The sequence below is a fragment of the Mixta intestinalis genome, from assembly GCF_009914055.1.
In the GTDB taxonomy this organism is placed as follows: domain Bacteria; phylum Pseudomonadota; class Gammaproteobacteria; order Enterobacterales; family Enterobacteriaceae; genus Mixta; species Mixta intestinalis.
In genome coordinates this window covers 4,417,519-4,532,861 of the sequence record NZ_CP028271.1, presented here as the reverse complement: position 1 = coordinate 4,532,861, position 115,343 = coordinate 4,417,519, and the positions used below count along the sequence as shown (strand labels likewise).

Sequence of the window (115,343 nt, the reverse complement as noted above, 5' to 3'; positions counted from 1 at the left end):
ACAGGCATGCGATAGCGACGGCGCCTCCGCCACCACGCCAAAAGCGCGGCTCAGCAGCGCCACGGCGGCAAGAATGGCGACGTTTTCGCCATACTGTCGGTGAATGGTGGGACGACCGCGGCGCAGCAGGGCGTTATCCATACAGGGAATATCATCAAGCATCAGCGAGGCGGCATGCACCATCTCCACCGCACAGGCGAGATCGATCAGGCCAGGCTGATCGGCACGGCAGCCGAGATCGCGCGCCGCCAGCACCAGCAGCAGCGGACGCACACGCTTGCCCGCCGCCAGCGTACCTTCACGCATCGCGCTATAAACCCGATCCTGCTGTTCACCGGTTGGCAATAGCTGATCCAGGCGAATTTGCAGCGCCTCGCGCAGCGTTCGCAGCTCATCTTCATGGTTGACGCCCCGATCGGCGTTGGCATTGATCATTACTGCCCCTGGTTCCTGGTCGTGGCTGTAGATACAGAAGATGCGGTAGCGCATGATGACGGCGATGGGAAAGCCGCAATGACTGTATTACGTTGATACCAAGGCAGAACTTTTGCTGAATGAACAATGGGTTGTCCGCGCCGGTTTCTGCCTTGTTATATTTGCAAAGCGTAGCGCAATATCCAGAAATTTCCTTTTATGCAGCGGTGTCGTCACAATTATTTACATGTAATTAACAACACTTACTGCACCAGCTGATGCAGCAGCAACATTACCTGCTGCACCTCCGCAGGCGTCAGCGCGCCATCTTTAGCAAAACGCACCCTTCCTGTGGGATCGAGCACCACCACGGCGGAACCGCCCGCCGACAGCTGCCAGGCGTTTCTGGCAGCTCCGCGTTCATCAATCACAAAGCGGGCTGCAGGGCTTTGCCGCTTGCTCTCTTGCAGGCTGCGACGTACAAACAGTGCGCTGCCGGGAATAGCGTCATCGGTATTAACGATGGTAATCAGGTGTAATTTATCGGTGGGGAAAGCGGCCTGGTGAATGGCATCGATAAGCGGCGCGTTCAGTGATTTCGCCGACAGGCGGCCCGCCATATGCAGCACGACGCCAGGCGTTCCGCTGAGCCGCGCGCTGTTCCAGCTCTGCCACGCTGGTTCTCCCTGTTGCAACAGCAGTTCGCCGCGATCCGCGATACCAACCGGCGCTACGCGCTGCCCGACAACAAAATTATGGCCTGAGGCCAGCAAGGGCAGCCCGCCCAGCATTAGCAGCAGCGCCGTACGCAGCGTCATTGTTCTCTCCATCGTCAGGAAGCCGCAGGCTGTCGCAGCGCGAGCCGCCTGTTACACAGTGAGATTCAGTATAAGCCGTTGCGTCAGCTTTGCTTTTCAGGAGAACAACGAGGCCGCGCAAAGCGGCCTGTTGTGAGGGATGGAGGGGAATAAATTAACGCTTGCCTGCCGGACGCTGGAACGCGGTGGCTTCGCGCCGCTGCGTTTTCAGCTCATCCAGCTTACCCGGTAAGGTTTTTTTTAACGCAAAGGTAGGACAGACCTCGACACAGGCTGGCCCGGCCTCGCGGGTAGCGCAGAGATCGCATTTAATAATGGAAAAGCCCTGCGTCTCCGGCGGCGACTCAATGGTTATCACGCCGAACGGACAGGCTACCATGCAGCTGAGACAGCCGATACAGCGCGAGGAGTCCGCCTCGACGGCGCGCTTGCCGCGCGTTAACGCGGCAGTCGGACAGGCGGAAACGCAGGGCGCGTTATCGCACTGGTGGCACATTACCGGAACGCTAACCTCGCTGAGCTTGTTAACCACCAGCCTTGGGTAGAAGTTAGCGTGATCCAGCGTTGCCTGCGATGAATGCGCCAGCGAGCAGGCGATTTCGCAGGTACGACAGCCGATGCACATATTGGCGTCGGCGAGGATAAATTCATTCATAGCGCCTCCGCCCGCGCTTTATTCACTTGCCCGCGCGGTGTTGCAAACTGGGTCAGCATATCGCGTGCCGCCTGACGTCCGGCAGCCATCGCCGTGACCACCAGATCGGCACCGTGTACCGCATCCCCACCGGCAAAGACTTTGTCATGACTGGTTTGCGTTTCCAGACGTCCGCTGCCACCGGTTTTGATTAAACCCCAGTCGTCGAAATCGACCCCGTAACCGCTCAGCCAAGGCATCGGGTGTGGCTGGAAGCCAAAGGCCATGATCAGCACATCGGCGGCCAGTTCAAACTCAGAGCCGACAATTGGCTGCGGACGTCGCCGTCCATCTTTGCCCGGTTCGCCAAGACGGGTACGGATCAGCCCGATGCCGCTGACTTCGCCCGCTTTGTTCAGGGCGATATACTGCGGCTGGACGTTAAACAGGAATTCGACGCCCTCTTCACGCGCGTTGGTCACCTCTTTTTTCGAGCCAGGCATGCTCGCTTCATCGCGACGATAGGCGCAGGTAACGTTAGCCGCTTCGCGACGAATCGCGGTACGCACGCAGTCCATCGCGGTATCGCCGCCGCCCAGTACCACCACCTGTTTGCCTTTTACATCAATCCACGGATATTCCGCCACATCCTCCAGCCCCATCACGCGGCGGGTGCTGGCAATCAGGAACGGCAGCGCCTGCGTCGCGCCCGGCGCGGTTTCATGCTCCAGACCCGCCTTCATCAGGCTGTAGGTGCCGACGCCGAGGAATACCGCATCGTATTCGTTAATCAGCTCGCTGAACGACTTATCTTTGCCAATTTCGCAGTTCAGGTGGAAGTTAATGCCCATATGGTTGAAGACTTCGCGACGCTGGCTCATCAGCTGTTTGTCCAGCTTAAACGGCGGGATGCCAAAGGTGAGCAGACCCCCGATTTCCGGATGGCGATCGAACACGTCAACCTTCACGCCCGCACGCGCCAGGATATCGGCGCAGCCCAGTCCGGCAGGCCCGGCACCGATCACCGCTACCCGTTCAGGACGTGGTTCAACCGGGCCAACTTCAGGACGCCAGCCCATCTGGAAAGCGGTATCGGTGATGTAGCGTTCCAGATTGCCGATGGTGACCGAACCGCTGCGATCTTTCAGCGTACAGTTCCCTTCACATAGACGATCCTGCGGACAGACTCGACCACAGATTTCCGGCAGCGTACTGGTTTGATGGCACAGTTCCGCCGCCTCGATAATTTTGCCCTCTTCTACCAGCTCGATAAAATCGGGGATGGCGTTATGCAGCGGGCAGCGCCAGTTACACCAGGCTTTGCTGGCGCAATAGAGGCAGCGCGAACTTTCCATATGCGCCTGCTGCTCGTCCAGCCCCTGATAGATTTCGTCAAAGTTGGTTTTACGCTGTTCCGCTGGCAGCTTAATAGCGCCTTTGCGTGTCGGTTTGTCCAGCAGACGCGCGCTGCGCTGGCCGCTGACGTTAACGCTGTAGTTGCCGGTGGCGGTCGCCTCCTGACGTTCCCGACGCAGTGAGAGAAGCGTTTCCTCATCCATCAGGCGCAGCGCCTGGGTAGGACAGTTCACCACGCAGGCATTCTCTCCTGATGGATGATGCTCACAGAGATCGCATTTCTGTGCCAGCAAGGTGCCGCTGTCGGAGACCGGCACCATATCGATCGCGCCGAACGGACAGGCAACGACACAGTTTTTGCAGCCAATACAGAGGTTTTGTTCAAGACGGACCTGGTTATCGGCAAAGCTCAGTGCCGCAACGGGGCAGCTGGCAACGCAGGGAGCATCGTTACAATGGCGACAGGTGGTGGCAATGCTCTCACTACCGCGGAATATGACTCGAATGCGTGGAATAAATTCGCTGTGGCTGGCAGGCCAGCTATCGTCGTTATGCGCTACGGCGCAGGCCACTTCACATGCGTGGCAACCAATGCATTCCCGCATATCGGCTACAATAAAATTATTCATTTAGCTTCCTTTATATCTTCACGTCATTGCGAACAGCGATCAAAAAAGCTATCGCTGAAAGAAGTTTGTTCTGGTTATCTTGTCTCTCACCGCTATTAATGCAGCAAACATACACATTTTTCATAATTGCGAAGTGAGGATGCTAATTTGTGAGGAATTTCAAATTTCCCGCTAACAATGTTCCTTCAGCCCGCCTTTTTCTTCTCATCCCATTTTCTCACTTTGATAAAAGTGCGTCATAGTGAAAATCATTTTTCTGCTTTATTTTTCACCGTATTTCTGCATTTTAACCACGCTTTTTGTCGTTCCTCACACTCTATTTGATCAATATGGTGTTTTTTATTTCCTGGCATAACGCTTGCTTGGAGAAACCTATTTCGTGTGAGCCACTCCGAACTCCATTTCTAGGGAGAGCAAGTCAATGGGAACCACCATAGTAGGCAGTGAAGTGCCGCGCAGCGACGGCATGGCGAAGGTTAAAGGTCTGGCGATTTATGGCGATGATCTGAAGCTGAAAAATATGCTATACGGCGTTTGCCGTTATTCAGATATTGCCGCTGGATACATAAAAGATATCGATCTTTCCGAAGCCGAAAAAGTACCCGGTGTCGTGCGTATCGCTACCTGGAAAGATATTCCTGGCGAGAAACAGATCGGCGTTGTTATGCCCGATTATCCACCGATTATCGATCGTGAAATTGCCTTTACCGGTGACGTTATCGCCGTTGTCGCGGCAGAAACCTATGAGGCAGCCTGTATTGCCGCAGAGAAAATAAAGGTCACCTACGAACCCTGTAAGCCGATTACATCTCCGGCAGAAGCGCTCCGTCCCGGCGCTCGTCTTATTCATAAAGACAGAAAAGATAATATTATCGTCCACCATCACACAATAAAAGGTGATGTCGACGCCGGATTCGCCAACTGTACACATATTTTTGAACGCGAGTATGAAGTAGGTTTCCAGGAGCACGGTTATATCGAGCCGGAATCCATTACCACCTGCTACGACGCTAACGAACAGATTATGACTGTTTATGGTTCTATCCAGAACGCGCACCGTGTACGTGGTTTCGTTGCGCGCTATCTTGGCCTGCCGCAGTCAAAAGTTAACGTCAAACGCTCGATTCTCGGCGGCTCTTTTGGCGGTAAAGATGACATCATCGACCACCTCTCCTGCCGTGCAGCGCTGATGACCTGGCTGACCTCACGTCCGGTGAAAATCACCTATAACCGCGAACAGTCGATGCGCGAAAGCTACAAGCGCCACCCTTACACCATGAAGTACAAGATCGGTCTGGACGACGATGCCCGCATCCAGGCGATCAAAATTGATATCCTGGCCGACGGCGGCAGCTATGCCGGACAGACTGCGTTTGTGACCTGGCGTAGTTCGGTGCAGGCAGCTGGCCCGTACAATATCCCTAACGTGCGCATCGACGTTACCGGTGTGTACACTAACAACAACTACACCTCCGCCTATCGCGGCTTCGGCGCACCGCAGGTTATTTTCGCCAACGAAGGCCTGATGGATGAAGTAGCCGAAGCGCTGGGCCTTTCACCTGTTGAGCTACGCGTACGCAATATCCTGCGCCAGAACGATATCAGCATCGCCGGTCAGCCGATGACCGACCATACCGTCTCCGCCGAAGAGGTGATGTTTAAAGCGATCGGCAAGGCGGAATTTATTGCCAAACGTGAACACTACGCGAAATTAAACGCCGCTGGCGGCCCGGTGAAACACGGTATCGGCTTCGCCATCAGCCACCGTGGTTGCTCGCTGGGTGCTGAAGGCCTCGACGCCTCCTCCGCGCTGATTCAGATCAACGCCGATGGCAGCGTAAATATTTCTACCTCCGTATCTGAGAATGGTCAGGGCCTGCAAACCACCATGTCGCTTATCGCCGCCGAGGCGTTTGGCATCGGTCTGGATCAGGTCAGCTTCACGGAACCGGCCACCGCGATGATCGCCGATGGCGGTTCTACCGTCGCCTCGCGTGGTACGCTGATGGGCGGCCAGGCGATTCTGAGCGCGGCTAACGTGCTGAAAAAACGCATCACCGACGCCCTGACCGAACAGCTGGATATCAAAGATCCGGAAGAGTTGATTTGGGAAAACGGCAAAGTCTTTAACCGCCGTCACCCCTATAACCGTATCACCTTCGAGCAGGCGGTCACCATTACCAAAGCCACCGGCGCTAACCTCTCCGCCTACGGCTGGCACGTTGCCCCCGATATTCACTGGGACGAAGAAAAAGGCACCGGTAACCCCTATTTCACCTGGGTGTATGGCTGTCAGATCGCCGATATCTCCGTCGATACCCGTACCGGTAAAATTCAGGTGAACCACGTCACGGCGGTACATGACGTTGGTAAGGTGATTAACAAAGTTGGTTTCGAAGGCCAGGTCTGCGGCGGCGTTGCGCAGGGTATGATCGGCTACGGCATGCTGGAAGAGTTCAATATCGAACAGGGCGAAGTGAAATCCGAGAACTTCGATACCTATCTGATGCCGACCATTAAAGATATGCCGTCGCTCGATATCGTGGCGGTAGAAAATCACGATAAAGCCGGGCCGTTCGGTGCGAAAGTGCTGGGTGAGCCGGTGCTGGAGCTGGGCGCGGCGGCACTGAACAACGCCCTCAGCTTCGCTATTGGCCGCCGTAACTACGCCATCCCGATGACGCTGGAACAGGTGAAACTGGGCTACGCGCTGAAAAAACCGGAACGCCAGAGTGAAGCCATGCTGGAATCCGGCGAGAAAAAACAGGTGCTGCGCCTGAATACGCTTCAGGTTCAACGCGCCACCTCGCTGAATGAAGCGCTCGCTATGCTGGCAGACGGCACCGCACGTCCTATTGCTGGCGGTACGGATGTGCTGGTACAGGCCCGTCTGGCAAGCGCCCCGCTGCCGCTGGTCGATATTTCCAGCGTGCCGGAACTGAAAGTGATTGAGATGACTCAGGAAGGCGGCTTGCGCATCGGCGCTGGCGTCTGCTTCAGCGACCTGACGGCGCAAAGCACGGTTCAGGAAATGTATCCGCTGCTGGTCACCGCCTGTAATACCATCGGCTCTTTGCAGCTGCGTAACCGCGCCACCATCGGCGGTAACATCGTAAACGCCGCGCCCTGCGCCGACTCGGTGCCGCCGCTGGTGATCTACGACGCCGAGGTGGAAATTCAGCATCACAACCGCGCCCAGCCAGCGTATGCCGCTGAGCAAATTCATCACCGGCGGCTACCGCACGGCGCTGAATCCGGGCGATCTACTGACTGCGGTTATTCTGCCGCCGCCTTACCGCAACAGCCGTCTGCAACAGCGCTACCTGCAACTGGGACGACGCAACGCGCTGAACATCACCCGTCAGAGCATTACCGGTCAGTTCGTGCTGGATGAAGCTGGCTCGCTGATCTACTGCCGTCTGGTGGATGGTGCGCTGTTCAGCAAGCCGCAGCGTCTGATGCCGCTGGAAAACGCGCTGATTGGACGTCGTCTGGATGAGGCGATGATTAAAGAAGCTGAGGATATCCTCAAACAAATGCTGGATGAGGCAATCGGCAAACGCTGGTCCGCGGCTTACAAAGTCCCGGTAGGCGTAGAAATGCTTTCGCAGATGTTGCAGGAAGCGCTGGCCGAAAACCACTAACGGGAGACCCATAATGAATCGTATTGAACTAAAAGTGAATGGCATCCGTGTTCAGCGTGAAGTGGCGGATAATCTCCGCCTTATCGACCTGCTGCGTGAAGATCTTGAACTGACCGGCACCAAAGAAGGGTGTTCCGTGGGTGAATGCGGTGCCTGTACCATCATTATGAACGGCAAAGCAGTCTGCTCCTGTCTGCTGCTGGCCGCACAGTGCGACGGTGCGGAAATCGTCACGGTGGAAGCGCTACAGCACGATAAGGTCGGACAGAAACTGCAAAATGCCTTTGTACGTCACGGCGGCGTACAGTGCGGCTTCTGTACTCCCGGCGTGTTGATGAGCGCCAAGGCGCTGCTGGATCACCATCCGCAGCCCAACGACGATCAGATCAAGGAAGCGCTGGAAGGTAACCTGTGCCGCTGCACCGGCTATATTCCGATTATCAAGTCTATTAAAGCGGTGCTGGAAAACGCCTGATAAAACGGACGCAGGAGGATGTTATGAAGCAGTGTTTGATGTTGGCGGCGGGGCTTTCTTCACGCATGGGTCAATGGAAAATGCTGCTTCCCTGGGGCGAGGGTACGGTGCTGGATAGCGCGCTGCGCAATGCCCTGGGCTTCTGCGATCGGGTCATCCTGGTTACGGGCCATCGCGGTGAAGAGCTTCATCAGCGCTACGCCGACGATACCCGTATTCTGTTGTGTCATAACGCCAGTTATACCCGCGGTATGTTCTCCTCGGTGCGCTGTGGCGCAGCCGAACTGATGCCCGGCCCTTTCTTTATGGTACCGGGCGATATGCCGCTGATCCCCACGCCGGTCTATGCCGAACTCTGGCAACAGCGCAGCGACGACTGCTGTCTGGTGCCGGAATATGAAGGCGGATTTGGTCATCCGGTTCTGCTGCCTGCCGCTATGCGTGACGCTGTTCTGGCGGCCTCCGATGACGATAATCTCAAGCAGCTGATCCAGGCTAAAGGGCGACGCCCGATAGCGGTGCCGACCGCATCGATCCACTGGGATCTCGATACCCCGGCACAGTATCAGGCGCTTTCCTTACAGCTTAACGCTAGCCCAGACCATACTTCTTGATTTTGCGATAGAGCGTCGCCACGCCGATCCCCAGTTCATCAGCAATCTGCTTCTTATTACGGGTGCGCATCAGCGCCTCTTCAATCAACGTTTTCTCCACCGTCCTGAGATTAGCCACGTTATCTGAATCGTTGCTCGCCAGCGCCGTCGGCTCCGCCGCTGCGGTACAAGTGGTCACAGGCGCGTTTGTCACCTCACGCGGCTGCCAGATCGAATGGTATACCGGCGGCAGTAATGAGCTGTCGATGACCGCGCCATCAGGCACCACGTTGATCAGGTATTCTACCAGGTTGCTCAATTCACGTACGTTACCCGGCCAGCGCCAGGCGGAGAGCAGTCGCAGCACTTCAGAACTGATGCTGGAAGGCTGATGGCCGATACGTTGCGCATGGCTAATCAAAAAGTGGTTCAGCAACAGTTCGACATCGCCTTCACGCTCGCGCAGCGGCGGTAAGAACAGCGGAATAACGTTGAGGCGATAGTAAAGGTCTTCACGGAACTCGCCACGTTCGACTTTTTCCTGGAGGTTTTGATGCGTCGCAGAAACGATACGAATATCTACCGGAATCGCCTGGCTGGCCCCAATCGGCATTACTTCGCGGCTCTCCAGCGCACGCAGTAAACGCGCCTGTAACGCCAGCGGCATATCGCCGATTTCATCAAGGAACAGCGTGCCGCTGTTCGCCAGTTGAATCAGCCCTTTTTTACCGCCCGGTGCCGCGCCGGTAAAAGCGCCTTTGGCATAGCCAAACAGCTCGCTCTCCAGCAGATTCTCCGGGATAGCCGCACAGTTGATCGCCACAAAGGGTTTGTCGTGACGTTTGCTCAGGCGATGGATAGCGCGTGCAACCACCTCTTTACCGGTGCCGCTTTCACCAAGAATCATGACGCTGGAGGGGCTGGAAGCGATACGTCCGATTAACGATTTCAGCTTGCGCATCGCCGTGGATTCGCCCAGCAGATCTTTAATTATCGGCAGATTATCATAAGGCAGCGCCGCATTTGCGGGCTGATGATGACAGGTAGAAAGCAGCAGCATAGATTCATTACCGCGATCGTACCAGCGTCCGCGTAACTGCCAGCATGTTTCATCCAGACAGAATGTAAATAGCTGCTCGTCATTCTCTGTGGAGCAAGGAGTAATTAACGCTGAAGCAAGCGACATTTCACCGTTTAAATTAAGCTGTGACCGTGCGCTGGCATTGATAAAAGTAATATTGAGATGTTCGTCAAATATAATAACGCCCTGATTAATATTATTTGCCAGAAAGAGTAAGAAAGGATCACGTTGGTTATCTTTACGTTGAAAACTTAATATATTAGCAACCAGTAACGTAGAGATGTGACGAATATATTCAATAAATACGCTGGTATGTTCACGCAAATGTTGTAACTGCTCGCTGGTGACCGCTACCAGGCTGATCACACCAAGACAGTACTGCTGGTGAATAATCGGCACGCCGACAAAACCCCGCTCCTGACAGCTTTCCCGCTGGGTACAGGCCAGGCAGAGCGTATTCTTGCGCGAATCAAACACCACGACTTCCCGTTGTTTTTCAAGCACCTCTTCCAGTAGCAACGTGTTGCTCTTCGGCACCTCGCCCAGCTGTTTGCCGTAAATGCCGGTTCCGGCGATGCGGCGAAACTGGTTATCAACGACCTCAACTTCCAGGTGCAGCACGTTCGACAGCAGGCTGACAAAATGCTGAACAGTTTTCTGGATAAGCATTAACGTGGAGACAGAACTGTAAGCAGGAGGTAAAGCGGTTAACCGACCGGAATATTCCATTTTCTCTCTCATTTTGATAACAGCGCTATTTTTTCTCATTTTGAACCCTCCTTGTTTTCACACAGGGAGTGGGTTCCCTATCTGATAAGTGAGATTACTCTGCTACGGCAATAAAAAAATATGACAGGGGCCACATAATTCAGCCTGATAGCAAGACTGGCACAAAACTTGTTTATTCCTGAACAGCACGCTCTTCCATTCACGGAAAAAGCGCATTCCGTCAGCCGGATTCCACTGTTAGTGTTCGAAAGGGACATGAATAATGAACGAAATAAACCATCTGCTTGATATCATCCGTAATAAGAAATCTGCCCTACATCAAAAAGACTTTTTACTGACCTGGGAACAGAGCCGTGACGAGCTGGAACAGGTACTTTATCTGGCCGAAGCGCTGAAACAGATGCGCGCTGGTAATATTGATACGCGCGTATTCAACAACGGTTTAGGCATTTCTCTGTTCCGCGATAACTCTACGCGTACCCGCTTCTCTTATGCTTCAGCGCTGGACCTGCTGGGCCTGACCCAACAGGACCTGGATGAAGGCAAATCACAAATCGCTCACGGTGAAACCGTACGTGAAACCGCCAACATGATCTCCTTCTGTGCCGAAGCGATCGGTATCCGCGACGATATGTATCTCGGCGCGGGCAACGCCTATATGCGTGAAGTCGGTGAAGCGCTGGACGAAGGCTATAAAGAAGGCGTGCTGCCGCAGCGTCCGGCTATCGTTAACCTGCAATGTGATATCGACCACCCGACTCAGGCAATGGCCGACCTGGCCTGGCTGAAAGAACATTTCGGCTCGCTGGAAAACCTGAAAGGCAAAAAAATCGCCATGACCTGGGCCTATTCACCCAGCTACGGTAAACCGCTTTCTGTACCGCAGGGCATCATCGGTCTGATGACCCGCTTCGGTATGGATGTCACCCTTGCTCATCCGGAAGGCTACAACCTGCTGCCGGAAGTGCTGGACGTGGCGAAAAACAACGCATCAGCCTCCGGCGGCTCTTTCCGTCAGGTTGCTTCAATGGAAGAAGCGTTCCAGGGCGCGGATATCGTTTATCCGAAATCCTGGGCACCGTGGCAGATCATGCAACAGCGTACCGAACTGCTGCGCCAGAACGATCACGCCGGTCTGAAATCTCTGGAACAGACCTGCCTGGCAGAAAACGCCCGTCACAAAAACTGGCACTGCACCGAAGAGATGATGGCCCGCACCAAAAACGGCAGCGCGCTTTACATGCACTGCCTGCCTGCGGATATCACCGGCGTCTCCTGCCAGCACGGTGAAGTCGAAGCCAGCGTCTTCGAACGCTATCGCATCCCTACCTACAAAGAAGCGAGCTGGAAACCCTGGATTATCGCCGCAATGATTCTGGCGCGTAAATTCGAAAATCCGGCAGAGATCCTGGCAGGACGCGTTAAAGCTGCTGTTCCGCGCATCTACAAATAATCTGACGCGCCGCCGCAGCCCGCCGGGCGGCTCGTACCCGGCGCGGCTGCCATCGTTCCTGTCATAAGGAGATATGTATGTCTCAGTTTGAACTCAGTATGCAGATTGCGGATAACGCCAATCTGCATCCGCAGCGCGATGCGGTGTTTAACACCGATGCGGCCCGTCAGGCGCGTCGTTTCCATCGCACGCTTGCTGGCTATCAGCCGACGCCGATGTATGCGCTGGATGATTTTGCCCGCCTGCTTGGTATTCACAAGGTGCTGGTGAAAGATGAGTCTCAGCGCTTTGAACTCAACGCGTTCAAGATGCTCGGCGGTACTTGGGCGATGGCACAGCTGCTGTGCAAAATCTGGAAAATGGATATCAACACCTTTTCCTTCGACGATTTCCGCAAGCAGAACCGTGAACAGCTGACTTTTGCTACCACCACCGATGGCAACCACGGTCGTGGCGTTGCCTGGGCGGCGAAGGCGCTGGGCCAGAAAGCAGTGATTTATATGCCGAAAGGTTCCGCTGCCGCGCGCGTGAAGCACATCACCGATCTCGGCGCTGAATGTATCGTCACTGAAATGAACTATGACGACACCGTGCGCCTGACCCTACAGCATGCCCAGCAGAATGGCTGGCATATGGTGCAGGACACCGCCTGGGAAGGTTACGAAGAAGTCCCGACCTGGATTATGCACGGTTACTCCACGCTGGCTGACGAAGCTGCCGAACAGATTGCAGAGATGGGCTGCGGCGCGCCGACGCACGTCTTCTTACAGGCTGGCGTAGGCGCGATGGCGGGCGGCGTGCTCGGCTATCTGGTGGATCGCTACGGTCCGGGCGCTCTGCACGCCATCGTCGTGGAACCCGATCGCGCTGACTGCATGTACCGTTCCGGCGTGAAAGGCAGCCTGGTCAACGTCGGCGGTGAAATGAACACCATTATGGCCGGTCTGGCCTGCGGCGAACCTAACCCGCTGGGCTGGCCGCTGCTGCGCGACAACGTGAACCAGTTTATCTCCTGCGAAGATCGCGTGGCCGCGCTGGGTATGCGCGTGCTGGGCAACCCTGCCGGTAACGACGCACGCATTATTTCCGGTGAATCCGGTGCCGTCGGCATGGGCGTACTGGCAGCAATACTTCATCACCCTCAGCGTCAGGCGCTGATGGACAAACTCAAGCTCACGCCGCAGTCACGCGTGTTGATCATCAGTACCGAAGGCGATACCGATCCGCAGCACTATCGTGAAGTGGTATGGGAAGGCAAAGACGGAATTTCACATTAATTAACGAGGAAAACACCATGGCTAAAACGATTCCCTACAGCGAAATTTTGAAACAGGCCCAGCGTTATCAGCCCGAAATGGTCCGTTTCCTGCGCGATATGATCGCTATCCCCAGCGAAAGCTGCGACGAAAAACGCGTGATTCACCGCATCAAAGAAGAAATGGAAAAAGTGGGTTTTGATAAGGTGGAGATCGACCCGATGGGCAACGTGCTGGGCTACGTTGGCCACGGCCCGCGCCTGCTGGCAATGGACGCCCATATCGATACCGTTGGCGTCGGCAACATGAACAACTGGAAATTCGATCCCTACAAAGGGATGGAAGATGATGAAGTGATCGGCGGACGCGGCGCGTCTGACCAGGAAGGCGGCATGGCCTCAATGGTTTACGCCGGTAAGATCATCAAAGATCTTGGCCTGGAAGATGAATATACGTTGCTGGTTACCGGTACCGTACAGGAAGAAGACTGCGACGGCCTCTGCTGGCAGTACATCATCGAACAGTCCAACATTCGCCCGGAATTTGTGGTCAGTACCGAACCGACCGATTGCCGTATCTATCGTGGCCATCGCGGACGTATGGAAATTCGCGTGGAAGTTGAAGGGGTGAGCTGCCACGGCTCTGCACCAGAACGCGGCGACAACGCTATCTTCAAAATGGCTCCGATCCTGACTGAACTGCAAGACCTGGCGGGCCACCTGGGCGACGATCCGTTCCTCGGCAAAGGTACGCTGACCGTTTCTGAAATCTTCTTTACCTCTCCCAGCCGCTGCGCCGTTGCTGACAGCTGCGCGGTCTCTATCGACCGCCGTCTGACCTGGGGCGAAACCTGGGAAGGCGCACTGGAAGAGATCCGTGCGCTGCCGGCAGTGAAAGCCGCCAAAGCGAAAGTTTCTCTGTATCAATACGATCGTCCGTCATGGACCGGCCTGACCTATCCGACCGAGTGCTACTTCCCGACCTGGAAAGTAGAAGAAGATCACTTCACGGTGAGATCGCTTAGCGCCGCTTATCAGGGCCTGTTCAATAAAGATCCGGTAGTCGACAAATGGACCTTCTCTACCAACGGGGTTTCCATCATGGGACGCCACGGTATTCCGGTTGTCGGTTTCGGCCCGGGTAAAGAACCTGAAGCGCACGCGCCGAATGAAAAAACCTGGAAATCTCACCTGGTCACCTGCGCCGCCATGTATGCCGCCATTCCTCTGGCCTGGCTGCAACAGACACAGAAATAAGTTGTGATAAAGGGGCACCGCCCGGTGCCCCAGGAGTAAGCCTATGTCTACGCTGATTAAAGGCGGCACGCTGGTAGATGAGGTGCGGGAATATCGTTGCGATCTGCTGATAGAGCGGGAGAAAATTGTCAGGATCGAGGCCGATATTTCCCCCTCCGTCGCCAGTCAGGTGATCGATGCCACCAATCTGTTGGTGATGCCCGGCGGCATTGACGTCCACACCCACTTTAATATCAATGTCGGTATTGCCAAAAGCTGCGACGATTTTTATACCGGAACGCGCGCCGCGGCCTGTGGCGGCACCACCACTATTGTCGACCATATGGGTTTCGGGCCGGAAGGCTGTAACCTGCATCATCAGCTGGAACAATATCATCATGACGCACGCGGACAGGCGGTAATCGATTACAGCTTCCACGGTGTGGTTCAGCATGTGGATGAGGCGATACTCGATGAACTGGCCTCGATGGTGCACGATGAAGGTATCAGCAGCTTTAAATTTTATCTTACCTACAAATACCATCTTAACGACGGCGATACGCTGCGCCTGCTGAAACGCCTGAAAGAAGTCGGCGCGCTGGCGACGGTGCATCCCGAAAATGACGCGGTCATTGCGGATAACCGCAGCCGTTTTATCCGCGAAGGCAAAGGCGCACCTATCTGGCACGCACTCAGCCGCCCGGCGGAATGCGAAGCCGAAGCCATTGCGCGCAGTATTAACCTCGCCTGGCTGGCGGGCGACGCGCCGCTCTATATCGTTCATCTCTCCAACGGTCTGGGTATGGATTACATCAAACTGGCGAAAGAGCGTCGTCAGTCAGTATGGATGGAAACCTGCCCGCAGTATCTGCTGTTGGATATTAATCACTATCACCGTCCCGACGGGCTGAAGTTTGTGCTTAGCCCGCCGCTGCGTCCGCACAGCGATCTCGATCGCCTGTGGACCGGCATCAGCGACGGCAGCATTGATACGGTTGCAACCGATCACTGCACCTTCCGCTATGCGTTACGTCAGGAGATGGCCGCCAACGATTTTACCCGTTGTCCAAACGGCCTGCCGGGCGTGGAGAACCGGATGGCGCTGCTGTTCTCTGAGGGCGTGATGAAGGGGCGCATCAGCCCTTCCCGCTTTGTGGCGCTCACCAGCGCTAACCCGGCGCGGCTGTTCGGCATGTGGCCGCAAAAAGGGAGCTTAATTCCCGGCAGCGACGCCGATCTGGTGCTGTTCGATCCACAGTGCAACAAAACCATCCACCATGCCGATCTGCATGACAATGGGGATTATTCGCCCTGGGAAGATTTCGACTGCCAGGGCTGGCCGGTGATGACTATCTCAAGAGGCGAGATCGTCTGGCGTGACGGGCAATTCTGCGGCAAAGCCGGTCACGGACGCTTTCTGCGCCGTAAACCCTTTATTCAAGGTAATCAGGGAGTCAGTAAATGAGCAAAAGAATCGTTCTGGCACTGGGCGGCAACGCGCTGGGCAAAGGACTGGAAAAACAGATGCAGGCGGTGCGCGCTACCGCTCAGGCGATTGCCGATCTGATCGAAGCGGGACATGAACTGGTTATTACGCACGGCAACGGGCCGCAGGTGGGGATGATCCACCAGGCGTTTGAAGCCGCCGCGCACAGCTCCGAGCAATATTCCGTGCTGCCGATGTCGGTCTGCGTGGCGTTGAGCCAGGGCTACATTGGCTATGATTTACAGAACGTACTGCGCGAAACGCTACTGAAGCGCGGCATCAAGAAAAATGTGGTATCGCTGATTACCCAGGTGCGCGTTGATGAGAACGATCACGCCTTCAAAATGCCCGATAAGCCGATCGGTTCTTTCTTAAGCGAAGAGGTCGCACGTAAGCTGATCCAGCAAAACATCGCGGTCAAAGAGGATTCAGGACGCGGCTGGCGTCGTGTGATCGCATCGCCGGAACCGAAAGAAATTATTGAAATCGATGCGGTGAAATCGCTGCTCGATGCCGGACAGGTACCGGTAACGGTCGGCGGCGGCGGTATTCCGGTGGTTGCCGAGGGTAATCATCTGAAAGGCGTCAGCGCGGTGATCGATAAAGATCGCGCCAGTGCGGTGCTGGCCCGCGATATCGATGCCGATATGCTGGTGATCCTGACGGCGGTGGAAAAAGTGGCGGTCAACTTCAATACGCCGCAGCAGAAATGGCTGGATCGTATGACGCCGGAAGAAGCCCGCCACTATATTGCTGAAGGGCAATTCGCGCCGGGCTCCATGCTACCGAAAGTGGAAGCGGCGTTGGCCTTTGCCGAATCCCGCCCCGGCAGGAAGGCGCTGATTACCCTACTGGAACGCGCCGGCGACGGCATTAATGGACGCACCGGCACGATTATCGGCTAGCGTTTTATCAGGCGAGGCTCCGAATTGCCGGGGTCTCGCTGTCACGATTAATAACGATATTTTGCGGTGCCGTTTCGCCGGTCCGCGCCAGCATAATCAGCTCACCAATAATACTTACCGCAATTTCCGTCGGGGTTTCCGCCCCAATCTTCAGCCCCAGCGGGGAATGCAGCCGGGCAACCTGCTCTTCATTCAGCCCATGTTCCTGACGCAGCCAGTGACGCAGATGATGCGCCTTGCGCTTGCTCGCCAACAGACCCAGATAGCGCAGCGGCAGATTAATCGTCTGGCTGAGCGCTTCGCGATCTTCATGGTTGGTGGCGATAACCACATAGCTGTGCTTATCCAGGCCAAGCTGCGGCACAATTGCCTCATAGTTCTCGCCCTGCACGCGGCGACAGACGGCGGGCAGTTCAGGGTGCTCCAGATTAGCAGGCCAGGTATCCGCCACCGTGACGACGAAATCGAGCGCTACCGCCATCTTAGCCACTTCCCGGTTAACGTGTCCGCCACCCAGCAGAAACAGCGCCGGACGCCGGGGCCAGACCGCAATATGCACGGTGACCGCACCGCCGCAGTCCGAGCCCACCGCATTCTCGCCCTGGCGCGCCAGCCTGGCCTCAAACAGCCGGGAAGTGCCCTGTTCGATAGCTTCATGGGCCGCATCAATCGCCAGCCTTTCCACCATACCTCCGCCAATCGTTCCTTCGATTTCTCCCTGTTCGGTAACCACCATCGCCGCGCTGTGACGCGGTGCTGAACCCCGACTATCGATAATTTGCAGCAGTGCAAAAGCAATATTTTGCGCTTCGAGACGTGCGAGCGTAGTGAATAAAGACATAATGCGTTCCCCTTAATGTGGAATTCCTGCCTTTTTACAAGCAACTCTTATGCCGTTTCGTTATTGCCTCGCTCACGGGTCTCTCAACGTAAATATTTTCTCATTTTTTTCATTTTGATAATCGGTGAATCACCCTGACACGCTATTCGCGCGCCGCTTCGCTCGGGATGCGAAACAGATCACCTTTCACGCGCTAAAGTCGCCGCGTTACGGGGAGTGGCCTGGAAGTTGCTTTATCTCCGCTGCGGTTTTTCCGACAGCGGCTGAGATGACGGTTAAACCCCCCTACCATGATAATAATTTCAGCAAGGAGCAATGTATGTCTGACATCATGCGTCCCGTCCCCTTTCGTGAGCTTTTAACGCGCATCTGCGCCGAGTATGAGGAAGATCGGGCCATTTTCGGTATCCCGGAAAGCGAGTTCTATGTCCGTCATCCTGAACGGCAAATTACCCTGTTCGGTGAAACCTGTGATACTGCGCTGGGTCCAGCCGCAGGGCCACATACCCAACTGGCTCCCAATATTATCGTCGCCTGGCTAACCGGCGGCAGCTTTATCGAACTGAAAACCGTACAGATCCTCGACCGGCTGGAGCTGGAAAAACCCTGTATCGACGCCAGCGATGAGGCCTTCAATACCGAATGGTCAACGGAGCTGACGCTGGATAAAGCCTGGGATGAATATCTGAAAGCGTGGATGGCGCTCTGGCTGCTGGAGGCAATTCTTTCGCCGCGTGACGGTTCGCAGGGCCGCTCGTTCATTTTCAATATGAGCGTGGGCTATGACCTGAAAGGCATTACCCAGCCGCCGATGCAGAAATTTATCGACGAAACTATCGACGCCGGTAAAACCGAGAAATTCAACCGCTATCGCGATGAGCTGGCGCAGTTTATCCGTCAGGGTGACTGGCAGCTGTTGAAAAAAGCAGACAGCGCGCTGCTGGAAGCGTTACCGGGTAAAATTTCTCCGAAGATGGTGCGCAGCGTGACGCTCTCCACCATGCACGGCTGCCCGCCGAATGAGATCGAGTCGATCTGTCAGTACATGCTGACGGAAAAAAATCTGCATACCTATGTGAAACTCAATCCGACGCTGCTGGGCTTTGAGAAAGCGCGTGAGATCCTTGATAACAACGGCTTTGATTATATATCGCTGGATGAAGCCTCTTTCGATCACGATCTGAAACTGGATCAGGCGCTGGCGATGCTGGAACGTCTGATCGCGCTGGGAGCGGAAAGAGAACTTTCCTTCGGCGTTAAGCTGACCAATACTCTCGGCACCCGCAACCATAAACATCGTCTGCCTGGCGAAGAGATGTATATGTCCGGGCGCGCCCTGTTTCCGCTCTCCATTAACGTGGCGGCACTGCTATCACGTCATTTCAACGGTCACCTGCCGATCTCCTATTCCGGCGGTGCCAGCCAGTTTAATATTGCCGATATCTTCGCCACCGGCATCCAGCCCATCACCATGGCGACCGACCTGCTGAAACCGGGCGGCTACCTGCGTCTTGCCGAATGCGCACGCATTCTTGACGGCTGCACCGACTGGGAATGGCGGCGGAAAACCATCGACGTCAGCAAACTTAACGCGCTGGCCGACCATGCGCTGAAAGCAGAATGGGCCCAGAAAGCCTGGAAAGGAAAAGAAGAAATTGATGCGGGTGGCCCTCTGCCGCTGACCGACTGCTACGTTGCGCCCTGCGTAACCGCCTGCGCCATCAAACAGGATATTCCTGAATACCTGCGTTTGGCAGGCGAAGGCCGCTACGCCGACGCGCTGGCGCTGATTTATCAGCGTAACGCTCTGCCTTCTATCACCGGTCATATCTGCGACCATCAGTGCCAGTACAACTGTACGCGTATGGATTACGAGAACGCGCTGAATATCCGCAAAATGAAAGAGATAGTGCGTGAGAAAGGCTGGGAAAGCTATCGCAAACGCTGGCATAAGCCTGCCGGTTCCGGCGATCGCCATCCGGTTGCGGTTATTGGTGCAGGCCCTGCCGGTCTGGCTGCTGGTTACTTCCTGGCGCGTGCCGGTCATCGCGTAACGCTGTTTGAACGTGCGCCGAACGCGGGCGGCGTGGTGAGCAATATTATTCCTCGCTTCCGTATCCCGGCGGAGCTGGTGCAGCAGGATATCGATTTTATTGCCGATCACGGGGTGAAATTCGTTTATGACTGCCCAACCAACCTCACCGTTGATGCACTGAAACGTCAGGGTTTCCATTACGTTTGCATCGGTATCGGCGCAGGTAAAACCAACACGCTGCGGCTGGCGGGGGAAAACCCGAACGTGCTGCGCTCGTTTGATTTCCTCGACACCTACAACCAGGGCAAAACAACCCTGCGCGGCGAAATCGCCGTAGTGGGCGCGGGTAATACCGCGATGGACTGCGCGCGCGCCGCATTGCGTATCGATGGCGTAACGGGCGTAACCATTGTTTATCGCCGTGAACGCGCCGATATGCCTGCCTGGCCGGAAGAAATTTCTGCGGCGGAAGCGGAAGGCGTACGCTTTATGACGCTGGCGAACCCGGAACGCTTTGAAGCTAACGGCGACATGCTGATCAGAGTGATGAAAGCCGGTGAGCCTGGTGCAGACGGACGTCGTCGTCCGGTTGAAACAGATGAAACCCGCACGGTGCATTTTGATGCAGTAATTACCGCGACCGGCGAACAGCCTGACGGCGATAAACTGCGTGCGATGGGCGTGCCCGTCGGTCAGGACGGCTGGCCGGTAGTCGATCCGCACACGCTGGAAACCCCGCTGGAGAATGTTTTCCTGATCGGTGACGTGCAGAGCGGCCCCTCCTCTATCGTGGCGGCTATCGGCGGCGCGCGTAAAGCTACCGACGCTATCCTTGCCAGAGAGAATATCGCCAGCGGCGAAACGCCTGCCTATTATCTCAATACCCATCCGCTGGATGTCTATGCACGGAAAGGCACCATCGCCGTGCGGCAGATTACCAGCGAAGCGGCGGATGCCTTCGCTCGTCAGGAAGCGGAACGCTGCCTCTCCTGTAACTACGTGTGCAGCAAATGCGTTGACGTTTGCCCTAACCGCGCCAACGTGGCGATTGCCGTACCGGGCTACCGTAGTCGCCATCAGATTCTGCACCTTGATGCGCTGTGTAACGAATGCGGCAACTGCGCCCAGTTCTGTCCGTGGCAGGGTAAACCCTACAAAGACAAGATCACCGTTTTCAGCCTGCCGCAGGATTTTGAAAACAGCACCAACCCCGGCTTCTTACTCGACAAAAATCAGGTTCATATCCGTCATCAGGGCAAGGTCTGGCATCTGCAACTGGATAAACAGCAACAGATTGTCGATCTGCCTGAGTCGCTGAGCGATATGGCCACCATCATTAACTACACTCGCCGCCAGCATGGTTATCTGCTGGGCGCCGTGGAGGAATAGCCATGCTGATACTGCAAGACTGTACCCTGGTCGAACTTTACCCTTCTCGCGTTGAGCGGGGCGTGGATATCGTGATTGACGGCGATAAAATCATCGCCGTTGGTCAGAGCCTGTCGGGTGAGTATCCAGGTGCGCAGATTAAGCCGATGAACGGTAAGCTGGTGATGCCGGGCCTGGTCTGCTCGCATAATCACTTTTACTCCGGGCTGTCACGCGGGGTGATGGCACCGATTCCGCCCTGCCCCGATTTTATCTCCACCCTGAAAAACCTCTGGTGGCGTCTCGATCGGGCGCTGGATGAAGAGTCGCTTTATTACAGCGGCGTGATCTGCGCGCTGGAAGCGATCAAAGGCGGCTGTACATCGGTTATCGATCACCACGCGTCACCCGCCTTTATTGCCGGTTCGCTGGCGGTGCTGCGTCAGGCCTTCCTCGATACCGGCCTGCGCGGTATGACCTGCTTCGAAACCACCGATCGCAACGGCGGCCTTGAAGAGCTGAAGGCCGGGGTGCAGGAAAATATCGCTTTTGCCCGCCTGATCGATAAAGAGAAACAGAGTAACCCGCAAAGTTATCTGGTTGAGGCGCATATCGGCGCGCACGCGCCGTTCACCGTCTCCGATGCCGGACTGGAGCTGCTGCGTGACGCCATTAAGGAAACCGGACGCGGCCTGCATATCCACGTGGCGGAAGATCGCTACGATGTGGCGCACAGCCATGATAAATACAGCCTTGATCCGGTGCTGCGGCTGGAGAAATTTGGCCTGCTGAACGAAAAAACGTTGATCGCTCATGGCCTGTGGCTCAGCGAACAGGAAGTAGAGTGCCTCAACAGCCACAACGCTTTCCTGGTGCATAATGCCCGCTCGAACATGAACAACCATGTCGGCTATAACCCGCATCTGCCGAAAGTGAAGTGGGCAGCGCTGGGCACCGACGGCATCGGTTCCGATATGTTTGAGGAGCTGAAGTTCGCCTGGTTTAAACACCGTGACGCCGGCGGCCCGCTCGGCACCGATCGTTTCCTGCAAATGCTGAATAACGGTAACGAACTGCTGACGCGCAATTTCGGTCAGTCCTTCGGACGGCTGGCACCCGGCTATACCGCCGATATTACGGTGCTGGATTACGCTGAACCGACGCCGCTTTGCGCTGACAACCTTGCCGGTCACATGGCCTTCGGCATGAGCAGCGCGGTGGTGGATACGGTGATTGTCGCCGGGCGTCGGGTCTATGAAGACCGCGCTTTCGCGCAGCCGATCGCACCGCTGTATGACAAGGCGCGTGTCGCCGCGAAGAAAATGTGGCAGCGCATGGCCGCAATCTAAGCCACCTATTTTACTCATCCCCAACGAGACCAATACCAGAGGCAACTCTGGTATTTTTTTGCCCGTTATTCCCCGATTCACCCCGTGATTCCCGGTTTGAGCCGCTTTCTCTCAAAGTGAGAAATTGCCGCTTTGCTGATAAGTGCTGAAATGTGCGTCATCTCTACCCTTCATACCTTTCCTTTTCCCTCTGTCGAATAACCCGTGACCCGTCTCACAGATATGTTGCTGCGCCAGCGATTTCCTACGCGCCTGGCACGGCTTACGCATAAAGAGACCGCGCCACAGGCGCTTTATGCTGATGAAGATAATCAGCCTCAGGGAGGCTTACGCCTTCGAATCGTAGCTCCATGAGGAACGTTGGGAGCCGTAAAGGAGAGATCGCCCCATGAAAGAATCTGCTGTTAACCCTTCACAACCGTTAACCCCGCCTGCGCCAGTTGATGAGGTCCTGCCCATCCCGCAGATGTTCATTTATGGCCTGCAACATGTGCTGGTAATGTATGCGGGTGCTGTCGCCGTACCGCTGGTGGTCGGTTCTGCGGTTGGTCTGCCCGCAGAGCAGATTATCCTGCTGATCAGTACCGATCTGTTTATCTGTGGTTTCTCTACTATCGCTCAGTCACTGGGCATTGGACGTTGGATCGGCTGCCGCCTGCCGCTGATTCAGGGCTGTACCTTCGCCGCGCTGGTGCCGATGGTGCTGATTGGTAAGGAGTACGGTCTCGGCGGAATATCGGGCGCGGTCATTGTCGCCGGGATATTCACCCTGATCTGTGCGCCGTGGATCAGCCGCCTGGTGCGCTTCTTTCCCAAGGTGGTGATGGGATCGATCGTCACGCTTATCGGTCTTTCCATTATGCCGGTTGCCGGTGGCTGGATTGGTGGCGGTAACAGCGAACTGAGCGATTTCGGCAACCTGCTCTCGCTGCTGCTGGCGGCGGTCACGCTGTTTATCATCCTTAATATCTATACCTTCGCTTCCGGCCTGATTAAGAATACGGCGGTTCTGCTCGGTTTGATTGCCGGTTCGCTGATCTGGAGCTTCTTCCGCCCGCTCGATTTCCAGTTAGTACATGCTACGCCCTGGTTTAATCTGCCGCAGCCGATGCGCTTCGCCACGCCGGAGTTCCATCTGCTGCCGGTGGCGCTGCTCTCGATGGTGATGGTGGTGGTAATGGTAGAAACCATGTCCTCGATGATGGCGACCGGGGATATCGCGGGGAAAAAAGTCGATCCGACCATGCTGCGCAACGGGCTGAACGCCTGCGGCCTGGCAACAACTATTTGCGGTTTGTTCAATCTCTTCCCCTACGCCGCCTTTGCACAGAACGTTGGCCTGATCGGTATGACCGGCGTGCGCAGCCGCTTTGTGGTGGCAGTATCCGGCATCATCCTGATTCTGATGGGGCTGTTCAGTAAGATGGCCGCGCTGGTGGTGGTGATCCCTAAACCTATCCTTGGCGGCGCAGGCATAGTAATGTTTGGTATGGTGGCGGTTTCCGGCATCCGTACGCTGGGTCACGTTAACTATCGTAACAATAACAACAGCATGGTGGTCGCGCTGACGCTCGGTCTGGGCCTGATGCCGGTACTGGTGCCGGGGCTGTTCGCTCAGTTTCCGCCGATGATGCAGCTCTTTTTACACAGCGGCATTACCATTGGTACAGTGATTGCGATCCTGGCCAACCTGACGCTGAACGGTGCAAAAAGCGTGAAGCCCGCCTGTAATACCTGTGAGCAACCCGGGCCCGATCCGCTGCCGTCAAATACCGCAGCCCGCGAAGTGGCGGTAAGAACGGTGCGTATGTGGCTGCTGCTACGTAAAGTACAGAAACAGCAGGTACAGGAGGAGTAACCGCATGCATCCCCGACTGTTGCGTTGGCTCTGTCGCCTGTTAACGCCGATTGCCATGCTGCTGGTTTTTGCCACGCTTTCAGAAGCAATTCGGCTGGGTATCGAAAGCCGCTTTCAATACCTGTTGCTGTTTATGTAAGCAAGACACCGACCGATGCCGTGCAGCGGGATAGCTGTCGCATCGGCCGTTTAACCAGAGTACCTGACACGTTTTCATCACGTCAGGGGGAGTGAAAATAATGAAAAAAGTAATGACCGTCTGTCCCTATTGCGCCTCTGGCTGCAAGCTGAGGCTGCTGGTTGAAGATAACCGCGTTGTCGGCGCGGAACCCGCAGCAGGAAAAAATAATCAGGGAACGCTTTGCCTGAAAGGCTATTACGGCTGGGACTTTTTGAACGATACCCAGCTGCTGACCCCGCGCCTGACCACGCCGATGATTCGTCGCCAGCGCGACGGCCAACTGGAGCCGGTAAGCTGGGAGCATGCGCTGGATTACGTGGCGCAGCGCCTCAGCGCCATCAAGAAAAAGTATGGCCCCGACGCCATTATGACCACCGGCTCCTCGCGCGGCACGGGCAACGAAACCAACTATGTGATGCAAAAATTCGCCCGCGCGGTGCTGGGAACGAATAACGTCGATTGTTGCGCACGCGTTTGACACGGCCCTTCGGTTGCAGGTCTGCACCAGTCGGTCGGCAATGGCGCGATGAGTAACTCCATCGTAGAGATGGAAGAAACAGATTTACTGTTTATTTTTGGCTACAACCCGGCGGATTCGCATCCGATTGTCGCTAACCGGGTACTGAGGGCGAAACAGAAAGGCGCTAAGATTATCGTCTGCGATCCACGGCGTATTGAAACCGCACGCGTGGCCGATTTACACATTCAGCTGAAGAACGGCTCGAATATCGCGCTGCTTAACGCCATCGGTCACGTCATCATTGAGGAGAAACTGCATAACACCAGTTTCATCAATTCACGTACCGAAGGTTTTGAAGAGTACCGTAAAATCGTCGCGAACTATACGCCGGAGTCGGTCAGCGAGATTACCGGAGTAAGCGCCGCAGAGATCCGTCGTGCCGCTCGCATGTACGCCAGCGCGCGTACCGCGACTATCCTTTGGGGCATGGGCGTAACGCAGTTCTATCAGGGCGTGGAGACGGTGCGTTCTCTCACCAGCCTGGCGTTGTTGACCGGTCACCTGGGCAAATACGCCACCGGCGTTAACCCGGTACGTGGACAAAACAACGTACAGGGTGCCTGCGATATGGGAGCGTTGCCGGATACCTTCCCCGGTTATCAAACGGTGACCGATGCGAAGCACCGGAAAAAATTCGCCAAAGCGTGGGGTGTGCCTTCGCTGCCGGAGAAACCGGGCTATCGCATCAGCGAGCTGCCTCATCGCGTAGAACATGGCGAAGTACGGGCGGCCTGGATTATGGGTGAAGATCCCTTACAGACCGACGCAGAGCTCTCTGCGGTGCGTCAGGCATTTGCCGATATGGAGCTGGTGATTGTTCAGGACATCTTTATGACCAAAACCGCCGCGGCAGCAGATGTCATTCTGCCCTCCACCTCATGGGGGGAACATGAAGGCGTTTATACCGCAGCGGACCGCGGCTTCCAGCGTTTCTTTAAAGCGGTAGAACCGAAGTGGGATCTGAAGACCGACTGGCAAATTATCGGTGAAGTGGCGACCCGCATGGGTTATCCGATGCACTACGAGAACACCCAGCAGATCTGGGATGAGCTGCGCGGCCTCTGCCCCACTTTTAAAGGTGCAACCTACGAGAAGATGGGCGAGCTGGGCTATGTGCAGTGGCCATGCCGTGACGAATCGCCGGAGGATACCGGCACGCAGTGGCTGTACGGCGAGAAGTTCGACCGTCCGAACGGGCTGGGGGCGTTCTTTACCTGTGACTGGCAGCCGCCGCAGGATAGCCTCAGCGAGGAGTATCCGCTGGTGCTCTCAACGGTACGCGAGGTAGGCCACTACAGCTGTCGCTCAATGACCGGCAACTGTAGCGCGCTGTCCACGCTGGCCGATGAGCCAGGCTACGTGCAGATCAACAGTAAGGATGCGGAACAGCTCGGTATCGTCAACCACCAGCTGGTATGGATCAGTTCCCGTGCAGGTAAAGTTATCGCACGTGCGCTGGTCAACGATCGTCCGAACAAGGGCGCGATCTATATGACCTATCAGTGGTGGATCGGTGCCTGTAATGAGCTGGTCAGCGAAAACCTTAGCCCGATCACGCGTACGCCGGAGTACAAGTACTGTGCGGTGCGTCTTGAACCGATAGCGGACCAGGCGGCGGCGGAACGTTACGTAGCGGAGGAATACCACAAGCTGAAAGCGCACCTGCGTGACAGCGCGCTGGTAGAGAGCGTTAAGTAGTAAAACCACCCTTGCCCGTCGCGACGACGCCTCCGTTGCGGCGGGCAAGGTGCTGTCGAATGCCTGTCGCGGCAGCGTTCACCTCACCCGCCCCGTTTTATCGACGGCGGTTTTTTGTTGCTGCCTCTGTTTATCTGAAGCGTTCCCTGTTCAGCCGTGTATTACGCCAAAGCGAATGCCATATTTGCGCACTTTGTACTGCAACGTGGTGCGTGAAATATTCAGGCTGCGTGCGGCGGCGGCGATATTGCCCTGATAGCTGTCCAGCGCAGCCTCAATCAGGCTTTTTTCATACTGCGCCACGCGCGCTTCCAGCGAGCCCTTCGCCTCATACATCGCGGCGGCAGGCGGGCGGTTTGTTTCAGGCTCCTCGTTATTCAGATCGAACCCGCTGTCCTCTTCAAAGACAATGGTTTTCAGCGGGCCATCCTCTTCCTGCATCACCATGCTGCGCACGATAGCGTTTTCCAGCATACGAACGTTGCCGGGCCAGGGATGGTTGACCAGCGCCAGCCGGGCCTTTTCGCTCAGGCCATAAATCTCCTGCGGCACATCGTTGCGGTATTTATCGATAAAATAGTTTGCCAGCAGCGGAATATCTTCCGGGCGTTTGCTGAGCGGCGGCAGGGTCAGCATTCCCACGCTCAGACGATAGAAAAGATCGGCGCGCAGCCGCCCTTTCTGGATAAGTTCGAGCGGCGCTTCGTTCATGGCGGCAACGATACGCACATCCGAGCTCTGCTGATGCTGGCCGCCCAGTTTCCAGAAGGTTTTCTCCTGCAGGAAACGTAGCAGCTTGCTCTGCATCTCCATCGGCATGGCATTCAGCTCATCGAGAAACAGCGTGCCGCCGTTTGCCAGTTCCAGATAGCCCTGGCTGTTCTCCGCGCCGGTAAAGGCCCCACGCACGCTGCCGAACAGCGTACTTTCAATCAGCGTCGGCGGCAGCGCGCCGCAGTTCAGGGCGATAAACGGCTTGTCGGCGCGCGGGCTGTACTGATGAATCAGGCGTGAAAACAGCTCCTTACCGGTGCCGGTTTCGCCAACGATGGTGACCGGAATAGCACTGGCCGCCATGCGTTTACCCTTTTCGATGTTGCTGAGCATCTCCGGGTTTTCGGTGACGATAGCGTGATGCTTCTCATGACGATCGGCATACAGCAGGCTGTTCAGCTCCACCACCTGCTGCTGTAAACGCCGCACGCCGGACATATCCCTGCCGATTTCGATAACGCCCACCATTTCGCCCTGGCTGTTATAGAGCGGTGCCGTCGAGTGCTGATAATCAACTGCCTGACCGCGCGCGTTGTAATAGATTTGGTAGTGGCCGATAAACTCCTCGCCGTTTTTCAGCGAAGAGAGCATGGTGCTCTGCGATTCCTTCATCGTCGGATAAACATCGAGCAGATGTTTTCCCATCGCCCGCTCAATGGTGTAGCCATCGAGATCGGCGCTCTCCTGGTTGTAATAAACGTATTCGCCGCGTTCATTAATGACCGCCAGCGGCTGATGAATCAGATCAAAAAAGCGGGAAAACATCTTCAGCGCAGCGGCCAGTTCCCGGTTAGTGGATGCCATAGGAATCATCCTGCGTCTTATCTGTTGAGACGCCATTATATCGGTGACGAATTTTCGTCACTATGATGAATAGCAAACTAAGTGACAAAATTTATCGCGGCCTGAAATATATAAACTATTGATTTTTATGGATAAAAAAAACTGGTACGGTTGTTGCCATAGAGAGAGGGAAAACTTTTATATGTAGACAATAAATAGATTGCAGAGGGTGTTATGTCCGATACTACTGTTCAAAACTATAACCAGTTGCGTCAACAGACTTTCGAAAAAGATCGTCGTTTCCAACAGCGCGATGGCCATCTCTTGTTTGAAGGCGTCGATCTGGATGAACTGGCTCGCCGTTACCCAACACCATTCTATGTTTTCTCTGAACCAGAAATCGTTCGCAACATCAAAGAAATCCAGCAGGCCTTTGCCGCACACAAAAATACCAAAACCTTTTTCGCATCTAAAACCTGTTCCGTCATGGGCGTGTTGCAGGCGATTCGTGATGCCGGTATCTGCGCCGAAGCTAACTCCCAGTACGAAGTGCGTAAATGCCTGGAGATCGGCTTCCGTGGCGATCAGATCGTTTTCAACGGCGTGGTAAAAAAACCGGCCGATCTGGAATACGCTATCGCTAACGATCTTTATCTGATCAACGTAGACAGCCTGTACGAACTGGATCATATCGATCGCATCTCCCGCAAGTTGAAAAAAACCGCCAACGTCTGCGTACGCGTTGAACCGAACGTGCCTTCCGCAACCCATGCGGAACTGGTAACCGCGTTCCACGCGAAATCTGGTCTGGATCTGGAGCAGGCGGAAGAAACCTGCCGTCGCATTCTGGAAATGCCTTACGTTCATCTGCGCGGCCTGCATATGCACGTTGGCGATCAGGTGCCGGAATCAGAACCTTTCGCTAAAGCCACCAAAGTACTGGTAGACGAATCCCGTCGCCTGGAAGAAGTGCTGGGCATCAAGTTCGATCTGATCAACGTCGGCGGCGGTATTCCGGTTCCTTACAAATATGATGAAGAAAACGGTAATCCGCTGGAAGACAATATGTATGCCGGTATCACCGCGCAGGACTTCGCTGACGCGGTGATTTCTGAAGTACATAAATGGCGTACCGATATCGAAATCTGCATCGAACCGGGCCGTAAAGTTACCGGTTCTGCTGCCGTGCTGCTGACCGAAGTCTCCTGTGAAAAACGCAAAACCAACTACGACCTGGACGGTAACGTCGAGTGCCACGTTGAATGGAAATTTGTTGACGCAGGCTACAGCGTGCTCTCTGACAGTCAGCACTTCGACTGGTTCTTCTATGTTTACAACGCTTCCCGCATCACCGAAGCGCACGACGACTGGATCAAACTGGCCGGCCCGCTGTGCGACGGCGGCGACTATTTCCACGTTGGCGTGAAAGGCGAAGAGTTCCTGATGCCGAAAACCACTCAGGTTGGCGATATCGTCGCCTTCCTTGACGCCGGTGCCTACACCATCGAAAGCCAGACCGTTTATAACAACCGCCCGCGTACCGCGGTGGTAATGATTGATAAAGACGGCAAAGACCGCCTCATTCGTCGCGAAGATACCTATCAGGACATGGTCGGTTACGACATCTATTAAGTATCCGTTTCTGAGGCCTTAACCGGTGTGGCGCAGCACTGCGCTGCCCGGTTTTTCAGGCCGTTTAAGATGGGCAGCGATGCCCCGACATAGTTAACAGGAGATAGCCATGAGTAGTAATAATTCTGGCTTACTGGGCATTAAAGACATTGTATTTATGAATGTCATTGCCATTCTGAGTTTGCGGCAAATTCCGAACGTCGCGCCCTATGGCGCATCCGCAATGCTGCTGTGGATCATTGCGGCCTTCTGCCTGTTTTTCCCTTTGGCGATGGTCTGCGGTGAGCTTTCTACCGGCTGGCCCAAAGATGGCGGTATTTTTGTCTGGATCAAAGAGGCGTTCGGCAAACGTATCGCCTGGATTGTCGTCGTCTGTTTCCTTTTTTCCTGCGTGCTGTTCTTCCCGCTGATGCTGCAATTCGGTTTTACCGCCATTGGCTATATGTTTGGCGGCGGCCTGGCGGAAAACAAAGCCTTTATCGGTATCGGCTCTGCGGTGATTTTCTGGCTGCTGACGCTGATGAATATCCGCGGTATGGAATGGACCAAAATCATCAACAGCGTCAGCGCCTGGTGCGGCGTGTTTATTCCTTCCGCCATTTTGATTCTGCTGGCGATCGTATGGCTGGTTACCGGTCATAAAATGCAGACCGACTACAGCACCGTGCATAACTGGATCCCCGATCTTAGCCACTGGGATACCATCGTTTTCCTTTCCAGCATGATGTTTGCCTTTGCCGGTCTGGAAGTGGCGCCGATGATTGCCGGACGTACGCGCAATCCGCAGCGTGACTTCCCGCGCGCGATGGCGGTTTCCGCTGCCGTCATCGTGGGTATCTATATGATTGGTACCTGGGCGCTGAACACGCTGCTGCCCGCTGGCGAAACCGACATAGTTGCCGGGGTGATGCAGGCGATGCAGGCTGCCGCTGCAACGCTGCATATGCCGTGGCTGATTCCGGTCATGGCGATCTGTATGTTCTTCGGCGCGCTGGGCCAGATTAACTCCTGGCTGGTTGGCCCGATCTATATGCTACAGGAAGCGTCCCGCGAAGATAATTTGCTGGGCGAACGCATCAGCCGTCTGCATCCCACCTGGAAAACGCCCGCCTTTGCGCTGACGGTGCAGGCGATTATCGTTACCGTGCTCTGCTTCTCGACCTTTATCTCTCCAAGCGTAGCCGCCGCCTACTGGATGCTGACCGCGCTGACGACCGTTACCTACTTTATCCCTTATCTGGTGATGTTCCCGGCCTTCTGGCGTCTGCGTAAAACGCAGCCGGATACGCCAAGAAGCTTCAAAATTCCCGGCACCATTCTGCCTGCCGTGCTGCCAGCCCTGGGCTTTTTATCCATCGCCTTCGCCGTTGCGCTGCTGTTCATTCCGCCTTCTCAGATCGATATGGGTGGCTACTTCCAGTACGCCGGAAAAATCGTCGGCGGTGCGCTGCTGGCCGTTATCGTAGCCGAATGGATCTATCACCGGGCGCAAAAACGCAATGCCCGCCTGGGCGTCGTGGGAGGAAAATAAGATGTACATGCCAGTTCTGGAAATTAACTTACGCAAACTGGAAGAGAACGCGCGCATCGAGAAGGCGCTGCTGGCAAGCAGCGGCATCGAGGTGATGGCGGTGAATAAAGTTTTTGACGGCTGCGTTGAAACCGCACAGGCGGTTTTCAACGGCGGCATTCAGGTAATAGCGGAATCACGCACCTATAACCTGAAAAAGATTCGTCATATCGGCTGCACCACCTGCCTGCTGCGTAGCCCGTGCCTGAGCGAAATCGAAGACGTGGTTCGCTACGCGGATATCAGCCTGAACAGCGATGCTACCGTGCTGCGCGCCCTGTCACAGGAAGCGCAGAAACAGGGCAAAACGCATCAGGTCTTGCTGATGGTCGATATGGGCGATCTGCGCGAGGGTATCTGGTTTAGCGACTACGCGACTATTCTCGATACCATCAAGCTGATTGCATCGCTGCCCGGCCTCGATCTGTATGGTCTTGGCACCAACTTTAACTGCTACGGCACCGTGCTGCCGACGGTGAAAAACGGCGACGATTTCCTGGCGCTGGCCGCGCGGCTGGAGGCAGACAGCGGTATTGCGATACGTCGTCTCTCCGCCGGTAACTGCACCAGCTATCATCTGCTGGATAAGGGTATCTGGCCGCAGGGACTGAACCATCTGCGTATCGGCGGGCTGCACGAGTTCGGCATCGAGTACGTGGAGATGAAATATCTGGATGAGTTCCATCATTCACAGAAACCGGTCGATAAAGCCTGCTCCGATATGTACATCCTGGAAGCAGAAATTATCGAGCTGAACAGCAAACCAACGGTACCGGTCGGCGAACTGGGGGTGGATGCGTTCCTGCAAAGCAAAACCTTTGTTGATAACGGCGTACGCAAGCGTGCACTGCTGGCCTTCGGGCGTCAGGATGTGCCTTCCGATAACTGCGTCCCCTGCGATGACACCATCCAGATTCTGGGACAGACCAGCGATCACACGCTGGTCGATATCGAAGATTGTCAGCAGCCGCTGAAAGTAGGTGACAAGGTGCGTTTTGAGCTTGACTATACCGGCCTGCTGATGGCCTGTCAGACCAAAGGCATCGCGATGCGGTTTACACGTTAAGTCTATCGCCGCGAGGGGCCGCTTCGCGGCGATAATATTACCTGAAGGGACCTTCTTATGAGTACCCTACTGGCTCCGCCGGAGCAAACCGGCGGTCTGCAACGTAACCTGAAAAAACGCCATCTGCTGATGATGTCGCTGGGCGGGACTATCGGCACCGGTTTGTTTATCGGCATTGCCGAGCCGCTGTATCGCGTCGGCCCGGTCGGTACGCTCTTCGCCTACCTGTTCGCCGGATCTATTATGCTGGCAACCATGATGTGCCTGGGCGAACTCTCCTGTGCCTTCCCCCATTCGGGATCGTTTCAACACTATGCGCTGAAGCTACTGCCGCATCCGCTCTGGAGCTACACCATTGGCTGGCTTTACTGGCTGAGCTGGGTATTTTCGCTGGCGGCCGATCTGACCGCCGCCGGATTTATCGCCCATCAGGCTTTTCCCTTCCTTCCCGTTCATATTCTGTCGCTGATTGTTCTCGCCACGCTTACCCTGATTAATCTCACCTCGGCCAGAAGTTTTGGCGAATGCGAATACTGGCTGTCGGCGATTAAGGTGTTCGCCATCGTGCTGTTTATCGGCGCTGGCGGCATGATGATTTACTCACTGATGCAGCATACCGGCTGGCAGCCGACGCTAAGCGGCGATACCGCCTGGCTTCCGGCAGACCGCTGGCAAATCCTGATCTGCATGACGATTGTGATTTATTCTTTTCAGGGCGTAGAGCTGGTGGGAAACGCCGCAGGCGAGACCGCCTCGCCGCAAACGATTTTACCCAAGGTGATCCTGGGCATCGGCCTGCGGATTATTCTGTTCTATGGCCTGGCGATCGGCGTGCTGGCATTGGTTTACCCTTTACATCAGGCTCCCAATGGGGAAAGCCCTTTCGTCTGGGTCTTTTCCCACGTTGGCCTGCCGGGTGCCGACGTACTGATGACGCTGGTGATTTTCTCTGCCGCAGTTTCGGCGGCCAATTCTGCCATTTACGCCAGCTCGCGTCTGCTGTGGTCGATGGCGGGCGACCGCTTCGCCCCGGCGTCGTTTAATAAAGTCGGCAGAAATGGTGTTCCGGTACGTGCCATTTTGATAACGGCTGCGCTGGCGCTGGTTTCGATGCTCTCCCGCTATATTCCTGCACAGCGGTTTTATCTCTATTTAATCTCCAGTACCGGCCAGGTCGGTTGCCTGGCCTGGATTACCATCGGCTGGTGCCAGTATCGTTTTCGCCAGGCGGTTAATCGCGGCCAGTATCCACGCAGCCTGTTGCGCTACACATCACCGCTGTTTCCCTGGACGGCATGGCTGGTTATTATCGCCAATACCGCCATCGTTATCGGCACCTGGTTCAGCGAAAGCGGCGAGCTGATGCTGCTGATCGAAATTTCGCTGATGCTGTTAATTATTGCCTCATGGTTTGTCTTTCGTCCGGACCTGAAAAGCGAGGCATAACGCTATCCCAACTCCAGCCGCGCTTTTAGCTCACTGACCAGCGCGGCATCATCCAGTTCAGCGCTAATCTCATGACGAATGGCGTAGTTAAACGCCTCGTCATGTCGGCAGGCCCGGTTATAGCTATGCGATAGCCAGTTCCAGCTGCCAAGAACGAGGTAACGCCCATCGATCATTAACACTTTTTCATGGGTGCCCTCCGGCAGGCGGATAACGTTCTCTTTGCCCAGCTTTTCGCTATATTCCGCCACTAACGATTCGTCATTGTCTCCGGTGCGTTCGAAGCGTTGATGGTGATAGCCATAATAAACTTTCACCCTGACCCCGCGCTGCTGCGTTGCCACCAGCTGCGCCAGTTCAGGGCGCTGGTATTCATTGCCGCTACGCCTGATCCAGGGCGTAATAATAATCAGCTCTTTTTCACTTTGTGCCGCCAGCGCACTAAAGGCAGCGATATGCTCGCAGTCGCGATAATAGCGCTGTAAACGTGGCGTCTGGCTCAGGCTGGCAAACTGCGGATGCTGGCTGCCCTGCTCAAGGAAGAAATCAGCCGCCACGCTATCAGCAAGCGTTCGCAGAAATCCGCCTTCCTGCCGCAGTCGGTGGTAGTTACCCACCACGATAAACTGCTGTTTAGCACGTGAAACCACCACGTTGAGCATATTCGGCACCTCGTTTTGAAAGCTTGCGCTATCGCGAGGATGAAAAATAACCGGACTGTAAATGATGACCTCGAAGCCCACGCCCTGGAACTGATGTACGGTGCCGATACAGTTTTTCTGCTGATGATGCATCCGCTCGCCCAGCCGTTGAATCAACAGCGCTCTTTGATTAGCGTAAGGCGTAACGATGCCAATATCCGCGCTCAGGTTGTAACCCGCCGCTTCCAGCTTATTCAGCAGCTGTTCAATCGCCTCGATCTCATCAAGGTTAGTATTAACCACATCGCCTTTTCGCCCCTCCACGCTGTAGAACATCAGATGATGACCGCCCGATTTTTCAAAGGCGCGGGCAATACGCTCATCGGGTGCCGCCGTTTCTACCGTAACGCCGCGATAACCGGCCAGGCGGATAAACAGATCGGCAATCGGCTTCTGACAGCGCCGATGCTCATCCAGAATAATGCCGCTGCCGATCTCATCCGGCCTGCCCGTCAGCGTACCGGCAGCACGATGCCAGCCGGTAACGGTGGCAGGAGAAACACGCTCATACAGCGCGTTATCATCAGCAAAGTAACGTTCATGTAGCCTTGTCTGCATATTTTCTGAAAGGTTACGAATGGGTTCGATCTGTAAGGGATCGCCGACGATCATCGCTTTTTCACTGCGGCTTAACAGGGGGACCAGCGATTCAACCGAGATCATGCCCGCTTCATCACACAGCGCCAGATGCCAGGGCTTATGGCCCTTAAGCTCCTTCAGCTTACGGTAGCCCGCCATCTTCCATGCGGAAACCAGCGTCGTTGCCATTACCGGATAGACCAGAGACAGCGCACGGTAGAACTCATCCAGCTTCTCCAGCCAGGAATAGTAACCTGCACTGCGGCGCCCGCCCACCAGCGCCTGCCAGTGGGTGACGACCTCTTCCAGCTCGGTTTTCCGCTTCAGCTGTTCCTGCCACAGATAGCCGATGGCGGCCTCAAACATGTCACGATGCTGGCTAATAAAACGCTTGCGCAAGATGTCGCACCAGCTGCCCTCAGGATAACGCTGCTGATAGCTGGCTACCGTGCGTTGCGCATGGATAATTTTATGCGACAGCGCCTGTAGCGCTGTCGCATCCCTGACAAACTCCAGCAGATGCCCTTCTTCCTTCGGATCGGTTTCAGGCTGCATAAGTAACTTCAGCAGTTGAAGATTATCGGTCTGCCGGGAAAGCGCTTCCCCCGCATCCGCCAGCGCGGCAAGCTGAGCGTGGGTAAGCCGATCGAGATGGAAATAGTGGAAATCTTCCGGCACGGCGGCCTGCATCAGCTGTAAACGATCCCGGTATTTTTCTTCAAACATGCGCACCAGATAGCGCCTGATGCCGCTACGCGGATAATCACGGTAGTGTAGTTCAAGTGCCGGACGCAAAGAGGAGTCCAGCCAGCGAAAAATCTGCTCCAGATTATGCGGCTGCGGCCAGGTTGCCTGTAGTGTCTGGCAGATTTTTTCCGCCTCCTGACGCTGCGCTTTTTCCAGATGGATGGCCTGCAAACGTTTCTGTAGCTGGCTGGCAAGCGCATTAATATCACCCGCGCTGCCGGGGGAAATCGCAATATTCTGTCGCTGTACCGCCGAGGCTAACGCGGCAAGTTTATCGGCGAAACGGCGGGGAAGTTCTTCAACGCTGTCGGTATTCAGCTCACAATCAATAACGCTCTGTTGGGCCTCGGCCTTATTTTCCTTGTATGCCTGATAGCAGCTGTCCAGCGCATTACGATGCAGCTGTAACGCCGTCAGGTAGCGCTGCTGCGCCTCTTCATCATAAATTTCCTGCCGCCAGCGGCTGATAAGCCGTTCCAGCCGCCCGAATTCATTCTGCACCTGTTCCTTAGCGCCGCCCTGAAACCAGAGCCAGTCCAGATTTTGCGTAAGCGGATCGTTGCGCAGATCGTCAATAATGTTTTCAACCGCTTTTATCGCGGTGGAGGTCACCAGCATGCCGAGGTTTTCATCTTGCCCCGCGGCGATAGCGAGCGCACGTGCAACCAGCCGCTGAGCAATCAACGACTTGAACAGCGTGGTTTTGCCCGTGCCGGGCGCACCCTGTACCGCAATCAGACGCTCATCCTGATTAATTGCCTGGATTGCTGCCATCTGCCCATGCCCAAGCGGATAGTGCGTTTCAAACAGCCCAGCGGTAACGATTTCACCCTGTTCCGAAAGGGTATTTTCATCATGCACCTGGGTGAGGTATTGCTCCAGCAGAGGAAACTGCTCTTCGGCATGCTCGCATAGCCAGGCGTAATCTTCCTCATCACGCTTTAGCTGGTAATCTTCATTATGCAAAGGCGCAATCAGGGCATCAAAGGCGTTTTCCAGCCGTTGATATCTGCCGCCCGGCTGTTGGCGAATCCACGCCTGTAGCCCGGCAAACGCCTGTAAAAAGGTGTCATATTTTTGCCCCGTCAGCGCGCTAATGATACTCATCACATGGCGGTTTTCGCCCAGCTCGGCCAGCTGAATACCGAACATTTCACGAAATGCGTACGGCAGCGCACTAATCTGCTGACCATCTTTCACCGGCAACAGCAGAGATGGATTGTTCTGCATAAAGAACGATTTTGGCAGCGGAAAAGAGAACAGAGGCAGAAATTTCACATTATCTTTGCCACGCTCGTGTTCGACGCAACGCAGCAGTGGAAACAGCAGGTTAACCGGAGCTATCTGCGATATTTTTCCTTTATTGTCATATTTTACGAACTGTTTGCGCCAGTGTTGATAAACCTGCGGCGGAATGGTGAGCTGTACGCCGTTTGACGTCTCCTGACAGTTTCCCGCATTCAGTACCAGCTGATGATCTTCATGTATCTCGCTGGCTGATATTTTGCTTTTTTCTGCGCCGCTACATTTCAGATAATCTTGCCATGCCGTAAGGATCTTCTTCGAAGCGTTTTTCATTATTCAGGGTATACCTTATCAGTCCAGAGGATGGCGAAACCGTTGCAAAAACAATAATGACGTATACATTCATTAACTTTCTGTACCGTATTGATGCTCATCCTTTTAATTTATCTTCTATGGAGCAATCCTTTAAAAATAAGGTAATAGTCGTGCTCTTTTCCACTTTTCTTTATTAAAGTTAATTCAAGTAGAAATTAAATATTCATCACAACGACAGCTATTGATAAATTTTTCAGTCCATGAGGAATTCAAAGAAAATGGAAAAGAGGTGAGAGATGTTACTGATTAAAGAAAGTAAAAAAGGGCTAAATAGCCCTTTCTCTTTTACAGTTTTTACAGACTGGCGGATATATCGTTAAGCGTGGTTACATGCCTGTAGCGGGCGGGGTTGGCATGTTCAGCTGCTAATGACGCAAAATGCGCGCTGCCGCAGCTGATTTTGGCGGCTTCTTCCGCTCTTAACCCAAAGTGCGTGCTCTTGGTTTCCGCGACGAAATAAAGCTGCTCTTCATTACCCTTCTCGATAACCAGCGCCCAGTCAGGATTATAGCTGCCGAGAGGCGTAGGGATTTTAAACCAGCCGGGGAGTTTAACATAGACTTTAACCTCCTCCTGCCGATCCAGCGCTTTTGCAAACTGCTCTTCTACCTCTGAATCCTTCGGCACATACTCATAAAGCGATTTTGCCGACGTTTCAATAATATTACGCGCGTAGCCGGTAAGCTCCTTGTCGGTAAATAAACTGCACGCCCAGGCTTCCCCTTGCAGCGGGTAATAGCGAATGCCCTCCACGATAGCCAGCCGCTTACAGTAATTAATTCGTCCTATCGTTTCGCTGATAAACTGCTGTGGATTTTTCACAAAATCAGCCAGGCGACCGCTATTTTTCAGGATAATGCTCAGGCTACGCCGCGTTAATCCGGTCTTCTCCTGCAACACGCCCAGAATATCGGGCAGCGGCTGCGCGGTGACCTCAATGACCGCATTGCTGGTGCCGTTAGCCTGGGCAACCACATCCAGTCCCGCCTGGTTTTGTGTCAGGTGCGCTTTGCTGAAGCCGATCATCGCTTTGGCCATCGGTGGCATATCCGCCAGTGATGACGTACAGGCCGCAATCAGCTTATTTTCATCAAACGCCAGGCGGTAGCGCGTTTTCTGGCAAATACGCTGCCACAGCGCCGCAAATTCCGGGCTGTCGATCACCGCTTTACGGTATTTGATCGAAACGCGCTCGTCGGCGTTATGGATAGTTAAGCGGCCCGCCAGTTTATGCAGTATGCCTTCAACCTGAGCCTGTAGATGTGCGTACCGTTCGGTTAATCGCAACGTTCCTTCACGCAGCGCGTTCTTTAAGGAGGCGGTAATATGGCCCGATTTATCCAGATAGCCCTGCGCCAGCAGGTCATGCCATATTTCCTGCGAAGCGGTAATGCCGGCGGCCCCGAATGAAACCTCGTCAGCGATCAACAGATGGGCAAACGTCTCTTTTTCAACCACGCCAAAACGAATGCCCGTTTCGTCCTCGATCTCAGTCTGTAAGCGTTCGGCGTAGGCCTGGTAACTCTCACCGGCAATCACCGTCAGAACGTTAATATTGTCATCGCGGACGCGCTCGCCCTGCTGGTTAACGCATAAACGCAGGCCGCGCCCTAATGTCTGACGACGCTCCCGCTCGCTGCCCATTTCACGCAGGCTACAAATCTGGAATACGTTGGGATTATCCCACCCCTCTTTTAACGCGGAATGGGAAAAAATAAACCTTACCGGACTGGAGAAGCTCAACAGCTTTTCCTTGTTCTTCATGATGAGGTTATAACCGCGCTCGGCGTTTTCACGCCCGGCATTATTGTTTTCGCTGGTTTCCGCCCACACGCCCTTTTTATCGACGGAGAAGTAGCCGTCGTGAACATCCTGAACCTGCTGTGGATGAGAAGAAACCAGCGCCTGGTAAGCCGGGCTTTTTATCGCCTTCAGATATTCCTCTTCGAAAATACGCGCATACTCGCCCGGCACGCGCGTACCACTCTCGCCCGGCTGACGATAGAGATCGACTTTATCAATAAAGAACAGCGTCAGAACCTTAATTTGCTGACCGCTAAGGCGCAGCTCTTTATCCAGGTGCTCACGGATGGTCCGGCGAATCATATGGCGTTGGATCACCAGCGGATTAATATCGCCAACCACATCGCCGGTTTTCAGATAATGTATCTCAGTGGGCGTTTCAAGCGTCACAAAACCCGCTTTACCGGTACGAATCTCGCCAATGCGAAAGCCCTGGTAGATATCTCGCCCGGTTTCGCTGGCAAGCGTGGTGCCGTCATAAACGGTAATTTCAGCGCGCTTAACCGCCCCTTGTTGATCGGCAAGATCAACCAGCACGGTTGCGCTGATCTGATTCTTTTTGCTGTTAATGCTGACCAGTTTTACGTAAGGGCTATTGCTGGCGTTTTGCACCTCAAGCCCGGCAATTTCTATCTGTTTTACCAGCTTCTGGTTATAGGCATCGATCGCGTCCAGACGATAGACCATATGATGCTTATGGATGTGAGTCGCGGAATAACGCAGGGTGAACAGAGGATACATCGCATCCAGCGCGGTTTTTCCCGCACCGTTCAGCCCACCGTCCACGCTTTGTGGTTCATCAACGATAACGATCGGGCGCGTCGCTCTGATAAGATCGATCGGCTTATCCAGCTCATCAACGGTAGTCTTTTCGCTGGACTGATATAGCTTATTCACATCCTTTTTATTTATCGCGCCAACGGTCATCACCATAATCTGCATAACAGAGCTGGTAGCGAAATTACGCACGTCAGCCGGTTTTGCCGAGTCATACAGATAGTATTCATAGGGAACGCCCGCATACAGACTTTTAAAATGCTCCCTGGTAATCTGTAGCGTTTTATACACCCCTTCCTTAATGGCAACGGATGGCACCACGATAATAAACTTGCTCATGCCGAAGCGTTTATTCAGCTCCAGGATGGTGCGCAGGTAAACGTAGGTTTTACCCGTACCGGTTTCCATCTCAACGGTAAAATCATGGCTGTCCAGCGAAGATGACGGAGGAAGCTGGTTACGCAGCTGCACCTTGTTAAGGTTTTTCAGCAGGATCTCATCGGGCGGAACAGGCGGATTAACCGGCATCGAGCCGGTGGCACCTTCAAATGACAGCGCGCCCTGTACGGGTGCCAGCACGGTCGTTTCGCTTTCCCATTTTTCCAGACCGGTAAACAAATCGCAGACGGACGATATCGCATCCTGCTGATAAGCGAGGTCAGATTCAAAATGTAATTTCATAGTAACCTCTTACAGACTATGCAGGTTGGTCAGCCCCTGCTGTTCCAGGATGGCGCACAGATTGATTTTGGCGGCATTATTTTCAAATGCGTCATCAAGGAAATAACAGACCGTCTCTTTTGTCGCGTTAAGCTCGCGGTGCCAGCCAAGAATCCCCTGAGCCAGTTCCTCAACCAACGAGGCCGGAATGGTTTTGGCAAAACAGGTAAAGAGTTTACCGTTATCGGCGCAGGAAACCGTTAGTCCTGCAAACTGACGCTGTGCAATATTGACGCTAAGATCGATACCGCGCTTAAGCAGCAGCTCAGTCAGCAGATCGTCTTCATTACGATCGTTAAGGATCGGGCTGATATGCGTTTCCAGCTCCTGTAGCAATGAATCCGCCGTGGCTTCCCAGGGACGAATATTAGAGGTATCCAGCCTGAACACGCGGAATCCGCTATCGCCCTGCCATTCAGGATTTTCCTGACGGATTTTTGTACCTGCCCGGCGCAGGCGCTCTTTGGTTAGCTCAGAAATTTTTGCCGGAACGCCCAGCGTTTTACAGTAGTCAAACGCGGTTTTTTGTTCTTTGTTACTTTCGAGTAAAGGCTCCGGTAGCTGAACCAGTATAAAGCGACGCGATTTATGCTCTTCGGCACAGGCTTTCATGACGGCATGTCCCGTGGTGCCTGAACCGGCAAAGAAATCCACTATCAGATCGCCCTCATTGGTCATATTTTTAATAAAGAATTCAATCAGAGAGACCGGCTTGGGATAGGGAAATATCTGTGATTCAAAAAGCGCCCTGATATCCTTCGAACCATGTTCCGTTCTTCCTACCTCTTTTTCCGGCAGATAAGTAGAAACCGACATTTTCAGGCTATCAATGCCATATTTTCTCATGGCTTTTTCCCTGTCTTCACGTTCAAAGACACGGAATGCAGGCTTGGATAGTTTCAGAAAATCGTAATCGCCAGGAAAAACGATTTTCCCCTGCGCTAAATATTCAGGAATAGTATCTGGCGTTACTGACCAGGTGCGGGTAGCGCTGGCAGGATACTTATCGCCATTTTTCGGGTTGACGATGGTGAAGTAAGAGTTAGGACGCTGCTCTCTGGTGGTATTTTTTGTCAGATCCTGCAAACGCCATCTGTCTGCATAATCCGCTGACTGATAATATTTTCGTTCACCTTCCCTGCCTGCGATAAACCCTTTATTGGCAAAGGCGATGATCCATTCCACATCGTTAGAGACGCCATAAGGCACGTCGGCCTTTGCCGTTCTCGATCGCCACGGGAAAATGCCAACAAAACACTCTTCACCGAAGATTTCATTTAGCAGCAGCCTGAGGTTCGAGGCTTCCACATCATCAAGGCTAACTAAAATAACGCCGTCGTCGCTTAAAAGGTTTTTAGCCAGTTTTAAACGCGGATAAATCATATTTAACCAGTCGGTATGGTAACGCCCGCTGGTTTCGGCATTGGTACTCAGGCGTACACCGCCTTCTGATTGTCCGGTTAATTCAAGGTAATTTTTTATATTATCCTGAAAATCATCGGGATAGACGAAATCCTTACCGGTATTATAGGGCGGATCGATGAAGATCAGTTTTACCTCTCCCGCATAGCTTTTTTGCAGAAGCTTTAACACCTCAAGATTGTCGCCTTCAATCATGATATTTTTTGTGGTGTCCCAGTCGACGCTGTCAGCCTTGCTGGGGCGTAAAGTACCACGTGAAGGCGTCAGGGCAAGCTGCCGTGCACGACGCTTACCGTGCCAGTTCAGGCCATAGCGTTCTTCTTTATCGCTGACGTTATTGCCTAAGAGCTGTTTTAAAACATCAAAGTCAATTTTATTATCGGTAAAAGCTTCAGGAATTATATTTCTTATTTTTTCTACCGTTTCATCGATTAAATTCATTGACTGTAGCTCAGGCATGTCAGGTGATATTTTTTTCATAAGACTATTCCGCTATTAACCGCTAACTGTGAACACCAGATTCACGACCCTCCCTTTTACCATGAGAAAGGTATTTTTTCAATGGTTATTATTTTTAAGCGATAAATTATTACGCCAGCGGAGTAAAATTGATGAGTGCTGCAAGGAATAAAAATCGATTCCATTTATGAAACCTGGCTGAGCGTCACGATAACTGAAGAAAGACGCTGTTGTTTTTATAAACTGAACCGATTTTATCAGCCAATATAAGCGACAACCGTTAGCAGTAAATCTTCTTACGTTAAATGCACCAAAAGATTGTCCATCGGCCTTGCCTTACTCAACGGGATAGCGGGAACCTCTCTTTGCTCATGATTATACCTGGTGAATTCAGTAATATCTTTTCTACCAAACCAGCCGATAATGGCTGCCTGCTTCAGGCTGGGAACCGTTATCCGGTTTTGGTTATTTTCTTTAGGATCAATGGTTAACCAAAAGTAGACCTGGATATTGACTGCGGTAAGCTCACTTTTCTTTGTCGCCAGTTTGAATTTATTAATAATTTGCACTAAATCAAACTTTGCAGAAAGCGATGACTTAACCGAGCAATATATATCCTCTCCTTTTTTATTTTTAACTAAGATATCGTGACCGCGATCCGGCCCCTGAGAGCCTTTATCAACGGTTGATACGGCAAATTTTTGATGAGTATGTAGCCATTTTATTACCATCCTTTCGGCGACTTCTCCCATCAGGATATTATTAAATCGCTCAAGGATATCACGCTTATGTAAATCTACCCTGTCACGGATATGAAAACAGATATCTTTAGCGTTATTGACGCACACTTCAAATTCGTCCGTGTTCAAATCAACAAAAACAACGTCATGTTCAGTAATCATCATAAATTAAGCTCGTTAAAAATGATTAAGGTAATGTTTAAGACAGTTATTTAACCGGTGCCTGTTCACTTTTTATACTGAAAAATTTTTGTTATTTATAGCATGATAGTAACAGCCAGCTAATGCCGCTGAAACAGCAGAAACTACAGCAGGCCTTCCCGCCTTTTTCCCGCTTAGCCATGGCTACCGCACCAACCATGTTTAACGCCGGTTTGTTAAGTTCTGCGTTATGCAGCAAAGCACATGATAACAGCAACATGCAACCCATGAAATGGGCTGTACAGGAGTGAATATCAGCAAATACGTCATATCATGGCCATCGTCTATCGCTTCATCCGCATGAACGAAAAAAATATTTTACTCGCCCAGCCCGGTACTGTTAATCAACGTCATCGTAGGTAGAAATTTCCTATCTATTTTCGCGATCTACTTAGTAACGTCATCATACAAAACAAACAGTACCTTATACTTAATTAAATAAATAGTCTCACCTTTCAAATCACTTTCCATTTTTACTGCCCTTATTTTTATTAATCCTTTTAAAAAGGTATTATTACAGATAACTGAGAGTCAATCTGAACAAACCATTAATTAAAACCTTCCCGCTTCCAGTCTGAGGATATATTAGCAACGGTAGCGAATAAAAAGCCGTTAAATCAGGAAAAAACAACTTAGTTAGCTAAAAATTCAAATCATTTATTTTGTAGACTGACGCTCGTTTTGGTATAAACTTTGCACTTTATCGGGACGGCGGCATAATTGACAAAAATTGCTCATGAAATCACTGCTACGGATGATACTGAAAGCTCTGTTATTTTTCGCCATCTTCATGGTATGTGCGTTTCTCATTCCCTATGGCTGGGCTGTTGATCGGCTTACCGGTGAAATGAGCCTTGATACGGCAATAAATCTTTCTCGAATATTATTAGGAGAGGATTACCCTGAACCTTATGATTTTATTGATAGCCTGTTGAAAATGGGTCTTAACATTCTGGTCACTATTGTTGTCTATTCGATTATTATGAAAGGAATTAAATGCAGAAAATCATAATTAACACTCGTTTACAGATAACGCAATAAACTCAGAATAATTAAACCGGGCAGCTCCGGCTATTCTGTCGTACTGTATTGCGGGTTTTGCCTTTCTCCCGGAAACAGAAGTGCACTAACTATTTAGTGCCGTTTACCGCATCGGCAGCCAGTTACCTTTAAGCTGCCGGACAGGTTTCTTCGGTAATCGCTATTTCTTCAGCGCATTCAGCTCATCGTTATAGCTTTCTCGGGTCATACAGACGCACAGGATGGTGACCAACGCCATGCAGGCAAGAAACAGCGAAATCGGCCAGGAGGCACCGCCTGACCAGGCAATCAGCAGCGTGCCGATCATTGGCGTCAGCCCGCCGACGATATTCGCCAACTGAAAGCCCAGCGACACGCCGGTGTAGCGCACGCTGGTATCAAACAGCTCTGAGAAAAAGGCGGGCTGGACGCTAAACATCATGCCAAGGCCGACGGAATAACAGAAGGTGGTGGCAAACATAAACATCTTCACCGAGCCGGAATCGATCATCCAGAACAGCGGAAAAGCAAAAATTAGGGTAATGGCGGCACCGGCAAGATAGACCGGACGGCGGCCAATTTTATCCGACAGCCAGCCAAAGAATGGGAAAGTAAAGATGCCGACGAAGCTTGCCAGCAGCAATCCGTTCAACGCCGTTTCACGGGTAAAATTCAGCTCTCGCGTCACGTAGGACATAAAAAAGGCCACCGTTAACCAACCCAGCACAATCTCCCCCATGCGCATGCCCATCGCCAGGAAAACCGCTTTACGATGATGTTTCAGCACCGTCAGCACCGGAAATTTCTGCCCGGCGCTTTGTGATGTCTGCTGCTTCTGGTTTTCTTTAAATACCGGCGTCTCTTCAATGCGCGAACGAATAAACATGCCGACAAACAGCAGCGCAATACTCAGCAGGAACGGCACCCGCCAGCCCCACGACATCAAATCCTCCTCCGGCAGCATCACCACCAGCGCAAACACAGCGGTGGCGATAAACAGCCCCAGCACGTTGCCTAACTGTACGAATGTGCCAAAGAAACCACGGCGGTTGCGTGGCGCATATTCAGTGATCAGCGTGGTTGCGCCGCCCCACTCGCCGCCTATCGCAAACCCCTGGCAGAGGCGCAGGAAAATCAGGATCAACGGCGCAGCGTTACCGATGCTGTTATAGCTGGGTATCAGGCCAATCAGAAAAGTGGAGATCCCCATGATCATTAACGACAGCACCAGCGATTTTTTACGCCCGATCTTATCGCCATAGTGACCAAAAACGATGGCACCAATCGGACGACTAACAAAGGTAATCGACAGCGTCAGAAACGAAACCAGCAGTGCCATCAGCGGCGAAAGATTGGGGAAGAACAGCGACGGGAAAACCAACGCGGCAGCCGTTCCGTAGATAAAAAAATCATAAAATTCAATGGTGGTGCCGGAAAGCCCGGAACCCAGCACGGTTAACAGCTTTCTGCGTTCCTGTTTATGCAGTGATACTTGTTCGTTTTTCGCAGGGGTAATGGCTGGCGAGGTAATCATGGTCATCATTCAATCCTCAGTCCTGAATAGTTATTGTCAAATCGATCTGCGTCTGACTAACCACATTGATGGGAGTAATAACACTGATAGCTAACTCGAATTAGCTAATTATACCAACGCACAAATATTCACAACGTAAATAATACTAGAATGTGAACAAGATCGGCTAAAATTTGTCTGCCCTCTTGCGTTGTCGGTTAAAACCCTCCCGGTGAAATATCAATATAATCACTTTTATTTCAGCAACTTAAATAAATTACCGAATAGCTTTCAGATATCAGAAGCGATTCTCCCAGCCTCTTTATCTGTCGCTACCCGTTCCTTTGTGGAAGCAAAAAGCCATCGTCAACTGGAAAAGAGTCAATAGAATAAATATTAAAAATCAATCAATTAAAAAAAGCATCTTGATAGCCATCACAAATTCCCGGTAAAGCAATTGTTCCTGCTTTTCTTTTGACCTAATTTGCTAATTCGAGTTAGCAAAGAGGGAAAACCATGAGCGGACATGCATATATCGGCATTGACGTTGGCTCAGGCAGCGTCAGGGCAGGAATTTTCGCCAGCACCGGGGAAAGGCTGGCTTTTATCGTCAAACCTGTCAGTCAGTTTCATGGCGCTGACGATCGCGTTGAGCAATCTTCCGGTGAGATCTGGCAGGCTGTCTGCGACGCCGTCAACGAATGCGTTAAGGCTTCAGCTATCGATCCGGCATTGATCCGTGCCGTGGGCTTCGATGCCACCTGCTCGCTGGTAGCCGTCGCCCATGACGGCAGCGGTATCTCCGTTTCCCCGGAGGGAGAGGCCGAGCGCGATATCATTATGTGGATGGATCACCGGGCGCAGCAGGAAGCCCGGACGATCAACCAGACGCATGATGACGCGCTACGCTACGTTGGCGGTGAAGTCAGCGTCGAGATGGAGCTGCCAAAGATCCTCTGGCTGAAGCGCCATTTTCCCGATCGTTATCGGCGGATCTGGCGGCTGTTCGATCTGGCGGATTACCTCGTCTGGCGCGCCTGCGGCAGCGACGTCGCCAGCGTTTGTACCCTAACCTGCAAGTGGAACTATCTGGCGCACGAGCAGCGTTTCAGCGCCACGCTGCTGCGTGCCGTTGGCCTGGAAGACGCGATCGATAAGATCCCACCTGTAGTGCTTAACCTCGGCGAGAAAGCGGGCCAGCTGAAGCCCACCATCGCTTCACAGTGGGGGCTTAGCGACGATGTAGCCGTGGCAAGCGGGATCATTGACGCGCACGCCGGTGGCCTGGCGCTCAGCGGTGGTCAGCCGGCGGGTAGCCTGGCGATCATTAGCGGCACCTCTAACTGCCATATGATCGTCAGCCAGCAGCCGATCGAGATACCCGGCATCTGGGGGCCTTACTGGGGAGCGATGCTGCCGGACTGGTGGCTGAACGAAGGGGGACAAAGCGCCGCTGGCGCGCTGGTTGAATGGACGCTGCAACAGCATGCTTACTGGCCTGCTCTGCAACAGGAAGCCAGCGCTCAGGGCGTCTCAGTTTTCCAGCTGCTTAACCAGTGGGTAGATACCCTGGAAGCGCAGGAACGCTGGCCTACCCGCCTACTGCATGTGCTGGGCGATCATCACGGCAACCGCTCTCCACGAGCAAATCCCCAGGCGCGCGGTGCGATATATGGCCTGACGCTGGAAAGCGGCCCGCTGGGGCTGGCGCGTTTATATCTCGCCACGCTCCAGGCGATAGCCTACGGCACCCGTCATATCATCGAGGCGATGCGCGCCGCAGGCCATCAGGTTTCACGCATTATGATGTGCGGCGGCGCAACGAAAAACCCGCTGTGGCTGCGTGAATACGCCAACGCCACCGGCTGCGATATTCATCTTGCGCGTGAAGATGACGCCGTTACCCTCGGTGCCGCCCTGCTCGGCAGCGTAGCCTGCGGCGATTTCGCCACCCTTCCAGAAGCCGTAGCCGCAATGAGCCATCGTGGGCGTACCGTTCAGGCCAACCGCGATCCTGACGTGCAGGCCTTCCACCAGGCGAAATATCAGGTCTGCCTGATGATGTATGACCAGCAGCAGGCTCAACAACGCTTTACTGACCTCATGACCCCTACGCGACAAGACCCGCCCCTACAGGAGAACGTCTTATGCTGAATCTCACCCTGGCCGAAGAAGCCGAAACCATCACGGCGCAGCCCGGCGAAGTATTAATGGTGACCAATGCCGATTTACGTGAACCGGCCAACGTCACCTGTTGGCCAACACAACAACTGTTCGAGCAGCGCCTTGCCAGCGCGCTGGAAAAACTGGGATATCGCCTGCGTCGTGCGCATCCGGTAAACGAAAGCCGCGGTCACGGGTTTATCAGCAGCCAGCAGGAGGGCAGCGCGCTGTTCGCCAGAATCGATCCCGATGCGCCGGTTATCGTACTGCTCACCGCCTGGCAATATTCACACCATATCGCCCCGTCGCTGGTTCACCACCGTGGCCCGGTTTTGCTGCTGGCAAACTTCGACGGCACCTGGCCTGGCCTGGTGGGCATGCTCTGCATGGCGGGATGCCTGACCAGCCTTGAGCGCCCTTACTCACGTTTGTGGTCAGAAACCTTTAGCGATGAAGCCTTTATGCGCGGGCTGGAAACCTGGCTGCGCGATGGGCATCTCAGCCACAAACTCGGCTATCTGCATCCCGTTGCCGCCAGCGCGCCGCTGCTGGCAAGCGAAGCGGGACAGATTGGCGTTAAAGTTGGCCAGGCGATCCTCAGGCATAAAGCGATCATCGGCCTGTTTGATACTTTCTGTATGGGGATGATCAACGGCGTTTTCCCGCAAAAGGCGATGATCGATATCGGCATGCCGGTGGAGTCACTCTCCCAGTCGGCGCTGCTGGTTGAGATGAGTAAAGTGCCCCAGGAACTACGCGAAGCCTGCCTGGAATGGTATGAGCAGCGCGGTATGCAGTTTACCTTCGGTCAGGATAGCGCAAAGGAGCTGACCCGTGAGCAGGTGTTGGAGCAGTGCGCGATGATGATCGCTATGGCACGTTTTGTACGTCGCTTCGGGCTGTCGGCGGTAGGCGTGCAGTATCAGCAGGGTCTGAAGGATAGCTGCGCCGCCTCAGACTTTGCCGAAGGCGCTATCGGCAACGCCGAACGCTTTCCGATTCCCGATGAGCAGGGCGAGATTATCTGCCCGGACGCGCCCATTACCTGCGTAAACGAAGTCGATATGGGCAGCGCTATCCCACAGGTGATGCTGGCAAAACTGCTTGGCGCGCTGGGGATGGCGAGCGAAACCACCCTGCACGATATCCGCTGGGGCAGCGACTATAACGGCATCTTTTACTGGGATCTGGAGATTTCCGGCGCGGTTCCCTTCGCCCATCTGAAAGGTGGTATTGCTGGCGCGACCGGCTATCGTCAACCGGCGATGTTTTTCCCCTATGGCGGTTCCACTATCGCCGGCCAGGGCAAAGCCGGACGCTTTATCTGGGCGCGAGCCCACTATGAAGGTTCACAGGTGATTATGCATATCGGCACCGGCACCGCGGTCGAACTGCCGCAGGCAGAATTTGAGCGTCGCCGTAAAGCCACCAACTATGAGTGGCCGCTGCTTAATGCGGTACTTGATGGCGTCTCCCGCGATGATTTAATGGCGGGACACCAGAGCAATCATCTTAGTCTGGCTTACGTAGAGGAGAATGTATTATCCGAAGTGCTGAATGCATTTATTGCTCAGGCGCTGACGCAAAATATAAAAGTGTTTATCGCAGGCGATGCGCATTTATTAATGAAATAAGATCCGATTCGCTTATGTAATTTTTACGTTGTTAGCGATCCTGGCAAACATCCGGTTAATCCGCCTTTTTAATAATAAACAGGCGCGGATCAACACATATCTGTTCTGGCGTCTGCGGGGTTATTCCCCGCCGTCAGAATAAGAGAGGATTATATGTACCAGCAGCAACATATCGAATTTATTATTCAGAAAGCAAAAAAAAGACTCGACCTCCAGGAAGCGCCCGGCTGCACTAAAGCAGGCTGGCTGATGATCACCGCGTTATTAATTGAGTCGTGGGATATTTATTCCATGGCCTTTATTTTATTCGCGCTAAAAGATATTTATGAACCCAGTAGCTGGCTATTAGGTTTTACCGCTGCGGGCACCCAGCTTGGTGCGGTGATTGGCGCGCTGCTCGGCGGCTGGCTCACCGATAAGCTGGGGCGGCGTAAAATCTTCCTCTGGTCGATGATCCTGTTCGCTGTTTTTGCCGTGCTACAGGGGCTGGCACCGAATATGTACTGGCTGGCGATTATTCGCTGCCTTGCCGGTATTCCGGTAGGTGCCGACGTCGCTAACGGTTTCACCTACATAATGGAAGTGATGCCGAAAGGCAAGCGCGAAGTGATGGCTAACCGCTGGCAGTTTATGTTCGCGCTCGGCATTATCGCCGCCATTCTGCTGGTAACAACGCTGGTAATGCTTGAGGTTCATCCTGACTATATCTGGCGCATCGTGCTGGCGGTTCCGGCGATTCCCGCCTGCCTGCTGCTTTTTATGCGGCGCGAGCTGCCGGAAACGCCCGCCTGGTTTGTGGAACGTGGACGCTTTATCGAGGCGAAACAGGCCTCACGTGAATATTATGGCGAGCAGGACGGACGCTTACTGGACGATATTCTGCCGGATGAAAACGTTGTCATCGCCGATCCCACGCTAAAAGAGACGCTGCACGATCTGTTCCGCCGTCCCTTTACCCGCCGTACCACGCTGTTCGGCTGGTTCTCCTGCGCCGTGCAGTCGTTTGAAAACTACGCCTTCTCTTTCTTTCTGCCGCTGATCCTCGTCACCATCGGTATTTCCGGGCAGGTGCAGAACAACCTCGCGCTGCTGGCAGTGAACTGTATCGCCGCGCTCTCGGCGTTCGTCGGCCCGCTACTGCTGCCGAAGCTGGGCCATAAGGGGCTGAGCAAGTATGGCTTCCTGCTGGTCACCATCGGCATTTCGGTTTCGGCGTGGGGCGTCTACAGCAGCAGCTTCGCTTTTATCATCTTCGGTGCGGCGCTGATGCTGTGGGGCCACTACTGGGATTCCGAAAGCGGAATGACGGTGATCTCTCTGGTGGCAAAACCGCGCTACCGCGGCGTGGCGTCCGGTATCGGCTATACCATTGTGAAAGTAACCGCCTTCGTCACCACGCTGGTGTTCCCGGCCCTGTTTGACGCGGTCGGCGTGCCGCTGGCCTCGATGATTATCGCTATCGCACCGTTCTGCGCCTTCCTCGCCTCTATTTTCCTGCTGCCGGAAGTCTTCGGGCATGCGGTGGGCGATGAACAGGATCGGGATCCGGTGGAAAGCGCGCCGCCTGGGTTACAGCCTCATCAATCTACGGTTTCTACCTCCAAACATTAATCTCTGACTCCCGGCGGTGCGTCACAGGGGCGACCGCCGTCAAGAAAAAGGAAGCATTCACGATGAACAGTACCAAAATGCCCGTTATTGAAAATATTGAACTGATGACCGCCCGCGTTCCGCTGCCGGAAGGGCCCTGGGGCGATCAGATCCATCACGTTACCGATATCGAAGTGGCGATTGTTGATGTGTACGGCTCAAACGGCCATGTCGGCACCGGCTTTAGTCACACCTCCGGCTGGTGCGGTAAAACTATCTCTGCGTTAATTGCTGAAATTATTCCCGATGTGATCGGTCAGCCGCTCTCACCGCGTGGATTGTGGCATCGTTCTTATAAATATATTCACGATGTCGGCGGTGCCGGGGTCACCACGCACGCGCTGGCGGCGCTGGATATCGCCTACTGGGATCTGTTGGGTAAAACATTGAACGCTCCGCTGGTCGATCTGCTTGGACGTGTGCGCGACCGCGTACCGCTGTACGGCAGCGGCATTAACCTGCATCTCTCCATTGAAGAAGTGATTGAGCAGGTTAAACGCTGGCAACGTACCGGCTACCAGGCGGCGAAGGTTAAAGTCGGCAAGCCGACGCTGGAAGAGGATGTGGAACGGCTGCGTAAAATTCAGGAGGCCGTACCGGGATTCCCGCTGGCGGTCGATGCCAACCAGGGCTGGAATTTCCCGCAGGCGCTGCGCGCGTTCAAGCTGTTTGAGCCGCTTAATTTACTGTGGATCGAAGAGCCGCTGCCCTCCGACGATATTACCGGTCACCTCCGGCTACGCGAACGCAGCACCACGCCTGTCGCGCTGGGAGAAAACGTCTATAACTTAAATCAGTTCACCCAGTATATCGAAAGCGGCTGCGCCGATTATATCCAGGCGGATCTGGGACGCGTCGGCGGTATTACCGGCTATCTGGATATCGCCGCCGTCGCCCGCGCGCACAACCTGCCGATGACGCCGCACTTCGTGATGGAGCTGAGCGCCAGCCTGCTGGCGGCGGTGCCAAACATCTCCTACGCCGAAATGACCGACGGCGGACGCTGGAAGGATCTGCGCATTATCGCCGAAGCGGGCGAAGAGGTGGATGGCTACTACGTGCCGAGCGAACGTCCGGGCCACGGCATTATTCTCGATCGTGATTACCTCGCAACACATAAAATCTAACCAGCCGGTGATGGGGGAAAAGCAATGGAAGAGACGTTATTCTCGGTTAAAGACAAGATCATCATCGTAACCGGCGGCCTCGGCCAGCTGGGTGCGCAGTATGTGAAAACCCTGCATGAGCGCGGTGCAAAGGTAGCAGCGCTGGCTACCCATCTGGATGCGGTGCGTATTGACCGTGTATTCGGCGGGATAAAAGATTCCCCCCGCCTGTTCTGCGCGGAAATCAACATTACCGATAAAGCCAGCATCAATCGGGTGCTGGACGCTATCGAGGAAAAATGGGGCGTGCCGGATGGCCTGGTCAATAACGCGGGCGTTGATACCCAGCCCAGCGCGCCGCCGGAGGTCTCCGGCCCGTTTGAAGATTTCCCGGAAGCGGTGTTCCGCGATGTGGTTGAGGTAAACCTGGTCGGCACCTTCCTGATGACGCAGCAGGTGGGCAAAAGGATGCGGCAGGCGGGTAAAGGCGGTTCGATCATCAACGTGGGCTCTATCTATGGCGTGGTGTCACCGGTGCAAGATATCTACAGCTATAAAAAAGAGGATACCGGTATTCCATTCGTAAAGCCTGTGGCTTACTCCGCCGCCAAATCCGGGTTATATAACTTTACCCGTTATTGCGCTACCTACTGGGGGCGCGACGGTATTCGCGTCAATACCCTGACGCTATCCGGCGTTGAGCGTAGCGATCAGGACCCGCGCTTCCAGAAAAACTACACCAACCGTATTCCGATTGGACGCATGGCAAAGCCGCATGAATATAACGGCGCGGTGGTGTTTCTGCTGTCGGATGCCTCGGTCTATATGACCGGCTCCAACCTGGTGGTCGATGGAGGCTGGACGGCATGGTAAGCGATCGATGGCAGGCTTTTCGCGGCATTATCTCCGCGATCATTACGCCCATGCAGGCGGATGAATCCGTTAATTACACGGCGCTGGAAACCCTGGCTCACGCTCAGCTGGCGCGTGGCGTAGAGGGCTTTTACTGCTGTGGCTCCTCCGGGGAGGGGCCGTTATTACGCTTTGATGAGCGCCGCCAGGTGCTCGCCACGCTGGTTAACGCTGTCGCAGGCAAGGTGCCGGTGATTTCACATGTCGGCACGCCGCGCACGCTGGACGCCGTGGCGCTGGCAAAAAGCGCCGAGCAGGACGGAGCCAGCGCGGTTTCGCTGGTGCCGCCCTATTACTACAAATACAGCCGCGAAGAGATCATCGCTTACTATCGCCGCGTGCTGGATGCCATTTCGATTCCGGTGATTTTATATAACATTCCGCAGTTTACCGGTGTCGAACTCGATAGCCTGAGCGCAGAAGCGCTGCTCGGCGATGAGCAGGTGCTTGGCGTGAAACACACCTCGCATAACCTTTACTCGCTGGAGCGCATGATCGCCCGCTACCCGGATAAAGTGTTCTTTAACGGGTTTGATGAGATCTTTCTCTCCAGCCTGGCGGCGGGTGCGACCGCTACCGTTGGCACCACGGTCAACCTGCAACCGGAACTGTTTCTCGCCCTGCGCAGCGCCTTTCAACAGGGCGATATCTCGCGGGCGCAGCGTCTGCAACAGCAGATTAATGAAGTGGTTGAGGCGCTGGTCGCTCGCGGCGTATTCCAGTCAGCGAAATATCTGGCCGGGAAAGGGATGGTGGATACCGGGCCGATTCGCGAGCCTTTTGTCGCGCTAACCGCCACGCAGCGCGCCGAGCTGGACGCGCTGCACCAGCGTTTACAGGGATATATCGCCGATGCCCGCCGGTAACAGCCTGGTGCTACATAAGCGCCTGAACGACAGCGAGACAGGCCGACAGGTTGCGCTGTTTGTTGGAGAAACGGAGACGCATCCATCAACGTGCGGCCTGGCGCTGGCGGTAGTGGGCCTTGATGGCGAACTGATCGCCTTCGGCGCTCACGCCAGCTGCCCGTCGCTGCCGCGCCAGCTGGCACAGCGGAAGGCCTGGAGCGCGCTGCGCTTTCGTCGATCTACAGCAAAACTGGCGCAGGAAGTGGAAGCCGGTACGCTACGGTTAGCTATTTTTAACGATGCCCGCCTGCTGGCGATGCCCGGCGGAGCGCCGATTATCGTGGATGGCATCACTGTTGGCGGCGTAGGCGTGAGCGGCTTGCCGCCGGAGCTGGATGCGGAGATGGCGGAACGCTTTATCGCCCGGCTGTTGTAAACCGCGCCGGGAGGCACCGAGGCTCCCGGCGTTAATCTGACTGTTACTCGACCGATAGCGGACGATGGATCAGCGTCATCGGCACGGTGATTTTGACATCCGCATTCTCCCCCTGCAATTTCTGCTGCATCAGATGAAAGGCGTGCTGCGCCCAGGCATCTTCATCCTGACGCATCGACCATACGGCATTCGGCAAAAAGCCCAGCATCTGATGTTCGTCGAAGGTGCCAATAGAGATATTCGAAGGGATAAAACCGTAGGTTTCCCGCAGCGCGCTCAGCGTGCCTTCCAGAATCGGCAGGGAGGAGGCGATAAAGGCCTTGGGCGGTGCCTGATGCGTTTTCAGGAAATCGAGCATTAGCTGTCGCCCCTCTTCCTGGCGGTTATGGCTGGCGGATAATATCCACTCGTTGCCTGCCGGTAGCTCACTCAGGTAGCCCTGTAAACGGCGCTGTATCGAAGGCTGCTGCGTATCGCCAGCGATGAAAAAAATCGGCGATACCTGCACCGCCTGCGTCATCGCCTGTACCAGCTTCTTGCTGCCGTTAAAGTTATCGCTCACCACCAACGAAATATCGCTTTCGCCAAAATCGCGGTCCAGCAGCACCAGAGGCCGTTTGCGCGCCACTTTCTGATGATGACGCTGGGTTTGCAGGGTGGAGGGCACCACAAACAGGCCATCGACATTACGCGCCAGCAACCCTTCCACCAGGCTGTTTTCATGCTCGCTGTCGCTGTAGGTACAGGCGATCATCAGCTGATATCCCGCCTGGCGGCAGCAGGATTCCAGCTTTTCCGCCAGGGTAGAGAAAAACAGGTTCGACAGGCGCGGAATAACCAGCCCCAGGGTTTCGGTTTTGTTCAGCTTCAGGCTGCGGGCGATGTGGTTGACCACCAGCCCGTTTTCAGCGACGTAATCGTTAATACGCTGCTGCGTTTTGGCGCTGATGCGATAGCGCTCAGCCTTCCCCCCCAAAACCAGACGCACGGTGGTGATTGAAATATCCAGCGCCCTGGCGACCTGCTCAACCGTCTTAGCCATAAAATATCATTTTCCATAACGAACAGAACGTCTTAATCATAAACTAATTCGAGTTAGCAATATATTAGCAGCTCTTTTAATTCCAACCTACAGCACATTTCGTCACTGCAAAAGTGGTGTGTTTTGTCCTGCTGTCGGCTGATCCAGGCTAAGGATTTTTTTTACCGCCGGGCATAGGATAGCGCTGCGCCCGCAAAGCGAGCGCTAAAGAAAGTGGTGTGCGGGGAGTTGTTTTCGCATACCGTCCGGCAACAGGGAATAACAGAGCAACAGAGTCAATTATGCAGGAAACAGAATGTGATTTTAACGTGTCTCCATTAATGCGTGGAAAGGAGGTGCCTCTTGCTGATGTACTGGCTGCGCGGGAGCAGCGCGCCATGCGGCAACAGGCATTGCTGGCACGTTTTCAGCAGCCGGTGATCTCGCTGACGCTCGTCACACCTGGCCCGATAAAAAGCAGCATCGGCTACCGTCATACTATGGCTGCGGCACTGCGCGAAGGGGATCTGTTGTTCTGGCAGCAACACTGGAAAGTCCTGAGTCGTGAGGTTTACTGGCTTGATACCGGCGCGGAAGCGTTATGGGTTGTAGAGCAGCAGGCGCAGACCATCAAACAGGCGGTTGTCGAACTGGAAGATACGCATCAGCTTGGACGGTTATGGGATTTTGATGTGATTTGCCCCACTGCGGGACCGTTAAGCCGCGATACCCTGGGCTTGATGCCGCGCCGATGCCTTATCTGTCAGCAGCCGTCACGCGAATGTGGACGGGCGCGGCAGCATGCGTTGCCGGAACTCACACAGCATATTGAGCAAATGATTCTTGGCTGGCTGAATCGGGATTAATTCCTTGTCCGTTGCTCAATCATTGATCAGAAGCGGTAAAAACGGATTGCTGCTTTATCAAAACAACGAACCACTTAGCTTTTCTGTTTCGATAATACGTTGATAAGCCGATTGGCGAAGCAGGTGTGTTGACGCACTGTAACCGGACGCGTGCGTTTGCTCTCCAGGATTTGCACTATTTCCTGACCAGGCAACGTCACGCGAACCTGATGATGAATGATTACCGCTGCACTTGCAGGATGACGATACGATTGAAGAATTGATAGCCGTGAAAGGATGCTCTTCGTTATTGTAAAATAATTTTGTCAGCTGATATTGTCTTTGAGGAAGTAACGATCCGTGATCTAATTTGGGATACACTTGCTGCAAAATTTCACTGGTTTTTTTAAGGATGAAAAACGATGGAAACTACCGAAGAAATGCTGTTGAAATCAGGTTTCAGCCACAGCGATCTGCAAAAATTGCAGAATAATATTGCTAATTATGGCGGGACGCTGGGCTCAGTAACACATAACCTTGCAAACCGCTTTAACGCATCGAAGTGGATAACTATTATTGCTTTAATTATCCTGACTCTTACTCTGATTCTGGCATCAAGAGATACCAGTATTACCCTTGCAGCCACGCTTGCGATTGTATTGCCGTTTATCTGGTATTTAGCTCCTGCCAGACTTGCTTACAAATCTTGGTGTTATCGTAAAATGATAACTAATACTGAACAGAGTCAGTAACCGACATCAGGTCAACTATGACCTTAGCCTTAACACCATACCCAACAATTTTCATGCCGATGTGTTGGCTGTACTGATTAGTTTTCTGGCTTCGAAATTAACCATTGTTTCTGCCCAATCTTTATTTCTTCCGCCAGAACGCATCATATCAAGCAATGCCGCATCCATTTCTGTTCTCCCTGTATATTACACATCCGATAATACCCGGTTATTTTTAAGTGTAAATGGTCGCTTCATTAGGAATACATAGCTCACCACATAGATTTTACTTCAGGAAAAATTAAAATAAAATCCCTTGCTTAATTAGAACCAGAAATGGGATTGCCGTAGGCAGAGAATACTTCCTGGTTTTGCATATATTTTTTTCTTTTCTTTAATTTCTTTATTATTAAACAGCAAGTAACGGGTCATGATATTGGGCTAATCCCTATCCTTCTGACGATAGTTGCATTCTTCTTCTGTGCCCTCCCCTCCTTCGTCCCCTGAAAATTATTGCGATAGCCGTCACGCTTGTACATCAGCAGCTATGCTGTAAGTTTGATCGGTTTTCGCCAGAGGAGAAGTTAATGACCACATTACAGCCGTTATTTCCGCGTCGCCAGCCGGATGCAAATTCAGCAGATTCTCAGGTGCTGAACTGGGCGAAGAACGCGACGCTTGCTCAGGCAAGTGCGGTCATTGTTCCTGAGAGCGAATCACAGTTGCAGGCGGCGATAGCTCGTTGTCGGGGAAAAATGCGCATTATGGGGAGCCGCATGTCGCCGGGCAGAATGCTGGCGGTAACCACTCCCGATGATGTGCTGGTAGATTTGTCTCATCTGCGCGGCTTACTGGCGGTGGATGATCACAGCGCCACCTTTGCCGGTGGCACGCCGATGCATGAGGTTTATGAAATCCTGACTTCTATGAACCGCATGTTGAATGCCTCTCCTGGGGTTATTGCCTCACAAACGCTGGCGGGAGCCCTCTCTACCGGCACCCACGGGCAAGGCCTGCAACAAAGCTCTATCGCCGATGAAGCCCTGAGCATTCGCTTTATTGATGGTACGGGTCATCTGCACAACATGGATCGCAGCCACCCCTGGTTTGGTGCCGTGCAGCTCGGACTGGGCACGCTGGGGGCCATTACCGCCGTCACGCTGCGCACCCGTCCGTCCACGCTGTTCACCTGCTTTAAAGATGCCGCCAGCGCCGATACGCTGGAAAGCGATTTAGCCGAGTGGAATCAGGCGTGGACCCTCAGTAAAAGCTGGTGGTTTCTGGAAGAGAACAAAATCCATAGCTGGAATGCGCGGGAAGCTAATCAAGATGAACGGAAACGCTGGCAACAAAACCACGGCGATCTGGTCACGCTGGACGAAACGCGTGATGAGATGAATCAGGTGGTGGATAAAACATTACGGCATATGCGCAACGACACCCGCATCGTTGACGAAAACGGCAAGCCGTTTCGTACCGTAACCCGCTTTAAAGATTTCTCGGATGTGACTGGTGATATCTATCAGGTATTTTGCCGGGGCATCGCCACGCCGCAGATCAATATTGAAATTGGCGTGCCGCTGACCAACGCGCCGGCGGCGATTACCCGCATTAAGAAGTGGTATGCCGAAACGCATCCTCATATGCATTACCCGATTATTTTACGCTGCACCGGGGCATCTGACGCCTGGCTTAGTCCGGCATGGCAGCAGCCGACCTGCTATTTTGGCTTCGTGGTTTATTACGCTGAAGACGGATCGCTATCTGAAAAGGGACTTGAATTTTTACGTGCTGTCGAACCGCTACTGGCAAGCGAAGGGGGCAAACCGCACTGGGGCAAATACTTTGATGCCAGCTTATATGACTGGCCGGAGTGCTACCCGAAATGGCACGATTTCCAGGCTGTCCGTCAGGCTTTCGACCCGCGCGGCGTTTTCCTCAATGATTTTCTGGCGGAGGTGATGTCATGAACGCATCCCGTTGTGCCTGGGTAACCTTACTGACGCAGCCCGGCTATGTGCCTGGCGTGGAAGCGCTCTATCGCTCATTGCAGCAAAGCGGTAGCGCCTGGCCGCTGGAAGTGATGGTCACCCCGAACATCGTTACCTCCGTGCGGGAACGGTTGCAGGCGCAGGGATGTCGGGTTCGTGAGGTAATGGCGATTGGCCCCGCTTCTGAACTGGCCCATCGTTACGCTAATGCACGCTTTGCCGATGTCTGGAGCAAACTGGCAGTATGGACGATGACCGAATACGCACGAGTCGCCTTTCTTGATGCTGACATGCTGGTAGTAAAAAACATGGATGAGGTATTTGAGCTTCCCCTCCAGGAAGGCTTTATTGCTGCCTGCCACGCCTGTCGCTGTAATCCGAATCAGATTGAGAGCTATCCCTTAAGCTGGCAGCCGGATAATTGTTATTACAGCTGGTGTGAAGATCGGGAGATGACCGCCCGGCCACCAGCAACGCTCGACTATTACTTTAACGCTGGTTTTCTGGTGCTGACGCCTGACCAGACAATGTACGAGCTGATGCTGACAAAAATTATGTCCATGGCGGATATCAGTGCGTATGTCTTTGCTGAACAGGATTTCCTGAACGACATTTTCCACCAGCGCTGGCATCCCTTGCACTACGGTTATAACGCTCTGAAAACCCTGCAGCTCCAGCACCCTAAAATGTGGGATATGAGCCGGGTGAAGAACATTCATTACATTATTGATAAGCCCTGGGAGAAACTACCGGAACCGGGCGATAAGTGGTATCAGCTACACCGCTTATGGTGGGAATATTATCCGCAGTAAGCCATCTGTTGGCAGACGAACAGCTCACATTGTTCAAATTAAAACCAGGAAACTAAGGCGTTATTTGATTCTACTCAAATACATGCCGTCGGCCTTATAAACATGATAAAGGAAAAGTCGTGCCTGGCCAGACATTGTGCAAGGGAAATATTATGGATAAGGTCCTACTTATTGCGGGTTTACTGGTGCTCGCGTTCACTCTCGTCCTGCTGGTTAAACGATACGATACCCGAACGGTGCTGATCGGTTCCGGTATCGTATTGTGCCTGATCTCACTGGCACCGCTCAACGCTTTTGAGGCCTTTTCTACCCGCATGACAACCGGCGCGCTGGTTCAGTCGATCTGCTCCAGCATGGGCTTCGCTTTCGTAATGAAATATACCCAGTGCGATTTGCATCTGGTGAAACTGCTGACCCGTTCGATGAAACAGCTGGGCCTGTTTCTTATCCCTGTGGCGGTGCTGGTCACCTTTTTTATCAGTATCGCCATCCCTTCCGCTGCGGGCGTCTCCGCAGCGGTAGGTGCCACGCTGATTCCCTTACTAATCGCCTCACGTATCCATCCGGCTATCGCCGCCGGTGCCGTGATTACCGGCACTATTGGTGCCACGCTAAACCCAGGCATTGCCCATAACGCCCAGATCGCCGGTATCGCCAACCAGAAGATCATCGATTTTGTTATCTATCATCTGCCGCTGTCAGCGAGCGTAATGGCGGCGGGTGCTGTTAGCCTGACGCTGGTCGCCGTGTTGAAAAAAGAGACGCGTCTGACGCCGGAGCAGATGCTGATCGCTCAGGAGATGCCGCAAAAAAACGCTCAGTCTGGGGCGGATATCAGCCAGATTGTGGTGAAACCGCTATGGGCGCTGGCCCCCTTTGTGCCGGTGATTTTACTGCTGCTCTCCAGTTTTAACCTGCTCGGCGAGACGAAGCTGAACGTGCCTGCCGCCATGATTCTCGGCGCGCTGTACGCCCTGCTGGTGACCCGCTGCAACCCAAAACATATCACCACCGAATTCTTTAACGGCATGGGCTCCTCTTACGCCAACATCCTCGGCATCATTATCGCCGCCGCTGTTTTCATTGAAGGCCTGAAAGCCTGCGGCTTGATGGACAGCTTTATTAGCCTGCTGATTCATCAGCCCGATATTGCCCGCTGGGGAGGATCGATTGGCCCATTTCTTATGGGCGTGGTGACCGGAACCGGAGATGCGACGGCATTCGCTTTCAATGAAGCCGTTACGCCATCGGCCAGCAAGTTCGGCTTTTTACCTGAGAACCTGGGGGCTGGCGTGATGTACGCCGCCTGCCTGGGCAGAAATATGTCGCCGCTGGCGGGAGCCACCATCGTTTGCGCCGGTCTGGCCTGCGTAAATCCGATAGAGGTCGTGAAACGCACCGCGCCGGGCATGATCGTCAGCGTACTGGGCATCGCCCTGATCTGGATGGGAATAGCCTGAGAGGAAGTTACATCATGAAATCCGTAGACGCACAAAAGTTAATTGAATGGCGCAGAACCTTTCACCAGTTTCCGGAACCCGGCTGGGAGGAGTTTGTTACCACCGGGACGCTGATCTCTCTGCTGCGTGATATGGGGCTGGAAGTAAAAACCGGCCCGGCGATGATTCGGCGAGAAAGTATTCTCGGACGCAATGAAGCACAGGTCGCCAGAGCTATCGAAAATGCCCGGCAGTACGGCATTTCGTCAGCCCTGCTGAATGAGATGGACGGCCTGACGGGCTGTATGGCGCTGCTGGACAGCGGCAAACCAGGGCCGACGTTCGGCTTTCGGTTTGATATCGACTGCGTCTACGTGCAGGAATCGAGCGAGGCGTGTCACTTTCCTCAGCAACAGGGGTTCCAGTCCCGCCGTCCGGGGCTAATGCACGCCTGCGGGCACGATGGTCATACCGCCATCGGTTTAGGTGTCGCGGCATGGCTGGTCGCTAATCGCGACGCGCTATGCGGCAAATACAAATTAATCTTCCAGCCCGCGGAGGAAGGCGTGCGCGGTGCGCGCCCTGTTAGCGACAGCGGCGTACTCGATGATGTGGATTACTTTATGGCTCTGCATCTCGGCTGTAACCTGAAAAAGGGCGAGGTATTGCTCGATCCGCAGGATTTTCTCTGCACCACTAAACTGGACATTTACTTTAACGGCGAACCGGCACACGCCGGTGCAGACCCGGAAAAAGGTCATAACGCGCTGGCGGGAGCCTGCCTGGCTGCATCACAGATTCTGGCCGCACCGCGCCATAGCGCCGGGATGTCACGGGTCAATGTTGGCGTTCTGCGCGCCGGTGAGGGACGCAATGTGATCCCCGCCAGCGCTGAGATGCAAATTGAGGTGCGGGGCCAGACGGCAGCTATTACCGAATATCTTGTTGATTACGTTGACCGCTGCGTTCAGGGCGCCGCGCTGGTTCATCAGCTCAGCGCTAGCATTGAGAAAACCGGCGAAGCGGTGGATTTCCGCAACGATCGCCAGATGATCGACATGATGCAGCAGGTGATCGATAAGCACGAAGAACTATCCAGCGTCAGCGCCTGCATGGGCGGCAGCGAGGATGCCTCTCTGATGGTGCGTCGGGTACAGCAGCACGGCGGCAAAGCGCTTTATTTTATCGTCGGTGCCGATCAGCCTGCGGGCCATCATAAAGCGGAGTTTGATATCGCCGAAGAAGCGTTGTCTGTCGGCCTGATGCTGTTTACCGAAGGGGTGCAATCTATCCTGGCGGCAGAAACGCGCTCTGGCTGCGTAGCGGAGCAGTAATATCAGTATCTGTTCTCTGTTTTTTCCGGCGTCAGCCCTCCGTTATCATGGTGTGGCCTGACGCCTGGCTGGGTTGCAGGCGCGACGTCTGTTGCTGCCGAGGCTACATTCACATACGGGGTAACGTACTGGTGGTAAATAAACACCGTAATAAAGCCGTATTGAAAGCGATCTGTATTAATCGTGGCGCTTTTTTTCGATAACATCCTTCAGCGCCCGGTTCTCGACCTTAATAGCAAAGGCCCACCGAAGCGAACCTTGAATGGCACGAAAATTAATCCCCGCCGATGAATAGTAAAACCTTCTTGAAAACGTATACGCACCCAGTCATACATAACAATAATAACGTGAAGCGAGAAAAGTTTACGGGTAAGCCGGGCCAGCCCGTATCTATAACTCCGGCTCCGTTCATTAATGATGTAGCTGATGCAATACCCAATATAATTGCGAGAACATTAATTATTTTATTCTTCATTATCAATTACCATGAACAACCATCGCCGCCACCGTTCGAACCACTGCCGTGGGATGACATTTGAAAAGCCTGAGAAGCAGAATATGCCTACACTGCGCCCAGAAGAATATTGTAAATTAAAAATACCGAGAAAAATGCTGGCTTATGTTGTAAATTTTCCAATCCATGGGCTATTGGCGTCCTTGAACCAAAGTTGTAAAAGCATCTCTCTGAACTTTTCGGCCGCCGGACTCAATCCCGTTTCCCTGCGCTGGACCAGCCCTAACGTGCGGCGAATGACAGGTTCAATCAGGGGGCGGCTGACAAGAATATGATGTTCATCGGTTGGCATCGCCAGGCTCGGCACCACCGCAATACCCAGCCCAGCCTCCACCATACCGAGTGAGGTCGACAGATGCCGGACTTCGTAGAACCAGTTGGGTTTCCATTCGGCTCCTTCCAGAGCCTGGTCTATCAAAGAGCGGTTGCCGCTGGAGCGTCGGACGCCAATCAGCCTTAACCCAGCCAAATCTTCCCACAGCACCAACTTTTTTTGTGCCAGCTCGTGGTCGCGCCGACAGGCCAGAACGAAAGGCTCATTCACCAGCGGTGTAAAATCGATATTCGGATGTGTGATGTTAATCATGTTTATGCCAAAATCTGCATCACCATTTAACACGGCTTCGAGGCAATCGCTGGCGCTGTGCTCCAGAATGCGGATCCGGATATTGGGATAATAATTGTTATAATCTCTGATGACCGAAGGCAAGAAATAAAACGCGGCCGTAGGGAGGCAGGATAAGGTAATTACCCCACTCTGGTGTGTCGCCATCTCCCTGATACTCAGGATAGAGCTTTCATAAAAATCGATTAAATTCTTTGCCTTAGGTAAAAATTCTCTTCCTACCGCAGTGAGCTTTACGTTTCTCGTTGAGCGTTCAAATAAGGTTGCACCCAGGCTCTCTTCCAACTTTTTAATTCTTCGCGTTAACGCCGGTTGCGATATATGAAGAATATGAGAAGCTTTTGTAAAGCAAGAGGTTTCCGCAATTTTAACAAAGGCTTGCATACCTTTAAGCTCATGCTGCATGAGATTCCCTTCCATCTTTTACCCGCATAAAAACCACTCTATCTCAGGATGTATTTATGCGCAAAGCGTATTAATTGTTCGTTTTTTGACATTAGAGTTATCGATTGGCTTATGAAATCCTGACCCCGTTCTTACCAATAAGGGAAACGGGAAAACAAAATGTTGAAGATTCCTTGCGTACTGATGCGTGGTGGTACTTCTAAAGGCCCGGTTATTCTGGCCAGCGATTTACCGACAAAGATTGAGGAGCGCGATGCGGTACTGCTTGATCTCATGGGCGCAGGCCATGAACTTGAAATTGATGGTATTGGCGGAGGCAGCCCCCAGACAAGCAAAGTCGCCATTGTGAGTCCGTCGGACAGTCCTGATGCGGATGTCGACTATTTATTCGTACAGGTGATGGTTAATGAGCGCCGCGTGGATACGACGCCCAACTGCGGCAACATGCTGTGCGCCGTTGGCCCCTTCGCCATTGAAAAAGGCCTCGTTAAAGCCAATAACCCCGTCACCACAGTGCGCATCCGTAACCTCAACACCGGAACGCTGGTTGATGCCGAAGTGCAAACCCCTGACTTTTGTGTAAATTACGAAGGTGACACCAGTATTGACGGCGTACCCGGTACCGCCGCGCCGGTTGGCCTGACATTTCTGAACTCGGCGGGCTGCAAGACCGGTAAACTGCTGCCCACCGGTAATGTAGTTGACCGCTTCGATGGGGTAGAAGTGACCTGCATCGATATGGCGATGCCAATGGTGTTGATAAATGCCGCGCAGATGGGAAAAACCGGCGGCGAAACTCCGGCAGAGCTTGAGGCGGATCGGACGTTTATGACGCGGCTGGAAAACATTCGCCGCCAGGCCGGTGCCGCAATGGGGTTTGGCGATGTCAGCGATAAAGTGATCCCCAAACCGGTTCTGCTAAGTAAACCGGGCGCAGGCGGTACGATCAGAGTGCGTTACTTCATGCCGCATAACTGCCATAAATCGCTGGCAATTACCGGTTCAATTGGTATTTCAACGGCCACCCTGATCGAAGGTTCCGTGGCGTATAAGATTATTTCAGAACAGCTCAGGGCATCTGATACGACCATCGTTAATATTGAACATCCAAGCGGGAAAATTTCTGTTTCGTTACTTAAAGAGGAAAATGAAATCGAGAAAACACGTGCGGCAGTAATTCGGACGGCTCGCAAGCTGTTTGAAGGCACCGTGTGCGTCCCAGAATAAATGTAACAGAAGCGATTTAAAAATATTTCTATTATTGCAGCCAATAATACCCCTGGCTCCACGGAGCTAATTTACTCTGCCCCTAAAAAAATAATATTGAGGATATTATGTCTATAACACATACAAGAAGTAATCTGAACGGTCCAGACCCGGCGAAAGTCAGTAATTATATTCGTGTCATCCTGGCGCTGGCTTTATCCGGGCTGGCTGAATTAGCTTCGCTTTTTTTTATTCAGCCGCTATTACCTATTCTGGCCGTTGAATATGATGTTCCGGTCAGCCAGGTCAGTATTATCCTCTCCGCAGAAACGGCACTGCTGGCCATTGGGCTTTTATTTACCGGCACGTTATCCGACCACTACGGCAGAAAAAAACTAATTATTGTTTCCCTACTGTTAGGCGGCTTCCTGACCTTACTGTGTCCGCTGGTGGAGTCATGGGCGATGCTGGTTGCTTTGCGCGCCGTTATCGGCCTGGCTCTCAGCGGTATTGCCGCTGCCGCAACGGCTTATATCAGTGAGGAGGTCGCCCCCGTTGTAGCAGGGGTTGTCACCGGCTATTTTGTCTTCGGTAACTCAATGGGCGGGATGTCCGGACGAATTGTTGCCAGTCAGCTAATTGAACATATTTCAATAAACACCATCTTCTACGGTTTTGCCGCCAGCCTGATTGTGGTGGCGATTCTGGTTAATTTCCTGTTGCCGGCTTCTAAAAACTTTAAGCCTACGCAAAACCTGAACGTACTGCGGGTGGTGAAAGGCGGCGCGGCGCATTTTAAAAACAAAAAACTGGCTCTGGCCTTTGTTATCAGCTTCATCATATTTGGCGTATTTACCTCCCTGTATAACTACCTGGCCTTCTTCCTGAAGGGCGAGCCGTTTCATATTTCCCCGGCCAATGCTGGTCTGTTGTCGTTTAGCTTCGCGCTGAGTTTCTTTACCGCGCCTCAGGCGGGCCGCCTTTCCGCCAAATATGGCAGCATGAATGTCCTGCGAGTGCTGTTCGTCCTGATGGCGTTGGGTATGCTGCTAACGCTAACCCCGAACGTTGTCATCTTTATTATCGGTTCAGTCATCTTCACCGGCTGCTTCTTTGGGTGTCACTCTATCGGTCTGAGCTGGGTCAGTAAAAATGCCGCTCAGGCGCGTGGTCAGGCCGTTGCCCTGTATCTGTTCTTCTACTACATGGGAGGTTCGGTTATCGGTTTTGTGAATGGTTTCGTTTTCCACTCTATGGGGTGGCAGGGTATGACGGCATTTATCATCGCCTTACTTGGCGTGGGCGCCATTGTCGCAACGTACTTATCCTCCAGTGAAAAAAAGGCACTGGTCGCCGCTGAATCTTTAAATAATTAATCCTTTATTCACGCCGCGCAGGCGCGGCGTGAACAAAAACAGAACGAGAAAAAGATAAACAGGTTTCATTATGAAATTAGCAAGCTATCGCCATCGTGGTCGTAAAAGCTACGGCATTTTTACTGATAAAGGTATTATTGATCTCGGCAATAAGATTGGTCATAAATACCCTACCCTGAAAGATCTGCTTCAGAAAAATGCTATTGACGTTGCCAGGCAGTATCTCGATTCTCCTGCCGATATCATGGTTGAGGATATTACCTTCCTGCCGGTAATTGAAACGCCAGGAAAAATATTTTGCGTAGGTATGAATTATGCCGATAAGCGAAAAGAGTTTGCTGAAACCAGTAATGCCCCCACTCTGTTTATTCGCTTCCCTGATTCGCAAACCGGACACGGGACGCCCGTGATTAAGCCCGCCTTATCAAATGAATTCGATTATGAAGGTGAGCTGGCCGTTATTATTGGTAAGCCTGGGAGCAATATCGACGCAAGCGTCGCCCTGGCACATGTTGCCGGATACAGTTGCTATATGGATGGCTCAGTGCGCGACTGGCAGCATGCCTGGTTTACCGCTGGTAAAAACTGGCCACGGACGGGAGCATTTGGCCCGTATATGACCACGGTAGATGAAATCCCCGATCCGCATGTTTTATGTATTCAGACCTACCTGAACGGCATTCTGGTACAGAATGATTCGACGGCCAGCATGATCCATAAAGTGGCAGATCTTATTAGCTATATCAGCACCTTCACCTCGCTCAGCGCAGGTGATGTCATTATTACCGGCTCCCCAGGCGGCGTTGGCAAAAAACGTAACCCTCCCCTCTTTATGCATGAAGGCGACCGGGTAGAAGTGGTTATCGAAAATATCGGACGTTTGACGAATACGATTGTGGAATCTCTGCCCCAGCATGATCTGCTGGCATCGTAATACCCGACAGACCGGGCACATAAAACATCCCTTAACGATATTTTCAGGAGAAATAAGATGCACACCGACCAGGCGCTGGAGTTTGAAACAGTTGACGCTAGCAGCGGTACTCACAGAGAGGAGATTATCTTCTTTCTGAAGAGCAATGGATTAGGCATCGATGAAGATATTGAGCTGTTCGTCATTGCACGCTGTCACCGACAACTGGTCGCCTGCGCGGGTCTGGCGGGGAATACGCTAAAGTGCATTGCTGTCGCGAAAGCGTGGCGTGGCACCGCTTTAGGCCTGAAGATTGTGCATGAAGCGGAACTTCAGGCTACCCAGAACGGCGAGCATCACCTGTTTCTTCTGACCTGCCCGGAAAATGTTAAATTCTTCCAGGGATGCGGATTTTACCCGCTGGTGACTGTCGATAACCGGGCAACGCTGATGGAGAATACGCCTGTTGGCATTCAGCGCTACTGTCGGCAACTACGGAGCCAGCATCTGGTAGCGGTTAAAAACGTGGGCGGGATTGTCATGAATGCCAATCCATTCACGCTGGGACACCAGTATCTGATCGAACAGGCGGCAAAAGCCTGCGACTGGCTTCACGTTTTTGTCGTTGAGGAAGATTTGTCCGCATTCTCCTTTCGTGAGCGTTTCGCAATGGTGCAGGAAGGTTCACGTCATCTGCCAAACATTACTGTTCACCCTGGATCAAAATACATTATTTCGCGCGGAACCTTTCCAGGATATTTTCTCAAAGATAAGCAGATCATTAATGAAGTGTATTCCGCTATCGATCTGATTATATTTCGCCGCTACATTGCCCCGGCGTTAAATATTACCCAGCGCTTCGTTGGCACCGAACCTTTCTGTAAAGTGACCGCGCAATATAACTGTGCGATGCATCGCTGGCTGGAAGATGAGATGGCAATACCGACCGCCAGCATCAAAGTTAACGAGATCAAGCGAATAACCGATGACAATAATTTCCCTGTCTCCGCCTCTGCGGTCAGGAAATTATTAGATAAAGAACATATTGAGACTGTTAGCAGCATGGTGCCGGCCAGCACCATGCCTTACCTGTATAAATGGCTATCGGCAAATCAATCAAAGCAGCCAGATTTCGATCTGGTCGGAGCTTAGTAATAATTTTCAGGAAATTAATATGAAAATAGTAAAGGCAGCAATAGCCGGAACGCTGGAGTCAAGCGATCTGATGGTCAAAGTTAGCCCCTGTGAAGAGGGCATCGATGTCACTGTGAATAGTGAAGTGTATAAGCAATTCGGCGATCAAATTACCGCAGTGGTGTATGAGACGCTGCGCGCATTTAACATCACTCAGGGCCAAATTATCGTTGAGGATAAAGGTGCGCTGGACTGCGTTATTCGCGCCAGAATGCAGGCGGCGATCCTCCGTGGAACGGAAAGTCAGGACATTGTGTGGGAAAAATTATAATGAAGAAATTACGTCGCAGTATGCTTTTTTTACCGGGTTCCAGCGCCGCTATGCTCTCTACCGCGTTTATTTATAAACCGGATTCCATCATGTTTGATTTGGAGGATGCGGTATCGCTGAAAGAAAAAGACAGCGCCCGGCTATTGGTTTTTCATGCTTTGCAGCACCCGATGTATAAAGATATTGAAACGGTGGTGCGAATTAATCCGCTGAATACGCCTTTTGGTTTAAAAGATCTGGAAGCGGCGGTGCGGGCGGGCGTTGACGTTATTCGTTTACCCAAAACCGATACGCCGGAAGATATTCACCAACTTGAGCGTGAAATAGTCCGCATTGAAGAAAGCTGTGGTCGTCCGGTGGGATCTACGCAATTAATGGCGGCCATCGAATCTGCGGTAGGCGTTATTAATGCCGTCGCTATTGCCAGATCTTCCCCACGCCTGATGGGCATTGCGCTGGCGGCGTTTGATTACGTTATGGATATGCAAACGGAGCGCGGAGACGGCACCGAACTGTTTTATGCCCGTTGCGCGGTATTACACGCCGCACGCGGTGCCGGTATTGATGCTTTTGATGTGGTTTACGCCGATATCAATGACGAAGCAGGCTTCTTAAAAGAAGTAGATTTAATTAAACGTATGGGCTTTAACGGAAAATCGCTGATTAATCCACGACAGATTGAAATTCTGCACAACGCCTATGCCCCGACGCAGGAAGAAGTTGATTATGCAGAACGCGTTATCGCGGCGGCGGAAGAAGGCGAACGTAACGGGCTTGGGGTGATTTCACTGAACGGCAAAATGATCGATGCGCCAATTATCAACCACGCTCGCATGGTAATTGAACGCCGCAATGCCTCCGGCATCCGTCAGTAACGTCCCATTCAGCCTAACGCAACAGGATTTAACATGAGCAACGTAACCGAAGCACTTTTAACCTTACCCGATACCCTGCGTGAATATGAGGTATTTAGCGGCGCGAATACGCACACCCCCTACCTTGCGGACAGTAAGCAAAAATATCAGCGCAAACTTTTCGCCACCTTAGATGACATATTAAACCGCTGCGAATTACGTGACGGCATGACCGTTTCATTTCATCACGCCTTCCGCGAAGGGGATAAAGTCATTAACTATGTGATGGCGAAGCTGGCGGAAAAAGGCGTGAAAGGGTTAACGCTGGCCTCCAGTTCGCTGATGACCTGCAATTCGCCGCTGATCGAACACATTAAAAATGGCGTTATCAGCAAAATTTATACCTCCGGGATGCGCGGTGAATTAGCGGATGCAATTTCACATGGTCTGATGGAGGAGCCGGTACAGATCCACTCTCACGGCGGCAGAGTCAACCTGATTGAAAAAGGCGAAATCAATATCGATATCGCCTTTTTAGCCGTCTCCTGCTGCGATGAGTACGGCAATGCCAGCGGCAGCGGCGGCAAATCCCGCTGCGGATCGCTTGGCTATGCGATGGTGGATGCCAAATACGCGAAAAAAGTGGTGTTGCTGACCGAAAGCATTGAGCCATTTCCTTATATGCCCGCCAGCATTATTCAGGATCAGGTTGATTACATCGTCCAGATCGACAGCGTAGGCGATCCGGCCAAAATCAGTGTCGGTGCCGCTCGCGTCACCAGCAACCCACGCGAGCTGATGATTGCCCGCTCGGCCGCCGACGTCATAGAGCATTCCGGCTATTTTCGTGATGGCTTTTCACTGCAAACCGGATCGGGTGCGGCCTCTACCGCCTGCACGCGATTCCTCGAAACGCGGATGCGCAAAAAGAATATTGTCGCCAGCTTTGCGCTGGGCGGCATCACCGGCAGCATTGTCGATTTGCACGAGAAGGGACTCATCAGCAAGCTGCTGGATACCCAAAGCTTTGATGGCGTAGCCGGGGATTCGCTGGCGAAAAACCCGAACCACGTTGAGATTTCAACCAGCGTTTATGCTAACCCTGCCGCTAAAGCCGCCTGCTGCGACCGCGTTGATATCGTCATCTTAAGCGCGCTGGAGATTGATACGGCGTTCAATGTCAATGTGCTGACCGGCTCCGACGGCGTAATGCGCGGCGCATCCGGCGGCCACTGCGACGTTGCCGCCGCGGCGAATTTAACCATCGTGGTCGCTCCACTGATCCGCAGTCGCATTCCTACCGTCGTTCGTCGCGTCACCACGCGCGTTACCCCAGGCGAAAGCATCGACGTGCTGGTTACTGACCACGGCATCGCCGTTAACCCTGCCCGTCCAGAGGTTAAAGAGAGGCTGGTTGCCGCTGGTTTACCGGTCGTTGATATCGAGGTGCTGTACCAGAAATCGCTGGTCATTTCCGGCGAACCCAAACCGATAGAATTTACTTCCCGCATTGTCGGCGTTGTGCGTTATCGCGACGGCAGCGTCATTGATGTGGTAAGGCAGGTGAAAGAATGATTAGCGAAACGGCAAAAGCCTCATCCTCATCCGTCACCCTTGAAGATATTCTGCTGGCCAGGGAAGCCCGCGCCAGCGTGCAGCAAAAGTGGCTGGACCGCTTTGCCCAGCCAGTGGTGTCTACCACCCTCGTCTGGCCGGGAGAGGTAAAAGATACCCCTCTCGCCCGGCAGGTCATGACGCAGGCGAATGAAAGCCTGAACCAGACGCTGCATAAACACCGCTGGCGCGTCACCAGACAAGAGATGCGTTTTCTGCCAACGGGGCCGGAGGCGTTCTGGTCTGTCTCAGCCCCCGCCTGGATGATCAAACATGTTACGGCACACCTTGAAGATAACCATCCTCTTGGTCGTCTGTGGGATATCGACGTGTTTTGCCCCAGCGCCGGACTGGTTAAGCGCAGCGCGATAAACCAACCGATGCGCCGGTGCTTTATTTGCCATGAACCCGCTCATGTCTGCTCCCGTATGCGTCGGCACGCTCCCCAGGAACTGGCGCAGGTGATTGAGGATTTAACCTATGACTACTTTAGCGGTCAGCGCTAAGCGGGACGAGCCAATAGTCGACATCGCTGCGCTGGCTGGCGAAGCGATGTACCGGGAAGTGATGCTTACGCCAAAACCGGGGCTGGTTGATGGTGCCAATAATGGCGCACACCCTGATATGAACCTCGCACTCTTTATGGGCAGTATTGCCGCCGTCTCGCCGTGGTTTGCGCGCTTTTTTGCACAGGGAAAAGCTACCGCACACTTTCCTGCTCCGCAAACCCTGGCGGCTATCCGACCGATTGGACTGGCGTGCGAACAGGCGATGTTCAACGCCACTGGCGGCATCAATACCCATAAAGGCGGCGTGTTTTCACTCGGCCTGTTGTGCGCTGCCGCAGGCCGTCTTGCCAGCGGTAACGGGCCGCTTAGTCAGCGTGCACTGTGCCGGGAAATCAGAGCGATGTGTGCAGGACTGGTTGACGGCGAACTCAAAAATTCCGTCCCGGCAAAAACCAAAGGCGAGCATATTTTTCAAACGCTGGGACTTACCGGCGCGCGGGGCGAAGCGGAGAGCGGCTTTACCACCGTCACGCGCTTCGGGCTGCCCCAGTGGGAAAAGGCGTTGCGGGATGGGTTAACGGAACAGGATGCGCTGCTCAACATGCTCCTCGCCCTGATGGCGCACAATCCCGATACCAATGTGGTTTCACGGGGTGGGTTGAATGGGCTGAACTATGTGCAGCGCTACGCCAGGCGGCTGCTGAAGATACGCAACCTGTCGGGTAAGAGGCTCAGAAAAGCGTTGTGCAACATGGATAACGCCCTGATTGCAAAAAATCTTAGCCCTGGCGGCAGTGCGGATCTCCTAGCCGTTGGCTGGGTACTCTCCCACTACCCGGCTTGATGGGCGCTACTGAAGAGGATGACATGATGACGACACAACGTCTGGAACAGTTAAGCGAGCAGTTCACGATTATTCTGGTGCCGGGCCTGAGAGACAGTGATGAGCATCACTGGCAAAGTTGTTGGGGGCGTCGTTGTCCTTTTCTGAAACGGGTAACGCAGCGCAACTGGCTGGATCCTGATATTGACGCATGGGTCTCGGCGATTCGTCGCGAGCTGGCTACCTGTCAGCAGCCCGCCATTCTGGTTGGACACAGCTTTGGTGCGCTGGCCTCCTGTCGTCTGGTACAGACGCAAAAGGTGAATATTGCGGGCATCGTCATGGTTGCCCCGGCAGAGCCGTCTCTCTTTGAACTGGACGAGGCGGTACTTCCCGAAAAACTGCCAACAGCCAGCCTGATGTTTGTAAGCCACAACGATCCGTTAATGTCTTTTAAGCGCGCGCAGTTTTGGGCGCAATGCTGGGGCGCGCGCGTCATTGATATTGGCGAAGCCGGGCACATCAATACCGAATCCGGATTTGGCGAGTGGAATTATGGCCTGGAGCAACTGGCAGAATTTGGTGAAAGCCTTTAGCACGATATTAAAAAAGAGTCTTTTAAACATTATCTAATACGTGAACATTATTCAGATAAGCAATATCTGATCCGGAGAACATATGTTAGACGCTTATAATAGGCATGTACAAGAACGTGCTTTGCAAAATATCCCGCCTAAACCGTTAACCGCTGAACAAACGGCGGCAGTAATTTCGGCACTACAGCGCGGCGACGATGATAATACAGGAACGTTGATTCAATTATTAATGCATCGCGTACCGCCGGGCGTCGATCCTGCGGCGAAGCTGAAAGCTGAATTTCTCTATCAACTGATTAAAGATGAAAATCCGACAGGCGTTATTACTCCGCACCAGGCCATTGAACTACTGGGCACTATGCAGGGCGGTTATAATATTCAGCCACTGATTGATTTGCTTGACGCTCCGCAATGGGCCAGCCAGGCGGCGGAACAGTTATGTACCACGCTGCTTATTTTCGAAAAATTTAAGGATATTGAAGCAAAAGCGCAGCAGGGGAATATTCAGGCGCAAAGCGTTATTCAGTCGTGGGCCAATGCCGACTGGTTTACCCGCCGCCCGGAACTGGCTGAAAAAATTACCCTGAAAGTGTTTAAAGTCACCGGGGAAACCAACACCGATGATTTATCACCCGCACCGGAGGCCTGGTCACGCCCGGATATTCCTTTGCATGCGCTCTCAATGTTGAGCAATCCGCGCAACGGCGTAACGCCAGATGCACCCGGCAGTCGTGGGCCGATAGCACAGCTGGCGGCGTTAAAAAAAGAGGGTTATCCGCTGGTCTACGTGGGTGATGTCGTGGGAACTGGCTCTTCACGTAAATCCGCCACCAACTCTATTCTCTGGCACATCGGCAACGATATTCCCTGGGTACCCAACAAGCGAAACGGCGGCTTTGTGTTTGGTGGAAACATTGCCCCGATATTTTTCAACACCCTTGAAGATTCCGGCGCGCTACCTGTTGAAATGGACGTTTCCGGGCTGGAAACGGGAATGCTAATCGACCTCTATCCTTACCGGGGTGAGGTACGCGAAACTACCAGCCAGCGACTACTGGCCTCATTTTCGCTAAAGACGGACGTGCTGCTCGATGAAGTCCGTGCCGGAGGACGTATACCGTTAATTATTGGCAGAAGCCTGACCGCAAGAGCGCGCGAGTCGCTGAAGCTGGCACCTTCCGATGTCTTTCGGCAGCCAAAAGCACCGGCACCGTCCAGTGCAGGCTTTACGCTGGCGCAGAAGATCGTTGGCCGTGCGTGCGGCGTGGACGGGGTTCGCCCAGGGCAGTATTGCGAACCGAAAGTGACTACCGTCGGCTCTCAGGACACTACCGGCGGAATGACGCGCGATGAGCTTACCGATCTCGCCTGCCTGAGCTTTTCCGCCGATCTGGTAATGCAGTCTTTCTGCCACACCTCAGCCTACCCCAAGCCGGTGGATGTGAAGCTGCATGAAACCCTGCCTGAGTTCATCAGCTGCCGCAATGGCGTTGCGCTCAGGCCCGGTGACGGCATTATTCACTCCTGGCTTAACCGGATGCTAATTCCTGATACGGTTGGCACCGGAGCCGACTCCCACACTCGCTTCCCGCTGGGGATCTCCTTCCCCAGCGGCTCCGGTCTGGTAGCTTTTGCCGCGGCTACCGGGATAATGCCGCTGGATATGCCGGAATCGGTGCTGGTGCGTTTTACCGGAGAGATGCAAAAAGGGATCACCCTGCGCGATCTGGTACATGCCATTCCGTTCTATGCCATAAAACAGGGCTTACTGACGGTGGAGAAGAAAAATAAGGTCAATATTTTCTCCGGGCGCATTCTGGAAATCGAAGGGCTGGGCATGTTAAAGGCAGAACAGGCTTTCGAGCTGGCCGACGCCTCCGCCGAACGCTCTGCTGCTGCCTGCGTACTGCGTCTCGATGAAGAAAACGTGGCCGAATATTTGCGTTCCAATGCCGCCCTGCTGCGCTGGATGATCGATCAGGGTTATGAAAACGCAGCGACACTGGCGCGACGTATCGCTGAAATCGACGCCTGGCTGGAAAATCCGTCATTGCTGGTTGCCGATGACAACGCCGAATATGCCGCAGTGATTGAAATCGATCTGACGGAGATTACCGAACCTATCGTCTGTGCCCCCAACGATCCGGACGATGCCCGCCTGCTCTCCGACGTGGCAAATACCCCAATAGATGAAGTATTTATTGGTTCCTGCATGACTAACATTGGTCATTTCCGCGCCGCCGGAAAGATGCTTGCTGACGTCAGCGAAATTCCCAGCCGACTCTGGCTGGCTCCGCCGACAAAAATGGATGCGCAGCAGCTTTCCAGTGAAGGATATTTTAATAAGTTTATTCATTCCGGTGCCCGCATCGAACCTGCCGGTTGCTCACTGTGCATGGGCAACCAGGCGCGGGTACGGCAGGGAAGCTATGTCGTCTCAACATCGACCCGTAATTTCCCGAACCGCCTGGGTACAGATGCGAAGGTATTTCTGGCATCGGCTGAACTGAGTACCGTGGCAGCTATTATCGGAAAAATGCCGACCGTTAAAAAATATTTCGAATATATGGATAAAATTCACGAAACGCGCGATGATACCTATCGCTATTTGAATTTCGATCAATTACCAGAATATCAGTTAGCCAATCAGAAAAAACATATTATTAAAAATTTCACTGAGCATAACCTTTAAGCACCAGTTTAATTAAACGTAAGTAAATCGCATTATTATACAGCCGTTGCTTCTTTTTCACTGAAGCAACGGCTGCTAATAAGAGCTTTTGGCTGAGGTGACTCATGTTGAAATCTAAACCATTTAAAATCGTTATTCTTTTTTTTATAATATTATTAACGGTAATAATCCCCCCACCCAATGGATTAGCGAAAGAAGCCTGGATCCTGGCGGGGATTTATCTGGCAGCAATTGTCGGGCTGGTAAGCAAGCCTTACCCGGAGCCGGTTATTATACTTTCAGCGATGGCATTATCCTGTTTTACGGTGGGACGCTTTGCCGATTCCCCCGTAAAATCAACGGATGTGTTGAGCGGTTATGCTTCAGGCACCACCTGGCTGGTTTTTAGCGCTTTTACGCTAAGCGCCGCCTTTGTGACAACGGGATTGGGGAAACGCCTGGCGTACTGGTTTATTTTAAAATTTGGCGGTACGACCCTGCGGCTGGGATACGTCACGGTATTACTGGATTTAATTCTCTCTCCGGCCACGCCATCAAATACGGCGCGCGCCGGTGGCATTGTCTTTCCGATTATTAACAGTATTGCGCTGGCATTAGACTCAACGCCAAATGAAAGCCCGTGTAAAGCCGGACGTTTTCTTATGGTGAATGTTTATATGGTCACCAAAACCACCAGCTATATGTTTTTAACCGCTTTTGCCGGAAACGCCTTAGCGTTACAGTTAATTTCTGATATTTTCCAAATTCATCTGAGCTGGGCTGGCTGGGCAATAGCCGCTGTGCCGCTGGGGCTATTGATGCTGGCAATTATTCCCTGGATTTCTTATAAAATCGCGCGTCCGGAATTAACCAGCATCGATAATGTACAAATCGCCACGGCGGGTCTGAATGCACTGGGGCCAATGAGCGGAAAAGAGAAAGGACTAATTGTGGTATTCATCTCAGCGCTGTTGGGATGGATCTTTTGCCGTTACCTGGGGCTTCATGAATCCTCCGTTGCCGTCATCGCAATGGCTGGATCGCTGATTTTTAGCATTATTTGCTGGAATGATGTTCTGCAAAATAAGGGCGGATGGAATACGCTTATCTGGTACGGCGGAATTATTGGTCTCAGTGCTACCCTGAGTAAAGAAGGCTTTTTTAAGTGGCTGGCGGCGTTTATGTCTGAGCACCTGGATTTCCTCGGCGCGGGGAACAGCACCATCGTTATGATTGTCTTTCTGAGTATCCTCGTGCGCTATATGTTCGCCTCAGGGGGCGCTTACGTGGCCGCAATGGTTCCCGTATTTGCCACCGTCGGACTGGTGACCGGGACAGCGCCCGTCCTCCTTGCTCTGGCGATTCTGTTTTCTAACTCCTACGGTGGTTGCATTACGCATTACGGCGGCGCGGCTGGTCCTATTATCTTTGCTGCGGGTTATAACGATATAAAATCATGGTGGACTGTCGGTACTATCACAGCTTTACTAACGTTTATTCTCCATATGCTGATTGGCATTCCATGGTGGAATTTTTTAATACAAAATAACTTAATTTGAGGAGGTAACCTTCTGCCAGAATCACTTGTCCGCTTGATATAATATAATTATCTTTACATCAAACGAAACATGTAACTTTTCCTGTTAACAGCGGCCTGATACAGAAGCGATTTAATGAAACTAAGCATCTGAACGTAAGCTAAATGAGACTATATTTTATGAAATTTTTGCTCATTGCTTTACTGATCCATATCCCAGCGCCTGAAATAACGCTTTAATTTATCTACCGTATGTCGCCATTTCGGCGTTATAGGCTTGCAAACCGTATTTTGGTTGCCAAAGAACCCAACTTCGTTGATCGCTTCGGGTCTCCAGCCATTTTACGGAGACAAAATATTCTGACTTATCGGGATCGTCAGCATTGTCACGATACCAGTCACCATATTTAAGCACCTCCATCGCCAGCTTCTCTACCCGCCAGATAGCATGATGAACCGGCATCGTCTGTTCCTTAGTTTAAAGCAGCTTCGGTGAGCGCATCCGCCAGATTATCTGGAACGCATTGTAAGTTTTTCCTGTGCCCGTGGCCATAACCAGCAAAATGTGGTTCTTGCCTGCCGATACGGCATCTACCGTTCGGTTAATCGCCTGCATCTGATAATAACGGGGAGTTTTCCCGCTGCCATCATCGTAATACGCCTGGCTGATAACCGGCAACTGCTCCTGAGTAAATCCTTTCCAGGCGCGGGGAAGTCACTGAGGGCGATTTCGGATTCAAGCTATGTGGATTGGTTTTATCATGGAAAAGAAAACCGTCTCCATTGGAAGCGAACACAAAGGGCACATCAAGCAGACTGGCGTAGTCCAGCCTCTGTTACATCCCTTTGCCGATGGCGTGCTTATTGGCTTTGGCTTCGCAGCTGAAGCCGGATTTCTGCCCGGGTACTTTGCCGCAAGTACGCCATCTATGATATCTACCTTTGATTTGAGGAGCAGGTTGTTCCTTTATTATCCTGAGATAAAAATTTCAGCAGTTACTAAATGTGTCGCTGATTTCTCAAATTTAACATCATACGCCATTGAATACCGCTCGCCAGGCAAAAATTTAAATCCGAACAGGGGTAGACATTCACCCCTGGGCACATAAACAGGGCGATCATCAAATATTTTATGAAAAGATTTACCTTTATCACTGTTTATTTGAATAGCTGTAATCCGTTCTTGTGGTTTCAATGGCGACACCACGCAAACATGATTATCCTTAATTAAGGCTGTTGTGGACTCACGAGCTACCATTCTCTCACCAGGGCCGGGGCAACCAGTCAAAAGAAAGACCACAGCCAACAATATTCCATTTCTCATGATTACCGTCCTTTCCCGGTGACTATTTTTTGATAAAGCGCAGGTATGTCCTGCAACTTATCTACTCCCCTATACATACCCATTCGCCCTGGCCTTTGATAGTAAGACCACCTTTCTATCCCATAAACTAACAACAACCAGTAATCAGCTAAAATAGAGGCTTGCTGCTCTAAAGAATAGTCAATCAGCTTATCTTTATCCAGCCTGTATGTATATTCAGCAGCCCAGCTAAAGGTGCCTCGTAGTCTGACCCATTGATCATTCTGGTGTTGCCATACGTGGCCTAACTCATGGATAAAAACATATTTATCTTCGATGAAAACCAGGTTTGAAGAAAAATCTTCTTTATACATTGGTTTTCTGTACCATAGCTCCCCGTTGGGAGACATGGCATAGTCTTTGTTCTGCAAGCCGAACGGTAAATAGCTGTCGCAATGAATCCAGACGCGACTGTAAACTATCGAATTACCAAAAATCCGACGAGCCATTGCAATCTCGCCCGTTGTCATTCGGCGTAATGTTCTTTCTTCAGCCTGCGCGCTCATAAACTACTTTCCTTGTATAATTTATCTACATCGTAAAACCCTTAGGTGGAATAGTCTATACACAAAATATATCCAGTCATTTATCTTCTATGTATCATTAGGGCAGGACGTAACGGGATGCCGCGCTAAATATGGAGCGGTTAAAAGTATTTGGTACAGACTTAGACAGCAGTCCACCTTCCGGTTGCAAGAGAAAAACACTTACATGGTTGATTCCAGTAACTATTTGCCACTGCGCGGCAATATACTAAGCCATCACCAATCAGAAGGACTTTATACTGGAAAGAATCAGAGAAGATTAAATAAAAAAGCGGAATAATTAACTTAACTGCTTACTTTTCAAAAGTGAGTGAGATAGTGCGAAGGCCGGACTCGAATTTCACACCCAATAGACTGATATCAATGTAGTTTATAAACAGGGATAAATAGTTATACCCACACTTGTACCCACAAGTTAAAATCCGTACAAAAAATAGACATTGCAAGTGGGTATAAAGTCACACCAGTAGAACACCGATATGGATATCAAAGCAAGATTCAGGCAGGCAGGAAAGTTTTCTTCAGAGGCACCAAAAGTTTAGTCTCGATATCAACTTGTTCGTAGTTCTCAATAAGCGCACGGACGAGATCATCAAGTGTCCAGAGCGTCAGTGGTATTGTCGAACGGTCGGCTTCATATCGAGCATCTTTCGTAAAACCCCCTGTACTAACATAAAGCCCGCGATCGTCTTTATGGCGACCGCCGATAAAGCTACGGATCTGTTGGCTTCCCATTTGCTCCCTGCGATGTTTTACCTCAACGATAATACGTGGATTTTCAAAACCGAATCCATCAGGTGAAGCAATGATATCTTTACCCCGATCGGCTCCCGCAGGTGACACCTGCGTTTTATAGCCCATACTGCGTAAAACCCCGGCAACCAGATTTTGCATCTCGTCCCAGTCAAGAGAGTTGATGCGATCTTTGATACCTTCAAACGCGAGCATTTCCATATCGCGGAGCGGATCAGAAACGACCTCATCTTCATCCATCGCAATTGGATTCTGTGTAATCACATCTACAGTGGGTTTCTTATCCTGCAAAAGCTCTTCTAGAGCATATTCTGGAAGCTGGAAAACCGTCAGCGTAGAACCCAATGTATTCTTGGTAGCAACAGACAGTCGATCGCGATCAATTTCTTGAGTATTCCATTTAACCTGCCGAGCGATTCCCATCCCCTCTTCCACCCATTCAGGATGATATTGGAAGTCTGAAGTAACTTTGCCTAGCAAATAAGTACGGTTAGCTGGCGAATAGGTAATAACCCAATCACCCTTTTGGATCTCATTCACAAAACGCCAGACCTGCGATGCACCAGAACGCGCAGTTCCCAGCTTTGTTAAGGGATCTGCCTCCTGGTATAAGGCTAGTAACTGGGCTCTGGATAGGCCGGGTTTGACTAATGGAGCCAGCTGAGACCAACCGATGCCTACAATTTGCTTATCGCGAAAATCGTCATATAGCTTGCCACCATCGCCGCGGATCATCCACATTCTGTTGCCCATACCCGTCCCTTCATGAGGAAAAGAAATTAAGCTGGATCATAAGCTTGTTCGCCGTAGGCGTCAAAACTCTCCAAAACTACTTCGCTAACCTTCCTGGGTAGTGTTTAGCGATAATATCATTCATCCTCTCGACCAAATCCAGGCGCTTGAAAGTCAAGTGCGCAGTGCCCTTCTGAAAGTAGCGAATACGGAAGAACTCATCTTCATAAACATCCTTATCCGGGTTATCTCGAATATGCGCCATCAGCCGAGTAGTGACATCTCCACGGTTGTCAGGGATCGGTTTACCATCCAGCAAAAACAGCATTCGTTCCAGGTCCGCTAATTGATCCCTCCGCCAGCCCCAGTTCAGACTAAAGCCCCAGCGGTTATACGTCACCAGATTGTTAATGATGATCTTCTTACCAAAGCTGCAGGGACTATTAGTTTTGTAATCCCATGATAGCCCTTTGAAGACGTTAATGATCCCGCGCTCAAAGACCTCCATTCTGTTCTGATGTAACTGCTCAAAAGTACTGAGGATATTCGCCTCGCTAATGGCAGGAAGATCGCCCTCCTCAAGGTTCTTATGCCACTGGTCGCGGGCCTGTGCATCCATCAAAGCCATCATGCCGGATTTCAACATCAAGTCTCGCCAGATGCTGCGGTCTATATTGCGGGTGATCGCAGTTATCGCTTTATCAACATCTTCAGTCAGCCAGCCCTCGTAGCGATGCCCTAGCTTCATTGCCCAGTCCTGTGCAGTACCACCGCCGATTTCTGAGGTTAACCGTGAAATGGCATCAAGCTCCTGAATGAGTTGTTCGATCTGTTTCAGTGCGGTATCGCGGCCCGTAACAACACGTTCGATACTGGTCGAAAGGATGAGTTCGTTGTGCTCTGTTAATACGTCGGGTTCTGTTTGCATCGTAATCGTCCATAAAAGCAAACACGCCTGCCGGGAGTGGCAGGCGCATTATGCGATGAATAAAAAAGGTGGGAAGTGCGGAGGTAAAAATCAGGAACGGAGCTCGACAAATTTAAGTATTGATCAATCCGGTAGCTCGCCTGGCTCTGAGAATATCGGTGGCGGTCAGGAACGGCGTCTGCTCCTGCCAGGTGCATCCCTTTCGGTCAGTACGTACCAGCTCATAGCGTTCCACTAGGAAATTCACCGCATCGGCAAGTGTTATTCCCGCTTCGATATGTTCCTGTATGACCGCGTCGTCATGAAATGGCGTGTCGTTAAGCGTCAGGCCGTAATGATGCTCCAGCAGATACGTTAACAATTGCTGCCATACCTGCACGGGTGACAGGCGTGACGAAACCGGCACCGTGTACGGTACAGATGAAATGTGCATATGTTGAGTCCTGAGAAAAGGGGTTCATGAGGCAAGCTGCAGCATATTCTCAGCCATCACCCACAGTGCACGGTTAAGCCTCACATCACCGTCGATACTTTTTACAGCGCGTGTATGGGCGTGTTTACCTTTGGTGGTTCGTCCAGACAGACCGCCTTTAATCAGGTTTTCCTGAATGCGCTGATAAGTGGTCCACAGGTCGTTACTTTCATCCTGCCAGCGGCGCGGGGATAGGATCTGCGATTCCGTCACCGGCTGATGCTCTTCACCAAAACGATAAGTTAATGCCGCTTTCGCCATCGCCTGCTGTGCTGTTGGTGGTAACAAAAGCGACTGCATGGCATCGCGCTTCTCTTCTACTCGGTCAAATATCCCCAGCACTTCGTAAGCCCCTTCAATGACTTTTTCCACAACATTGCCTTTATGCGGCACCCGCACCTCACCAAAACTCTCACCACAAATTAGTCCATTCTGGCAAACCGATCTGAATAACCCCGGCAGCATCTGATATGAGCTGGAGCCGTCGTGGCTATTAAGCAGTATGATTTCAGGCACCTGCTTGCCAGTGATCTGGCCTTCGCGACGCAGACGTAGCATGTGCTTAGTATGTTCGCGTTTGCTCTGGCCTCGGACTCTAGTCTGGCACGCAAAGAATGGCTGAAAACCTTCACGTTGCAGGTTTTCAAGCAGGGTAATGGTCGGAATATATGTGTACCGATCGCTACGGGATTCATGCTTTTCTTCGCTGAATACACTCGGCACATAATGCGCCAGTTCATCGCGGGTCAGCGGGCGGTCGCGTCGAACAAGATTGACTGCGCCGAAGCGGCTGGCTAAAAGTGTCATTATTAGTTCCTTATTGAGATATGAAAAAAAGACCATGCCTCAGAGTGAGGCATGGTCTTTTCTGAAAGTGAACGGTGAAAAAAGATTGTGTTAAATTCGGGTGAGATCACACGGATAGTACAGAGATAAAAACGACTGTAATTTAAATATTACCAGCCAGCATTCTGCTCCCTGATAGCCCGGTTGAGCGTGTCCAAATCTTGTATAGTTTTTTCTTTTACTGTGTAAGTGGTTCCATTCGGGTCAATAGTGACTGATTTCGGAAAATGATCCTTTATGATTTTAACCGTTGATGGGTGACTAAAAAATCGATATCTGAGACCTGTGCTGCTAATAAAGTCTCCCTCTGATGGGGTAGCCAGTTCATCTGGTGATTGCGGCTCATACAAAACCCCGACAAAAAAACCGCCCCCACGCATGCCCTCCAGCCCATTAATATACAACTGGTGTGAATGTTTTTTTCTGTTCCATCCATTTTTGGCCATGTCATGAAATGTTCTGTACTTAATGTTGTTCAGATCGAACAAAAGCGCTTCATCGTCGTTTGATCTTTTAGTATGTACAGGAATCACCTTGCATGAATAATCAATTTTCACTTCGAGGCCATCAGCGGTGTGCTGTCTATATTTTAATGTTACCTTTCCGATGAAAAATAAAAATAACGCCGGTTTGAATTCACTATTATTAGGGACATGAAGTTTTGTCTGTAGGTATGCAATTACTCTTCTGAGTATATCCCTCTTGTTTATCGCTTCCGCAGGCTTTGGCACGTCACTAAACATTATGTAAGGAAGCGTTTCAATAAAACTATCTCTTTGAAACAAACGATGAAACGCATCGGTTGCTCCCCTGACTATTCCATCAATAGTCAAATTATTGATTTCAAAACCTGCATTGAAAACCTTTTCCGGCACCAGATTTTTATTCGCCACCAGTTTACCTGAAGGTAAAAGTGAATCGTTTTCCATCCTGTACTTCAAGGCATCCAAAATCATGTCCTGAATCACAGCTGAACTACTACTACCCGTTCTCTTCGCCAGACCCACTATCATCTGATGAAGTTCAGGATAGGAAAGGTTAACCGTTATCCTTTTTTTACTTACCATCACACATTCCTTATAAGGTGCAGCACTTTTTAGATTTTAACAGTGCTGCACCTTTTTAAAAACTACTTTAAATCAAGGGAGTATTCCATGCAAAAACAACCGCTTTTGGCAATACCCGGCATGGTGACATGAGTGACAGTAAAATGTTCATCCGCAAACCAGAGCAAGAAATAGCCCCATAGTCAGCGTGCCGGGATAACTTAAGAGTGGTTTTAGACCGAATGAAGGGAAGTAATAACAGCCAGAAACCCGATATCGCAGGGGTATACGGGGTGACAGGTGGCGATATCAGTGATTCTTTACTGCCGGTACCAATTATATGTTTATAGTTGCTCTCTACAGTATGAACAGAACCTTACAGATACAGGGTATACAGAGAATCATCGGGAAGGGGGTATAGCACCGTCAAGAAAGGGAGTTTGCTACCATCAGAGGCTAAAGCCAGTAGTAGTGTGAGGCAGTGTTTTCTTTGCTCGTCCTGTACCTGCATTAAAAGTTACTGAGGCACTCATGGATATATCACCCAAAGCATGAGAGCCCGGAAATGATACTCAAAGAAAGTAACCGCGAGAAGAATGCCTACCATATGCAGCGTCTGGAAGCGCTGACAGCCTTCGTGATGAATGAGCATGCCCGTGTATTAGCCTTCGGGCTGGATCTATACCTGCCGCAGCATAACCAACATGAGGGCCACGAATCTGCGGTGATAACCCGTTTTATTGCCTCACTGAAAGCGCAGATTGCCGCTTATCTGAAAAAACGCAGCAAAGAAGGTAAACGCATATACCCTTGCCCGGTGTATTACGCATGGGCCAGAGAGTTCGGTGAGCTTAATGGCAATAAGCATTATCACCTGGTGCTGCTGGTTAACCGTGAAGTGTTCACAGGCATGATGTTAAAAATGGATCTTGATGGGAAGGCAAGAGGTTTTTTGCTGATGATGTCTGTCAAAGCATGGTTCCACGCTTTGAAGCTAAGAAACGGAACAAAGGAGAACGTTCGTTTTTGGCTGGCGGGGGTGTTTGAGTTAAACCGCAGAGAAGGAACTGATACTCCGGATTATAAGAATTACCTGACGAGGATCTGCTATCTCGCCAAAAAACGTTCCAAAGAAAATGAGGACGGAGAGCGTAACTTTGGCTGCAGTCAGTTTAAGGCTAAAGCAAAAAGTAATTTATTACCGGAGAAGTGATTGTAATGACGGAGCACGCAACATGACCTTAAATCAACAGGTTAGTTCTGCTCCTGTCTTTTACCCACTCAAAGACAGAAGGACAATCGTCATGAACAATCTCCCGACTCCCGATACCGACCTGATGAACGATAAGCTGGTGGACATGGTCTTCATCACCACCTTCACGGGTCTAACCGATAAGTGGTTCTACAAGCTGATTAAGGACGGTCTGTTCCCGAGACCCATCAAGTTTGGCCGCAGTTCCCGTTGGCGGGAAAGTGATGTCAGGCGCTGGCTGATGGAACGCATAGAAGAATCCCGCAAATAATGCCCTTGAGGCCACTTCCACACGCCTTATCCGTAAACAGCAACCCGACACAAGCGCTATGTCAGTAAACGTCTGGCAGGGCTGTTGCTGCGCGTTATTTGTTAAGGGACGCTGTAGGGATGAAATGAATGACATCCCAGCGGGGTTAAACATAATTAAAAGGGGAAGTGTCGGATAATTGACTGACACTTACTCCCCGGACTCACCATAGTTAAATTTAATTATTGAAGGTCCAGCTACCGGAATCGGTCGCAATACTGGCTTCGATAATACGGTCACATTTCATATACTTGAACGTGGCCACATCACCGAATTGATATTTGGCTGGCAGGGTTCTGTTACCGACGCTCTCCATTTTACAGTTCCCCCGGTTAACCCGAATGGATTTCAGTAACACGTTGTCATCAGTGATAGTGAGCTGAATAACGCCATATCTGGTATTCCAGCCTTCATTGCTGACTGCGCTGCCGAACTGTACTTTAAACGGAGGCGTCGTAGGTTGCTGTGCCTGCTGTTGTTGAGAAGGTGAAGGTTTATTCGCCTGCTGGCTACCCACGCCATTAATACCGTTCTGGAGGAGACTTCTGGGAACGTTAATCGTATCCGGTTTGCAGGATACGGTGCTGGTTTCCTGCCCGAGTGAATTCATGGCCGTGTAATAAGCATCCCCTGTACCATCATATTCCGAATAATTGACAGCAACAGCGCCTTCGATATCGTCACTTTCTCCGCGCAGCGTGAAAGAAGCGGTTCCCGCCTCTGATTTAGCGATGATAGTTTGCTTCGCCTCACCGGAAGGAATGTCCAGTTTAATGACTGAACCTCCTTCTTCGGAGTCACCACCGGGCTTTTCAAAACTGATATAAACAGTATTGCTGGCATGACTGAGTGTCATCTGCTCGCCATTTTCAAGCATACATTGCAAGTCGTAGCCTCCGGCTGCATGAGCATACTGGGCAGCAAATAACGATATAAACAATGCAGGAACAATTAGTGGTTTCATTAAATGCTTCCTTATCCAAAAAAATGGTCCCAGACGTTACCCGCCCACTCGATAACTTTATCTTTCCCCTTACGGGCAAGCTCTTTGACGGGCTTTGGTAACGGAACAGAATCAATAACGTCGTCAAGTATCCCGGAGATCACGCTGGCAAAGCCGCCTTTCGCTTCCGTCTTTACCTCTTCGGTTTTGAACTCTTCCTTAAACTGCGAGGCGGTGCTGCTTTTAGCCCGATCGGGCAAAGCGCGGATCATCGTTTCGACCAGACGAAGGATGTTGTAGCCCTCATCGGCGGAAATGGGGATCACCGGATAGTGCGTAAAGCCAAATCGTTCAGTAATGTAGGCTTCTTTCTTTTCGATGTTGATGCGCTGTGCCGGGGACGGCTGATGCAGGTGTGTATCCCACTCACGGAAGGGCTCGATTTTATCCACCTGGTTGAGGACGAACAAAACGCGCTCCCCTCCACCGGCAGGGAGCAAGACATTGTTGTAGAAATGCTCATCCGCAGAAAAAGCTCGATCATCGCCTTTTATCACCCAAAGGATGAGATCCAGTGAGGGAAGCAAAGTACGGTAAAGATCTTCATACTCTTTATCCCGTAAAGCATTCTCACCGACACCAGGAATATCAATGATCTTCAGCGAACGTTTACCAAAGCGTATGCGCAATTCCTGGGCCTCACGCGTACAGGCTTCAACGTCACTGACCTCACACACTTCGCCCTGGAATAGCGCATTACACACGCTTGATTTACCTGCGCCGGTCTTTCCCATAACACCAATAACAGGTTCATAGTCGATAGCTTCACTGATTTTGTTAACCAGGTTTTCCCGCAGCGACTGAGGAAAAACATCGAGAATATCCCTGATGTCAGGTATGAGCGGCGGGCTGTCGGCTTTTACTCCGTTGCTATCATTAAACATATTGCCCCATATTCCTGAAATTCCCCCTTCTCTTCTGGTGATGCCATTAGTATCAGTAATCATCCGGCCTTCGCCCTTTACTGGGTCATCCATAAAGGTCTCCTTGCTTATGTTGAAATGAACGTTGCCAGTTACTCTCTGAAGGCGTGAATAACGTCGCTGATGAAACGAAAGTGAGGTAGAGTCGAAATAAATTCCTCACTGGCGGTGAGTGCGTCAAGTTCAGGCTTTCTGCGAAAAGAGGTGTCAAGAACAGTCACAGCGTTAACGTCTTCCATCCGAAACACCTGTAGCTTTCTGGCTCGAGTAGCCACAAGAAACCAGTTTCTGGACTGGAAGATCAGGCGGCGAGGAGCCACTCCTTCGTAGCTCTTACCATTGACTAATAGCGTGACGGCCCGGTAGTCACGGATAGCTTCGGCCAGTTCCAGAAAACAGGTAGTCTGGGTGATTGGCGATGGCAGTCCTCCATGCCCGATAAGACATGGAGAGCCACCAGAGCTGCTGGTAATCAGCCGGATTAGTCTGCGATTCTGGGCCGGAATGATCCCCGAAATCCCAGAATTGAGGATAAACGCAAAGGTATTGGGTAAGTGCTCTCGACACGTTCGCCGGATAAGTCGATAGCAGCCACTGGAATGTTCAAGATCCAGATGGATTAGACGCTGCTGAAAATCCCGCTGTAGAGTGCGCTCTGAAACACCAAACTCATTTGCCAGCGCTTTCAACTCCAAGGATTGACCAGCCAACAATCGGCTGATAATGACCGATAACCTGACGGACAGGCGGTCATAATGATCATGTTGTGTTTTCATGGTGAGAACAGTCCTGAACTCCCAAAATAACCAGATATTGATATGGGATATTATGACGTACTAGTTCGACACGTTATGTCGTACTAAAGGAAGGTGGATTGAAAAAATGGTAGGGGTAACTACAGCCATCTAATGCTTTGAAATATAAATTAATTAGTTGGCTCCTGCGCGAAGTCATCATCAAAAAAACGACACAACCTGTCGCATTCCGCATTGTCAGAAAGGGAATATCTGCTGCTCACGAAAATGATTTAGTTCTGAAAATAGTTATAAATGAATCAATACATTTTCATTATTTACAAAAAGTAGGGAAGCATAAGCCGATTGGCCATTATCAATGACAAATCCTTCGAACGCACTTCGTTAATTTAATACAGATTTAGGATATCCAAGCGATTCAGACAATAACAATTTGCTCTACTGAACTAACCGAGCAACATTGCAAAAAAACACCAGCCGACAACCAATAAAAGTACTTACTCGTATAAAGTATTGAAGATCAATGTGATGTAGAATAGAGCCGTCCCTTAATGTGATGGAAATCACATTCCTTAAACTCTGCATTCCGGCATAATCGAACCGGGAAGTTAAACTGCTCACTCCATATCCCTTTTTAGGGGGATATCTATGAATACCGTTTCAATCCACTAATAAGTAAGGTAATAAATGGACGCAGAGAAAATTCAGTCAGATATAGATGCACTTTTGACATACATGAACGATGACATGGAGAATCTTGGTGAAACAATAAAAACCGTTACATTTGGATTCGAAACGGGCCAGAGTGATCGCATTGCTTTAGACGAGTTGCTTCACTGGCGGGAAGAGTATTTGTTCAAAATTATCAATATTTGCCATTCCCGCTCTCTATTACGTAAGGACTATGGAGATTTTGAGCATGTATCCTTGACAGAAGAGGGTCAGAGTCGTGCTATATCAATCAAACACGGAAAAAATCGCTCTTACGAGTTAGGGGCCAGCATGCAAATCGCAACGTTAAATGTTCATGGGCCTGCACAGGTTGGTAACGGTAATACGCAAAACATTCACAATGTATTTAATCAATTACTTCAGCAGATCGAGAAATCCTCCGCTTCTGATGAAGAAAAGCAGGAAGCCAAAAACCGCCTGGCGAAATTTTTGGAACATCCTTTGGTTGGTTCTATTGTCGGCGGTCTTGCTGGTTCTCTTCCTGGTCTGATGGGATGATGGAAGACCTTAAAAAAACGATCCGATTGCGCTGTGCATTCTGCCGTTCGGAACAGTTTGCCTTACCTTGCGAGGGTTACTCCCCCCCAAGTCATAGCTTTGTCGTTTGTGCCAACTGCGGGAGGGAAAATGACGTCACATCTCTGCTCATCGTTGCTAAATCGAAAGGTATGGAAATAGCTGAAGAGTATGCTGATGAACTATTTGAACAGATGACGAAAGATCTGTTTAAATCTTTTAAAAACAGTAAATTCATAAAGATAAAGTGACTGTAACAAAAGTTGCATGGAGAACGTATGTCAAGGACCAAAGTACTTTTTGCTTATTGCCATGAGTTAGATCGATGTTTATCGATTGATGAAGCAAGAACAGAATTCTTTTCAAAAAAACCGCAAGACAGACAACGATTTACTTTCTCCTGCAGCGATCGCAACTGCAACGTCACCATTAGTGGTGTTAATTACCATGTCAAAGCGGAAGATGGTGAAAAATTCAAAGTTGCACATTTTCGTTCTCCACACCCCCATAATCTGGGATGTGAATGGATGCGATTTTCTGAGGAAGCTAACCAGCCCCGTCAGGCTAGTGAAACAGAAGTTGACTACAGAGAAAGAAAGGCAAGGCAGAAGCTAAATGATTTTATCAATTGCTTCGATCCTTGTACTGATGAGAGAGATTCTGGGCAAGAAAAATCTGGACAACAGACATCACTTTCGCAGGTAAACCATCTCGTCAAAGACAATGATTTGTCTAACGATAAATCCCACAAGTGGAGCCGTTATACACGAACTAACCAGCTACAGCGCCTGGTAGACACTTGGCAAGAAGCCAAGAAAACTCTTACATACGACGAGTTCAGAACATTAAGACTAAGAGTTACAAACTACGGGAAGGTTTATTTCCATGAATACATAGCGCATATTCAGAAAGGGCTAAAAAACCAATACGCAGGCGTCATTTTCGGCGGTGGTCATTTGGTTAAACGCTATGGTCGTGGCTTTCTCGTTCACTTCTTCGATAAACATAACGATAAACCAATTCGTCTGTATATCGATAAGAACCTTATGGAGAAAGGAAGATTTAGTCATTATATTGATGAAATATTATCAACAGGGAATGTGAGATATTTTCGTGTCTTTTTGTTAAACCCAGAAGTTTCCGAAAAAAAAGACCGAGCTGGCAATCCAGTTATCAACCTTGAGATATCAAGCCTGCGACAATTGGCGATTTACTACGAACTCAACTCTTCTGAAGATAATGATTTGGATTAACAGTAGGATACTAAATTTATAAAAAGGAGAAATATTTATGGCCCCTGGATATGTATACATTTTAATCAACCCAAGCATGCCAGGATTAATTAAAATCGGTCGAACGCTACGCGACTCACGCATGCGTGCGCGTGAGCTCTTTTCCACTGGAGTACCAACACCGTTTCAAGTTGCTTTTGAGCTTTTTGCTGAACAACATGAAGCTCTCGAGGCTATGGTACATAATGAATTGAATGATTTTCGAGTTAATGCGGCACGCGAGTTTTTCCGCTACCCACTCGACAAGGCCGTTGCGTTACTAATTCAGCTGGCAACCCCCCTTCAAAACTCCACTGAACAGTATGTGGCCGAAGATATAACACAACGGCTTAGAGAAAAATATCCTTTATATATACGTCCAGAAATTGTATCGGTAAGGATTGTTCAAATGCCCAGAGTGGTCTGGCTAGAGATTACGACTGAGAAAGAAATCGCTGGATACCTCGTAGAGCAAACAACCCAACGAACAGATTTGGCATTCATTGTTGACACAGACGAAGCATTCTTTCGGCCAGAAGATGATGTCCGTTTAAATGCAAATAAGCTGGTAAATGATTACGATATTTACTCCGTTGTCATGACCACGGACCTCTTCCATGATGACGCCTGCCAACAAATAGTAAGTGCTTATAAAATGCACCACCACAGTGGCTAACACGATTTTGCCTATTAAGTATCAAATATGATGAGTAATCAGTTCTGAGCATGAAACGGACATTCTCACTCCGCCAGATGCTGAGTCTCACCAAATCAGTTATACAAGTGAGCAGTATCACAAAAAAACCATACTTATAATGGCTTTTTTTCTGCTAATCTATGGTAATAGAGCACTATTCCGTATTTTTATGATTCGTATTTAATTTATAGGGTTAATAATGAAATTAGAAGAGCTTCCATTTATAAGAGAATGGATTTCTCAATTTTCCACTCCGGATGTATACGTTGTTGAACAGATGCTAAGCAATATGCGTTTCGTTGGTTTTGAGGAAGTTGAGCTTTGGCTGCAAAACTCTGTAAACAATTTGCTTCAAGAAATTATTACTAAAGATGGAAAGGTTGCCATTGCATTATTCCCAGTCAGTAAGCCTTTTATTAATGAATTTAATAAAGATAAAGACATCAAACTTCCTAATGACAGCGCTGGACGAATCGCTCACTCATTAAAAAATTTAGAAAGAAATTTACCAAAATATGTAGAACTAACACCACGACTGGACTCTATGCGGCAAAAGAGAGTAAAACATATAATTTTTGTAGATGATTTCATTGGTACAGGAGATCGTTTCATTAAGTCATGGAGAAATACAGTTTCACCGTCCATTAAATCCTGGATTTCGAGAGGGTGGTGTAAGATTTGGCTTATTTCCTTTGCCGCACACGAACCAGGCATAAATAAAATACTGCATAATATTCGCTCTTTATCCAAATCACAAATCAAGGTTAACATAACCATTAATAAATCTTTTTTGCTGCAATATAAAAGCACACGGGAAGTTTTAACAAAATATGGGGCACACCTCGGCTCACCCAGCCAAACATTTGGTTATGGTGGGTTAGCTAGCCCAATTATATTTCAATACGGTTGTCCAAATAACGCACCATTAATTTTTTGGTTATGTCCTACTAAGAAAAAGGGTGTTAAATGGCGACCTTTATTCCCTAATCGAAGCATTCCCAAAGAAGCCTATGATTTATTTGACCCTGCTTTGATAAAAACTTCTATTGCAGACTTTTTTTGGAATCAACGACGTTATGAGTTAGCATTAAATTTTCTTGATAACATTCATAAATTCGATAAAAGAATGTGTCAACGAGTTCTGTTATTAACACTTATTGCTGACGGATATGATACGCAAAGAATTTGTAATATCATGCTCCTTACACCAGATGAACTTTGTGATTTTGTGCGTGAGTTGTATGATGGAGGAGCCATTGATCAACAAAACAAGATCACTCGTTTCGGACATGACATTATTAATCGACTTGCAAAAGCGCCTAAAAAGAGTAACATAAAGCGCAAAGAGATTAATTTTTATCCTTCAAGTTTTTTGGGGTTCCGTCGTGAAACTTAGTTGTGGTAGATACATATATAGTGTATCAACTGCCATTGGCAGCCTACGATTCCGTTTGAATGGTTTGATAGGATGCCAACGAGCACGGATTCCGTCGCTCTTTGTAGTAGCCTTCGCCAGAGTGAGTAGTGATGTGCACGTTTGCGCGCGTTCTTTTGCTCTGGGGGCAACGAAGCCTGTGCGCAAACGCGCGCATCACGACCTCACTTACGTGAGGTGAAGTAAGTGACTCAATGGAACCCCAACCTTTTTCGTAAGGAAGGTTTATCTAAAGGATATGATTCTCACTATTTGACACGCTTAGTCGAGCAAGGGGAAACAATCAATGAAAGAAACCTTCCTGTAGTTTTTTCTCTAGCACATTTAGCCAATTTATCTCATACTTTATATTCTGACTTACACGGTTTTGTAAGCCGTAATGAACTAGAACGAAAAGACTTCCCATATAAAAACTTTTCAATTTCGAAAAGGACCGGAGGAAAACGTTGGATTTCCATTCCTACTCCTGCACTTATGGCTGTGCAGTATTGGATAAACCAAAATATACTTAATAGAGTTATTCCTCACGCTGCTGCATATGCTTATGTCCCGAAAAGAAAAATAATCCAGCATGCACAACGTCATTGCGGTTCAGGCTGGTTGATTAAAATTGATATTAAAGATTTTTTTGGCAATATAAGTGAGCGCCAAGTTTTTGATGTTTTTCTAAATCTAGGATATCCAAAACTCTTATCCTTCGAAATGGCAAGATTATGCACACGAGTAACCCCCAAAAGAAAGGGAAAAAGGTGGTGTAACACTAATAATGAACATACAATCACTGGTTATGATTCAAAATTTGTGGGCAGCTTACCACAGGGAGCACCCACAAGCCCTGCATTATCGAATTTGGTTTGTATCGGTCTCGATAAGCAACTAACATCGCTTGCAATATCTGAAGGCGCTACTTACAGTCGTTATGCTGACGATATATGTTTTTCTTTACCAATGGGATGTAGAAAAAGCGCATTACACATCAAAAAAGAAATATCTAAAATTCTTCATGGATATGGTTTTTCTGATAACAGCAAAAAAACGAGGCTAATTCCGCCAGGGGCTAGAAAAGTTCTTACTGGGCTTAATGTAAATAATGACACACCAAGGATACCTAAAGAAATAAGGGATTCAGTTAGAATGCATCTGTATTACGCAAAAAAAAAATGGTATCGCAATTCATTGTAAAACGCGTGGTTTCCGTTCAGTTATTGGCTTCCACAACTATCTATCGGGAGTAATAGGATATATTTATTCCATAGACTCAAACATGGGAAATAAATTCCGGAATGAATTCAACTCATTACCTTGGGTAGATTTTTCTTTATAAAATTAAAAAACCTGTAAGCTATCAACACTAATATATTTAATATATCACACACTTTAATGCCTTAATCATCTAATGAAAGTTAGATTGCATTACAAACAAGGGCATCTTTTGACATGACTGCCGCTGAGATAAATATAGAATGTCACACCTGATCAATACTGTTATTATATTTTTTGTCCTTATCAATTTTTCTTCTTCGAGTAGATTTTTATCATGCTCCTCCAATCCCCCCCCCTGGAAGATAACCTTTTTATTATAAGAGTAAATAATTCAACTTAATATATTAGTATAGTATATTCTTTTAAACTCCCCAGGGCGAAATAAGAACCTTTTCATCATACAATCCAGAAAGGGATATAATTTCCTTTCGCTCGTATTCGTTTTGTACATATACAAACTTAACATCATCATATAAAAACAAAAGAGGGAATATTTTTATCTTGTTATTATAAAAATCTTTTCTCCTTTCATAAGCAGAAAAATTAATAGAAATCAGATTCTTTTTAATTTGTTTACTGGTTGGTACATACCGCCATTCTTTTTCATACTCGAAATCAAAATCATCACAGCCAAAATAGCTGTTATAACCATATACATGTTTTGTAAAACACTTCAATTGCATTACTGGTAATCTAAGTTGACCGGGCAATTGTTTCAACTGCCGGGCCCTTAATAACGCTATAAGACCTAATGCAACTGGTGAATTTTTTGCTATATAGTTCACAGGCGTTATTCCGTTTGTTAACGCCCATCTTTTGTTAAGCGATATTCCATAGCCGCCATATGTTATCCGTTTCATTGGTAATTCGTGAGGATCATATCCGCTAAATGAAACCATGGGATGGGCGGCATTAGAAATCACCCGCCCATTTTTGTCACCAAAATATTCACTACAATACCTTAAATGAAATGAATTAGAACTTACTATAGATAAAAGCTTTTCGAATTTATTAGTAAAGTGCGTTATCATAATACCAAAGCTTATCGACATTTCCGTTAAGCCTATTATATTCCATTCTGAAAATCTAGCAATGCTCTTACTCGATAAGATTACCTATAGACACTTAATGGTACTAATAGCATAAACTAAAATATCTCAAAAGAGGTATTATTTCTTGAAAACAGCCAGAGCTTACACTCTGGCTAAGGCGGACTCATTACTCAAAGTAATCCATGTCAAGTTTAGGCACTTTAACCAAACGAGAGGAAACGCCAACCTCGTTTTCAATCATCAAATGAACTAAACGTTCGCCATCAACCAGCACCATTCCCTCAACGGAATGGGCAAAATCTCGCGCCTGAGAAGTAAAACCGGAAGTGGTGATAAACACGCCACGTTTGGCCTTTTGTCCCGCCAGCGCACCATAAAACGCCTGGAGTTCAGGGCGACCAACTGTGTTCTGCCAGCGCTTAGCCTGCACGTAAACTTTTTCTAGACCCAATTTATCAAGCGAAATAATGCCGTCGATGCCACCATCTCCAGTACCGCCTACACGCTGAAGATCATCCCGATGTCCGCCATATCCCAGACGATGAAGTACATCCAGTACGATAACCTCAAAACGCGCCGGAGATACCTGCAACAAGTTCTCCAGTAACTCATCAGCAACAGCATCCCGCAGCTCTTTTAACGCTTGGTCAAGACGATCGTCAGGGCTGCTTTTTGCCAGCTCTTCCTGGTTCGGTGCCGCTGGTCTTGGATCAAGATCGACAGCATCTGGCTGCTGTTTTAACTTCACGTTCATGAAATCAAAAGCCAAGTGGTTCACTTCTTCTTCGGTGAGTGGCTGGGTATGGACCTGTACCCATTTAATCCCTTCTGGCGTTAAGCACCATTTCCCTCTGGATAAACTTTGCGATAATCCAGCTCGCTTCAGACGATCATGTGCCCAGCCTGCCCGATTTTTATAAACCAACTGACCACTGGCTATCACTTCTGCTCGCTGATCATCATCAAGATTAAGAGCATCTGCCGCAGCTTCATGCGCATCACGAGCTGGTACGCCCTCAGGTTTACCTGCCAGAAAACGGAGTACTGGCTCTATAAATTTATCGTAAGTAGGAACAGCCATATAAACATCCCTGATAAGGTTTTTATTAGATCGGTTGCGTCAAACCAATCAGCTGGAGTCTGATAAGTTACTTAGCAACTGAGTGTACTTCCAACTGGTTAGGAGATGAACATATACCTCATTGATTTTACTAACCAAGATAAAATCTCATCTCCACATCATAAATCAGAAAATATCACCCCAGCCATCTCATCCAACCGCGTTTTTGTTACTTCCCACTCCGGCATAGCTTGTCCCATCAGACGGTAAAAGCGATCGCTATGACTGTGTTCGGCAATATGACACCGCTCATGCAGAATTACGTAATCAATGCACTCATGGGGTGATTAACTATCTGAATTACATGAGTTACCATGAGCCTAATGCTACTAGCCCCCTGACAAATGCATAGTTAACATATTGATTTTGCATATAAACTGTGAATTAAAGGGCCATTAATCAGCTGACCCTTTCAAATTAAAACCCGCGCATCCCATTGATAAAAGTTTCAATCACATCGCGCACACGGTCGTAAACACGTGCCCGCACGTTCTTACGTTCCAGAATCTTTGGTGTCCAAGTCAGCGTTTCCGCCACTTCATCCTCTCGCGGCATTACGTCGGTAAAAAGGTAGTTATCTAATAAGCTGGCCAGTTTGATGGAATCGAGTCGTTCTTCGCTGCACAAGGCTGCCAGCGCCTTACCTTTTGCCTGTTCAACATAGGCTTCAAACACCTGAGTAATATCTTCGTCATGCGTGGCATGCAGCAGGTTTTTTTCGATAAAGTTATCAATAAGCTCACGTTTACTGCGCAGCGTGACGTCGCTGTCGACAATATCCATGATCTTTTTCTTCTGTTCCTGCTGCTCTTTTGGCGGCATCGCCTGAATGCCTACCAGCAGACGCAGAATGTAGCCAACGTTAATTTCGTCGCGATGAATCAACGAGACTTCAAAATCCACATCTTCAAGAATCGAAACTTTTTCTTTGCTTGAGTGCTTTTTCACCTTGTCATAGATATCGAGGTATTTACTGGTGAAATCCGCCAGTGTCTGGTCCGACAGCGGTTTAGCCGCATCGTCAAAATCGGCAAAGCTTTCGAGGATGTTTTTCAAACGCATCACATCACGGAACGCCGTTACAAACGCCAGTTGTGCTTCTTCATCCGGTAAATCGTCCACGCTTTCCACCGTTGGCGTCAGCGTTAACAAGCGATCGACAGCGTCCTGATAATCCCCGAAATAGTCGTCAAAGGGTTTGACCAGCACCGTAGAAGAGGCGTCTTTGTTCGAGAACAGGGCAATAGCATCGTCGGTGGCTTTCTTCAGATTACGGAAGCAGACGATATTCCCGTGGCTTTTCTTCTCGTTGAGGATGCGGTTGGTGCGGGAAAACGCCTGAACCAGGCCGTGAAAACGCAGGTTTTTATCGACGTACAGCGTGTTCAGCGCCGGGCTGTCGAAACCGGTGAGGAACATATTCACCACCAGAAGAATATCGATGCCTTTCTCTTTGGTGCGCTGAGCAATATTTTTGTAGTAATTGTAGAAGCTCTTTGAATCATTGGCCGAGTAGCTGGTGCCATACAGCTCGTTATAATCCTTGATAAAACTATCCAGATGATCGCGACTCGAGGTATCAACTTTCGCGCCCTGCGGCAAGCTAATATCCTCTTCATCCAGCAGGCCGTTTACCGCCTCTTTATCACTTTTATCTGCTTCATTGGCGGCATAAGTGAAGATAGTGGCAATCTTTAACGGCTTGTAGTTAGCATCCGCCGCCTTCAGTGCGGCCTGCTTTTCTTTAAAGAGTTTGTAGTAGGTGATCAGCATATTGACTGACCCGACGCAGAACATCGCGGTAAACTCACGATTGCGGGTCTTGGCGTTATGGTGGGCAAGAATGTAGTCGGTGACTTTGCCCAATCGGATGTCGCTTTCCATCACCTCTTTGGTGTCGATATCCTCCACATCGATATCGATCTCATTGCTGCTCTCTTTGCGCTTATAAGTGCCGACATATTCCACGGCAAAGCGCAGAACGTTTTCATCCCGGATGGCGTCGACAATCACGTATTTATGCAGGCATTTATCGAACAACAGTTCGGTGGTCTGTTTGACGCCGTTCGTGATATTGACGTTATCAGCAAAGATTGGCGTCCCGGTAAAACCAAACAGCTGTGCGTTCTCGAAGAAGTTCACGATTGCTTTATGCGTATCACCGAACTGGCTGCGGTGGCATTCATCAAAGATAAAGACGATGCGTTCTTTACGCAGGTGTGCGAGCTGCGCTTTATACCCTTCATGGGTGATGGCGTTATTCAGCTTCTGAATGGTGGTCAGGGTCAGCTTGGTGCTGCTTTGCTTAAGATGTTTTATCAGCGTACTCGTGTTGTTGGTTGTATCCACGCTGTCTTTCGCAAAGCCGTTGAACTCTTTCGCCGTCTGATAATCCAGATCCCGGCGATCAACCACAAAAATGACCCGATCCACTTCCGGCATTTCCATGATCACCTGACTGGCTTTAAACGAGGTCAGCGTTTTACCGGAGCCGGTGGTGTGCCAGATATAGCCGTTCTCCGGCCGTCCCTGCTTGTGGAGATTCTCCTTCACATGGCGGATCATCGCCTCACAGGCGTAAAACTGATAGGGGCGCATCACCATCAGGCACTTACGGGTTTCGTTCAGCACCGTGTAGTGAGTGATCATTTTGGCGATGTGACAGACTTTCAGAAATGCGTCTGTGAATTTCTCCAGTGCTTTGAGCGGGTTATTCTTTTCATCGGTCCAGAAGAAGGTCTGCTCAAAATGGTTGGCGCGGTTGTTGGCGTAATATTTGGTATCCACGCCGTTGCTAATAATAAAGATCTGCACATACTGGAACAGGCCGCTACCGACCCAGAACGCATCCCGATGGTAGCGATCGATCTGATTGAAGGCCTCTTTCAGTCCCAGGCCACGACGCTTAAGTTCAATCTGCACTAGCGGCAGGCCGTTGATCAGCAGCGTGACGTCGAAGCGGGTTTTACGTGTGTTTTGCTCGGCATTGAACTGCTTCACCTGGCTCGTCACCTGAAACTCGTTCTGGCACCACTCCTCTTTATTGATAAAGTTTAGCCACTTCTCGGTGCCGTCATCACGCAATAACTGGTAGCGATCGCGCAGGATTTTAGCGCGATCGATGACTTCATTACCTTTTGTCAGGTGCAAGAAAATACGGTTAAATTCGCCGTCCGTGAGTGGCGCAGATTCCAGTCGGTTATGGATTTCAATCTGCTTTCGCAGATTGACTTTCATACTGGTTTCGTCGGTGACATTCACCCGTTCGTAGTGCATGCCCACCAGCTGTTCCACCAGCTGCGTTTCTAACTCGTATTCGCTTTGCGTTGCCATCAGTGTGTAGTGCCTTTAAATATTGTGCAGGCCCGGAGTACTTCGGGCCGGATTATTTTTATACAAACATTTGCTGGAGCAGGCCTTGCTTCCAGGTTTTTAACTTGTCCAGCTCTGTTTTTTTAATGGTGATTTTATCGTCCATTGCAGAGAGAAGATTGGCAATTTTGTTTTGCTCTTCCAAGGAAGGATACATAAATTTTGTTTTCTTAGCATTCTCAATGGTATAAGTCCCAACCGTTGTAATTGCAGCATGATTAACGATCTGTGTGAGAACTTTTGAGCTATTAAACACATGGTAGAAAAAATCCGAATTTATTTCATTATTTTTCTTGAACCATAAGACATTTCCATCTTTAAAATAGAATGGGTTATCATTTCTAACTTGATGAATTATACCTAATGTTCCAACCCCACTAACTAGAAAATCACCAACAGCAGGAACCCCATACTTATCTTTTAAGTAAGTATAATTATCTTCAGTTATGAATATTTCACTTTTAAACTTTTCTTTCTTAGATAAGCTTACGAGTTCTCTTGTTCTATAAAATGGAACTCCTTCATTTACCCAATCATCCTGTAAAACTCGTTTACTAGATCCTATAGTGAAGAAGTCGGAGAATTTCCTCATAGTCCATTTTGGAAAACTCCTTCCATGGTTATCCTTAAACCGCACTTCCTGACTAAAAATCTTCTGCATCATGCCTTTTTTGTACCTGCACAGCAGGTCGTACTGCTTGTTCAGCAACGTAATTCTTTCGTCAACAGAGGACAGAAAGTCAGCGATTCTGGTTTGTTCTTCTAAAGAAGGTATTGCAAATTCAAACTCTTTATACTCTTCAGCATTAATGCCTGGCTGCCCTGATCTCATTGAATAAACTTTAATCCACTTACGATATTTTTCAGTAAGTGTTTGGTTATAAACAAAATATGGATTGGCTTTGTTTATTGTTAGTTTTATAAGAAATCCAGCAAAATAAAGCCTGCCATCTTTTTGTTTATATAAATATGACTTACCTACGCTTGCTCCTGTTCGAGCAAAAACGATATCACCTTTATTAAGAAGATATTGATTTTCAAGCTTACCTGATGGAGTAGTTAAGGGGGAAGGAATGAACTCCCTTGTATCGTCATCTATATCCGTGATTCGAATATATTTATTTACGCCATCAAATTCAATCGCTGAACTGTTCATGCCATAGGCAGCGTAAGAACTAACGCTCCCTAAAGTTGTTTGCTTCCATGGCATGTTAAATTCACTGAATCGTAATTTCGGCACCATTACTTATTCCCCTCGACCAACGTAAACGGCGTTACAATCCCCAACTCCTGGCAAAACCCAGCTATGGTCTTATCGATCTCCGCTACTTTCCTTTCCAGATCCCGAATTTCCTGCGCCACGGCGTTGAGATCAACCTCTTCTTCCGCTTCAAAGGTATCGACATAGCGAGGAATATTTAGGTTGTAATCGTTGTTACGGATCTCTTCCAGCGTCGCGATATGGCTGTACTTCTCGAGTGCTTTCCAGTCGTTGTAGGTATCGGCGATTTTATCGATATGCTTGGGCAACAGGCGGTTCTGGGTTTTCACCTTCTCAAAATCGTTGCTGGCGTCGATAAACAGAATACTGTCGTTGTGCTTACGGCATTTACGCAGCACCAACACACAGGTCGGAATACTGGTGCCGTAAAAGATGTTGGCAGGCAGGCCGATCACCGCATCAATGCAGTTCAGCTTCTCAATCATAAACTGACGGATATGACCTTCCGCTGCACCACGGAATAAGACCCCATGAGGCAGAACAACTGCCATGGTGCCGTCATCTTCCAAATGGTGAAACATATGCTGCACAAACGCCATGTCTGCTTTGCTCGACGGTGCCAATTTACCGTACTGGGCGAAGCGGTCATCGTTCATAAACAGCGGGCTGGCGCTCCACTTGGCGGAGAACGGTGGGTTAGCAACGATGGCGTCAAATTTCAGATGCGTATGCTGCGGGTGCTCCAGCGTATCTTCCTGAATGATCTCAAAATCTGCATAGTGAACTCCGTGCAGAATCATATTCATACGCGCCAGGTTGTAGGTAGTACGGTTCATCTCCTGACCATAGATTTTACCCACCGACGAGGCTTCACGTTTTACGCGTAATAACAATGAGCCAGAGCCACAGGTCGGGTCATATACGTTTTTCAGCTTCAGCTTGTGAGTGGTGACGATTTTAGCCAGCAGAGTGGAAACCGGCTGTGGAGTATAGAACTCACCGGCTTTCTTACCTGCGCCAGAGGCGAACTGACCGATCAGGTACTCGTAGGCATCCCCCAGAATATCGGAACTTGCTTCGCTCAGGTTAAAGCTCAGTTTGTCGAGTTCCGTGACGACTTTGCCGATCAATTCGTTTTTCGCTTTCGCAGTATTACCAAGCTTGCTGGAGCCTAAATCGAGATCTTCAAACAGGTTGCTGAAGTCATCCGCGGAGTCGGTGCCCAACGTGCTTTGTTCAATGCTGCGTAGGGTAGTGGCGAGGTCTTCCAGAATAAAGCCGGTGCCTGCACCTTTGGGATCTTTAGCAACTCGTTCTGCCATAGTGTGGAACAGATCGGTTGGCGGCAAAAAGTAGCCTAAGGACGGGATACTATCCTCTTTTACTGCGTCAACAATGTCCTGATACGCTGGATGTTCAGGAGTCAGATCGTTGTACTGAATGCCATCTTCCGCCAAAATTTTGTTAGCGTAAGCAACGAATTTTTCAGAAAGATATTTATAGAAAATAAAACCTAAGCAGTAGTCGCGGAATTCATCGGCATTCATCTTACCGCGCAGAGTATCGGCGATATTCCACAGGCGGCCTTGCAGTTCACTTAAATTTTGCGCTTCAATCTGGGGAGACATAACAAACCTTACTTATTGATTATTTTGATAAATTTTCAATTCTTGCAAAATAATATTGTTGTTTTAATTTCATCAAGTTGTACTCGTAGTAATCTTTCATCCTGAGATGAAGATACAGCTCACCTATCGCTTGTTGCTTTTTTAATCGAGGCAAATCGAGTTCAAATTGACGAACCATTTGCAGAGTTAACTTAGGTACAGTTGACCCCTGTAGAACAACTGATTTTTGTTGGGCTATAGCTTTGCTCTCATTGAAATGCCAAATCCAAAACAATGGAGAGACTCTGCTAACATCCAACTCGACCTTAACAAAGTTATTGCCCAATATTCGCCCCGCATGCTCCTGCTTAACAAGAACAGCTTTAGCGTTCGCTAAGTTAATAATGACATCATTTTCTCTTGTCACTTTTAGTAACGACGTACTCTTAACCACCTGTTCTTTTTCAGAAACTATCACTTCAGGTTGCCAGTCATCGATCTGATGCAGCTGTGCTGTATAAAAACGATACTCTTCTCCTGATTCTTCCGACTCTATGCGTGACAGGTTTACTCCGGGGATAAAATTTGCAATGTCGCTATAGACGATTTTTCCCATTTTTATCCTCGTAAAATCGGGGGCTGTGCCCCCTTTCGCTTGTTTAATGGCACCAGCAGTTGGCGCTTTCACTGTCGAAAAACTCGACGAGTAAACCTTGACCAAACACCGCTTTTAACATTCTTTCAATTGCATCACAGTCAGAGGTATCAGTGCCATACACTGAAATCGCAATCCTTGATGGCTGACTTTTTTTCAGTGCATCGAGTATATGGGTGTCATTTTCCCCCATACTCCACCCATAAATCACGATACTTTCCTTTTTCTCTGGTAGAACTTCACGGTAGACGGTATCCAGATAACGACTACGAGCAATCGCACTTAGTTTTTGCTTACTTGTCCCTTCAGAAACAAAAACTGGTGTAACTGCTGCAGAATTCCATTGCTGAGATATTTGCTGAAGATAATTTCCGTCACCATGAGGATTAGTATGTAATTTGGACTCTTGACCATTGAAGTCTTGGGCCAAAATCAGAGAGCCATGTGGATAGAAGACTAAACTTGTCGTCTTGTAACCTTTTTCACGATCTTTCCAATGTAAGTCTCTAAAATCACTCCAATCTAACTGTTCATTAAACAAACGATTTATGAAGCAATCCTTTAATTTCCCGGTAGTTGTATCTTCTAGCAAAGATGCCCAGTACACAATAAGATCATAATTCAGAGATAAGACTGTCTTAAATCTGCCTATAAAAGCACGGATTTTGATTAGCACATCCGATACCTCATAATGCTCAGGATGATTTTGGCTCACACATTGTATCAACAGATTTCTAAGTAACTTATACCTCTCAGTCGTTGCATTTTCAGGCACACCGAGCTGTTGATTTACTTGAGTTGCAATCCACAGACGATGCAAAATCAACTCAAAATCTTGCGTATCAAATAGTTCGAACAAGGCTGTCAGCTGGCCATCTGAACTGAGCTCGGTCAACTTCTGACATAAGCTACGATAGGCAAAATCGCTATTAACAGCGATACTTGCACCATTCCCCAAAAGTAAAGTATCATCGTAATTGGCATCAATCTCGGCCCATTGTTTAATTGTCACCATGTTTCAACCCTCGTTTTAAAATTTTAGATTTGTGGGTATTCCGCCAAGAACTCGCCCACTCATGTTCAAATTGGTAATTTTTAAAAATTACCTCACTTGAAACTAAGGCCATTAAACAACGAGATTGTGTTGCCGTCAATTCTTTTTTATGTAATTTTTAAAAATTACATAAAATAATATTACCCAAGATGCCAAAAAATTTTCAACGCATTGATTTTTCAACAAATTGTGACTATTGAAAAAGTTCATCTTGCTGCTTGCTTACCAAAATCAAAAGGACTAATCCCCTTCTCCCGATTCACATCAAGAAAATCAGCCCACCACTGCAGCATCAATCTACGCTCGTCCAAATGCTCCGCCTTATGAATATACGCAGCTCGCACAGAGTTACGCTCCATATGGCTCATCTGCCGTTCAACCGCATCCCTAGACCATAATCCTGACTCAATCAGCGAACTACACGCCATTGTCCTGAAACCATGCCCACAAACCTCTACTTTTGTGTCATAGCCCATAACACGAAGTGCCTTATTCACCGTGTTTTCACTCATCGGTTTACGAGGGTTGTGATCTCCAACGAAAACAAAATCGCGCTCGCCGCTAAGCTTGTGAACCTGTTTAAGGATTGCTAAAGCCTGATGAGATAATGGAACCAAATGAGGTGTGCGCATTTTAGAACCACGTTGAGAATGCTTCACTCCTTCGATAGCTTCTCGTTCAGCAGGTATCGTCCACATTGCCGTTTCAAAATCGATTTCAGACCAGCGAGCAAAACGAAGCTCACTAGACCGGATAAAAATTAGCAAGGTGAGTTCAACGGCCAAGCGGGTCATAGCGCGCCCAGTGTAACTGTCAATTCGGTGGAGTAGCTCAGGTAGGCGTTTCAGCTCAAGCGCTGGTCGATGGACACGGTTACTAGAAGCAATTGCTCCAGCCATCTCTTGGGCCGGATTGTAATCAATTAAGCCACTTTGCACCGCATACCGCATGATGGCAGTGGTTCGTTGCTGAAGACGAGAAGCGACTTCAAAGCGGCCTGTAGCCTCAACGACTTTTATGGGGGCAAGCAGATCACGAGTTTTTAGCTCTTCGATACAGCGTTTGCCAATTACGGAGAACAGATTATCTTCCAGGCTTTTCAGCACCCGTCTGCTATGTTCTTCTGACCATTTTTTATTAGTGGCATGCCACTCTCTGGCAACAGACTCAAAGGTAATGGCCTCTTTTGCCTGCTCCTCTTTTACAGCACGCTTATGCTCGCGAGGATCGATTCCAGCAGCAACAAGCCTTCTGGCCTCTTCCCTCTTTTGACGAGCATCAGCTAATGACGTTTCAGGATAAACACCAAACGCCATCAGGTGCTGCTTACCACCAAAGCGAAAACGGAACCGCCAGTATTTTGAGCCGTTAGGGTGAATAAGCAAAAACATGCCATCCCCATCGACAAGGGTGTACTCCTTTTCCTGCGGTTTCGCAGAACGCACTTTGATATCTGTCAGAGCCATAAAAGTTCTCCTTCCATGTGCCGCTGTGAGTATACAACCATTATCGAACCAGCATATATACTCGGTTCTATACTCACAAGCGACTTGATGTGGGTTGACTCAGATTGACTTCTATTGAAAGGAAAATCGCGGAAAGCCTTGTGTGACGCGGATTTCAGACACAAAAAAAGACGTCCGTTGACGTCTATTGATGTTCCGATGGTGCCGAAGGCCGGAATCTAAAAACAAACCAACCATATGTAATAATTGAAAAAATAAAGTGCAATTTTAATTTATGCCCCTTTTTGTGCCCCCATCAAAATTTCAATCAACCTTTCATAGAAGAACTGATAACGATATAGAGAAAGATTCGGTTCGGATCCGCAGCACGGACCCTAACCGAAACAATCATTTCCTCAACAGATTCCTGCACTCACTAAGCAGTTAACGCTATACATCGTATCCCCCCTGGTCGCTAAAGTTACTACGTGAACGGGCTGCCAGTTTTCTCTGTTTTGCTTCAATACGTCTCATCACTTCATCTGCCACATCTGACGGGCTTTGCCCTGGTTGCTGGTGAATATGGATTTCAACTGTCCCTATCGACGCAGGCAGGGCTTGCGTGACTATAGCGGGCTTTTGTTGCTGACTCTTATATGCGGAGACAGGCAGGCTGTATGGGTGGAGTGGTTTAGCCTCTGTCTCCGGTGCCAGCCCTCCCAGAGTCAGCCAGGTGGCAGCGGCAATGGCTGCTGTTCGTCTCCTGCTCGTTATGTATGCGGGCCCGTTAACGATCTCGGGTCCATTCTCACCAGCAATGCCAAACTGCCCGCGCGGAATATATCCGCCGCTGTCATACATCCCGGCAAAAAATCCACCCACACCTTTTGCCTGTGGGGTTCCCGGTGATTTGTCGCCACCGGTCATCCAGTCCGGCAGATAGCTTTTCACCGATGCCAGCTTGCTCTTGAGAGTCTCCCACTTCTCATTGATACCGCTCAGGATGCCGTCAATGATTGCGCCTCCCACCGCTTTAAACTTCGCGGGCAGCGCGGCAACATCACTCAGTATTTCAGTCCATTTCTGACTGATGGTCTGCTTAATAACCGCCCATGCACCAGTCACTCCCGATGAGATAGCATCCCACATCGCTTTAAATTTTGGCCCCAGTGTTTCCCAGTTCTGCCAGATATAAATGGCTCCCATAGCGATCAAGCCAATAACCGCCAATATTGGGTTAGCAAACATCAGCCTGCCCAGCCACAGGATAGCCTGGCCTGCTGCGCCAATAACTTTTGTGACCAGACCAAACACAGAAGCAAATTTAAGCTGGAGGATGCCTGCACTTACCCGCACTACGGCCATCGGTCCCAGAATAGATGCCAGCGCCAGTGACACCACGCCCGCAGCTGTCGCAGCAACCGCGAATACTGCAGCGACTGTAAACATTGCAGCAGTCAGCCGCGGGTGCCGTTTAACCAACCCATCCAGCCCGGAAGCCAGATTCCCCAGCCAGTCAGATAGCGTTTTAAGCACTGGCGAGACAGTTTCCCCAATGCTTGCCATCGCATTAGTAAAAGACCCCGTTGCCGCCTCCCATTTGTTGCCCAGGGTATTAAGAGACGCATCGACGCGCTCGCGCAGAGTCGCCTGGTTCTCCAGTTTGGCGACGGTTTCACGGTAGCCCTCGATGCCTTTTGACGTCATGGTATTCAGCGCTTTTAGCACCTCGTTATCGTTACCAAACAGGGCTTTCTGCGTTGCAAGTTTTGTTTCATCATTTAATTTTTCAAGCTTTTCTAACTGCGCGTACATCTTTTCCAGGCCGCCAAATCCGCCTTTCCCGTCGGAAAAATCAAACCTGATACCTTTTCCTTTCAGCCCGTCGTTTACGCTCTTAATATTTTTGGCATCCAGCGTGGCCTGAAAAATTTTACGATAGGCATTACCCGCTGACTCTCCGGCCATCCCCGCCTGATCGGCCATGACGAGAAGTGGACTAAATGTTTTCGCAGCATCCAGGCCCTTCTGCTTGATAATGTCCATAGCGCTGCTGATATTTGCAAAACCCTGCAGCATATTTCCCGGATCAACCCCCGCGTAATAACCCCGCTGGATCACGTCCATCAGGCTCATCATGTCTTTTTCGGTGGTCTGCGTGGCGTCCTGCAGTTTCGCGGCAAACTCTGCCGCATCCGTCGGGGCCATCTGCAGCTGCACGCCGAGATACGCCGCCGACTCACCCAGCCCTCCCAGGATGACCTGCGCAGACATACCCTGGCGGCGTAACATGGTCATCATGTTTTGAAAGTCTGCCGTGGTGCCGGGCAGCCGGTCCCCCAGGGCGATTGCCAGCTTGTTTAGCTTCTCAAACTCCGGCGCAACCTTTCCGCCAGGCCCCATCATCGAGCCTGCCAGCTGGTTAGCGGCGTTTTCTGATTCCGAGTAGGCGCGAATGGGTGCCATCAGCGTTGCCCCCGTTGCCACACCTGCAGCCACCATTCCTGCGCCGTTCCCGGCAAGGCTATTGCGCACATCGCGCATCTTATCGGCTTTTGCCCTGATCGCATTCAGCTTGCGCTGGCGCTCGCCAACGTCACGCAAGCGCCGCTCCTGCTCTGCCAGCTGTTTGTTATAGCGATCCGTTTCACGGGTAATGCGTGCCGTTTCACGGGCACCGCCTCCCGCAGAGATGCCGAGGCGGTACAGTTCCGCCCTGGCTTCCGCCATCTGCCGCGTTTCCTGCTCCTGCTTTTGCTCCAGCCTCGACACGGCCCGCCATTGCGTTTCAAGCGCCGCTGTCTGCTTTTTGGTGGGGGATTCGAGGGCTGACATTTCGCGGGTCATCATCTGCGCACGCAGCCGCGCCTGGTCCAGTTCGGTACTGGTCCGGCTCAGGCTCCGGGACAGCTGATCGAAGGATTTTAACTGACCTCCCGCATCGTTGAGCCGTTTAAGCTGCTCGCGGGTCTGCCGGACAGCAGAGGCCAGTTCCTTAGATCCAGCCTGTGCCACTTTTAAAGGTCGGGTGAGTTTATCAACCGCATTTAACACGACCTGCAGACGCAGGTTTTTATCACTCATCACTGACTCCGTTTCTCAGGATAGCTTTGTGTCGCCATTCCAGCACCTCGGTCAACGGCATAACGTCAGTAACGGACGGCGACCAGTGAAAAATGGTGGCGATATCCGCCACCAAATCATCAACCATCAGGCCGGTTGGAAAGCTGATGTTGCCGACTTCGGTAGCAAAAAAAGAACCACCTCCAGCGACATGGAAGCCAGGTCTGCCGGGTCCAGCTCTGCCATTTCCTGCGGAGTCAGTTCCGGGCTGGAAATACGGGGGATAATCGTCATCATCGAGGCCACATCCATTTCCATTACGGCCTGCAGTCGGAGTCCCCGCAGCGCACCAGACTGAGGTTTACGCAGCACGACTTCCCGGATCGAAGTTGCGCCACGCTGCACAGGTGTATCCAGAATGACAATGGATTCCGTTTTTTCAGTAAGAAGTTCACTCATGATATTTACTCTCTGGTTGTCAATGTCCTGACAGTGTGCCCGGACTCACACAACCCGGCGAGGCGCTGTGATTGTTAGATGCGCCATACAACCCTCTTGCCAGCGGTTGCGCCGGCATTGTGCTGGCGTTCTGTCTTTTCCCCCTCAGCGCGCGCAGCCCCGCCCGCCTGCCCGCTTCACTTAACAGAATGGTTTTCATGCACCCCGTAAATCGTCTCAGGAGCCGCCATACAAGGGCTTTCGCGTCAAAAATGCTGCATGAGACTCATGCGTTTTCATGCAGCATAGACATGCACTCATGCGTTCTCAGGCCAGCCAGGAAAAAGGTATAAAAAATCCCGGTACTGGACCGGGATTGCGTGGGCGTTCTTTCTAATCAGACAGGGATTTGCTGGCGGTTTGACAGTTTTGATGCAGAGCCATAACGATTGAGCGTTTTCTTTTGTTTTTCATGGTTTTCCGGTTCATCTGATTCTTGTTCATTGCGCCGGGGTTTCATAATTATCGTATCCACACTTTCCAGTGCAGTAAATGTGCAGGAACATTCGAGATTCTGGCACTGATACCATGAGCGTTTAACCGATGGTGCTTCATAGGCTGAGGTTCTGGCGTGTGCCGTAGTGCCGCATTCGGGACATTTAAGCGCCATCAGATACTCTCCATATCACGGTTACGTTTCTGCTGTTTTTCACGTTCATGACGGATCTTCATTTTATGAAGGGCCGCCGGTGACGGGGTTTTGCTTAAATCGATACAAGCCGAATAATCCGGCGCAACACCCGCCAGTTTAAACACAGGGTCCTGTTCCGGCATCGCAGTGTTAGCAAGAGCCGGTTTGGTGATATGTTTGTGAATAAAGTCTTTCAGCAGTGTGTCCGGGTCATTAACTGAATGTACCACACCGACAACTGCGCTGGCTTCGCGGCCCATTGTAGATTTGAGCAGGCTCAATGTCTGGATGAGAGCCTTACCATGCGATTGCATAAAATCTTCCCAGATTTGTTTTGCGCGAATACCCACAAGTGCCTCGTGCGCGTGGATATACTTTCCGGCTAATTCCGCAGTCTCCTGTGGCAAAAGTGCATTTTCGCTCTCCTGAGCCGCCAGCAGCTCATCAAAATCCTCAAGCGTTTCTCGTCCCAGCGCAATTTCCGTGCGCAGTTTTTTCATTTCCTTTGAGACTACGCCCTGACTTTCACGAAACAGCGTGCGCCACTCATCATTCAGTGCGTTCGTCGTGGCTTCCATTTCAGCACGGCGCTGGCGGATAGTTGCAATATTATCCGCTGCCGCTTTCTGCCGACGACGTGCTTCAAGCCATGCGCTTCTGGCTGTGTTCAGGGTTTCCATTGCCTGCTGCGTTACAGCCGGAAAAGTGGAAAGGTTGTTATTCTCTGCGGTGTTGTTCATGACTTCTCCTGCCGGGTTGGTTCGTTACGTCAATTGTGTCGTGACTGACACAAGCGCACTATCGGCGCTCAGTGTGTGGTGGCTGGCACAACGGGCGTTTGCGGTTATTCAGACGCGGCATGACAGCCAGCCAGATAAAAATGCCTCTGTTTCAGCCTGCTTTATGTCCCGGATGCGGTGAAACAGGTGGAACAGGTGTTACAGCATTGTTTTGTAAAACATTTATATGCACATCACAGGTGAAACATCGCAGGTAACAAGGTGGAACAGCGGATCGGCTGGCGTTCCACCTGTTCCACCTCACTATTTCAGAAGGTGAAACAGGTTTAGCCCTTGTAAAATACGGGTGTTCCACCTGTTTCACCTGTTACCCTTAATAAATAAGACTCACGCAAAGCCTTAACCCGGCACCTCGCTGTTGAAGACATAGAGTCTGCGGGGATTCATCTCTGGCGGGCGAATGGTTGTCTGCAGCTTGCCATCGGTGGAGGGCAGCAGGTATCCACGATCCGCGCACAGACGCGCCACCTTGCGCGGGTCAAATCCCCGGCAGATTTCTTTCCAGCCGGACGGCATGACGTAGAACGTGGTGACGGCCTCCGTGCCCTGCGCGGTACTGCCTTTCTCCACCCTGCGCCAGCCCACCATATTGCCGGGGCGGTTACGTTCGTCGTGCCAGTCAGCAAAGCGGCTGTACTGATTCGCGGTAAAGAAGCTGCGTACCTGCTCCAGTGCGGCAATATCTTCCTGATTGGCGGTGTGCCCGCGATCTTTCAGCCATGCGTTCAGGCAGACGCGGGTTGCCCGCAGCGCTTCACCCTCAGGCCAGCCGGTGATACCCAGCCGGGTTGCCAGCTCGCCCGCCATCGCCACCAGTGCAAAGCGGTTCACAGCCCGGCCTACCTGATTACCCGCATCTTTCGGGGTCAGGGCGGCTGTATATTCCTTCATCAGTGACTTTGCCTGTGCCGTCAGCCCGTTAAGGTCAGCGGTCAGGGCTTTCAGCCACTCCCTGAACGGCGAACCGTAGTAGCTGGACGTGGCCCACTCCAGATGTTCCGCCAGAGCCTTGCCGCTGTCGAAGCCGTGCAGCTCCTCAAATACGCCAAACTTCCCGGAATCGCTGGGGATCTGGATCATCCTGACTTCCATCCCGGCAAATGTACGCTCACCGGCTTTTGCCGCATGTTCAGTCAGTGACAGCTCGCCGGTTGAAAAGAACAGCAGCCGCCACTGCTTACGGGTGCGCAGCTCACCGTCCGTACCGGCACGGCCCTTGCCCTGACCATTTGCCAGCATGTAGGCGATATTGCCTGCCTCGCGTCCGTCCACCTCCCGGATCTCATCAAGCATCATGGCGGCATCGTTGCGGCGGCTGGCGCATCCCTCCAGCGCGTTGCCGGTTGCCCGCCACGTCTGCCAGTAATCAGGCCCGCCACAGACAGAGGTTGCCGCTTTCATGGTGGTGGTCTTACCGTCCGTCGATTCCCCCTTGAGGTGGTAGCCGCCGCCGTCCATACCAACCAGCCGTAACAGGGGGGCAGCAAAGGCCAGACTGACGGCAAACGCCACGCGGGAGTTGCCGGTGCAGTAACGGGAAACGTGCTCCCGCCATTCCTCCGTTGTACCTGACACACGGAAATCGCGCCCCTGCACGGAAGTTGTCTGGAGAATGACGCCCTCTGCACCTTCACCGCTGACCTCATCCTGCAGGACGTAAACCTGACCATGCCAGCCCGTGCGGCTGACGCAGGTCACGCGGCGTTCCGGTTTACACAGCGAGATATATTCCATCAGGCGCGCGCGGGCCTCACCGGTGGTGCTGATATAGGACAGCCCGTTAACCAGCAGTACCCGGCGCAGTTCCTCACCGCTCCCACTGAGCATTTCCATCGGCATCGCCCAGCGGCGGCGCTCTCCCCATGTATCTTCCCACTCCAGCAGTCGCCCGAAATTACCGCCATCGGCATCGCAGGTGATTGCCGTCACGCGCAACGGGTTGCATATTTTGACGTTCTGGATCTCCGTCTCACCGTTGCGCTGTACCTGTTTTTCATACCAGAGATATTCCTGGGTAAGACGGAACCCGTGCGGCAGCTGCGTGCGGCCTTCTCCGCACAGTACAAGACCGTTACGAAAGGCTTCACGGGCGCGGGTAATACCGTGCTCACGGTGGAAGTCATTCCAGTCAGCTTTAATTTCTCCCGGTGGCAGCGTCACCCAGCCACCGACTGATTTTGCCGCCCGTTCAGCAAAGGATCTGCCGGGATTCTCGCCCCCGTCCTGAAAATCGTTATCACCGGCGATGATAATTTTTACCTCAGGCCAGCGTGCCCGCAGCGCCTGTGCGACGTTGGGCAGGTTGCCCGCAGATATGGCGGCCACTACGCATCCGGCGGTGAGCTGGCTTACCGTCAGCGCCGTGGCGTAACCTTCGGTAATCACCACCTGTACCGGCGGTTCAGACGGTAACGGGCTGAGCGCCACAAACGCGCCTTTCATCGTGCTGCCGGGCAGTATGCTTTTTTCACCCGTCGGGGCGATAAGCTGTGCACCGGTCACGGCTCCGGCGTTCGTCGTGAGCGGTAACAGCAGGGAACCGGCAGGGAAATCCTTACCGCTGATATGCTGCACGCTCCCGGTCAGGGAGGCCGGGTATCCGGCGAACCCTTTTCCGGTCAGATAGGGGCTTTCTCCCGTGTGACTCTCTTTCATCAGGGCCGCCACGGTAAGGCTCATATCGCGTTTAGGGGCTTTTTGCCTGGCGGGCTTAACGGGCAGTTCCTGCACATCCGGCACATTAAGCACCTGCGCCACCTCCTGCGCTGCCTTTCTGACGCCGTAACCGGTTATGAGCTTAACCAGATCCAGACCATCACCATTGCCGCACTGGCTGCAAATCCACGTCCCGCGCCCGTCGAGGTCATCGAGGCGGAAGCGATCCTTGCCCCCACATTTCGGGCAGGGACCGTGCCTGCCGTTTTCAGGTACATCAATACGCAGCATCTGCAGAATGACGGGCCATTTCCCCCGCGCTGCGGCTGAAATCTGCGTAACCGTCTGTGTTGTCATACTTCCCCCTGATACAGCGATACACCCGAGCTGCAGAAGTCATCAAATGCCGCCGGAAGTGTGCGGTACAGCTCCGCCATCACTTCACAGCCGCGCACGGTCAGTACCGGCGGCGCGGTCAGCAATGATGGCTCCAGCATGTCAGTCATCAGAGCCAGTGCAGCCGCTGCTCCCTGTGCTTCGCCATATTCGTTAATCAGTGCACACTCGATATGCAGGGCAATGGCCATTTCAATACGTTCAACAGTCAGACTGTGCGGACCATAGTGATCGCAGCCGGTTTCGGTCAGCGCTTTCTGGCGCCAGGCCGATGCAATAGCCCGCCGGTAAAGCGCAGTGGTCATTTCTGCCGGAAAAATAGAAACCTGCGGCTGGTTCATTGGGTGCCTCCTTCAATCAGTTCGCAACTGTGCGCAATATCCGTCAAATCTGACCGCAGGTACTCCATCAGCGCGGCGATGCCTGGCGCACATCCTGCATCCAGCGTTCCGCCCTGCGAGGGGTATTCAGAAAAGAGAAGCTGCAACATGTCGCAGGCCTTTCTGGCGCGAGCCAGCTTTCCGAAACCGTCCTCTGACAACCCATACGCAAAAGCACCGCTATTGTGTTTTTCAGGCAAAGCGTGGCCCTGAGCACCGTTGTGCCCGTTTGAAATATTCATTGTGGATTACTCCGTTTTCAGCGGTGTTTTGTCAGAGAAACTTTGAATAGTGACTGTCGTCAGGTTCAGCAGAACGCCGTATGCTGCGCTCCCGCCAGCGGGTAAATACCACCGACGGATGCAGCGTCAGCGAGCCAGAGCCGCTCCC

At 51.2% G+C, this 115,343-nt stretch carries 92 protein-coding genes and 4 pseudogenes (2 of these 96 only partly in view); 51 read left to right on the top strand and 45 right to left on the bottom strand.

Annotated features, from left to right (window positions below):
* From C7M51_RS21030 to ygfT, 4 genes are all read right to left on the bottom strand, one after another.
* A protein-coding gene (locus C7M51_RS21030; protein WP_160623727.1) for a polyprenyl synthetase family protein crosses the window boundary here: on the bottom strand, nt 1-432 show its 5' portion. It extends 516 nt beyond the left edge of the window; 432 of the gene's 948 nt are visible here — the first part of the coding sequence; its start codon is at nt 430-432; its stop codon lies beyond the left edge, outside the window.
* Between the two features lie 245 nt (nt 433-677).
* The gene (locus tag C7M51_RS21025) at nt 678-1,232 is read right to left on the bottom strand and encodes a YtfJ family protein (RefSeq protein WP_160623408.1); all 555 of its coding nucleotides are present in this window, start codon (nt 1,230-1,232) and stop codon (nt 678-680) included.
* Nucleotides 1,233-1,386: 154 nt separating this feature from the next.
* On the bottom strand, nt 1,387-1,887 hold the full coding sequence (locus C7M51_RS21020; RefSeq protein WP_160623407.1) for a 4Fe-4S dicluster domain-containing protein: 501 nt from the start codon (nt 1,885-1,887) through the stop codon (nt 1,387-1,389).
* On the bottom strand, nt 1,884-3,851 hold the full coding sequence (ygfT, locus tag C7M51_RS21015; RefSeq protein ID WP_160623406.1) for a formate-dependent uric acid utilization protein YgfT: 1,968 nt from the start codon (nt 3,849-3,851) through the stop codon (nt 1,884-1,886). Before ygfT ends, C7M51_RS21020 begins: the two co-directional genes overlap by 4 nt.
* A 421-nt stretch (nt 3,852-4,272) precedes the next feature.
* Here ygfT and C7M51_RS21010 point away from each other — a divergent pair.
* The 3 genes and pseudogenes from C7M51_RS21010 to C7M51_RS21000 all read left to right on the top strand — a co-directional run bounded on the left by C7M51_RS21010 (nt 4,273) and on the right by C7M51_RS21000 (nt 8,584).
* Nucleotides 4,273-7,495, top strand: a pseudogene (locus C7M51_RS21010) (molybdopterin cofactor-binding domain-containing protein).
* Between the two features lie 13 nt (nt 7,496-7,508).
* Complete coding sequence (locus C7M51_RS21005) at nt 7,509-7,970, top strand: (2Fe-2S)-binding protein (RefSeq protein WP_160623405.1); 462 nt, start codon at nt 7,509-7,511, stop codon at nt 7,968-7,970.
* Nucleotides 7,971-7,993: 23 nt separating this feature from the next.
* Nucleotides 7,994-8,584: an NTP transferase domain-containing protein gene (locus C7M51_RS21000; RefSeq protein WP_160623404.1), complete on the top strand. Its 591-nt coding sequence runs from the start codon at nt 7,994-7,996 to the stop codon at nt 8,582-8,584.
* Here C7M51_RS21000 and C7M51_RS20995 read toward each other — a convergent pair.
* On the bottom strand, nt 8,562-10,313 hold the full coding sequence (locus tag C7M51_RS20995; protein ID WP_160623726.1) for a sigma 54-interacting transcriptional regulator: 1,752 nt from the start codon (nt 10,311-10,313) through the stop codon (nt 8,562-8,564). The genes C7M51_RS21000 and C7M51_RS20995 overlap by 23 nt on opposite strands.
* Nucleotides 10,314-10,635: 322 nt before the next feature.
* Here C7M51_RS20995 and ygeW point away from each other — a divergent pair, with 322 nt between their 5' ends.
* From ygeW to arcC, 5 genes are all read left to right on the top strand, one after another.
* Nucleotides 10,636-11,826 (top strand): knotted carbamoyltransferase YgeW, encoded by a 1,191-nt coding sequence (gene ygeW / locus C7M51_RS20990; protein WP_160623403.1) that lies wholly within the window; start codon nt 10,636-10,638, stop codon nt 11,824-11,826.
* Between the two features lie 77 nt (nt 11,827-11,903).
* Nucleotides 11,904-13,103, top strand: a complete 1,200-nt coding sequence (gene dpaL / locus C7M51_RS20985) for a diaminopropionate ammonia-lyase (protein ID WP_160623402.1) — start codon at nt 11,904-11,906, stop codon at nt 13,101-13,103.
* A 17-nt stretch (nt 13,104-13,120) separates the two neighbouring features.
* Nucleotides 13,121-14,338, top strand: a complete 1,218-nt coding sequence (locus C7M51_RS20980) for a YgeY family selenium metabolism-linked hydrolase (RefSeq protein WP_160623401.1) — start codon at nt 13,121-13,123, stop codon at nt 14,336-14,338.
* Between the two features lie 43 nt (nt 14,339-14,381).
* Complete coding sequence (gene hydA / locus C7M51_RS20975) at nt 14,382-15,782, top strand: dihydropyrimidinase (protein WP_160623400.1); 1,401 nt, start codon at nt 14,382-14,384, stop codon at nt 15,780-15,782.
* Complete coding sequence (gene arcC, locus C7M51_RS20970) at nt 15,779-16,708, top strand: carbamate kinase (RefSeq protein ID WP_160623399.1); 930 nt, start codon at nt 15,779-15,781, stop codon at nt 16,706-16,708. The genes hydA and arcC overlap by 4 nt, the downstream gene beginning before the upstream one ends.
* A gap of 7 nt (nt 16,709-16,715) precedes the next feature.
* Here arcC and C7M51_RS20965 read toward each other — a convergent pair whose 3' ends face one another.
* Entirely contained in the window at nt 16,716-17,549 is an 834-nt protein-coding gene (locus C7M51_RS20965; RefSeq protein WP_160623398.1) for an XdhC family protein, read from the bottom strand.
* Between the two features lie 319 nt (nt 17,550-17,868).
* Here C7M51_RS20965 and ygfK point away from each other — a divergent pair, with 319 nt between their 5' ends.
* The 5 genes from ygfK (at nt 17,869) to fdhF (ending at nt 26,558) form a co-directional block, all read left to right on the top strand.
* The gene (gene ygfK, locus C7M51_RS20960; protein WP_160623397.1) at nt 17,869-20,973 is read left to right on the top strand and encodes a putative selenate reductase subunit YgfK; all 3,105 of its coding nucleotides are present in this window, start codon (nt 17,869-17,871) and stop codon (nt 20,971-20,973) included.
* 2 nt (nt 20,974-20,975) lie between these two features.
* On the top strand, nt 20,976-22,301 hold the full coding sequence (gene ssnA / locus C7M51_RS20955) for a putative aminohydrolase SsnA (RefSeq protein WP_160623396.1): 1,326 nt from the start codon (nt 20,976-20,978) through the stop codon (nt 22,299-22,301).
* Nucleotides 22,302-22,689: 388 nt separating this feature from the next.
* Nucleotides 22,690-24,159 (top strand): nucleobase:cation symporter-2 family protein, encoded by a 1,470-nt coding sequence (locus tag C7M51_RS20950; protein WP_160623395.1) that lies wholly within the window; start codon nt 22,690-22,692, stop codon nt 24,157-24,159.
* Nucleotides 24,160-24,163: 4 nt separating this feature from the next.
* Nucleotides 24,164-24,298, top strand: coding sequence for a hypothetical protein (locus C7M51_RS22620; protein ID WP_280116104.1), 135 nt, complete (start codon nt 24,164-24,166; stop codon nt 24,296-24,298).
* Nucleotides 24,299-24,398: 100 nt separating this feature from the next.
* Nucleotides 24,399-26,558, top strand: coding sequence for a formate dehydrogenase subunit alpha (gene fdhF / locus C7M51_RS20945; RefSeq protein ID WP_160623394.1), 2,160 nt, complete (start codon nt 24,399-24,401; stop codon nt 26,556-26,558).
* Between the two features lie 150 nt (nt 26,559-26,708).
* Here fdhF and C7M51_RS20940 read toward each other — a convergent pair whose 3' ends face one another.
* The gene (locus tag C7M51_RS20940) at nt 26,709-28,136 is read right to left on the bottom strand and encodes a sigma-54 interaction domain-containing protein (RefSeq protein ID WP_160623393.1); all 1,428 of its coding nucleotides are present in this window, start codon (nt 28,134-28,136) and stop codon (nt 26,709-26,711) included.
* A 213-nt stretch (nt 28,137-28,349) separates the two neighbouring features.
* Between C7M51_RS20940 and dokD the strand changes: the two genes are divergently transcribed.
* The 4 genes from dokD to C7M51_RS20920 all read left to right on the top strand — a co-directional run bounded on the left by dokD (nt 28,350) and on the right by C7M51_RS20920 (nt 33,829).
* Complete coding sequence (gene dokD, locus C7M51_RS20935; RefSeq protein ID WP_160623392.1) at nt 28,350-29,747, top strand: ornithine/lysine decarboxylase DokD; 1,398 nt, start codon at nt 28,350-28,352, stop codon at nt 29,745-29,747.
* A 109-nt stretch (nt 29,748-29,856) separates the two neighbouring features.
* The gene (locus C7M51_RS20930) at nt 29,857-31,278 is read left to right on the top strand and encodes an APC family permease (RefSeq protein ID WP_160623391.1); all 1,422 of its coding nucleotides are present in this window, start codon (nt 29,857-29,859) and stop codon (nt 31,276-31,278) included.
* A 1-nt stretch (nt 31,279) separates the two neighbouring features.
* Nucleotides 31,280-32,383, top strand: a complete 1,104-nt coding sequence (locus C7M51_RS20925) for an alanine/ornithine racemase family PLP-dependent enzyme (protein WP_160623390.1) — start codon at nt 31,280-31,282, stop codon at nt 32,381-32,383.
* Nucleotides 32,384-32,440: 57 nt separating this feature from the next.
* Nucleotides 32,441-33,829 carry an amino acid permease gene (locus C7M51_RS20920; RefSeq protein WP_160623389.1) on the top strand — a complete coding sequence of 463 codons (1,389 nt, stop codon included), beginning with the start codon at nt 32,441-32,443 and terminating at the stop codon, nt 33,827-33,829.
* A 2-nt stretch (nt 33,830-33,831) separates the two neighbouring features.
* On the opposite strand, the gene C7M51_RS20915 is transcribed toward C7M51_RS20920, so the two are convergent.
* From C7M51_RS20915 to C7M51_RS20900, 4 genes are all read right to left on the bottom strand, one after another.
* Nucleotides 33,832-37,434 (bottom strand): AAA domain-containing protein, encoded by a 3,603-nt coding sequence (locus C7M51_RS20915; RefSeq protein ID WP_160623388.1) that lies wholly within the window; start codon nt 37,432-37,434, stop codon nt 33,832-33,834.
* A 336-nt stretch (nt 37,435-37,770) separates the two neighbouring features.
* Nucleotides 37,771-40,737, bottom strand: coding sequence for a type III restriction-modification system endonuclease (locus tag C7M51_RS20910; RefSeq protein ID WP_160623387.1), 2,967 nt, complete (start codon nt 40,735-40,737; stop codon nt 37,771-37,773).
* A gap of 9 nt (nt 40,738-40,746) precedes the next feature.
* Nucleotides 40,747-42,678, bottom strand: a complete 1,932-nt coding sequence (locus C7M51_RS20905; RefSeq protein WP_160623386.1) for a site-specific DNA-methyltransferase — start codon at nt 42,676-42,678, stop codon at nt 40,747-40,749.
* A gap of 275 nt (nt 42,679-42,953) precedes the next feature.
* Nucleotides 42,954-43,562, bottom strand: a complete 609-nt coding sequence (locus tag C7M51_RS20900) for a hypothetical protein (RefSeq protein ID WP_160623385.1) — start codon at nt 43,560-43,562, stop codon at nt 42,954-42,956.
* Between the two features lie 772 nt (nt 43,563-44,334).
* On the opposite strand from C7M51_RS20900, the gene C7M51_RS20895 reads away from it, so the two are divergent.
* Nucleotides 44,335-44,610 carry a hypothetical protein gene (locus C7M51_RS20895; protein WP_160623384.1) on the top strand — a complete coding sequence of 92 codons (276 nt, stop codon included), beginning with the start codon at nt 44,335-44,337 and terminating at the stop codon, nt 44,608-44,610.
* Between the two features lie 189 nt (nt 44,611-44,799).
* Here C7M51_RS20895 and C7M51_RS20890 read toward each other — a convergent pair whose 3' ends face one another.
* Nucleotides 44,800-46,158, bottom strand: coding sequence for an MFS transporter (locus tag C7M51_RS20890; RefSeq protein WP_160623725.1), 1,359 nt, complete (start codon nt 46,156-46,158; stop codon nt 44,800-44,802).
* A 489-nt stretch (nt 46,159-46,647) separates the two neighbouring features.
* Between C7M51_RS20890 and C7M51_RS20885 the strand changes: the two genes are divergently transcribed.
* The 7 genes from C7M51_RS20885 to C7M51_RS20855 all read left to right on the top strand — a co-directional run bounded on the left by C7M51_RS20885 (nt 46,648) and on the right by C7M51_RS20855 (nt 54,880).
* Nucleotides 46,648-48,285, top strand: coding sequence for an FGGY-family carbohydrate kinase (locus C7M51_RS20885; RefSeq protein ID WP_160623383.1), 1,638 nt, complete (start codon nt 46,648-46,650; stop codon nt 48,283-48,285).
* Nucleotides 48,279-49,928: a signal transduction protein gene (locus C7M51_RS20880; RefSeq protein WP_160623382.1), complete on the top strand. Its 1,650-nt coding sequence runs from the start codon at nt 48,279-48,281 to the stop codon at nt 49,926-49,928. Before C7M51_RS20885 ends, C7M51_RS20880 begins: the two co-directional genes overlap by 7 nt.
* A 153-nt stretch (nt 49,929-50,081) precedes the next feature.
* Nucleotides 50,082-51,539 (top strand): MFS transporter, encoded by a 1,458-nt coding sequence (locus C7M51_RS20875; RefSeq protein WP_160623381.1) that lies wholly within the window; start codon nt 50,082-50,084, stop codon nt 51,537-51,539.
* A 62-nt stretch (nt 51,540-51,601) separates the two neighbouring features.
* Nucleotides 51,602-52,705 carry a mandelate racemase/muconate lactonizing enzyme family protein gene (locus C7M51_RS20870; RefSeq protein ID WP_160623380.1) on the top strand — a complete coding sequence of 368 codons (1,104 nt, stop codon included), beginning with the start codon at nt 51,602-51,604 and terminating at the stop codon, nt 52,703-52,705.
* 24 nt (nt 52,706-52,729) lie between these two features.
* The gene (locus C7M51_RS20865) at nt 52,730-53,557 is read left to right on the top strand and encodes an SDR family oxidoreductase (protein WP_160623379.1); all 828 of its coding nucleotides are present in this window, start codon (nt 52,730-52,732) and stop codon (nt 53,555-53,557) included.
* Entirely contained in the window at nt 53,551-54,462 is a 912-nt protein-coding gene (locus C7M51_RS20860; RefSeq protein WP_160623378.1) for a dihydrodipicolinate synthase family protein, read from the top strand. The genes C7M51_RS20865 and C7M51_RS20860 overlap by 7 nt, the downstream gene beginning before the upstream one ends.
* Nucleotides 54,449-54,880 (top strand): GlcG/HbpS family heme-binding protein, encoded by a 432-nt coding sequence (locus tag C7M51_RS20855; protein WP_160623377.1) that lies wholly within the window; start codon nt 54,449-54,451, stop codon nt 54,878-54,880. Before C7M51_RS20860 ends, C7M51_RS20855 begins: the two co-directional genes overlap by 14 nt.
* A gap of 43 nt (nt 54,881-54,923) precedes the next feature.
* Here the strand turns inward: C7M51_RS20855 and C7M51_RS20850 are convergent, their stop codons facing one another.
* Nucleotides 54,924-55,922 carry a LacI family DNA-binding transcriptional regulator gene (locus tag C7M51_RS20850; protein WP_160623376.1) on the bottom strand — a complete coding sequence of 333 codons (999 nt, stop codon included), beginning with the start codon at nt 55,920-55,922 and terminating at the stop codon, nt 54,924-54,926.
* Nucleotides 55,923-56,242: 320 nt separating this feature from the next.
* Between C7M51_RS20850 and citX (C7M51_RS20845) the strand changes: the two genes are divergently transcribed.
* Both citX (C7M51_RS20845) and C7M51_RS20840 read left to right on the top strand, forming a co-directional pair.
* On the top strand, nt 56,243-56,767 hold the full coding sequence (gene citX, locus C7M51_RS20845; protein ID WP_160623724.1) for a citrate lyase holo-[acyl-carrier protein] synthase: 525 nt from the start codon (nt 56,243-56,245) through the stop codon (nt 56,765-56,767).
* A 401-nt stretch (nt 56,768-57,168) separates the two neighbouring features.
* Nucleotides 57,169-57,498 carry a hypothetical protein gene (locus tag C7M51_RS20840; RefSeq protein ID WP_160623375.1) on the top strand — a complete coding sequence of 110 codons (330 nt, stop codon included), beginning with the start codon at nt 57,169-57,171 and terminating at the stop codon, nt 57,496-57,498.
* A 60-nt stretch (nt 57,499-57,558) separates the two neighbouring features.
* On the opposite strand, the pseudogene C7M51_RS22815 reads toward C7M51_RS20840, so the two are convergent.
* Nucleotides 57,559-57,666: pseudogene (locus tag C7M51_RS22815) on the bottom strand (DUF4225 domain-containing protein); the annotation flags it as partial.
* Between the two features lie 398 nt (nt 57,667-58,064).
* Here C7M51_RS22815 and C7M51_RS20835 point away from each other — a divergent pair.
* The 4 genes from C7M51_RS20835 to C7M51_RS20820 all read left to right on the top strand — a co-directional run bounded on the left by C7M51_RS20835 (nt 58,065) and on the right by C7M51_RS20820 (nt 63,053).
* On the top strand, nt 58,065-59,447 hold the full coding sequence (locus C7M51_RS20835) for a D-arabinono-1,4-lactone oxidase (RefSeq protein WP_160623374.1): 1,383 nt from the start codon (nt 58,065-58,067) through the stop codon (nt 59,445-59,447).
* The gene (locus C7M51_RS20830; RefSeq protein ID WP_160623373.1) at nt 59,444-60,280 is read left to right on the top strand and encodes a glycosyltransferase family 8 protein; all 837 of its coding nucleotides are present in this window, start codon (nt 59,444-59,446) and stop codon (nt 60,278-60,280) included. Before C7M51_RS20835 ends, C7M51_RS20830 begins: the two co-directional genes overlap by 4 nt.
* A gap of 152 nt (nt 60,281-60,432) precedes the next feature.
* A complete protein-coding gene (dcuC, locus tag C7M51_RS20825; protein WP_160623372.1) occupies nt 60,433-61,740 on the top strand; it encodes a C4-dicarboxylate transporter DcuC in 1,308 nt (435 codons plus the stop codon).
* Nucleotides 61,741-61,754: 14 nt separating this feature from the next.
* On the top strand, nt 61,755-63,053 hold the full coding sequence (locus tag C7M51_RS20820) for an amidohydrolase (protein ID WP_160623371.1): 1,299 nt from the start codon (nt 61,755-61,757) through the stop codon (nt 63,051-63,053).
* Nucleotides 63,054-63,670: 617 nt separating this feature from the next.
* Here the strand turns inward: C7M51_RS20820 and C7M51_RS20815 are convergent.
* Nucleotides 63,671-64,597: a LysR family transcriptional regulator gene (locus C7M51_RS20815; RefSeq protein ID WP_160623370.1), complete on the bottom strand. Its 927-nt coding sequence runs from the start codon at nt 64,595-64,597 to the stop codon at nt 63,671-63,673.
* Nucleotides 64,598-64,756: 159 nt separating this feature from the next.
* Here C7M51_RS20815 and C7M51_RS20810 point away from each other — a divergent pair, with 159 nt between their 5' ends.
* From C7M51_RS20810 to C7M51_RS20755, 12 genes are all read left to right on the top strand, one after another.
* Nucleotides 64,757-65,824 (top strand): 4-oxalomesaconate tautomerase, encoded by a 1,068-nt coding sequence (locus tag C7M51_RS20810; protein ID WP_160623369.1) that lies wholly within the window; start codon nt 64,757-64,759, stop codon nt 65,822-65,824.
* Between the two features lie 107 nt (nt 65,825-65,931).
* A complete protein-coding gene (locus C7M51_RS20805) occupies nt 65,932-67,179 on the top strand; it encodes an MFS transporter (protein WP_160623368.1) in 1,248 nt (415 codons plus the stop codon).
* A 70-nt stretch (nt 67,180-67,249) separates the two neighbouring features.
* Nucleotides 67,250-68,113 (top strand): fumarylacetoacetate hydrolase family protein, encoded by an 864-nt coding sequence (locus C7M51_RS20800; RefSeq protein ID WP_160623367.1) that lies wholly within the window; start codon nt 67,250-67,252, stop codon nt 68,111-68,113.
* Between the two features lie 57 nt (nt 68,114-68,170).
* The gene (gene citC / locus C7M51_RS20795) at nt 68,171-69,244 is read left to right on the top strand and encodes a [citrate (pro-3S)-lyase] ligase (protein ID WP_160623366.1); all 1,074 of its coding nucleotides are present in this window, start codon (nt 68,171-68,173) and stop codon (nt 69,242-69,244) included.
* Nucleotides 69,245-69,266: 22 nt separating this feature from the next.
* Nucleotides 69,267-69,557 (top strand): citrate lyase acyl carrier protein, encoded by a 291-nt coding sequence (gene citD, locus C7M51_RS20790; RefSeq protein ID WP_160623365.1) that lies wholly within the window; start codon nt 69,267-69,269, stop codon nt 69,555-69,557.
* Entirely contained in the window at nt 69,557-70,432 is an 876-nt protein-coding gene (citE, locus tag C7M51_RS20785; RefSeq protein ID WP_160623364.1) for a citrate (pro-3S)-lyase subunit beta, read from the top strand. The genes citD and citE overlap by 1 nt, the downstream gene beginning before the upstream one ends.
* Nucleotides 70,433-70,465: 33 nt before the next feature.
* Entirely contained in the window at nt 70,466-71,986 is a 1,521-nt protein-coding gene (citF, locus tag C7M51_RS20780) for a citrate lyase subunit alpha (RefSeq protein WP_160623363.1), read from the top strand.
* Nucleotides 71,983-72,531, top strand: coding sequence for a citrate lyase holo-[acyl-carrier protein] synthase (citX, locus tag C7M51_RS20775; protein WP_160623362.1), 549 nt, complete (start codon nt 71,983-71,985; stop codon nt 72,529-72,531). The genes citF and citX (C7M51_RS20775) overlap by 4 nt, the downstream gene beginning before the upstream one ends.
* Nucleotides 72,506-73,378 carry a triphosphoribosyl-dephospho-CoA synthase CitG gene (gene citG / locus C7M51_RS20770; RefSeq protein ID WP_160623361.1) on the top strand — a complete coding sequence of 291 codons (873 nt, stop codon included), beginning with the start codon at nt 72,506-72,508 and terminating at the stop codon, nt 73,376-73,378. Before citX (C7M51_RS20775) ends, citG begins: the two co-directional genes overlap by 26 nt.
* Nucleotides 73,379-73,404: 26 nt before the next feature.
* Nucleotides 73,405-73,953: an RBBP9/YdeN family alpha/beta hydrolase gene (locus C7M51_RS20765; RefSeq protein ID WP_160623723.1), complete on the top strand. Its 549-nt coding sequence runs from the start codon at nt 73,405-73,407 to the stop codon at nt 73,951-73,953.
* A gap of 82 nt (nt 73,954-74,035) precedes the next feature.
* A complete protein-coding gene (locus C7M51_RS20760; protein WP_160623360.1) occupies nt 74,036-76,645 on the top strand; it encodes a bifunctional aconitate hydratase 2/2-methylisocitrate dehydratase in 2,610 nt (869 codons plus the stop codon).
* 104 nt (nt 76,646-76,749) lie between these two features.
* Nucleotides 76,750-78,183, top strand: coding sequence for an anion permease (locus C7M51_RS20755; RefSeq protein ID WP_160623359.1), 1,434 nt, complete (start codon nt 76,750-76,752; stop codon nt 78,181-78,183).
* A 179-nt stretch (nt 78,184-78,362) separates the two neighbouring features.
* Here C7M51_RS20755 and C7M51_RS20750 read toward each other — a convergent pair.
* From C7M51_RS20750 to C7M51_RS20710, 9 genes and pseudogenes are all read right to left on the bottom strand, one after another.
* A pseudogene (locus C7M51_RS20750) lies at nt 78,363-78,594 on the bottom strand (nuclease); the annotation flags it as partial.
* A 54-nt stretch (nt 78,595-78,648) separates the two neighbouring features.
* Nucleotides 78,649-79,039: pseudogene (locus tag C7M51_RS20745) on the bottom strand (DEAD/DEAH box helicase family protein); the annotation flags it as partial.
* A 92-nt stretch (nt 79,040-79,131) separates the two neighbouring features.
* A complete protein-coding gene (locus C7M51_RS20740) occupies nt 79,132-79,485 on the bottom strand; it encodes a putative T6SS immunity periplasmic lipoprotein (RefSeq protein WP_160623358.1) in 354 nt (117 codons plus the stop codon).
* A 2-nt stretch (nt 79,486-79,487) separates the two neighbouring features.
* A complete protein-coding gene (locus C7M51_RS20735) occupies nt 79,488-80,030 on the bottom strand; it encodes a type IV secretion protein Rhs (protein WP_160623357.1) in 543 nt (180 codons plus the stop codon).
* 537 nt (nt 80,031-80,567) lie between these two features.
* On the bottom strand, nt 80,568-81,575 hold the full coding sequence (locus C7M51_RS20730) for a restriction endonuclease (RefSeq protein WP_039268719.1): 1,008 nt from the start codon (nt 81,573-81,575) through the stop codon (nt 80,568-80,570).
* Nucleotides 81,576-81,651: 76 nt separating this feature from the next.
* Entirely contained in the window at nt 81,652-82,482 is an 831-nt protein-coding gene (locus tag C7M51_RS20725) for a DUF4942 domain-containing protein (RefSeq protein WP_160623356.1), read from the bottom strand.
* Between the two features lie 112 nt (nt 82,483-82,594).
* Nucleotides 82,595-82,915: a TA system toxin CbtA family protein gene (locus C7M51_RS20720; RefSeq protein ID WP_160623355.1), complete on the bottom strand. Its 321-nt coding sequence runs from the start codon at nt 82,913-82,915 to the stop codon at nt 82,595-82,597.
* A gap of 24 nt (nt 82,916-82,939) precedes the next feature.
* Entirely contained in the window at nt 82,940-83,761 is an 822-nt protein-coding gene (locus tag C7M51_RS20715; protein WP_160623354.1) for a DUF932 domain-containing protein, read from the bottom strand.
* 149 nt (nt 83,762-83,910) lie between these two features.
* On the bottom strand, nt 83,911-84,867 hold the full coding sequence (locus tag C7M51_RS20710; RefSeq protein ID WP_160623353.1) for a hypothetical protein: 957 nt from the start codon (nt 84,865-84,867) through the stop codon (nt 83,911-83,913).
* Nucleotides 84,868-85,411: 544 nt separating this feature from the next.
* Here C7M51_RS20710 and C7M51_RS20705 point away from each other — a divergent pair.
* A complete protein-coding gene (locus C7M51_RS20705; protein WP_160623352.1) occupies nt 85,412-86,059 on the top strand; it encodes an inovirus Gp2 family protein in 648 nt (215 codons plus the stop codon).
* A gap of 91 nt (nt 86,060-86,150) precedes the next feature.
* Nucleotides 86,151-86,369 carry a helix-turn-helix transcriptional regulator gene (locus tag C7M51_RS20700; protein ID WP_160623722.1) on the top strand — a complete coding sequence of 73 codons (219 nt, stop codon included), beginning with the start codon at nt 86,151-86,153 and terminating at the stop codon, nt 86,367-86,369.
* 217 nt (nt 86,370-86,586) lie between these two features.
* On the opposite strand, the gene C7M51_RS20695 is transcribed toward C7M51_RS20700, so the two are convergent.
* Genes C7M51_RS20695 through C7M51_RS20685 form a run of 3 tightly spaced genes read right to left on the bottom strand, consistent with a single transcriptional unit; the run spans nt 86,587 to nt 89,110 of the window.
* Nucleotides 86,587-87,372 (bottom strand): hypothetical protein, encoded by a 786-nt coding sequence (locus C7M51_RS20695; RefSeq protein WP_160623351.1) that lies wholly within the window; start codon nt 87,370-87,372, stop codon nt 86,587-86,589.
* Between the two features lie 11 nt (nt 87,373-87,383).
* Complete coding sequence (locus tag C7M51_RS20690) at nt 87,384-88,388, bottom strand: GTPase family protein (RefSeq protein ID WP_160623350.1); 1,005 nt, start codon at nt 88,386-88,388, stop codon at nt 87,384-87,386.
* A gap of 38 nt (nt 88,389-88,426) precedes the next feature.
* Entirely contained in the window at nt 88,427-89,110 is a 684-nt protein-coding gene (locus C7M51_RS20685) for a WYL domain-containing protein (RefSeq protein WP_160623349.1), read from the bottom strand.
* A gap of 666 nt (nt 89,111-89,776) precedes the next feature.
* Here C7M51_RS20685 and C7M51_RS20680 point away from each other — a divergent pair.
* The 6 genes from C7M51_RS20680 to C7M51_RS20655 all read left to right on the top strand — a co-directional run bounded on the left by C7M51_RS20680 (nt 89,777) and on the right by C7M51_RS20655 (nt 94,922).
* Nucleotides 89,777-90,319 (top strand): hypothetical protein, encoded by a 543-nt coding sequence (locus C7M51_RS20680; RefSeq protein ID WP_160623348.1) that lies wholly within the window; start codon nt 89,777-89,779, stop codon nt 90,317-90,319.
* Nucleotides 90,316-90,588, top strand: a complete 273-nt coding sequence (locus C7M51_RS20675) for a hypothetical protein (protein WP_142448069.1) — start codon at nt 90,316-90,318, stop codon at nt 90,586-90,588. Before C7M51_RS20680 ends, C7M51_RS20675 begins: the two co-directional genes overlap by 4 nt.
* A 27-nt stretch (nt 90,589-90,615) precedes the next feature.
* Nucleotides 90,616-91,590: a hypothetical protein gene (locus C7M51_RS20670; protein WP_160623347.1), complete on the top strand. Its 975-nt coding sequence runs from the start codon at nt 90,616-90,618 to the stop codon at nt 91,588-91,590.
* A gap of 37 nt (nt 91,591-91,627) precedes the next feature.
* Nucleotides 91,628-92,284, top strand: a complete 657-nt coding sequence (locus tag C7M51_RS22545) for a GIY-YIG nuclease family protein (RefSeq protein ID WP_142448071.1) — start codon at nt 91,628-91,630, stop codon at nt 92,282-92,284.
* A gap of 220 nt (nt 92,285-92,504) precedes the next feature.
* On the top strand, nt 92,505-93,701 hold the full coding sequence (locus tag C7M51_RS20660) for a phosphoribosyltransferase-like protein (RefSeq protein ID WP_160623346.1): 1,197 nt from the start codon (nt 92,505-92,507) through the stop codon (nt 93,699-93,701).
* 225 nt (nt 93,702-93,926) lie between these two features.
* Complete coding sequence (locus tag C7M51_RS20655; RefSeq protein ID WP_160623345.1) at nt 93,927-94,922, top strand: reverse transcriptase family protein; 996 nt, start codon at nt 93,927-93,929, stop codon at nt 94,920-94,922.
* Nucleotides 94,923-95,365: 443 nt separating this feature from the next.
* Here the strand turns inward: C7M51_RS20655 and C7M51_RS20650 are convergent, their stop codons facing one another.
* From C7M51_RS20650 to C7M51_RS20565, 18 genes are all read right to left on the bottom strand, one after another.
* A complete protein-coding gene (locus C7M51_RS20650) occupies nt 95,366-96,055 on the bottom strand; it encodes an abortive infection system antitoxin AbiGi family protein (RefSeq protein ID WP_208852109.1) in 690 nt (229 codons plus the stop codon).
* Nucleotides 96,056-96,221: 166 nt separating this feature from the next.
* Complete coding sequence (locus tag C7M51_RS20645; protein WP_160623344.1) at nt 96,222-97,136, bottom strand: restriction endonuclease; 915 nt, start codon at nt 97,134-97,136, stop codon at nt 96,222-96,224.
* Nucleotides 97,137-97,294: 158 nt separating this feature from the next.
* Entirely contained in the window at nt 97,295-97,414 is a 120-nt protein-coding gene (locus tag C7M51_RS20640) for a YgjP-like metallopeptidase domain-containing protein (protein ID WP_241366472.1), read from the bottom strand.
* A 178-nt stretch (nt 97,415-97,592) separates the two neighbouring features.
* Nucleotides 97,593-100,508: a type I restriction endonuclease subunit R gene (locus C7M51_RS20635; protein WP_160623343.1), complete on the bottom strand. Its 2,916-nt coding sequence runs from the start codon at nt 100,506-100,508 to the stop codon at nt 97,593-97,595.
* Between the two features lie 58 nt (nt 100,509-100,566).
* Nucleotides 100,567-101,790 (bottom strand): restriction endonuclease subunit S, encoded by a 1,224-nt coding sequence (locus tag C7M51_RS20630; protein ID WP_160623342.1) that lies wholly within the window; start codon nt 101,788-101,790, stop codon nt 100,567-100,569.
* Entirely contained in the window at nt 101,790-103,397 is a 1,608-nt protein-coding gene (locus C7M51_RS20625) for a type I restriction-modification system subunit M (RefSeq protein WP_160623341.1), read from the bottom strand. The genes C7M51_RS20630 and C7M51_RS20625 overlap by 1 nt, the downstream gene beginning before the upstream one ends.
* A 19-nt stretch (nt 103,398-103,416) precedes the next feature.
* The gene (locus tag C7M51_RS20620; RefSeq protein WP_160623340.1) at nt 103,417-103,992 is read right to left on the bottom strand and encodes a restriction endonuclease subunit S domain-containing protein; all 576 of its coding nucleotides are present in this window, start codon (nt 103,990-103,992) and stop codon (nt 103,417-103,419) included.
* Between the two features lie 43 nt (nt 103,993-104,035).
* The gene (locus tag C7M51_RS20615; RefSeq protein ID WP_160623339.1) at nt 104,036-105,046 is read right to left on the bottom strand and encodes a DUF4917 family protein; all 1,011 of its coding nucleotides are present in this window, start codon (nt 105,044-105,046) and stop codon (nt 104,036-104,038) included.
* A gap of 245 nt (nt 105,047-105,291) precedes the next feature.
* Nucleotides 105,292-106,551: a tyrosine-type recombinase/integrase gene (locus tag C7M51_RS20610; RefSeq protein WP_160623338.1), complete on the bottom strand. Its 1,260-nt coding sequence runs from the start codon at nt 106,549-106,551 to the stop codon at nt 105,292-105,294.
* A gap of 429 nt (nt 106,552-106,980) precedes the next feature.
* Entirely contained in the window at nt 106,981-109,614 is a 2,634-nt protein-coding gene (locus C7M51_RS20605; RefSeq protein ID WP_107357787.1) for a phage tail tape measure protein, read from the bottom strand.
* Nucleotides 109,607-109,726 carry a GpE family phage tail protein gene (locus C7M51_RS20600; protein ID WP_001747644.1) on the bottom strand — a complete coding sequence of 40 codons (120 nt, stop codon included), beginning with the start codon at nt 109,724-109,726 and terminating at the stop codon, nt 109,607-109,609. The genes C7M51_RS20605 and C7M51_RS20600 overlap by 8 nt, the downstream gene beginning before the upstream one ends.
* Before the next feature lie 14 nt (nt 109,727-109,740).
* Nucleotides 109,741-110,052 carry a phage tail assembly protein gene (locus C7M51_RS20595; RefSeq protein WP_001292737.1) on the bottom strand — a complete coding sequence of 104 codons (312 nt, stop codon included), beginning with the start codon at nt 110,050-110,052 and terminating at the stop codon, nt 109,741-109,743.
* A 376-nt stretch (nt 110,053-110,428) separates the two neighbouring features.
* Nucleotides 110,429-110,701 (bottom strand): ogr/Delta-like zinc finger family protein, encoded by a 273-nt coding sequence (locus tag C7M51_RS20590; protein WP_001185338.1) that lies wholly within the window; start codon nt 110,699-110,701, stop codon nt 110,429-110,431.
* The gene (locus tag C7M51_RS20585; RefSeq protein ID WP_032435931.1) at nt 110,701-111,462 is read right to left on the bottom strand and encodes a phage polarity suppression protein; all 762 of its coding nucleotides are present in this window, start codon (nt 111,460-111,462) and stop codon (nt 110,701-110,703) included. The genes C7M51_RS20590 and C7M51_RS20585 overlap by 1 nt, the downstream gene beginning before the upstream one ends.
* 399 nt (nt 111,463-111,861) lie before the next feature.
* Entirely contained in the window at nt 111,862-114,534 is a 2,673-nt protein-coding gene (locus tag C7M51_RS20580; protein ID WP_000211874.1) for a TOPRIM and DUF927 domain-containing protein, read from the bottom strand.
* Nucleotides 114,531-114,914 (bottom strand): DUF5375 family protein, encoded by a 384-nt coding sequence (locus C7M51_RS20575; RefSeq protein ID WP_040172563.1) that lies wholly within the window; start codon nt 114,912-114,914, stop codon nt 114,531-114,533. The genes C7M51_RS20580 and C7M51_RS20575 overlap by 4 nt, the downstream gene beginning before the upstream one ends.
* Nucleotides 114,911-115,195 carry a hypothetical protein gene (locus tag C7M51_RS20570; protein WP_001027149.1) on the bottom strand — a complete coding sequence of 95 codons (285 nt, stop codon included), beginning with the start codon at nt 115,193-115,195 and terminating at the stop codon, nt 114,911-114,913. The genes C7M51_RS20575 and C7M51_RS20570 overlap by 4 nt, the downstream gene beginning before the upstream one ends.
* Nucleotides 115,196-115,226: 31 nt before the next feature.
* A protein-coding gene (locus C7M51_RS20565) for a hypothetical protein (RefSeq protein WP_032418135.1) crosses the window boundary here: on the bottom strand, nt 115,227-115,343 show its 3' portion. 243 nt of this gene lie beyond the right edge of the window; only the last 117 of its 360 coding nucleotides appear in the window; its start codon lies beyond the right edge, outside the window — the gene reads right to left on this strand; it ends in the stop codon at nt 115,227-115,229.

What these genes read in the sequence shown, in the direction of transcription:
- C7M51_RS21025 (WP_160623408.1), bottom strand. Translation starts at nt 1,232, where the DNA reads ATGACGCTGCGTACGGCGCTGCTGCTAATGCTGGGCGGGCTGCCCTTG.
- C7M51_RS21020 (WP_160623407.1), bottom strand. Translation starts at nt 1,887, where the DNA reads ATGAATGAATTTATCCTCGCCGACGCCAATATGTGCATCGGCTGTCGT.
- ygfT (WP_160623406.1), bottom strand. Translation starts at nt 3,851, where the DNA reads ATGAATAATTTTATTGTAGCCGATATGCGGGAATGCATTGGTTGCCAC.
- C7M51_RS21005 (WP_160623405.1), top strand. Translation starts at nt 7,509, where the DNA reads ATGAATCGTATTGAACTAAAAGTGAATGGCATCCGTGTTCAGCGTGAA.
- C7M51_RS21000 (WP_160623404.1), top strand. Translation starts at nt 7,994, where the DNA reads ATGAAGCAGTGTTTGATGTTGGCGGCGGGGCTTTCTTCACGCATGGGT.
- C7M51_RS20995 (WP_160623726.1), bottom strand. Translation starts at nt 10,313, where the DNA reads ATGCTTATCCAGAAAACTGTTCAGCATTTTGTCAGCCTGCTGTCGAAC.
- ygeW (WP_160623403.1), top strand. Translation starts at nt 10,636, where the DNA reads ATGAACGAAATAAACCATCTGCTTGATATCATCCGTAATAAGAAATCT.
- dpaL (WP_160623402.1), top strand. Translation starts at nt 11,904, where the DNA reads ATGTCTCAGTTTGAACTCAGTATGCAGATTGCGGATAACGCCAATCTG.
- C7M51_RS20980 (WP_160623401.1), top strand. Translation starts at nt 13,121, where the DNA reads ATGGCTAAAACGATTCCCTACAGCGAAATTTTGAAACAGGCCCAGCGT.
- hydA (WP_160623400.1), top strand. Translation starts at nt 14,382, where the DNA reads ATGTCTACGCTGATTAAAGGCGGCACGCTGGTAGATGAGGTGCGGGAA.
- arcC (WP_160623399.1), top strand. Translation starts at nt 15,779, where the DNA reads ATGAGCAAAAGAATCGTTCTGGCACTGGGCGGCAACGCGCTGGGCAAA.
- C7M51_RS20965 (WP_160623398.1), bottom strand. Translation starts at nt 17,549, where the DNA reads ATGTCTTTATTCACTACGCTCGCACGTCTCGAAGCGCAAAATATTGCT.
- ygfK (WP_160623397.1), top strand. Translation starts at nt 17,869, where the DNA reads ATGTCTGACATCATGCGTCCCGTCCCCTTTCGTGAGCTTTTAACGCGC.
- ssnA (WP_160623396.1), top strand. Translation starts at nt 20,976, where the DNA reads ATGCTGATACTGCAAGACTGTACCCTGGTCGAACTTTACCCTTCTCGC.
- C7M51_RS20950 (WP_160623395.1), top strand. Translation starts at nt 22,690, where the DNA reads ATGAAAGAATCTGCTGTTAACCCTTCACAACCGTTAACCCCGCCTGCG.
- C7M51_RS22620 (WP_280116104.1), top strand. Translation starts at nt 24,164, where the DNA reads ATGCATCCCCGACTGTTGCGTTGGCTCTGTCGCCTGTTAACGCCGATT.
- C7M51_RS20940 (WP_160623393.1), bottom strand. Translation starts at nt 28,136, where the DNA reads ATGGCATCCACTAACCGGGAACTGGCCGCTGCGCTGAAGATGTTTTCC.
- dokD (WP_160623392.1), top strand. Translation starts at nt 28,350, where the DNA reads ATGTCCGATACTACTGTTCAAAACTATAACCAGTTGCGTCAACAGACT.
- C7M51_RS20930 (WP_160623391.1), top strand. Translation starts at nt 29,857, where the DNA reads ATGAGTAGTAATAATTCTGGCTTACTGGGCATTAAAGACATTGTATTT.
- C7M51_RS20925 (WP_160623390.1), top strand. Translation starts at nt 31,280, where the DNA reads ATGTACATGCCAGTTCTGGAAATTAACTTACGCAAACTGGAAGAGAAC.
- C7M51_RS20920 (WP_160623389.1), top strand. Translation starts at nt 32,441, where the DNA reads ATGAGTACCCTACTGGCTCCGCCGGAGCAAACCGGCGGTCTGCAACGT.
- C7M51_RS20915 (WP_160623388.1), bottom strand. Translation starts at nt 37,434, where the DNA reads ATGAAAAACGCTTCGAAGAAGATCCTTACGGCATGGCAAGATTATCTG.
- C7M51_RS20910 (WP_160623387.1), bottom strand. Translation starts at nt 40,737, where the DNA reads ATGAAATTACATTTTGAATCTGACCTCGCTTATCAGCAGGATGCGATA.
- C7M51_RS20905 (WP_160623386.1), bottom strand. Translation starts at nt 42,678, where the DNA reads ATGAAAAAAATATCACCTGACATGCCTGAGCTACAGTCAATGAATTTA.
- C7M51_RS20900 (WP_160623385.1), bottom strand. Translation starts at nt 43,562, where the DNA reads ATGATGATTACTGAACATGACGTTGTTTTTGTTGATTTGAACACGGAC.
- C7M51_RS20895 (WP_160623384.1), top strand. Translation starts at nt 44,335, where the DNA reads ATGAAATCACTGCTACGGATGATACTGAAAGCTCTGTTATTTTTCGCC.
- C7M51_RS20890 (WP_160623725.1), bottom strand. Translation starts at nt 46,158, where the DNA reads ATGACCATGATTACCTCGCCAGCCATTACCCCTGCGAAAAACGAACAA.
- C7M51_RS20885 (WP_160623383.1), top strand. Translation starts at nt 46,648, where the DNA reads ATGAGCGGACATGCATATATCGGCATTGACGTTGGCTCAGGCAGCGTC.
- C7M51_RS20880 (WP_160623382.1), top strand. Translation starts at nt 48,279, where the DNA reads ATGCTGAATCTCACCCTGGCCGAAGAAGCCGAAACCATCACGGCGCAG.
- C7M51_RS20875 (WP_160623381.1), top strand. Translation starts at nt 50,082, where the DNA reads ATGTACCAGCAGCAACATATCGAATTTATTATTCAGAAAGCAAAAAAA.
- C7M51_RS20870 (WP_160623380.1), top strand. Translation starts at nt 51,602, where the DNA reads ATGAACAGTACCAAAATGCCCGTTATTGAAAATATTGAACTGATGACC.
- C7M51_RS20865 (WP_160623379.1), top strand. Translation starts at nt 52,730, where the DNA reads ATGGAAGAGACGTTATTCTCGGTTAAAGACAAGATCATCATCGTAACC.
- C7M51_RS20860 (WP_160623378.1), top strand. Translation starts at nt 53,551, where the DNA reads ATGGTAAGCGATCGATGGCAGGCTTTTCGCGGCATTATCTCCGCGATC.
- C7M51_RS20855 (WP_160623377.1), top strand. Translation starts at nt 54,449, where the DNA reads ATGCCCGCCGGTAACAGCCTGGTGCTACATAAGCGCCTGAACGACAGC.
- C7M51_RS20850 (WP_160623376.1), bottom strand. Translation starts at nt 55,922, where the DNA reads ATGGCTAAGACGGTTGAGCAGGTCGCCAGGGCGCTGGATATTTCAATC.
- citX (WP_160623724.1), top strand. Translation starts at nt 56,243, where the DNA reads ATGCGTGGAAAGGAGGTGCCTCTTGCTGATGTACTGGCTGCGCGGGAG.
- C7M51_RS20840 (WP_160623375.1), top strand. Translation starts at nt 57,169, where the DNA reads ATGGAAACTACCGAAGAAATGCTGTTGAAATCAGGTTTCAGCCACAGC.
- C7M51_RS20835 (WP_160623374.1), top strand. Translation starts at nt 58,065, where the DNA reads ATGACCACATTACAGCCGTTATTTCCGCGTCGCCAGCCGGATGCAAAT.
- C7M51_RS20830 (WP_160623373.1), top strand. Translation starts at nt 59,444, where the DNA reads ATGAACGCATCCCGTTGTGCCTGGGTAACCTTACTGACGCAGCCCGGC.
- dcuC (WP_160623372.1), top strand. Translation starts at nt 60,433, where the DNA reads ATGGATAAGGTCCTACTTATTGCGGGTTTACTGGTGCTCGCGTTCACT.
- C7M51_RS20820 (WP_160623371.1), top strand. Translation starts at nt 61,755, where the DNA reads ATGAAATCCGTAGACGCACAAAAGTTAATTGAATGGCGCAGAACCTTT.
- C7M51_RS20815 (WP_160623370.1), bottom strand. Translation starts at nt 64,597, where the DNA reads ATGCAGCATGAGCTTAAAGGTATGCAAGCCTTTGTTAAAATTGCGGAA.
- C7M51_RS20810 (WP_160623369.1), top strand. Translation starts at nt 64,757, where the DNA reads ATGTTGAAGATTCCTTGCGTACTGATGCGTGGTGGTACTTCTAAAGGC.
- C7M51_RS20805 (WP_160623368.1), top strand. Translation starts at nt 65,932, where the DNA reads ATGTCTATAACACATACAAGAAGTAATCTGAACGGTCCAGACCCGGCG.
- C7M51_RS20800 (WP_160623367.1), top strand. Translation starts at nt 67,250, where the DNA reads ATGAAATTAGCAAGCTATCGCCATCGTGGTCGTAAAAGCTACGGCATT.
- citC (WP_160623366.1), top strand. Translation starts at nt 68,171, where the DNA reads ATGCACACCGACCAGGCGCTGGAGTTTGAAACAGTTGACGCTAGCAGC.
- citD (WP_160623365.1), top strand. Translation starts at nt 69,267, where the DNA reads ATGAAAATAGTAAAGGCAGCAATAGCCGGAACGCTGGAGTCAAGCGAT.
- citE (WP_160623364.1), top strand. Translation starts at nt 69,557, where the DNA reads ATGAAGAAATTACGTCGCAGTATGCTTTTTTTACCGGGTTCCAGCGCC.
- citF (WP_160623363.1), top strand. Translation starts at nt 70,466, where the DNA reads ATGAGCAACGTAACCGAAGCACTTTTAACCTTACCCGATACCCTGCGT.
- citX (WP_160623362.1), top strand. Translation starts at nt 71,983, where the DNA reads ATGATTAGCGAAACGGCAAAAGCCTCATCCTCATCCGTCACCCTTGAA.
- citG (WP_160623361.1), top strand. Translation starts at nt 72,506, where the DNA reads ATGACTACTTTAGCGGTCAGCGCTAAGCGGGACGAGCCAATAGTCGAC.
- C7M51_RS20765 (WP_160623723.1), top strand. Translation starts at nt 73,405, where the DNA reads ATGACGACACAACGTCTGGAACAGTTAAGCGAGCAGTTCACGATTATT.
- C7M51_RS20760 (WP_160623360.1), top strand. Translation starts at nt 74,036, where the DNA reads ATGTTAGACGCTTATAATAGGCATGTACAAGAACGTGCTTTGCAAAAT.
- C7M51_RS20755 (WP_160623359.1), top strand. Translation starts at nt 76,750, where the DNA reads ATGTTGAAATCTAAACCATTTAAAATCGTTATTCTTTTTTTTATAATA.
- C7M51_RS20740 (WP_160623358.1), bottom strand. Translation starts at nt 79,485, where the DNA reads ATGAGAAATGGAATATTGTTGGCTGTGGTCTTTCTTTTGACTGGTTGC.
- C7M51_RS20735 (WP_160623357.1), bottom strand. Translation starts at nt 80,030, where the DNA reads ATGAGCGCGCAGGCTGAAGAAAGAACATTACGCCGAATGACAACGGGC.
- C7M51_RS20730 (WP_039268719.1), bottom strand. Translation starts at nt 81,575, where the DNA reads ATGGGCAACAGAATGTGGATGATCCGCGGCGATGGTGGCAAGCTATAT.
- C7M51_RS20725 (WP_160623356.1), bottom strand. Translation starts at nt 82,482, where the DNA reads ATGCAAACAGAACCCGACGTATTAACAGAGCACAACGAACTCATCCTT.
- C7M51_RS20720 (WP_160623355.1), bottom strand. Translation starts at nt 82,915, where the DNA reads ATGCACATTTCATCTGTACCGTACACGGTGCCGGTTTCGTCACGCCTG.
- C7M51_RS20715 (WP_160623354.1), bottom strand. Translation starts at nt 83,761, where the DNA reads ATGACACTTTTAGCCAGCCGCTTCGGCGCAGTCAATCTTGTTCGACGC.
- C7M51_RS20710 (WP_160623353.1), bottom strand. Translation starts at nt 84,867, where the DNA reads ATGGTAAGTAAAAAAAGGATAACGGTTAACCTTTCCTATCCTGAACTT.
- C7M51_RS20705 (WP_160623352.1), top strand. Translation starts at nt 85,412, where the DNA reads ATGATACTCAAAGAAAGTAACCGCGAGAAGAATGCCTACCATATGCAG.
- C7M51_RS20700 (WP_160623722.1), top strand. Translation starts at nt 86,151, where the DNA reads ATGAACAATCTCCCGACTCCCGATACCGACCTGATGAACGATAAGCTG.
- C7M51_RS20695 (WP_160623351.1), bottom strand. Translation starts at nt 87,372, where the DNA reads ATGAAACCACTAATTGTTCCTGCATTGTTTATATCGTTATTTGCTGCC.
- C7M51_RS20690 (WP_160623350.1), bottom strand. Translation starts at nt 88,388, where the DNA reads ATGGATGACCCAGTAAAGGGCGAAGGCCGGATGATTACTGATACTAAT.
- C7M51_RS20685 (WP_160623349.1), bottom strand. Translation starts at nt 89,110, where the DNA reads ATGAAAACACAACATGATCATTATGACCGCCTGTCCGTCAGGTTATCG.
- C7M51_RS20680 (WP_160623348.1), top strand. Translation starts at nt 89,777, where the DNA reads ATGGACGCAGAGAAAATTCAGTCAGATATAGATGCACTTTTGACATAC.
- C7M51_RS20675 (WP_142448069.1), top strand. Translation starts at nt 90,316, where the DNA reads ATGATGGAAGACCTTAAAAAAACGATCCGATTGCGCTGTGCATTCTGC.
- C7M51_RS20670 (WP_160623347.1), top strand. Translation starts at nt 90,616, where the DNA reads ATGTCAAGGACCAAAGTACTTTTTGCTTATTGCCATGAGTTAGATCGA.
- C7M51_RS22545 (WP_142448071.1), top strand. Translation starts at nt 91,628, where the DNA reads ATGGCCCCTGGATATGTATACATTTTAATCAACCCAAGCATGCCAGGA.
- C7M51_RS20660 (WP_160623346.1), top strand. Translation starts at nt 92,505, where the DNA reads ATGAAATTAGAAGAGCTTCCATTTATAAGAGAATGGATTTCTCAATTT.
- C7M51_RS20650 (WP_208852109.1), bottom strand. Translation starts at nt 96,055, where the DNA reads ATGTCGATAAGCTTTGGTATTATGATAACGCACTTTACTAATAAATTC.
- C7M51_RS20645 (WP_160623344.1), bottom strand. Translation starts at nt 97,136, where the DNA reads ATGGCTGTTCCTACTTACGATAAATTTATAGAGCCAGTACTCCGTTTT.
- C7M51_RS20635 (WP_160623343.1), bottom strand. Translation starts at nt 100,508, where the DNA reads ATGGCAACGCAAAGCGAATACGAGTTAGAAACGCAGCTGGTGGAACAG.
- C7M51_RS20630 (WP_160623342.1), bottom strand. Translation starts at nt 101,790, where the DNA reads ATGGTGCCGAAATTACGATTCAGTGAATTTAACATGCCATGGAAGCAA.
- C7M51_RS20625 (WP_160623341.1), bottom strand. Translation starts at nt 103,397, where the DNA reads ATGTCTCCCCAGATTGAAGCGCAAAATTTAAGTGAACTGCAAGGCCGC.
- C7M51_RS20620 (WP_160623340.1), bottom strand. Translation starts at nt 103,992, where the DNA reads ATGGGAAAAATCGTCTATAGCGACATTGCAAATTTTATCCCCGGAGTA.
- C7M51_RS20615 (WP_160623339.1), bottom strand. Translation starts at nt 105,046, where the DNA reads ATGGTGACAATTAAACAATGGGCCGAGATTGATGCCAATTACGATGAT.
- C7M51_RS20610 (WP_160623338.1), bottom strand. Translation starts at nt 106,551, where the DNA reads ATGGCTCTGACAGATATCAAAGTGCGTTCTGCGAAACCGCAGGAAAAG.
- C7M51_RS20605 (WP_107357787.1), bottom strand. Translation starts at nt 109,614, where the DNA reads ATGAGTGATAAAAACCTGCGTCTGCAGGTCGTGTTAAATGCGGTTGAT.
- C7M51_RS20595 (WP_001292737.1), bottom strand. Translation starts at nt 110,052, where the DNA reads ATGAGTGAACTTCTTACTGAAAAAACGGAATCCATTGTCATTCTGGAT.
- C7M51_RS20590 (WP_001185338.1), bottom strand. Translation starts at nt 110,701, where the DNA reads ATGGCGCTTAAATGTCCCGAATGCGGCACTACGGCACACGCCAGAACC.
- C7M51_RS20585 (WP_032435931.1), bottom strand. Translation starts at nt 111,462, where the DNA reads ATGAACAACACCGCAGAGAATAACAACCTTTCCACTTTTCCGGCTGTA.
- C7M51_RS20580 (WP_000211874.1), bottom strand. Translation starts at nt 114,534, where the DNA reads ATGACAACACAGACGGTTACGCAGATTTCAGCCGCAGCGCGGGGGAAA.
- C7M51_RS20575 (WP_040172563.1), bottom strand. Translation starts at nt 114,914, where the DNA reads ATGAACCAGCCGCAGGTTTCTATTTTTCCGGCAGAAATGACCACTGCG.
- C7M51_RS20570 (WP_001027149.1), bottom strand. Translation starts at nt 115,195, where the DNA reads ATGAATATTTCAAACGGGCACAACGGTGCTCAGGGCCACGCTTTGCCT.